This window comes from Sulfurospirillum tamanense (assembly GCF_016937535.1).
Taxonomy (GTDB): domain Bacteria; phylum Campylobacterota; class Campylobacteria; order Campylobacterales; family Campylobacteraceae; genus Sulfurospirillum_B; species Sulfurospirillum_B tamanense.
The window spans coordinates 1-81,705 of record NZ_JAFHKK010000009.1; the positions used below are offsets into that span (position 1 = coordinate 1).

General features: G+C 45.4%; 82 protein-coding genes, 1 other RNA gene and 1 pseudogene. 29 read left to right on the plus strand and 55 right to left on the minus strand.

Annotated elements, in window-relative coordinates; translation table 11 throughout:
- The 22 genes from JWV37_RS05380 to JWV37_RS05485 form a co-directional block, all read right to left on the minus strand.
- The coding region (locus tag JWV37_RS05380; RefSeq protein WP_205458754.1) for a class I SAM-dependent methyltransferase at positions 1-399 on the minus strand (399 nt) is incomplete at its 3' end.
- 21 nt (positions 400-420) lie between these two features.
- Positions 421-1,626 (minus strand): hypothetical protein, encoded by a 1,206-nt coding sequence (locus JWV37_RS05385; RefSeq protein WP_205458755.1) that lies wholly within the window; start codon positions 1,624-1,626, stop codon positions 421-423.
- On the minus strand, positions 1,623-2,309 hold the full coding sequence (locus tag JWV37_RS05390; RefSeq protein ID WP_205458756.1) for an acylneuraminate cytidylyltransferase family protein: 687 nt from the start codon (positions 2,307-2,309) through the stop codon (positions 1,623-1,625). The genes JWV37_RS05385 and JWV37_RS05390 overlap by 4 nt, the downstream gene beginning before the upstream one ends.
- A complete protein-coding gene (locus JWV37_RS05395) occupies positions 2,309-3,355 on the minus strand; it encodes a nucleotidyltransferase family protein (protein WP_205458757.1) in 1,047 nt (348 codons plus the stop codon). The genes JWV37_RS05390 and JWV37_RS05395 overlap by 1 nt, the downstream gene beginning before the upstream one ends.
- A complete protein-coding gene (locus JWV37_RS05400) occupies positions 3,352-4,011 on the minus strand; it encodes a PIG-L deacetylase family protein (protein WP_205458758.1) in 660 nt (219 codons plus the stop codon). Before JWV37_RS05400 ends, JWV37_RS05395 begins: the two co-directional genes overlap by 4 nt.
- On the minus strand, positions 4,008-4,889 hold the full coding sequence (locus tag JWV37_RS05405) for a formyltransferase family protein (protein WP_205458759.1): 882 nt from the start codon (positions 4,887-4,889) through the stop codon (positions 4,008-4,010). The genes JWV37_RS05400 and JWV37_RS05405 overlap by 4 nt, the downstream gene beginning before the upstream one ends.
- Positions 4,886-6,052, minus strand: coding sequence for a UDP-N-acetylglucosamine 2-epimerase (gene neuC, locus JWV37_RS05410; RefSeq protein WP_205458760.1), 1,167 nt, complete (start codon positions 6,050-6,052; stop codon positions 4,886-4,888). The genes JWV37_RS05405 and neuC overlap by 4 nt, the downstream gene beginning before the upstream one ends.
- Complete coding sequence (neuB, locus tag JWV37_RS05415) at positions 6,049-7,047, minus strand: N-acetylneuraminate synthase (RefSeq protein WP_205458761.1); 999 nt, start codon at positions 7,045-7,047, stop codon at positions 6,049-6,051. Before neuB ends, neuC begins: the two co-directional genes overlap by 4 nt.
- The gene (locus tag JWV37_RS05420) at positions 7,044-7,649 is read right to left on the minus strand and encodes a NeuD/PglB/VioB family sugar acetyltransferase (protein WP_205458762.1); all 606 of its coding nucleotides are present in this window, start codon (positions 7,647-7,649) and stop codon (positions 7,044-7,046) included. Before JWV37_RS05420 ends, neuB begins: the two co-directional genes overlap by 4 nt.
- Positions 7,642-8,007 carry a four helix bundle protein gene (locus JWV37_RS05425; protein ID WP_205458763.1) on the minus strand — a complete coding sequence of 122 codons (366 nt, stop codon included), beginning with the start codon at positions 8,005-8,007 and terminating at the stop codon, positions 7,642-7,644. Before JWV37_RS05425 ends, JWV37_RS05420 begins: the two co-directional genes overlap by 8 nt.
- Positions 8,004-8,375, minus strand: a complete 372-nt coding sequence (locus JWV37_RS05430) for a virulence RhuM family protein (RefSeq protein ID WP_205458764.1) — start codon at positions 8,373-8,375, stop codon at positions 8,004-8,006. The genes JWV37_RS05425 and JWV37_RS05430 overlap by 4 nt, the downstream gene beginning before the upstream one ends.
- On the minus strand, positions 8,372-9,517 hold the full coding sequence (locus JWV37_RS05435; protein WP_205458765.1) for a LegC family aminotransferase: 1,146 nt from the start codon (positions 9,515-9,517) through the stop codon (positions 8,372-8,374). The genes JWV37_RS05430 and JWV37_RS05435 overlap by 4 nt, the downstream gene beginning before the upstream one ends.
- On the minus strand, positions 9,517-10,707 hold the full coding sequence (locus JWV37_RS05440) for a UDP-N-acetylglucosamine 4,6-dehydratase (RefSeq protein ID WP_205458766.1): 1,191 nt from the start codon (positions 10,705-10,707) through the stop codon (positions 9,517-9,519). The genes JWV37_RS05435 and JWV37_RS05440 overlap by 1 nt, the downstream gene beginning before the upstream one ends.
- On the minus strand, positions 10,704-12,452 hold the full coding sequence (locus JWV37_RS05445) for an ABC transporter ATP-binding protein (RefSeq protein ID WP_205458767.1): 1,749 nt from the start codon (positions 12,450-12,452) through the stop codon (positions 10,704-10,706). Before JWV37_RS05445 ends, JWV37_RS05440 begins: the two co-directional genes overlap by 4 nt.
- A 3-nt stretch (positions 12,453-12,455) precedes the next feature.
- The gene (gene tviB / locus JWV37_RS05450; protein WP_240332046.1) at positions 12,456-13,727 is read right to left on the minus strand and encodes a Vi polysaccharide biosynthesis UDP-N-acetylglucosamine C-6 dehydrogenase TviB; all 1,272 of its coding nucleotides are present in this window, start codon (positions 13,725-13,727) and stop codon (positions 12,456-12,458) included.
- 56 nt (positions 13,728-13,783) lie between these two features.
- Complete coding sequence (locus tag JWV37_RS05455) at positions 13,784-14,131, minus strand: hypothetical protein (RefSeq protein WP_205458768.1); 348 nt, start codon at positions 14,129-14,131, stop codon at positions 13,784-13,786.
- On the minus strand, positions 14,107-15,072 hold the full coding sequence (locus tag JWV37_RS05460) for a GDP-L-fucose synthase family protein (RefSeq protein WP_205458769.1): 966 nt from the start codon (positions 15,070-15,072) through the stop codon (positions 14,107-14,109). The genes JWV37_RS05455 and JWV37_RS05460 overlap by 25 nt, the downstream gene beginning before the upstream one ends.
- Positions 15,069-15,386, minus strand: a complete 318-nt coding sequence (locus JWV37_RS05465) for a type II toxin-antitoxin system RelE/ParE family toxin (protein WP_205458770.1) — start codon at positions 15,384-15,386, stop codon at positions 15,069-15,071. The genes JWV37_RS05460 and JWV37_RS05465 overlap by 4 nt, the downstream gene beginning before the upstream one ends.
- On the minus strand, positions 15,379-15,597 hold the full coding sequence (locus tag JWV37_RS05470) for a hypothetical protein (protein ID WP_205458771.1): 219 nt from the start codon (positions 15,595-15,597) through the stop codon (positions 15,379-15,381). Before JWV37_RS05470 ends, JWV37_RS05465 begins: the two co-directional genes overlap by 8 nt.
- Positions 15,598-15,628: 31 nt before the next feature.
- On the minus strand, positions 15,629-16,774 hold the full coding sequence (gene gmd / locus JWV37_RS05475) for a GDP-mannose 4,6-dehydratase (RefSeq protein WP_205458772.1): 1,146 nt from the start codon (positions 16,772-16,774) through the stop codon (positions 15,629-15,631).
- Position 16,775: 1 nt separating this feature from the next.
- Entirely contained in the window at positions 16,776-18,164 is a 1,389-nt protein-coding gene (locus JWV37_RS05480; protein ID WP_205458773.1) for a mannose-1-phosphate guanylyltransferase/mannose-6-phosphate isomerase, read from the minus strand.
- Positions 18,161-18,469 (minus strand): MarR family EPS-associated transcriptional regulator, encoded by a 309-nt coding sequence (locus JWV37_RS05485; protein ID WP_205458774.1) that lies wholly within the window; start codon positions 18,467-18,469, stop codon positions 18,161-18,163. The genes JWV37_RS05480 and JWV37_RS05485 overlap by 4 nt, the downstream gene beginning before the upstream one ends.
- Before the next feature lie 207 nt (positions 18,470-18,676).
- On the opposite strand from JWV37_RS05485, the gene JWV37_RS05490 reads away from it, so the two are divergent.
- The 4 genes from JWV37_RS05490 (at position 18,677) to JWV37_RS05505 (ending at position 23,137) form a co-directional block, all read left to right on the plus strand.
- Positions 18,677-19,642, plus strand: coding sequence for an MraY family glycosyltransferase (locus JWV37_RS05490; protein ID WP_205458775.1), 966 nt, complete (start codon positions 18,677-18,679; stop codon positions 19,640-19,642).
- Entirely contained in the window at positions 19,636-21,366 is a 1,731-nt protein-coding gene (locus tag JWV37_RS05495) for a polysaccharide biosynthesis protein (protein ID WP_205458776.1), read from the plus strand. Before JWV37_RS05490 ends, JWV37_RS05495 begins: the two co-directional genes overlap by 7 nt.
- A gap of 274 nt (positions 21,367-21,640) precedes the next feature.
- A complete protein-coding gene (locus JWV37_RS05500) occupies positions 21,641-21,847 on the plus strand; it encodes a helix-turn-helix domain-containing protein (RefSeq protein ID WP_205458777.1) in 207 nt (68 codons plus the stop codon).
- Positions 21,848-23,137: a HipA domain-containing protein gene (locus JWV37_RS05505; RefSeq protein ID WP_205458778.1), complete on the plus strand. Its 1,290-nt coding sequence runs from the start codon at positions 21,848-21,850 to the stop codon at positions 23,135-23,137.
- 116 nt (positions 23,138-23,253) lie between these two features.
- Here JWV37_RS05505 and ssrA read toward each other — a convergent pair.
- From ssrA to JWV37_RS05520, 3 genes are all read right to left on the minus strand, one after another.
- Positions 23,254-23,622: a transfer-messenger RNA gene (gene ssrA, locus JWV37_RS05510) on the minus strand.
- A gap of 10 nt (positions 23,623-23,632) precedes the next feature.
- On the minus strand, positions 23,633-24,373 hold the full coding sequence (gene trpA, locus JWV37_RS05515) for a tryptophan synthase subunit alpha (protein WP_205458779.1): 741 nt from the start codon (positions 24,371-24,373) through the stop codon (positions 23,633-23,635).
- Positions 24,370-24,780 (minus strand): Hpt domain-containing protein, encoded by a 411-nt coding sequence (locus JWV37_RS05520; RefSeq protein WP_205458780.1) that lies wholly within the window; start codon positions 24,778-24,780, stop codon positions 24,370-24,372. The genes trpA and JWV37_RS05520 overlap by 4 nt, the downstream gene beginning before the upstream one ends.
- Before the next feature lie 76 nt (positions 24,781-24,856).
- Here JWV37_RS05520 and panB point away from each other — a divergent pair, with 76 nt between their 5' ends.
- Complete coding sequence (gene panB, locus JWV37_RS05525) at positions 24,857-25,666, plus strand: 3-methyl-2-oxobutanoate hydroxymethyltransferase (protein ID WP_205458781.1); 810 nt, start codon at positions 24,857-24,859, stop codon at positions 25,664-25,666.
- Positions 25,666-26,673 carry a Holliday junction branch migration DNA helicase RuvB gene (ruvB, locus tag JWV37_RS05530; protein WP_205458782.1) on the plus strand — a complete coding sequence of 336 codons (1,008 nt, stop codon included), beginning with the start codon at positions 25,666-25,668 and terminating at the stop codon, positions 26,671-26,673. Before panB ends, ruvB begins: the two co-directional genes overlap by 1 nt.
- Here ruvB and JWV37_RS05535 read toward each other — a convergent pair.
- The 8 genes from JWV37_RS05535 to lgt form a co-directional block, all read right to left on the minus strand.
- The gene (locus JWV37_RS05535) at positions 26,670-28,670 is read right to left on the minus strand and encodes a dynamin family protein (RefSeq protein ID WP_205458783.1); all 2,001 of its coding nucleotides are present in this window, start codon (positions 28,668-28,670) and stop codon (positions 26,670-26,672) included. The two genes, ruvB and JWV37_RS05535, sit on opposite strands and share 4 nt — an antisense overlap.
- Positions 28,667-30,976 carry a dynamin family protein gene (locus JWV37_RS05540; protein ID WP_205458784.1) on the minus strand — a complete coding sequence of 770 codons (2,310 nt, stop codon included), beginning with the start codon at positions 30,974-30,976 and terminating at the stop codon, positions 28,667-28,669. Before JWV37_RS05540 ends, JWV37_RS05535 begins: the two co-directional genes overlap by 4 nt.
- A 111-nt stretch (positions 30,977-31,087) precedes the next feature.
- Positions 31,088-32,536, minus strand: coding sequence for a methyl-accepting chemotaxis protein (locus JWV37_RS05545; RefSeq protein WP_205458785.1), 1,449 nt, complete (start codon positions 32,534-32,536; stop codon positions 31,088-31,090).
- The gene (locus tag JWV37_RS05550; RefSeq protein WP_205458786.1) at positions 32,511-33,017 is read right to left on the minus strand and encodes a PAS domain-containing protein; all 507 of its coding nucleotides are present in this window, start codon (positions 33,015-33,017) and stop codon (positions 32,511-32,513) included. The genes JWV37_RS05545 and JWV37_RS05550 overlap by 26 nt, the downstream gene beginning before the upstream one ends.
- A 140-nt stretch (positions 33,018-33,157) precedes the next feature.
- Positions 33,158-33,877, minus strand: coding sequence for a fumarate reductase iron-sulfur subunit (locus JWV37_RS05555; protein WP_205458787.1), 720 nt, complete (start codon positions 33,875-33,877; stop codon positions 33,158-33,160).
- A complete protein-coding gene (locus JWV37_RS05560) occupies positions 33,870-35,858 on the minus strand; it encodes a fumarate reductase flavoprotein subunit (RefSeq protein WP_205458788.1) in 1,989 nt (662 codons plus the stop codon). Before JWV37_RS05560 ends, JWV37_RS05555 begins: the two co-directional genes overlap by 8 nt.
- Positions 35,858-36,640: a fumarate reductase cytochrome b subunit gene (locus JWV37_RS05565; protein WP_205458789.1), complete on the minus strand. Its 783-nt coding sequence runs from the start codon at positions 36,638-36,640 to the stop codon at positions 35,858-35,860. Before JWV37_RS05565 ends, JWV37_RS05560 begins: the two co-directional genes overlap by 1 nt.
- A gap of 157 nt (positions 36,641-36,797) precedes the next feature.
- A complete protein-coding gene (gene lgt, locus JWV37_RS05570) occupies positions 36,798-37,613 on the minus strand; it encodes a prolipoprotein diacylglyceryl transferase (protein ID WP_205458790.1) in 816 nt (271 codons plus the stop codon).
- A gap of 115 nt (positions 37,614-37,728) precedes the next feature.
- Between lgt and JWV37_RS05575 the strand changes: the two genes are divergently transcribed.
- Positions 37,729-38,325 carry a DUF2179 domain-containing protein gene (locus tag JWV37_RS05575; RefSeq protein ID WP_240332047.1) on the plus strand — a complete coding sequence of 199 codons (597 nt, stop codon included), beginning with the start codon at positions 37,729-37,731 and terminating at the stop codon, positions 38,323-38,325.
- 1 nt (position 38,326) lies between these two features.
- Here JWV37_RS05575 and JWV37_RS05580 read toward each other — a convergent pair whose 3' ends face one another.
- From JWV37_RS05580 to JWV37_RS05595, 4 genes and pseudogenes are all read right to left on the minus strand, one after another.
- A complete protein-coding gene (locus tag JWV37_RS05580) occupies positions 38,327-39,880 on the minus strand; it encodes a bifunctional GNAT family N-acetyltransferase/carbon-nitrogen hydrolase family protein (RefSeq protein ID WP_205458791.1) in 1,554 nt (517 codons plus the stop codon).
- A 102-nt stretch (positions 39,881-39,982) separates the two neighbouring features.
- Entirely contained in the window at positions 39,983-41,968 is a 1,986-nt protein-coding gene (locus JWV37_RS05585; RefSeq protein ID WP_205458792.1) for a methyl-accepting chemotaxis protein, read from the minus strand.
- A gap of 94 nt (positions 41,969-42,062) precedes the next feature.
- Positions 42,063-42,557, minus strand: a pseudogene (locus JWV37_RS12955) (methyl-accepting chemotaxis protein); the annotation flags it as partial.
- Between the two features lie 382 nt (positions 42,558-42,939).
- Positions 42,940-43,554 carry a cache domain-containing protein gene (locus JWV37_RS05595; RefSeq protein ID WP_205458793.1) on the minus strand — a complete coding sequence of 205 codons (615 nt, stop codon included), beginning with the start codon at positions 43,552-43,554 and terminating at the stop codon, positions 42,940-42,942.
- Positions 43,555-43,783: 229 nt separating this feature from the next.
- On the opposite strand from JWV37_RS05595, the gene JWV37_RS05600 reads away from it, so the two are divergent.
- Positions 43,784-44,962: an EAL domain-containing protein gene (locus JWV37_RS05600; protein ID WP_205458794.1), complete on the plus strand. Its 1,179-nt coding sequence runs from the start codon at positions 43,784-43,786 to the stop codon at positions 44,960-44,962.
- Here the strand turns inward: JWV37_RS05600 and JWV37_RS05605 are convergent.
- The 10 genes from JWV37_RS05605 to hemB form a co-directional block, all read right to left on the minus strand.
- Complete coding sequence (locus JWV37_RS05605) at positions 44,959-46,065, minus strand: nitrous oxide reductase accessory protein NosL (RefSeq protein ID WP_240332048.1); 1,107 nt, start codon at positions 46,063-46,065, stop codon at positions 44,959-44,961. The genes JWV37_RS05600 and JWV37_RS05605 overlap by 4 nt on opposite strands.
- A gap of 81 nt (positions 46,066-46,146) precedes the next feature.
- Positions 46,147-46,659: a protoporphyrinogen oxidase HemJ gene (gene hemJ / locus JWV37_RS05610; RefSeq protein WP_205458795.1), complete on the minus strand. Its 513-nt coding sequence runs from the start codon at positions 46,657-46,659 to the stop codon at positions 46,147-46,149.
- Positions 46,660-46,750: 91 nt separating this feature from the next.
- Positions 46,751-47,002 (minus strand): type II toxin-antitoxin system Phd/YefM family antitoxin, encoded by a 252-nt coding sequence (locus JWV37_RS05615; protein ID WP_205458796.1) that lies wholly within the window; start codon positions 47,000-47,002, stop codon positions 46,751-46,753.
- 108 nt (positions 47,003-47,110) lie between these two features.
- Positions 47,111-47,650 carry a hypothetical protein gene (locus JWV37_RS05620; RefSeq protein WP_205458797.1) on the minus strand — a complete coding sequence of 180 codons (540 nt, stop codon included), beginning with the start codon at positions 47,648-47,650 and terminating at the stop codon, positions 47,111-47,113.
- Positions 47,643-48,674 (minus strand): AAA family ATPase, encoded by a 1,032-nt coding sequence (locus JWV37_RS05625; RefSeq protein ID WP_205458798.1) that lies wholly within the window; start codon positions 48,672-48,674, stop codon positions 47,643-47,645. Before JWV37_RS05625 ends, JWV37_RS05620 begins: the two co-directional genes overlap by 8 nt.
- Before the next feature lie 31 nt (positions 48,675-48,705).
- Positions 48,706-49,992 (minus strand): (Fe-S)-binding protein, encoded by a 1,287-nt coding sequence (locus JWV37_RS05630; protein WP_205458799.1) that lies wholly within the window; start codon positions 49,990-49,992, stop codon positions 48,706-48,708.
- A 2-nt stretch (positions 49,993-49,994) separates the two neighbouring features.
- Positions 49,995-51,362, minus strand: a complete 1,368-nt coding sequence (hemN, locus tag JWV37_RS05635) for an oxygen-independent coproporphyrinogen III oxidase (protein ID WP_205458800.1) — start codon at positions 51,360-51,362, stop codon at positions 49,995-49,997.
- Positions 51,359-51,853, minus strand: a complete 495-nt coding sequence (locus JWV37_RS05640; protein ID WP_205458801.1) for a DUF2603 domain-containing protein — start codon at positions 51,851-51,853, stop codon at positions 51,359-51,361. The genes hemN and JWV37_RS05640 overlap by 4 nt, the downstream gene beginning before the upstream one ends.
- Positions 51,854-51,856: 3 nt before the next feature.
- Positions 51,857-52,783: an ornithine carbamoyltransferase gene (gene argF, locus JWV37_RS05645; protein WP_205458802.1), complete on the minus strand. Its 927-nt coding sequence runs from the start codon at positions 52,781-52,783 to the stop codon at positions 51,857-51,859.
- 22 nt (positions 52,784-52,805) lie between these two features.
- A complete protein-coding gene (gene hemB, locus JWV37_RS05650; RefSeq protein WP_205458803.1) occupies positions 52,806-53,777 on the minus strand; it encodes a porphobilinogen synthase in 972 nt (323 codons plus the stop codon).
- A gap of 118 nt (positions 53,778-53,895) precedes the next feature.
- On the opposite strand from hemB, the gene ribA reads away from it, so the two are divergent.
- Positions 53,896-54,459 (plus strand): GTP cyclohydrolase II, encoded by a 564-nt coding sequence (ribA, locus tag JWV37_RS05655; protein ID WP_205458804.1) that lies wholly within the window; start codon positions 53,896-53,898, stop codon positions 54,457-54,459.
- On the opposite strand, the gene JWV37_RS05660 is transcribed toward ribA, so the two are convergent.
- From JWV37_RS05660 to JWV37_RS05685, 6 genes are all read right to left on the minus strand, one after another.
- Positions 54,456-55,316 carry a universal stress protein gene (locus JWV37_RS05660; RefSeq protein WP_205458805.1) on the minus strand — a complete coding sequence of 287 codons (861 nt, stop codon included), beginning with the start codon at positions 55,314-55,316 and terminating at the stop codon, positions 54,456-54,458. The two genes, ribA and JWV37_RS05660, sit on opposite strands and share 4 nt — an antisense overlap.
- Positions 55,316-56,809, minus strand: a complete 1,494-nt coding sequence (locus tag JWV37_RS05665) for a SulP family inorganic anion transporter (RefSeq protein ID WP_205458806.1) — start codon at positions 56,807-56,809, stop codon at positions 55,316-55,318. Before JWV37_RS05665 ends, JWV37_RS05660 begins: the two co-directional genes overlap by 1 nt.
- A gap of 40 nt (positions 56,810-56,849) precedes the next feature.
- Complete coding sequence (locus JWV37_RS05670; protein ID WP_205458807.1) at positions 56,850-58,256, minus strand: efflux transporter outer membrane subunit; 1,407 nt, start codon at positions 58,254-58,256, stop codon at positions 56,850-56,852.
- Positions 58,243-61,377, minus strand: coding sequence for an efflux RND transporter permease subunit (locus JWV37_RS05675; protein ID WP_205458808.1), 3,135 nt, complete (start codon positions 61,375-61,377; stop codon positions 58,243-58,245). The genes JWV37_RS05670 and JWV37_RS05675 overlap by 14 nt, the downstream gene beginning before the upstream one ends.
- 9 nt (positions 61,378-61,386) lie before the next feature.
- Positions 61,387-62,481, minus strand: coding sequence for an efflux RND transporter periplasmic adaptor subunit (locus JWV37_RS05680; protein WP_205458809.1), 1,095 nt, complete (start codon positions 62,479-62,481; stop codon positions 61,387-61,389).
- 79 nt (positions 62,482-62,560) lie between these two features.
- A complete protein-coding gene (locus JWV37_RS05685; RefSeq protein WP_205458810.1) occupies positions 62,561-63,181 on the minus strand; it encodes a TetR/AcrR family transcriptional regulator in 621 nt (206 codons plus the stop codon).
- Positions 63,182-63,303: 122 nt separating this feature from the next.
- Between JWV37_RS05685 and JWV37_RS05690 the strand changes: the two genes are divergently transcribed.
- From JWV37_RS05690 to JWV37_RS05730, 9 genes are read left to right on the plus strand one after another with little or no spacing between them, the layout of a single operon-like run.
- Positions 63,304-63,792, plus strand: coding sequence for a Na+/H+ antiporter subunit E (locus tag JWV37_RS05690; RefSeq protein WP_205458811.1), 489 nt, complete (start codon positions 63,304-63,306; stop codon positions 63,790-63,792).
- Entirely contained in the window at positions 63,792-64,040 is a 249-nt protein-coding gene (locus tag JWV37_RS05695; protein WP_205458812.1) for a monovalent cation/H+ antiporter complex subunit F, read from the plus strand. The genes JWV37_RS05690 and JWV37_RS05695 overlap by 1 nt, the downstream gene beginning before the upstream one ends.
- The gene (locus JWV37_RS05700) at positions 64,040-64,318 is read left to right on the plus strand and encodes a cation:proton antiporter (protein WP_205458813.1); all 279 of its coding nucleotides are present in this window, start codon (positions 64,040-64,042) and stop codon (positions 64,316-64,318) included. Before JWV37_RS05695 ends, JWV37_RS05700 begins: the two co-directional genes overlap by 1 nt.
- Positions 64,308-64,553, plus strand: coding sequence for a Na(+)/H(+) antiporter subunit B (locus JWV37_RS05705; RefSeq protein WP_205458814.1), 246 nt, complete (start codon positions 64,308-64,310; stop codon positions 64,551-64,553). The genes JWV37_RS05700 and JWV37_RS05705 overlap by 11 nt, the downstream gene beginning before the upstream one ends.
- Positions 64,550-65,197 carry a hydrogen gas-evolving membrane-bound hydrogenase subunit E gene (mbhE, locus tag JWV37_RS05710; RefSeq protein ID WP_205458815.1) on the plus strand — a complete coding sequence of 216 codons (648 nt, stop codon included), beginning with the start codon at positions 64,550-64,552 and terminating at the stop codon, positions 65,195-65,197. Before JWV37_RS05705 ends, mbhE begins: the two co-directional genes overlap by 4 nt.
- Entirely contained in the window at positions 65,191-65,451 is a 261-nt protein-coding gene (locus JWV37_RS05715) for an NADH-quinone oxidoreductase subunit K (RefSeq protein ID WP_205458816.1), read from the plus strand. Before mbhE ends, JWV37_RS05715 begins: the two co-directional genes overlap by 7 nt.
- Positions 65,448-66,842 (plus strand): complex I subunit 5 family protein, encoded by a 1,395-nt coding sequence (locus tag JWV37_RS05720; protein ID WP_205458817.1) that lies wholly within the window; start codon positions 65,448-65,450, stop codon positions 66,840-66,842. Before JWV37_RS05715 ends, JWV37_RS05720 begins: the two co-directional genes overlap by 4 nt.
- Positions 66,835-68,328: a complex I subunit 5 family protein gene (locus JWV37_RS05725; RefSeq protein ID WP_205458818.1), complete on the plus strand. Its 1,494-nt coding sequence runs from the start codon at positions 66,835-66,837 to the stop codon at positions 68,326-68,328. The genes JWV37_RS05720 and JWV37_RS05725 overlap by 8 nt, the downstream gene beginning before the upstream one ends.
- Positions 68,325-69,908, plus strand: coding sequence for a complex I subunit 5 family protein (locus JWV37_RS05730; protein ID WP_205458819.1), 1,584 nt, complete (start codon positions 68,325-68,327; stop codon positions 69,906-69,908). The genes JWV37_RS05725 and JWV37_RS05730 overlap by 4 nt, the downstream gene beginning before the upstream one ends.
- Here the strand turns inward: JWV37_RS05730 and JWV37_RS05735 are convergent.
- The gene (locus JWV37_RS05735; protein WP_205458820.1) at positions 69,905-70,597 is read right to left on the minus strand and encodes an SDR family oxidoreductase; all 693 of its coding nucleotides are present in this window, start codon (positions 70,595-70,597) and stop codon (positions 69,905-69,907) included. The two genes, JWV37_RS05730 and JWV37_RS05735, sit on opposite strands and share 4 nt — an antisense overlap.
- Before the next feature lie 108 nt (positions 70,598-70,705).
- On the opposite strand from JWV37_RS05735, the gene JWV37_RS05740 reads away from it, so the two are divergent.
- The 11 genes from JWV37_RS05740 to JWV37_RS05790 all read left to right on the plus strand — a co-directional run bounded on the left by JWV37_RS05740 (position 70,706) and on the right by JWV37_RS05790 (position 79,476).
- A complete protein-coding gene (locus tag JWV37_RS05740; RefSeq protein ID WP_205458821.1) occupies positions 70,706-71,251 on the plus strand; it encodes a DNA-3-methyladenine glycosylase I in 546 nt (181 codons plus the stop codon).
- Between the two features lie 234 nt (positions 71,252-71,485).
- Complete coding sequence (locus JWV37_RS05745) at positions 71,486-72,382, plus strand: ABC-three component system protein (protein WP_205458822.1); 897 nt, start codon at positions 71,486-71,488, stop codon at positions 72,380-72,382.
- 2 nt (positions 72,383-72,384) lie between these two features.
- Positions 72,385-72,627, plus strand: a complete 243-nt coding sequence (locus tag JWV37_RS05750) for an ABC-three component system middle component 6 (protein WP_205458823.1) — start codon at positions 72,385-72,387, stop codon at positions 72,625-72,627.
- Positions 72,614-74,353 carry a DUF2326 domain-containing protein gene (locus JWV37_RS05755; protein WP_205458824.1) on the plus strand — a complete coding sequence of 580 codons (1,740 nt, stop codon included), beginning with the start codon at positions 72,614-72,616 and terminating at the stop codon, positions 74,351-74,353. Before JWV37_RS05750 ends, JWV37_RS05755 begins: the two co-directional genes overlap by 14 nt.
- A gap of 125 nt (positions 74,354-74,478) precedes the next feature.
- Entirely contained in the window at positions 74,479-74,826 is a 348-nt protein-coding gene (locus JWV37_RS05760; protein ID WP_205458825.1) for an MmcQ/YjbR family DNA-binding protein, read from the plus strand.
- A gap of 72 nt (positions 74,827-74,898) precedes the next feature.
- The gene (locus JWV37_RS05765; RefSeq protein ID WP_205458826.1) at positions 74,899-75,855 is read left to right on the plus strand and encodes a methionine ABC transporter ATP-binding protein; all 957 of its coding nucleotides are present in this window, start codon (positions 74,899-74,901) and stop codon (positions 75,853-75,855) included.
- Positions 75,855-76,514: a methionine ABC transporter permease gene (locus JWV37_RS05770; protein WP_205458827.1), complete on the plus strand. Its 660-nt coding sequence runs from the start codon at positions 75,855-75,857 to the stop codon at positions 76,512-76,514. The genes JWV37_RS05765 and JWV37_RS05770 overlap by 1 nt, the downstream gene beginning before the upstream one ends.
- An 80-nt stretch (positions 76,515-76,594) precedes the next feature.
- Positions 76,595-77,362 carry a MetQ/NlpA family ABC transporter substrate-binding protein gene (locus JWV37_RS05775; RefSeq protein ID WP_205458828.1) on the plus strand — a complete coding sequence of 256 codons (768 nt, stop codon included), beginning with the start codon at positions 76,595-76,597 and terminating at the stop codon, positions 77,360-77,362.
- A gap of 174 nt (positions 77,363-77,536) precedes the next feature.
- Positions 77,537-78,088, plus strand: coding sequence for a CD3072 family TudS-related putative desulfidase (locus JWV37_RS05780; protein ID WP_205458829.1), 552 nt, complete (start codon positions 77,537-77,539; stop codon positions 78,086-78,088).
- On the plus strand, positions 78,085-78,810 hold the full coding sequence (locus JWV37_RS05785) for a transporter substrate-binding domain-containing protein (RefSeq protein ID WP_205458830.1): 726 nt from the start codon (positions 78,085-78,087) through the stop codon (positions 78,808-78,810). The genes JWV37_RS05780 and JWV37_RS05785 overlap by 4 nt, the downstream gene beginning before the upstream one ends.
- Positions 78,811-79,476, plus strand: coding sequence for an amino acid ABC transporter permease (locus JWV37_RS05790; RefSeq protein ID WP_205458831.1), 666 nt, complete (start codon positions 78,811-78,813; stop codon positions 79,474-79,476).
- Between the two features lie 23 nt (positions 79,477-79,499).
- Here JWV37_RS05790 and JWV37_RS05795 read toward each other — a convergent pair whose 3' ends face one another.
- A complete protein-coding gene (locus JWV37_RS05795) occupies positions 79,500-81,536 on the minus strand; it encodes a methyl-accepting chemotaxis protein (RefSeq protein ID WP_205458832.1) in 2,037 nt (678 codons plus the stop codon).
- Between the last annotated feature and the right edge of the window lie 169 nt (positions 81,537-81,705).

An 81,705-nucleotide genomic window follows, 5' to 3' on the forward strand; every position in this document is an offset into this window, starting at 1 on the left:
CCCAGACCAAAAATGCTCTATTACACCAAAAGACCAATATCCATCAAAACTATCATCCAAAAAAGGCAAATTCATCACATCTGCAACTTCCAAGTTTAGATTTGGATATTTTTCTAGCACTCTATTTACAGTCTCTTCAGCATAATCAACCCCAACAACATCAAATCCAGCATTTTGAAGAGCTATAACTTTACCGCAAAGTCCACACCCACCTTCTAAAATCTTTGTTCTGCTATTGAGATATTTTTGTGTTATTTGAGGATATATTTTACTCAATCGCATTCCTGGGTCACCAACTATTCCTTCAGACCATTTTTTATCCCAGTATTCAGATGTGGCATTTTTTTCTATAACAACTAGTCTATTTGTATCAATGTCTATATATGTTTTTCTTTTCATTTATTTCCTACTTCTATAAATCTAATCTTTGACAATTTTATCTACCACTTTTTTTACATTTTCCCCCAATGACTCAGCCGGATAAAACAATGAACGAATATCTTGCGAGAAAGAATTACACACTTCGAGCAAATGCTCCTTGTTGGAAAAGCAATCATAAATCTCTTTTTTTGCTTCTTCGCCATCGCTAATTAAGTAATATTTTTTTCTGTCATACAATAAATAATGATTAATATGGTAAGCATTATTAAGTTGCTTGGCAAGCGTTGAAAACTTATTTTGAGAATTAATTTTAATCTGCATAACGGGAAGTCCAAAAAGGGCTGCATCAATAGCAAATGTCGTCCCAAGGTTAATAACTAAATCCGCCATAAGCATTTCTTTAATCCTTGTTTCATTATAACTTTCAGCCAATAAAAGATTTTCTTTTTCTCCATGTGTATTAAATGAACATATTTCAACATTATCATAGCATCGAAATAGATTAAACATTTCTGGTTTCTGGTTAGGTTTTGGCTTAATTAACAGCTTTAGACCCATTTCCTTAAGTGCTGTGCACAACAAAGTAACAAACTCGCATTCTTCCTTAAAAAGACCTCTTGGGGCTGTTTCTGAAAATGTGAATGCATACATAACTATAAAAACATTATCCTTTTTCAGAGGCTTTTTCCTACTCTCAAAAATATAGCGAAATGGCATTGGAAAAGATATGCCATAATTTACATCATGGTTAAATCTCTTCCAGTCACACAGTAAAGTTTCGTTCCAGCCAAAAACAAATTTAGACTTATGGCCCGATGCCTTGTCCAAAGAGGGATGGTCCCAACTTCCAATAAACGTATAAACATCAAGCTCCTTGTGTACAAGGAGCCAAGACAAGTGTATTTTTGTAACATAAACAATTTTTTTGCTTTTAAGTGGATTTTTTACAAGAAAACTAAAAATTGTTTTGTATAAAAAAAGGAGTCCCTTACATGCTCCCTTGCTAAAAAGAAAATTGCATGTCCTATTTAAAAACGAGTGTGTCTTTATTGCAATATAGTGCTTTTTTTCAATTTCTTCCAGAAAGATAGTTTCTCCTTTTGAAATTAAATCAGGAAAAGCACTTAGAACGCTTTTGGAAACACAAAAGTAAATCTTATAATTTCTTCTAAGGCACTCTTCTATATATGGCACCAATGACGCAAATTGCAATGGATACCTTCCCATAAATGTTATTTCTCTCAAGAATGCTCCTTAATGTATTTAGCCATCTCAAAATCAATCTCTTCGTCAATATCAACAGAGCTTTTTCTATCCATCTTGTAAGCAAAGATATTTTCTTTTAGAAAAAAACTTTTTTCTTCTAAAAGCTTATCTGTTTTACATATATAAATAGCGCCATTCAGCCTAAAAAACTTTTCCAAGTCTTGACTTCGTTTACTTAAAACCTCATCTCTTAAAAAACCTTTCATGCTTCCATCGTTTGGTAGTGTGTTGGCCCAAAGTGGGCTATGGTCCATTTCTGCTACACTTATAATGGCGTCAGCATTTTTTTCTTCAAGTAGTCCTATGGCTTCATCAATATGTCTTGCATTCCTCAATGGACTTGTAGGCTGCAGCAACACTATATAATCATACTTTTCAAAATTATTTACAGCATGCTCTATGACATCAAAACTGCCGGCCGTGTCACTTGCAAGCCCATCGGGCCTCTTGATAGTCTCTGCTCCATGCTGCTTTGATATCTCTAAAATCTCATCATCATCACTACTTACTACCACTCTATCAATATAGTTGCTTTTTAGTCCAGCTTCCACACTCCAAACGACAAGAGGCTTCCCACATAAAACAAGTATATTTTTTCTAGGCAATCTTTTGCTTCCGCCACGCGCTGGAATAATCGCTAAAAAAGTTTTATTTTTATACATTAAAACACCTCACCATACTCATCATTGGCCTTTTTGTACTCTTCTATCCGCCCGATGTCCAGCCAATACTCTCTAAGCGGAAACGAGATAGCATTTTTATTGTCACTTATAATCTTGTCAAAAAGCGTAGGCATGTCGTAAAATTTATTTTGCGGGATAAGTTCAAGCACTTCGGGTGAGAGCATGTATATCCCAGCACTTACAAAAAACTTATGGGTGGGTTTTTCTTCTATTGAGAGTATTTTGCTGTTCTTTACATGCACAACCCCATAAGGTACTTGAAAGTCGTATTCTCGCACACACATGGTTCCCGTGGCATTGTTTGCCAGATGGTAGTCGTGTAGGTGCTCAAAGTTTACGTTAGTCAGCAGATCTCCATTCATGACAAAAAACGGTTCTGTTGGCTTTACATGTAAGAGACTCAACGCTCCTGCTGTGCCCATTCTTTGCTCTTCAAAAACATACTCTATGCTAACACCAAACTCGCCACCATCTCCAAAATACTCTTGTATCACGTGTGATTTGTAGTTCACACACATCACGATGTTAGCATAGCCATACTCTGCAAATTTTTCTATGATGGTCTGGAGAATCGGCTTGTTGCCCACTTTGAGCATGGGTTTTGGGGTGTTGTCTGTGAGCGGTCGCAAGCGCGTGCCAAGTCCTCCTACCATTAGTACAACTTTATTTGTTTTTTGCCTTGGCTTGATGAGTTCTTCTATTTCCTGAATACCAACTATCTTGCCATTTTCATCTACGATGGGTATCTGATGCAGTTTTTTGGCAAGTGCTATCTTCAAAATCTCTTCTTTGGTGTCGCTAATGGTGGCGATGGTCGGGGTCGTAAAGGTGATGCTCTCAATAGAACTATCCAGAGTAAGCCCTTTGAGCAGCCCCCGCCTTATATCTCCATCGGTCAAAGTGCCTATTAGCCTATCGTCATCGTCCACGATCAAGGCGATTTGCATAGCTGCTTTGTCTATAATCTCTAAAGCTTCTTTTATGGTTGCGTTTTTATTGATCTTTATATTGTCTATGTTTTTCATTTCACCTCTTTCAAAAGAACAAAACTCTCAGCATATTCGCATCCACATGTGGCGCCCCTAAAAGTTGCCAGCGCTCTTATGTTTCGTTCACTTCTTGGAAAGGGATGTTCGGCTATTTCGCTTTTAAAAACTTTCATAATCTCTATCTTTTTTTCAAAAAAATCACTTATATCTACAAATACATTTGGCACGAAACCCTCTTCTTTAATGCTTGGCGCAAATTCTGTTTCGCTCAAAGTTTCCATCATATAAATTTTTTTGATAAAAGGATAACGGAATGATTTTGTACAGCTATAACTCACTTCAAATATTTTTCTATGATCACTATGAACATCACCTTTAAAAGGAAGATAGATAGTATTTGGTTGCACCTCATTGATTACTTTAGAAATAGCACCAATAAGCTCACTCATAGAATATTCGTCAACTTGCATTGTTTTTAGACGTAGATTATGCACACTATCAAAGCCATACATGGCACCGACAAAGCTTAGTTCTTTTTCTCTTTGTGTATAGTAATTGTGGTCTTTGCTTAGCGTCGTACAAATAAGCCAATGAATTTCATCCCCGCTTGCTTTATGTTTTAGCAAGGTTCCTCCGCATCCCAAAGTTTCATCATCTGGGTGAACAGCAACTATTAAGACTTTGTTATTCATAGATACTCCCCAACTTTTGGTAGTTCTTTAAAATCATGTTCAATAATTTTTATTGCTTTATCATAGGTTTTTACAATAATTGCCTTATTGCTATTTTCTAAAACTTTTCCAAATTCAATATTATCTTTATCAAATTCTATCTCCTCAACTTTCCAAACAGATACATCTTGTCCATTGTATTCAATATGTGCTCCAATATAAGGTTTTGTCAATGCACGAACAAGATTATAGATTGCATTTGATGTCATTCTAAAGTCAATTTTTCCGTCAGCTTTTCCTCTTTTTCTCCAAACATTAGCTTTGTCGTGATTTTGCCTCACCCTTTTAAAGCTATTTTTTTGAAGTTTTGGCAAAAAATCTTTTATTTGATTTAATGCTATATTTGAAATTTTACTATACAAACTTTTCGCATCATCTTCATATGAGATTTCAAACTCTTCTTGAGATAAAATATCCCCATCGTCAGCGCCTTCTTGCATAAAAAAGAAAGTTGAAGCACTTTTTTTAAGCCCTAAAGCCAGAGCCCAAACAAGTGGATGCCTTCCTCTATTTTGTGGCAATGCGGCAGGATGATAGCCAACTACACCCATAGGCGCTAAAGTCAACAACTCTTTTTTTATTAAACTTGACCAGCCAAAGCAAAAAATGATGTCAGGACTCAAGGTCTTAACCCACTCAATATTTTCTCTTGAATTAATATCATCTATACATTTATAAGGTATTTTATTTTCTTTGCACAGAGGCGTTAAGTCTGCAAAATCACTATTAAAGGTTGATTTTGCTTTTGCACAAACTCCAACTACTTCTGCTTTTAATTCAATTAGCCTATTCAAAGCTTTATATGAAAGCTCAACCGTTCCTATGAATAAAATTTTCACACATTAACCTTTAAGTCATAAAAAGATTTTTTCAAAATATTTCCCAAATCTACAGTTTTTAAAACCTCAACTATTTTTTTACTAGCACATCCATCGCCATAAGGATTTTTAGTAGTTTTTAGAATTTCTTGAAATTCTTGTGAATATAGCTTCGCAAAAGCTTGTTGGATTGAGCTTTTATTTGGCCCACAGTCAATTACACTGGCAGCCTTTATGCGACCTTTTTGCCTATCCCCTATGTTTATTGTTCCAATTTTAAAACTAGGAGTTTCGGCTAGTCCACTAGAGCTATTGCCCACTACAGCATCTACAAGTTGTAAAGCACTTAGGTATTTTAGCTGCCCTAAAGAGGTAAATCCTACTGATTTATCAGAATTTTTTGCTACATACTCATCTATCATTTGGTTTATAATCCTGCCGTCGGTGTCGCTATTTGCTTTTGTAAAAATGGTGTTTGTGTCTTGCAACTCATCAATAGCATCGAGCAACTCTTGAAATTGGTCTTTGGCGGTTGCATTTTCCAAAGTCACAGGATGAAAAGTGACTAGGATATTTTTTTTATTAAGTTTAAAATCAATAGACTTTTCAAACTCTTTGCATGTAAGAAGATTTAATCTTTTGATATTCTCAATCCCCATACCGCCTACATTAAACACTCTGCTCGGATGTTCTCCAAGCTGAATAACTCTATTTCTGTACTCTTCTGTTGCCACAAAATGCAAATGGCTCATTTTGGTGATGCTATGGCGAATTGGCTCATCGATTAATCCCTCAGTGGCTTCGCCACCGTGCAGATGGGCTATGGGAACGCGCGCTATCATCGCAGCGCTTGCGGCGCTAAAGATTTCGTATCTATCTCCCAAGACAACAACCACGTCAGGCCTTAGCTCTTCGTAGGCTTCCGCAAAAGATATTTGAGCCAATCCCATTGACTTTGAAATGCCAATAGGCGTGTCAGAAGACAAAAGCATCTCAATTTTTTTGCTACATGTAAACTCTTTTTCTATTTCTTTATACGTTAAACCAAACTCAGGGCTTAGATGCATCCCTGTGGCTATGATTTGAAGCTCCAATTCACGGTCAGATTCTATCTCCCTCATAAGCCAATAGAGCAACCCGTATTCCGCTCTAGTACCTGTAACTACACAAATTTTTCGTTTCATATCAACTCATCTTCTTTATAATCTTTGAGCGCAACAGTTCCCATAATCTCATCCCATCGCATAGGACTTATACCATTTCCTGGGCGCTTGATGGTGATATTTCCTTCGCTTAAGATGTCGCCTTTTTTGATGGCTTTTTTTGCCACTATACTTTTTCTAACTATTGCCTTGTTTGGCATTTCACTTTTGCTAGGTTTTTTTATGCTACTTCCTAGTGCTAGCTCTATATTGCGGATGGCTTTCACCATGGCCTTTAGCTCATCTGGTTCTAGGCTCGCTTTGTGGTCTGGGCCTTCCATCGTTTTATCAAGTGTGAAGTGTTTTTCTATGCAGCTCGCCCCCAATGCCACTGCCGCTATATCCACCTCTATGCCTAGAGTATGGTCACTGTAGCCGTACGCCACATCAAAAGTAGTACCGATAGTCACCATAGCTTTTAAGTTGACATCTTCCATGGGAGTGGGGTACTGCGTGTTGGCATGAAGTACGGTGATGTTTTCTTTTTTCGTGCCAGCACTTGTGAGGATGTCTAGCGCATCTTCTATCTCTCCCATGTCCGCCATACCAGATGAAAGGATGACTTTTTTGCCCAGTTTTCCTAGGTATTTTAGATAGGGAAGATTAGTAATCTCACCACTTGGGATTTTAAATATATCAAGACCCAAGTCGCTCAAAAGCTCTATGCTGTCATGGTCAAAAGGGGTGGAAAGAAACATGATGTTTTTTTCCTTGCAGTATGCTATGAGTTCTTTGTGAATATCAACATTAAGCTCAAGCTTTTTGAGCATGTCGTATTGGGACTCATTTTTACTTGTCGTGTCTTTTTGGTACTCCGCTTTTTGCGCATTTTTGGACGCAAGCTTATCGGCCTTAAAGGTTTGAAATTTCACCGCATCCGCCCCAGCTTCTGCTGCTACATCGATGAGCTTTTTGGCAAGCTCTAAACTTCCATTGTGGTTTACCCCCGCTTCGGCTATGATGAAAACTTTTCTCATTTTACTATACTCCCCGCTTTGATAAAACCATCTATAGTGACATACTCTTTACATGTAGCGTTGCTTCCGTAGAAAGTATTTGCCTTTACATGTACACCACCGTTGATGATAGCGCCTGTGCTGATGTGGCAGTGTTCTTCTATGTGCACATCGTGCTCTACGAGGGCTTTTGAATTGATGATACAGTTTTTACCCACACTTGCGCTGGCGTTGACTAGCGCGTGGTGCATCACTACTGTTCCTTCTTCTAGTTTGGCGTGTTTAGATACATACGCCAAGGGTGAAATAATAACAGGGAGTGTAAAACCAACCTCTTTGGCAAGATTAAACAACCTAACGCGCAAAGCGTTTGATGTGATGTGACCTACAGTGATGAGCGCATAGTTGCATGTAGAAACAAACTGTTTTAAGTCATCATCGCAGCCTATGACATCATAGCCCAATACTTTCTTGCCGATGTTTTCTTTGGTGTCTATGATGCCTAAGATGGTGTAAATGTTTTGTTGCTCGATGACATCGACAACTGACTTGCAGTGCCCCCCGCCGCCGATTAAGATAATGTTTAATTTTGAATTTTGAATTTTGAATTCTTTGTTATTCATTTGTCGGCCTTGATGATTTTACTATGCTTGTTAGAAGTTTGATAATTTCTTCAATATCTAAAACCAATGATGCCACATGATTGTCGTTAGTATTTAAATAATCGGTTTTGGCCAGTAAGTCTATCCAGTATTTTGTCTCTCTTGCTTCTTTACTTGCTATGCTCATCTTTGATATAAAGTCAGCTTTACTTTGTCCTGCTTGGGCTTCGTTTATATTTGCTCCTATTGATGTACCACTTCTTAGAAGTTGCTTTGACAAGACATATTCTTTTTTTTCATCACAAAGGTACTTGTAAAGTTTTACAATCCTTACAGCAAAAGCAAATGATTTATCTAAAATGATATTCTCCTGCTTCATGCCGCTTTACCATCATTCAAAATTAAACATTTAAAATTCAACATCGAATCAGTTGCCCACTGGCGAAACCTGGTAGCTTTATGAGAACTTACCCTGTAGCCCACACTTATAATGGCGTCTAAATTATAGTGCTTGATAGTTCTTTTTACTTTTCTAGCACCCTCTTGGCGAACTACCGAGAAATCCTCGGTAGTTACAATTTCGTCCAATTCTTGCTCTTTATATATATTTTTTAAGTGCAAACTGACATTATCAGTGCTTGTTTCAAAAAGTTCTGATATTTGAATTTGACTCAACCAAACAGTATCGCTTTGAATGGAGATTTCAAGCTCAATTTCACCGTCGTTGTATTTAACTAAATCACTCATACTGGAAGCCTCACGCTACTTGGGATATTCACAACCCGCTCTTCAAGATATTTTGCATTTTTTAGCTCTGTGCATTGACAATTTTCAAACATAACCAGCTCATTCATGAGTTTCCAAATGGGGCGGGTCATCACGCCTTGGTCGTTGGTGAATTGTAAAAAAGCATCACGCTGTGCCTTGTCCTTTAAAATCACCGCATTAAGCCAGTAGTTTGACTGGCTATCTTTTGGCTCTTTGACAAATTGCGCATCTTTACATGTAAGAAAAAACTCCTCGTAAGCTAGCGCTAAATTTCTCTTGTTTTCCAAAAATGCCTCTAATTGCTCAAGTTGTGCTACCAACAGCGCAGCATTGAGGTTTGGCATGCGGTAGTTGTAGCCCGACTCATCATGAACGAACTCCCATCGGTGCGGGAGCTTAGCTGTCGTGGTGAGGTGTTTGGCTTTTTTTGCTAAAACTTCATCATCAGTGACGATGACGCCGCCGCCGCCGCTAGTGATGATTTTATTGCCGTTAAAAGAAAAGGTGCCAAGCTGTCCAAAGGTTCCTGTATGTTTGTTTTTATAATAGCTTCCTAAGCTTTCAGCGGCATCTTCAACAAGAGAAATCTTCCATGTATCACAAATTTCTTTGATGGCGTCTATCCGACACGGATGCCCAAAGGTGTGCATGGGAACGCACGCCTTGGTGGTTTTTCCAGTGGCTTTGTTGATGCATTGATTGTTCTTTAATGTGCAGTTTTCTTTCAAAAATTTATCGAGCGATTCGGGACTCATGCCAAGGGTATCCATGTCCACATCTACAAAGACAGGGCTCGCTCCGCAGTACGCTATGGCGTTACATGTAGCGATAAAACTGAGTGGTTGCGTGATGACTTCATCACCTTTCTCTACACCCGACAAGAGCAAGCTTGCATGTAAAGCCGCTGTGCCATTTACTGTCGCCACGGCATACTTGCTGCCCACGTAAGAGGCAAATTCTTTTTCAAACCGCTCCACATACGCCCCAACGCTTGAAACAAAGGTGGAGTCGATGCAATCATTCAGGTATTGCTTTTCGTTACCCATAAAACGTGGTTCGTGCAAAGGGATGAAATTATTGGTGCTAAATGCGTGCTTGATAAACTCAACAATGCGCAGCATTACATTTTTCCATCAAGGTATTTACCCGTCTCTTTGTGCGCAAAATCGGGAATAAGCTTGAAAAACTCTTGCACGATTTCTTCCTTTGTCCACGCAAGATTTTGCTTGTAGTGTTTGATTGTATTTTCAAAAGCATTTAACTTCGTCTCATCAAATACGGTTTCGTTTTTAATGACGCCTAGGTTTACAAATCGCTCCATGTCCAGTGCTTCTTTTTCAGTAAAAAATTCTTCGAAGTCCTTTTCGCCCGTGGTGTCACTAGGCGTGAAAAGACAGGGCCATTTTCCTTTTTCTGGAAGCGTGCTGGCCAGTTCTCTGGCTTCATCTTCATCTTTACATGTAAAAGGTTCAAAACCTTTTGCTTTGAGGTATTTTACCGCAATATCCGCAAAGGTAATCAGGTGTAAATGTTCGCTTAATTTTGGGAAAAAAATGTCTCTATTTTCCCCAAAAATACAGCTCATCAAGCACAGCTCACCACTCTCTTGTGGCGTCACAAAATACCGCTTGATGTCATTAGGTGCCACAATAGGCTGGCGTTTTTCTAGCCGTTGATTAAACCCATGAAGCAGCGAACCATCGCTAAAAGCCACATTGGCAAAACGCGCCATTGAGATAGTGATGTCTTTAGACCTTCGCATGGCAAACATCTCCATGATGCGCTTACTCGCACCCATCATGTTTACAGGATTTGCCGCCTTGTCCGTGCTCACGCAAAAGTATTTTTTGACACCTTTTTTGATGGACTGGCGCAGTGTTTTGTCGGTATTGAAAATATTGGTTTCTATCATCCGCATGAGCGTAAAAGGGTCTTTTTCGCTACGCACATGTTTAAGAGCTGAGAGGTTTAGCACATAGTCGTACTTCCCGTCCGCTTCGATAAACGCATCGTATTCCACACTCCCAACATCAAGAGCAAATGTCTGAAAATCCCCGTCAATGTAGCCAAAAGAACTACGAATGTCCCGCACCAACTCCACCATGTTGTTTTCCGAAATGTCAACAACATGAAGTTTTCTAGGATTGCGTTTAAATATCTCCTTGGTTACAGCTTGGCCTATACTTCCAGCCCCACCAAGAACAAGAAAGGAGGAAGAAGAGACGATTTTTCTTAAGTCAGACTCATCTTGTTTGATGTCTTCTGTAAAAAGTGCTTGTGTTCTGCCTATGAGGGTTAGAATATCCATCAAGCTTCATCCTTTTCTTTCACATTGACTATTCTGCCATTTTCTAAAGTGATAATTTTACTACAACGTTCTACCGTACTAAGCCTGTGAGCTATCATAATAATTGTTTTAGTGCCACTCATGTTGTCGATAGCTTTCATGACTTCTGCTTCGGTTTGGTTGTCTAGTGCACTTGTGGCTTCATCTAACACAAGGAGTTCTGGCTCATGATAAAGTGCACGAGCAATGCCAAGTCGCTGTCTTTGCCCACCGGAAAGCCGCACGCCTCGCTCGCCAATGATGGTATCGTACCCATGGTCTAGTCGCGAGACAAACTCGTGCACTTGGGCCATCTTGGCCACTTTTTCTACTTGAACTTTGTCTATTTTCTCTTTGTCAACCCCGAAGGCAATGTTGCTCACGATGGTGTCATCTGCCAGAAAGATGCTCTGAGACACATAGCCAATGGCGTTTTGCCACTGGCGGATGTTGTTGTTGGCAAGCTCGTGATTATCAACCATGATTTTGCCATTTGTTGGATTTAGTAGTCCCAATACCACATCCACCAAAGTACTTTTCCCAGCCCCAGTAGTGCCTATGATACCTACAGTGGTATTGGCCGCGATGACTATATCTATATTATTGAGTGCAGGGGTGGTGGTGCCGGGGTAGATGAAAGAAATATTTTCTAGTTTTAGTTCGTTTTGTAGTCTTAGGCGACTGTGGTCGTTTGCAATGGTGATACAATCGTTAGAAGTGCTCAAATCTTCGAGTATATTGTCTATGGCAGCGACGCCAAACTTTATAGCGGTCATGGATTTGTATATAATTTGTACAGCAGGCTTGAGCTTGAGCGCGCCCAGTGCATAGAGGCCAAGCACTGGCAGTAGCACGCCTATGTCTGCGCCGTCACTCGCTAAAGCATACATGGCCATAGCCAGCAAAGCCCCAAAGGCAATGACTTCTACAAGATACTGCGGTATCTCGCCCAATGTTTGATTGGTAGCGTTGTAGTGTGAGAATGCATAAGAAGGTGCATTGAAACTATCCAAATATACCTTTTCTCTTCCTAATACCTTAAGGTCTTTGATGCCGCCTATTGTCTCGGAGGTAATCTTAAAGCGCTGTGCATTTGCCTTGGCGCGTTTTTGACCGATGCGACCAAGGTACTTGCGGACTGTAGCGTACATGAGCACATAAAACCCACCAAAAAGACCTGCCAATATAAATGCAAGCACAGGGTCAACTAACACCAAAAACCCAACAAGTGCTATGACAAGTATGGCATAGGTAGTGAGATTCAAAGAAGGCAATATGGCCTGATTTATGACTACATCGGTTTCAGATAAAATGACTTTGCCAATGTCACTACTGTTGCGAGAGAGAAAGAAGCCATAAGGCTGATGCAGGTATTTTCTAAGAAGCTTTTGCCCGATGCTATGGCGGCGCATGTTTAAAAAGCGAAACTTAGCATAGCTAGTGACGCTGCGCACAACGGCGCTGATGAGTAGCATCACGAGTGCAAAAATTCCTAATACCATCAAAAAGCTGTCTTTGCTTTTGAAGTTCAAAGAGGTGTAAACTGCGTTTAGATACGAGTTGGTCTCTATAGACTCTGGATTTCCTAACACTGAGAGAAAAGGCATGATAGACCCTACACCAAGGACTTCTAAAAATGCCATGAGTATCATGAGAAAAAGCAAAAGCAAGGCACGCTTTTTTTCGTGCGAAGTTAAGAGAGTCCAGATTTTTTTATAAATATCAGTCATTTACTACAACCGCCCATCCGTTCGAGCTAACACACCCTTGATATCATACACCACATTATCTTCCGTTTTTAGCTCCAAGGATTTAAATTCCTCGTGCGCTACGGCTAGAATGATTGCATCATAATGTTGAATGCTGAATGTTGAATGTTGAACTAAGTCAAGATTATACTCACGTTTCACCTCTTTTGCATCCGCCCACGGATCATACACATCTACCTCACACCCAAACTCTTGCAATTCCTTAATGACGTCAATCACTCTAGAGTTTCTAATGTCGGGGCAGTTTTCTTTAAAAGTGATGCCAAGGACTAAGACCTTACTGCCTTCTATCTTGTGCCCTTTTTTGATCATCAGCTTGATGACTTGATTGGCCACGTAGATGCCCATGTTGTCATTGAGCCTGCGGCCCGCTAGGATGATTTCAGGGTTGTAGCCCACAGCTTGGGCTTTGTGGGTGAGATAGTAAGGGTCCACGCCGATGCAATGCCCACCCACAAGGCCTGGCTTAAAGGGTAGAAAGTTCCACTTCGTGCCTGCGGCTTTGAGCACTTCGCGGGTGTCAATGCCAAGCTTGTTAAAGATGATGGCCAGTTCATTCACAAAGGCAATGTTGATGTCGCGCTGAGTGTTTTCGATGACTTTGGCCGCTTCGGCTACTTTGATAGATGAAGCCAAGTACGTGCCTGCGGTGATGACACTTTTGTAAAGCGCATCTACTTTTTGGGCGACTTCTGGCGTAGAGCCGCTGGTGACTTTGAGAATCTTCGTGACCGTGTGCTCTTTGTCACCCGGATTAATGCGCTCAGGCGAGTAGCCACAAAAAAAGTCTTGGTTAAAGACAAGCCCCGAAACCTTTTCAAGCACAGGCACGCACTCTTCCTCCGTAGCACCCGGATATACGGTAGACTCGTAGATGACGATGTCGTTTGGCTTGAGGACTTTACCCACGGTTTCACTCGCCTTGATGAGTGGCGTAAGGTCGGGGCGTTTGTGCGTGTCGATGGGCGTAGGAACCGTGATGATGTACACGGTGCAGTCTTTGATGTCTTCGATATTAGTGCTTACATGTAAAGCATTTTTACCCAAGCTTTTATTGTGCGCAGGTAAGACCGCTTTGAGTTGCTCAGGGGTTAGCTCCTTGGTGGTGTCCATACCATGACTCAGTTCATCAATGCGTTTTTGGCTAATGTCAAAACCGATGACTTCGTATTTGCCAGCAAAGGCATGTGCAAGGGGAAGGCCGACATAACCTAGTCCGATGATGGCGAGTTTCATAAGTATTCCTTGTATTTTTAAAAATTGAATTTTACACTTTTTGTTCTTTGGAGGCTTTAAAAAGCGACTCCTTGTGCCTTTTCTTTATGCCTTGCTTCTAGATGTTGCATACTTTTGTTTTGGACTTTGTCGTTAAAAATTCTCACCCTTGACTTGATAGGCGAGAAGGTATCAACACCGAAGTCGTCGATTGTTTTAGAAGTTTTCGTGCCAAGCGACTGGTTGCGGGACATGGTATCTATCTCTTCTTTGGTTGCCCTTCTGTCGCTACTCACACTTTCCCATCCACTCTTTGGCACACCGCCTTTGGCAAGCTTGACTTCAAAGTCTTCCCATTCGATGTCGGTTAGTTTTTGGATGAGTTGCCGCTTGGTCATAGTTACTGGCGCTGCCCCACATACCACCCATACACCCTACGCACACCCTCTTCTAACTCAACGTTGTGTTTCCACCCAAGCGCGTGTAGTTTTGAGGGGTCGGTACGTTTTATTAGAGTGCCGTCGGGTTTTTGGGTGTTAAATACCAACTCGCCTTTAAACCCAACGCTCTTTTTGATAAGCTCAGCCAACGCTTTGATGGACACATCCTCGCCCGTACCGATGTTAATGTGGGTGTTGCGCACCTCTTTACATGTAGAGCCATAGAGGTCTTTAAAGTCCACTTTTTCCATCACAAACACGCATGCATCGGCCATGTCTTCAGAGTAGAGGAATTCACGCCGTGGTGTGCCGCTTCCCCAGATTTCAACGCTTGGGGCGTTTTGCTCTTTGGCTTCGTGCATTTTTCGCATGAGTGCGGGGAGTACGTGAGAGGTTTCAAGGTCAAAGTTGTCGTTTGGGCCGTAGAGATTAGTAGGCATGACGGAGATGAAGTTCGTGCCGTACTGGAGGTTGTAACTCTCACACATCTTGATGCCCGCTATCTTGGCGATAGCATAGGGTTCGTTGGTGTATTCGAGTTCGCTTGTAAGCAGGGAATCTTCTTTCATGGGTTGTGGGGCGTTTTTGGGGTAGATACATGTAGAGCCCAAAAAGAGTAGTTTTTTAACACCATGCACGTAGCTTTGGTGGATGACATTGTTTTGAATCTGAAGATTTTCATAGATAAAATCGGCTCGGTACGTGTTGTTCGCGACGATGCCACCTACTTTGGCAGCAGCAAGGAAAACGTACTCGGGTTTTTCTGCCTCAAAAAACGCGCGGACTGCTTCTTGGTCTGTCAAATCAAGCTCCCCGTGGGTGCGGGTGATAATGTTGCTGTAGCCTTTACATGTAAGGGTTTTTAAAATGGCACTTCCAACCAATCCACGGTGTCCTGCTAGGTAGATTTTAGATGTTTTGTTCATTTATCATTCTCTTGATTCAATTTATTTGCATAGTCAGTCGAACCATGAAAGATTCTAATCAAATAAACTTCTTCTGTATCGTCCAATATTTTATAAATCACTATATGACTCTCATGGACTAAAACTCTACACTCTCTTTTGATAAGTTTATTTTTACACTCTATGCCCATATGTGGATTTAGGCGTAATAGCCCTATCTTTTCTTCATATCCACGTAAATACTCTAGGGCATTTTGTGCACTTTGGGATGCTATGTGTTCAATGGCTTCATTGATATCTAGCTGAGCTTGATTGGAGTATCTGACACTATGCATATTTTCTTTTTATTTCAGACATAATATCTTCATGCGATTTACCACTCATGCCAGAACTCAAGCCTTTATCAATCTCTTTTTCAAGATACGACCAGTCTTCTTGGGTAGTTTGTTTTTCAAGTATCTCTATTTCATTCTTTGGAAAACTACTCAAGTATTTCAACACCTTGTCAACTAATTTGTCCTGAACATTGATTTGAAATGTATGCATCATCTGTCCTTTTTATTTTATTTTATCAAAACTACTCATAATAGCTCATCGTCTTGTAGCCACCCTCTTTGAGGTAGACGTCTTTTGTCATGAGTTTCAAGTCACTTGCCATCATGTCTTCTACAAGATTTTGCAGGTTATATTCACGCTTCCAGCCTAGTTTTTGCTCGGCTTTGGTTGGGTCGCCTAGGAGTAAGTCTACTTCTGTTGGGCGGAAATAGCGTGGGTCGACCTCGACGACTGTAGCGCTAAGTGTTAAGTGTGTAGTGTTAAGGTTTAGTTCTTTTGTTCTATTTTCATTTATAGCGTCGATGATCCCTTTTTCTTCAACACCCACGCCCTCAAATCTAAGCGTTATCCCACAGTAGTCAAAGCTCATCTTTACAAAGTCTCTAACAGTGGTAGTTTGTCCCGTGGCAATAACCCAGTCTTCAGGCTCCTTTGTTTGCAAAATCATCCACATCATTTTGACATAGTCTTTCGCATGGCCCCAGTCGCGCTTGGCGTCAAGGTTGCCCAGATAGAGTTTATCCTGAAGACCTAGGGCTATTTTGCTAGCCGCGCGAGTGATCTTGCGCGTTACAAAGGTTTCCCCACGCACAGGGCTTTCGTGATTAAATAAAATCCCATTGCACGCAAACATCCCGTACGCCTCGCGGTAATTGACGGTAATCCAGTAGGCATACATCTTCGCCACCGCGTAAGGAGAGCGTGGATAAAACGGTGTGGTTTCACGTTGGGGTGTTTCTTGGACTTTTCCGTAGAGCTCACTCGTGGAAGCTTGGTAGATTTTTGTTTTTTTCTCTAAACCCAAGAGTCGCACGGCTTCGAGGATGCGCAGGGTTCCTGTGCCATCGGCATTGGCCACGTACTCGGGGGTTTCAAAGCTTACATGTACATGGCTCATGGCCGCAAGGTTGTAGATTTCATCGGGTTGGGTTTCTTGGATGATGCGTGTGAGGTTCATGGAGTCGGTCATGTCGCCATAATGCAAAATGAGATTGCGGTTTTCCACGTGGGGGTCTTGGTAAAGATGGTCAATACGGTCCGTGTTAAAAAGCGAGGCACGGCGTTTGATGCCGTGAACGATGTAGCCTTTTTTGAGTAAGAATTCTGCGAGATACGAGCCATCTTGCCCCGTAATGCCAGTGATTAACGCTACTTTTTGCTGTGTCATGTTAGTTTTGCTCCCTTTGGTAGTCATCTTCGAGCCGCACGATGTCATCTTCGCCTGTGTATTCACCCACTTGGGCTTCGATGATGACAAGTGGTAATTTTCCTTGGTTTTCTAGTCGGTGGATTTGGCCAGCTTTGATGTAGGTGGATTCGTTAGGGTTAAGAATAAACGTTTCCTCCTCGACCTTCACAGTAGCACATCCGCTCACGACTATCCAGTGCTCGTTGCGGTGAAAGTGTTTCTGAAGGCTGAGGCGTTTGCCAGGCTTCACCTCTATGCGTTTGATTTTATAGCCAGGCGAATCTTCTAGCACGGTGTAACTCCCCCATGGTCGGTACCCTGTAAGATGCGTAGCGCCAAGAGTTGAGTGTTGTGCATTTAGTTCTTGGACGACTTTTTTAACCTCTTGCGAGCTTCCACGTTTGGATACAAGCAGCGCATCTCCCGTATCGACGATGATACACTCCTCCATGCCCACCGTGGCGATGGCACGCTCTGCGCCGTAGATAAGGTTGTTTTTAGAGTCAATAGCGATGTGCCGAGGGTTTTGAGTGTTTCCATTGCTGTCTTTAGGCAGTGTTTCGTAAAGGCTATCAAAACTCCCCACATCGCTCCAACCAATATCACTTGGAACAACTTTAACTTTTTTGCTTTTTTCCATCACTGCGTAATCGATGCTATCAGAAGGAATGGCCTCCATGAGAGAATGCTGGATTCTTATTGTTGAATGTTGCGTGGTTTTATGCTCAAACGCGGCTTTACATGTAGCGTATATTTCAGGCGAATGGACTTGGAGTTCTTCCAAAAATACACCTGCTTTAAACAAAAACATGCCGCTATTCCAGTAGTAGTTTCCCGCTTTTAGGTATTTTTTAGCGGTATCAACATCAGGTTTTTCATGAAATGCCTTTACATGTAAGCCTTCTGCCTCGATGTATCCAAAGCCAGTTTCAGCAAAGGTTGGCGTAATGCCAAAGGTGACAAGGTTCCCCTCGCGCGCAAGGGATTGTGCTTTTTGGATCGCCTTTTGGTATTCTCTCTCGTCTTTAATGAGATGGTCGCTTGGTGTTACTAGCACAAGCTCCTCTTTTTCTAACGCCATGCAAGCTAGCGCAATAGCAGGGGCGGTGTTGCGCGGTGTTGGCTCTAGCAGAAAAGTCGAATCATGGGTTTTAAATGTTGCATTTTCCTCAAGTTGATCAAGGGCAAGAAAATATTGCTCCGTGCTGGAGACAATCAACAAACGCTCACAGATACTAATATTGCGCTCTAAAGTGAGCTGAAAGAGGGATTTTTTATCAAAAAGTTTGATGAATTGTTTAGGCATGAGTGTGCGACTAAGAGGCCAAAGTCTTGTCCCAGAACCGCCACAGAGGATGATATTAGTCATTGCCGCCCCTTCATTTTTTCCAACTCCCTTTGTAACTCTTCATACTCGCATTTTTTGCGGGCGATAAACTTCTCCGTTAGCTTGATTTTTTCTTCGATGCCTTCTTTAGTGAGGAGGTATTTGTAGTTTTTCTTTTGGGTAGAGTTGGCAAAGTTTTCAACTTTAATGAGGCCTTTGAGGGTGAGGGCTTTGAGGATGTAATTAACCTTGCCAACTGAGTAGCCAATCTCATCAGCAATGGATTTTTGCGTGACAACTTTGTCTGTGAGGCGCAAGATTTTTAGCACCGCTTCTTCATTTGCCAATCAACACTCCTTTACATGTAAAAATGAAATTTAAAAATTGAATTTTACACCTTCTGCACTTTGAATGGCTTTAATGTTTAATTAATTTCTGCATTATTTTATGTAATTATAATTACTACAAAGCCCGCAATTGTAGGCTTTGGCGCTTACTTATTTTTGAGTTTCTTCTTGTTATAATACGCCACAACACTTCATAAAAGGGTCTGCTTGCTTTACTTCATTGCATTTTTAGCTGCCTTTGGACTCACCTACCTTGTCCGCCACTACGCCCTCAAAAAATCCCTCTTAGCCGAAGTTAACGCGCGCAGTTCTCACACAACCCCCACGCCCCATGGCGGTGGCGTTGCTATCGCACTCACATGGTTTGCGGGACTTGGGTATCTTTACATGTACGGGCAAATTGCCTCTCCTCTTTTTTTCGCACTGTTATGGGGGGTGCTCTTGTGCGGAGTGAGTTTTTTAGACGACTTAATCGAACTTAAACCTCGCATTCGCCTTGGGGTTCAAGTGCTCGTCGCCCTTGGCGGACTCTTTAGCCTTGGCGGGTTTCACACGCTTGCTCTAGGCTTTTTAGACATTTCAAGCCCTCTGCTTACCACGCTTTTTGCCCTCTTGCTCATCTTGTGGTACATCAACCTTTATAACTTCCTAGACGGCATCGACGGCTACGCGGGAAGCGAGGGGATTTTTCTTGGGCTTGCGGGACTTATGCTGTTTGGTGGCGCACACTTTGGGCTTTTAGCGGTGTGCATTTTGGGCTTTTTGGTTTGGAATTGGCACAAAGCCAAGATTTTTATGGGTGACGTGGGCAGCACACTTTTGGGCTATAATGTGGCTATTTTTACGCTCTACTACGCCACCCTTGAAAGCAGCAACTTGTGGGTGTGGATTGTCCTCTTTGGGCTGTTTTGGGCCGACGCCACGCTAACGCTTTTGCGACGTTTTTTACAAAAGGAAAAACTCTCTCAAGCCCACAAAAAACACGCCTACCAACGCCTCGTGCAAGCGGGCTGGAGACACGACCACGTGGTGCTTGGGGGCATGGTGGTAAATGTGCTTTTGCTAGGCATGATCCTCTTCTTGCCCCTTTGGGCAAGCTTTACATGTAGCCTTGTATTACTTGGGCTTGTGTTGGTCTTTGTAGAAAAACGAAAAAGGTTTGTTTCATGCTAGGAATTGATAAACGTATTTTAAATTTTTTGGTCATCATTCTTCTCTCTTTGGGGACCTTTTGGTGGACGTTTCTCATTTTTCACAAACCTTTTCACTGGCAAGGTGTTGCGCTTGTCATCGGCGCGCGTTTTTTGGCTTCTTTACTCATTTTTAAAGACTATTCTCTGAGTTGGTCGCGCGCTTCGCAATTAACCTTTTTACTTAAAAGCGTTGTCTATTTGGCTGCTTTTGCGGTGTATATGCCGCTGTTATACACCAAGATTCCCATCGCCCTTTTGGCGTCAGAACTCTTCTTTTACCTCTTTAGCATCAATTTTGCCATGTACCTCTACAGTTATTTGGTCAACAAAAACAAGGTAACAAAGACAAAAAACGTTGTCATTTTTGGCGCAGGGAAAGCGGGCATGAAACTGGAAGAAGAGTACCGAGGGAGTGAATTTAAAGTGAAATATTTTGTGGACGATGACCCCATTTTACACAAACGTTCCATCGACAGCATTCGTATCCTCTCACCCAAAAAACTCAAAAAACGCTTAGGCAACACCAAGTTGGACTTGCTTGTCATTGCCATGCCCTCCGCCCCAAAAGAGCGCACTAAAAAGATTTACACTGAACTTTCTCCCTATTTTCATACAGTTAAAATCTTACCTTCTTTGGAAGAAATCCTTCAAGACAAAAACTTTGCCACCCAACTTAAAGACATCTCCGTTGAAGACCTTTTGGCCAGACGCCCCAAAGACTTAGATAGCCTAGCCATCGAACAATTTATCAAAAACAAAAAAGTACTCATCACAGGAGCCGGAGGAAGCATCGGCAGTGAAATCAGCCGCCAATGCGCCAAATACGGCGCAAGCAAGCTCATCTTGCTTGATCACAGTGAGTACAATCTCTACGCCATTGCCGAAGCACTGTGTGAGTACAAACCCACGTTGGTCATGCAGTCAGTCATTAACCTTGACCTTCTTGCCCAAACTTTCCAAACCCATCGGCCCGACATCGTCATTCATGCTGCAGCGTACAAACACGTCCCCTTAGTAGAAGAAAACATCACCGAAGCCATCCGCAACAACATCCTAGGCACCAAAAACGTCATCGACTGCGCCATCGCGCACAACGCCCAAAAATGCGTCATTATCTCCACCGACAAAGCCGTGCGCCCCACCAATGTCATGGGGGCCACCAAGCGCATCTGCGAACTCTACGCCCAAAACATCAACACCCCTCAAAACACTGAAATCGTTGCGGTACGTTTTGGCAACGTCCTAGGCTCAAGTGGCAGTGTCATTCCCAAGTTCAAAGCTCAGATCGCCGCAGGTGGGCCCATCACCGTGACACACCCAGACATCACCCGCTACTTCATGCTCATCCCCGAAGCCTGTCTCTTAGTGCTTCAAGCGGCGAGCATTGGCAAGGGGGGTGAGATTTTCATCCTCGACATGGGCGAGCCTGTCAAGATTGTCGATTTGGCAAAAAAGATGGTTGAATTAAGTGGAAAAAAAGAAGTGGACATCACGTTTACTGGGCTTAGACCTGGAGAAAAACTGTACGAAGAACTGCTCATCGAAGGTTCTGAAACCTCCACCCAATACGAGTCCATCACCGTCGCAAGCCAAACCCACTACCCCATCGAAAAACTCAACGGGGATATTGAAGCCCTTCTTACATGTAAAGAAAAGGTAAAAAAACTCAAAGAAATTGTGCCAGAATTTGACCACAAACCCTAAAAAATGGTGGAAGTCGAGGGATGGCACTGGCTATTTATTCCCCTATTAATAGGGGAATAAAAGTTTATTAGACACCTCGAAGTCAAATCTCTGTATCAATAAATACACTATAGTATGTTTATTGATACTTTTTGCATTTATTCTCTATTAACTACGCAATAGTGTTGTTTTTAATTTGCAATTAATGTACAATTTCAAAAAACACATTAAAGTGTGGTTATTGGAGCATGGCATGAGAATTGTTAAGCAGAGAAACCCACCAAAAGAGACCGTATTGAAAACTTCAGAAGATTTTGGGAAGCTGATTGTTTCAAGACGAACTTCTCTTGGACTCACACAACAAATGGCAGCACAATTGTGCAATATCAACACGCAAACACTTGCAAAAATTGAAAAAGGCAATGCACTTACTGGTCTTAATAATGCGTTAAAAGTAGCGGCAAATCTTGGCATTAAAATCCAATTTACAATAGAGGATTAAATGAATAATTTTTTACACATCTTTTATCAAAACAGAGTAATTGGCCGCTTAGAGGCAGATGATGCTGAAAATTTTTCACTTTCTTACTCTAATGACTGGAAAGAGAGTGGTTTTCCCATATCTCCCGCCTTGCCTTTATCTGGAAACTTTACGTCAAAAGATGTTAAAAATTTTATCGTAAACCTTTTGCCAGAAGGTGAGGGGTTAGAAAAACTAAGCCAATTGTGTCAAATCAGCAAAGCCAATCACTTCGGACTGTTAAGAGCTATAGGAAAAGAAACATCTGGGGCCCTCTCTTTTGGTACAGAAAGTGCCATTGCAACAACTTTTAGAAAAGTAAGCCAAGCAGAGCTAACCCAAAGAATTTTAGATAGAAAAAAGACCCCCATTACCGTTTGGGATGGAAAAGTAAGACTATCTTTGTCTGGAGTGCAGGAAAAATTACCTGTTGCAATCATTGATGGCGAGTTTGGTTTTGGCGAAGGAGATCTAGCTTCGACACATATTTTAAAATTTGGCAATAATGACAATTTAGTATGGAACGAGTTTTTATCACTTGAGCTTGCAAAGGCAGCAGGACTCATGGTTAACAAGGCTCAAATTCGTTATTTCAGCGAAGAACCTGTTCTTTTCATTGAGCGATTTGACCGAGAAATTAAAGATTCGGGAAAACAGGTAAACAAGCTACATTTGATTGATGGTTGCCAACTTCTTTCTATGCCGCCAAGTTACAAATACGAGCGGAATTTTGGCAAGGGAAGAGATGTGCAAGATATCAGGCAAGGCGTCACCCTCCAAAAGCTATTTGGCGCACAAAATCATATGGTAGTCCCGGCGCTCTACCTTCACTCTTTAATCACGTGGAAACTCGTCAATCTGTGCTTAGGCAATAGCGATGCTCACGGAAAAAACATCTCTTTTTTCATCAACACATCAGGGAAGCTCCAGCTTACGCCGTTTTACGATATTGCAAACATTACACTTTATGAAGAGTATGACCATGATTTGGCTATGGCAATTGGAGATCAGTTTGAAATGATGAAAATTTCCGCTTACGACTTAGCGCTTCATTGCAACACCATCAACATAAAAGAAACCCTTTTAATCTCTATTTTTAATACTATCCAGACAAAAATATTGAAGCATATAGAGTCCAAAAAACTTCACAGTCTAAACTCCATAGACAGCTCTTTTGTAGAAGAATTTTCAAACAACATTGTCGCAAGAATGGAATATCTTAAACATAGCATGGATGAGTTAAAGCAGGGTGATTTTAGGGGATATTTTTAATCTTATCCAAGGCAACAAGCTCGCTTATTGTCTCTATCTGAAACCATAAAAGAGCTTTCTCTGAGGGGCTGTAAAATACAAATCTAGCACAGATAGTAATCTACAATAAAAATATATGGTGGAAGTGTGGGGAATCGAACCCCAGTCCAAAAACAACTTAACCTCGGCGTCTACATGCTTAGCAGAACTGTTAAATTTCATCTTGTGTCGTACAGTTCCCAAAACTTCACCAGACTAAGACCTAAGGCTCAAAATGCGCGCGGTCACGTCGCATCTCAAAGCTATCTATGGGGGTTAACCTCGCCGAAACTGCCTAGATAGCATCCGCAGAGCGAGGCCTCCTAAAAGGTTACTTACGCAGCTTTAGCGTAAGCAGGAGCGTAATTTGTATTGTTTGCGTTTAAGTTTAGTGGATTGTTTTGCGCCAAATCCAAGGCGGCATGCAACCAAAGCCAACCTGCTCCTGTCGAAGCCAAGTCACTCCCACAGAAAACCCTAAGAATTAATAACATCCTTAATGGTTCGCGCAAGGGTCGATATCTTACTCACTTTCTGTGTTCCTGTCAAGCCCTCATCCAAAAGCACCTTCACAAAGGCACTTCCCACAATAACCCCGTCTACCCCTTTGGCTTTTTCTTTAGCGGTTTTTTCATCCACGCCAAACCCTACATAAATAGGCGTTTGAGTGACGCTGCGAATGGTTTCAATCGTAGGTGCCAAGTCTTCCGCTGCCCCGCTTCCGGTGATGCCCGCGTAAGCCACGAGGTAAATAAACTTTTGACTCTCTTTGGCCACCATCGCGATGCGTTCACGCGAATGGGTTGGCGCAACAAAATCAATCAAATGCAACCCTGCACCCTCAACCAAACCTTTGTACCCTTGCGCCTCTTCATGAGGCAAATCAGGGATGATAAATCCATTTACCCCCGCGTGTCTTGCCTTGGCGATAAAATAGTCCATCCCTTTGTGATAGAATGGATTAAAATACCCCATCCACATCGTGTCTATTTTGGGTGCTATTTGCGCGGAAATCTCAAACAAATGCTCAAGCTTGAAGCCCTGTTGCAAGGCTTTCAAATTTGCCGCTTCAATCACAGGACCGTCCGCCACTGGATCCGAAAAAGGAATCCCAAGCTCGAGGGTGTCTACTCCGTTCTCTTTCAGGCTTAACGCCACATCAATACTCAACTGCACATCGGGGAATCCCGCCGTAATATAGGCTACAAGGTGTTTCAATTTTTTTCCAATTCAAAAGGTACTTTAATAATAAGAGGGTTAAGCATCGAGAAGTAGGGAGCGTCATTTTCTATATCTTGACGGTAAGAGGCAAACTGATCGCTTGTTAACAACAACCAATCGATAAACGCTTCACTGGCGGGGCCTTTGAGTAGTCTGGCTTCCTCTACGACTTCTTCCCCCAAGGAGGCAAGTTTGATAATGGGGTCAAGGCGCACAAACCCTGCTGCGGATTTGATGTTATGGAAAATGCGAAACAATTCGCCAATATTTTCCTCATACAGTCCTTGCTTGGAAAGCCCAATGATGAGGGGTTCCATCGACTCACACATGATGCCATAGTGGGTCATAAAATCCTCAACAATTTCGAGGTCAAAATCAAGTTCCATTTGTGAAAAAATACCCATCAAACCTTCCTTCCAAAGAATTGCAATTGTACCATTTTTTTGCTAAAATCCATTCACTTCAGCCAAAGGCAACCCCATGAGCATTGTCTCACAAAAGACAACCAAACATACGATTTTATCGATAAAAAAGAAAAAAAACAACGCCCCCATTGTGATGATCACCGCCTACGACGCCCTCTTTGCTTCTCTCTTTGCGCCCCACGCTGACATCCTTCTTGTGGGGGACAGTTTGCAGATGAGTTTTGGAGGCCAAAGCGACACACTAGGTGCCACCATGGACATCATGCTGTACCATACCAAAGCCGTGTGCCAAGGCGCTCCCGGAGCACTTGTAGTGCTTGACATGCCCTTTGGAAGCTACGCCACGCCCGAAATTGGCCTCGCTAATGCCATGCGTGTTTACCAAGAAAGTGCCGCAACTGCGGTAAAAATCGAAGGCGGAAAAGAGCGCGCAGCCCTCATTTCCCACCTTACATGTAACGGTATCGCCGTCATGGGGCACATCGGGCTACTCCCCCAAAACGTGCGCGCCGAGGGAGGGTACAAGGTCAAAGGCAAAGACGCCGACCAAGAAGCCGCGCTCATCCAAGACGCTAAAGCCTTAGAAAAAGCGGGTGTGTTTTGCATGGTGATTGAGGGTGTAGTGTCCGAGGTCGCCACCAAGGTCGCCCAAAGCGTCAATGTCCCGCTCATCGGAATCGGTGCGGGCAATGGCGTGGACGGACAAGTGCTTGTGTGGAGTGACGCCTTTGGGTTTTTCAACGAGTTCAAACCCAAGTTTGTCAAACGCTACCTCGAAGGAGCGACGCTCATCGAAGAAGCCATGGCAACGTATGCCAAAGAAGTGACAGCGCGCCAGTTTCCAGACGCCACAACGAGCTATTAATGGAACGCATCATCGAAATCGAAAAGATGAGTTTTGAGAGCGAATACGAAAGCTCTTTGCGCCCTAGTACGTGGGAAGATTACATCGGGCAAGAGAAAATCAAAAAGAACCTCCAAGTCTTTATCAAAGCATCCAAAAAACGCAATGAAGCCCTAGACCACGTGCTTTTCTTTGGCCCTCCAGGGCTTGGAAAAACCACACTCGCTTACCTCATCGCCGCTGAGATGGGTGCCAATATCAAAATCACCGCCGCGCCCATGATTGAAAAGAGTGGCGACTTGGCCGCTATTTTAACCAACCTTGAAGAGGGCGATGTGCTCTTCATTGACGAAATCCACCGTCTCTCTGCCTCAATCGAAGAGATTCTTTACCCTGCCATGGAGGATTTTCGTCTTGACATTATCATCGGTTCTGGCCCCGCGGCACAGACCATTAAAATCGACCTGCCCCGTTTTACGCTCATCGGTGCCACGACGCGCGCGGGGATGATAAGCTCACCGCTTCGTGACCGCTTTGGGATGCACTTTCGTTTGCAGTTTTACACCCCCGAAGAGCTAGGGCGCATCGTTCAAAAAGCGGGACAAAAGCTCGAAAAACCCTGCCTTAATGAAGCCGCAGCCGAACTTGCCAAGCGGGCAAGAGGAACCCCACGCATCGCCCTTCGGCTGTTAAAACGGGTGCGCGATTACGCGGACGTGGAAGATGAAGCTGTCATTAGCCTAGAACGCGCCCAATACGGGCTAGATGAACTAGGCGTCAACGACATGGGGTTTGATGAAATGGACTTGCGGTTTTTGCGCATTTTGCTCGAATCCAAAGGGCGTCCTTTGGGGCTTGGCACCATTGCTGCGGCATTGAGCGAGGACGAAGGCACGGTGGAAGATGTCATCGAACCTTACCTCATCGCCAAAGGTTACATCGAACGCACCGCACGTGGACGCATTGCGACGCCCAAATGCTACGAAGTGTTTCGGCTCACACCCGGGGCCAAAAACCTATTTGCCTAATCCTTACATGTAAAGGCTTCAAGCGCCTCAATATGCCTTACATGTAAGGCTTTTCTCTCCTCTAAAAAGGCTATTTTTTCGGCTTTTATCTTGGAAAATTGGCGCATGAGCCAGTCGTAATTTTTGTTCAAAAAAGTGTTGCGCGAATGCATCATATTTTCTAACTCATACAGATGAAAGCTGGTACGTAGGCGTGTTTTGATTTCCTCCAATTTGGGTTGATAAAGAGGAAACTGGCTTGGATTTTCTTCGTAGAGTTTAATGGACTCACTGATTTTGCGCTCCAAAAATCCCACACTCACTTCCGTCGCGTTTTGGTAGTTAAAACTCACCGCCGAACTTAAGTGGTTAAATTGGGAGGAGATTTGTGCATAAGAACCTCGAATCTCATCGTTAAAAGGCTTTAAAAAAGTCTCGTACGCCTTGGAAGCAAAACGGCGCAACGCAGCAAAAGCATCCTTGCTGTGCAAGGCATCTTGGGGAGTTTTGGCTTCATAGATTTTTTGCCACCCTTGCACGGCACGCTCAAATTCTTTGTAAATCAGGCTGTTTTCTTGGTTTACTACATCTTGAATCACGCGCAGGTTTTTCACGTATTGTTTGAACATCTTGCCAATCAAATCTTCATCGTAAAACAACACCTTGTACACTCGGTCTGCATGAATCTTCGCCACACGGTATTCGTGGGGAATGTACGTTGTTTTGCCTTTCAAAAGCCCCGCTTTTTGGGCTCCATAACGCACGCGAGTTTCGCTGTCGATGTGCGTAAAAATCTCCGATGCAATCTTGTCGATGATGTTTTCGATTTTTACAAACGCCAAACCAAGCTCTTTACCAAAGCGCGCTTTCAAAGCTTCAAAGGTTTGTTGTGCCTTAGCTTCAAAGGTTTCCAAGATGTCCTCAAGAGCCTCATGGGCCGCCATGATTTCACGGTGTTGGGCGAGGATGCGCCCGCGCAAAGAAGTGAGCTCTTTTTGAATCGCGTACACTTTAGCATCTTGGGCTTGCGGGCGAATCTCTTGGGAGATAAACCCTAACACCGCTTCGATATTGGAATCTTGCAACAAAGAAGCGTTACTTGCACTGTCTGAAGCGGCAATGCGCGCAACCCTTTGCAAATACCCCTCAATCTGCGCCTCTAGCGCCTCTTTTTGCGGAAGAAACTGGGCTTGTTTACATGTAAGCTCCAGCCCCTCAAGCAAATCCTCAAGGGTTGCCTCAAGTTGTGCTTCATGGCTGTGAGAACGCGCTTCAAGGGCTTGTTTGGCGGAAATCGCTACCACTTCGCCAAAGTATTCGCCTAAGGCTTCTTTGACATAAGCCGTAGTTTTTTGGATGTTTTCTTCGGAAAATTTATCTTTTTGGTTGAGCACGCACAAGGATTTTGACGCGTAGGCGTCCATGTACTGTTCCAACACTTCCACTTCACTCAGCTTCCCTGCATTGTCCATCAAGGTGAGCCAAATGATGCCATCGACCTCCCTAAGTACCGCTTGGGTGGTTTCAGTGTCGCTGTGGGCTTGGGAATTTAGCCCTGGCGTGTCCACGAAAACCACTTCTTTCAAAAGCTCCAAAGGGGCATACAGGGTGAGGTATTTGGTTTGCTCTACGCTTTCACGCTGGTCTGTAAAACTGGCGATATTTTCAACCCCATAAAACGCTTCGCGTCCATCATAATAATGCACTTGAAGCTTAAACTCCTCCCCGTAGCGGATGTAGTTGACCTTGGATGTGACTGGCGTTACGCCAGTAGGGAGGATGTTTTTGGAAAGAAGGGCGTTTAAAAAGGTAGATTTTCCGCTGGAAAACTGCCCCGTAATCGCCACTTTCATAGGCTCTTCCACACGGCGCACAAGAGCATCAAGTGCCTCTTTCAAAGGGGATTCTTCGTGCATCAACGTTTGCCTAAAGGCTTCGATGGCTCCAAGCAAAGGGTGGGTAAAGGTTTTGGGCGGGTAATAAGCTTTGATAAAGGCGTCAAAAAGTGGGTGTCTCATGGGCGCACCCCGTCAAAATACGCCATGACTTCTTCGAGGCCGGCACGTTTTTGTCTTAGTTCTTGCTTGCGCACGTCAAGGGTTTTTTGCTCACTCAACGCCAGTGCCAACGCCTCTTTCAAGGCTTTTTCTTCTTCGTCAATCTGCGCCCTTGCTTCTTGGGCAGGGGCTTGGGTTTGGGCGTAAAACTGCGCCACCATCTCACTGCCCACTTCGTATAATCGCGGCATGCTTTTGTGCTCCAATTGTTCAAAAAAAGTAGCAATGGTCTTCTCCATCGCTTCAAACAGGGGTTCGGTTTGCTTTTTGGAAGCCCGCGCCACAAGTCCACATAAGACATCGCTAAGCAAGGAATTATCCGCGCTCAACAACCCTTTTTTGGCCGCTTCGTCGATGTACGCTTTGGGGTCAAAGGCAAGAGGTTCGATGGCACACACAGTGGCGTACTCCACACTCAAAGACTCACTTTGAGCACCCATGTGGCGGTACAACGCAAAGCGGTATTCGCGCAAGGTGTCCATGAGACCGTCTTTGACTGCAGTATAAATCATCATTTCAAGACGCTCGGACTTTGGAAAACGGCTCTCTTTGCGCAAGGTGTAGGTGATGTCGCTGGCCAGTCGGCGTAAAAGTTCGGCGCGAAGGGTGGCAAAACGAGAGCTGGCAAATTGCTTCATGGTGGCAAGGTAGCTTTCAAATTCCCCTTTGAGACGCTCTAGTTCTTCCAATAAACGCTCCAAATTTGCCCGCACGTTTTGTTCTTTCAAAGCGTCGTACCTGCGCTCTAGCTCTTCCACGGAAACATCCAAACGCGCAAGGTGCTCGCCATACTGGGTGTGTTGTTGCTCGCAAACAAGTCGCAACGCTTTTGTGTTAGCCCCAATAGCCAAGGTCGCGCGCTCGTTTTCTTTGCCAAACAACACTTCGTGCAAGTAGCGCTCAATGGCCAAAATTCCCGTTTGTTCTTCGTCGTAACCGCGCGCTAAGGCCTCTTTAGCTCGACCCGTGCGGTGCCACAGTGCGAGCTCTCCTGCGACGGGAAAGATGGCGATTTTCTTTAAAATAGGCTCAATGAGCTGCGCTTTTCCGAGGGACTTGAGTTGGTTGGTGATGCTTCGCGTGGTGTATTCTATCACTTCCTCAAGCTCAGCACTGCTTAGCATATCTACCCGCGTAATCAAAATCACAAGGCGCGAAATGCGTTGGTACGTTAACGCATCGATGATAAAATCCACGTCTTTTTTGGTGGCAGATTGGCTCGCGTTCATGAGGTGAATCATGACATCGCATTGCACCAAATACTGCTTGGTAATCTCCTCGCGCTGCACCACAGGATCATCAAGACCGGGAGTATCTACGATGCTTACCCCCTCTTGGGCTAAGGCCACGTCCGTGTACAGCTCAACGCATTTGACGAGGTTGCATTTCCCTTCGGAGAGCTTAGCGGAGGTAAATTGGCCTAGGGTTTCAAGGGGGATGGTTTGGGAAACACCTTCAGGGCGCACCAGCGTTGCCCACTCTGCGCCAAAACGCGCTTTGGTAGTTTCCACAAAACGGGCCATCGACTCGCTGTTTTGCGCACTTTGTTCGATGCTTTCCCACTCTGCGGCATTCCAAAAATGCACGATTGCTTGGGGTGTGGTGGCGTGCTTGATGATGGCAAGGTTGGCCGTTTCGGGGACAGTGGATGTTCCTAGGATTTCTTGTTTTAACAAGGCATTTAAAAAGGTGGATTTTCCTGCGTTCATAACCCCAGTGATGCCGATGGAAAAGGCAGTATCTCCAAGGCGTTGGATGACGCTTTGGCAGCTCTCCTTGAGACTTTGGCTCTCCAAAAGCTCCTCAAAAAGCGTATGGGCAACTTTTAACAATGCCTCTTTTTGCCCGTGAAAATCAAACCCTTCCGCCACGGGCATGTCGAGGGAAAACGCAGGAAGTGAGGGCTCTACATGTAAAGGGAGTTGGTGCAAAGCTTCTTGCTGTTTTTGAGGGAGAATAGCTGCTTTGTGGAGCGCATCCAAGCACGCCAGCGTTTCTTGCCACATTGTGGCATCACATAAAAGATATGCAAGAAGAGCTTTTTGGGCACAACACATAGCCTCATGCGTGGTTGGTTCTTCTTTAAATATAAGCTCATAAGCTTCTTGAAATGAGGGGAGGTTTTTAACATAATCAAAATTTTCAGCATTCACGGTTAGCACCATCGAAAAAAGCGAGGGAGCAAACTCTGGCATAAAAAGTGCGGGAGAAAAATCAGAACAAGCAGTGGGCCAAAAAGAGGCTAGGTAAGATTCGACTTCTTTCATTTTTCCTTCTTTACATGTAAGTCACATTTAAGAAGGCAAAAGGGTATCACAAAAAAGGAAAGAGGGGCATTAAAAAAATAACCTGCCCCATTCTTTCAATAGAGTTTAACCTCAGGCCGCGTTTTGCTCCCTAAGTGTCTCATCCAGATAATCAAACATTTTTTTACTCTCTTGTTCCACTTCTTTAAAGAGCCCAATAATTTCCTCTTGGTGCCCCAAAAGCGTCTCTTCACCCTCTTTGGTGTAGCGGGCTACTTTTTCTACGTTGGTATAAAGTTTTTGATACGGAACGTAAATCTTCTCATAGCTTCTGGCATTTTCAAATAACTTTTTACCCTCTTGGGTATACCATTTTCCAAATTCCGTCGCATCAAGGCCTGGTAGGTTATGGTAAACCCCTGCCACATAAACGGCATTATAGGTGTCGGATTTGAAAATAGCATGGTGCATCTTTGCCAAAGTTGTATCGATGGTGCGCTGAATAGAGCCGATGCTCACGGAGGTTGCGCTAGAATAAGAGAGCAACTCTTCAAACGTAGAAGAAAGTTTATCAAGAGTCGTGTTGGATTCATCGGCATTGGCTTTCATTTTTACTGCACTTGCCTCAATTTCACTGGTTTCTTGTTGCAACGTTTTGATAGAAATTTCAATCTCTGCGGTCGCTTTTTGGGTTGTTTCGGCAAGCTTTCGTACCTCATCAGCCACTACGGCAAACCCGCGTCCGTGCTCTCCTGCGCGCGCGGCTTCGATGGCAGCATTAAGGGCCAAAAGGTTGGTCTTGTCAGCAATGTCGTTGATGGTTTCTACCACACTACTAATCTCTTCGGTGCGTTGAGCCAACACGCGAATACTTGATTCGTTTTGATCCACATACTGCACTAAGCGAATAATTTTTTCTACCGTTTCATTAAGGTCGTTATAACTCTCTTTTGTTTTTTGACTTGAAATTTCACTGTTTGAAACAATTTCCTTAAGGCGCTCCACGACGGTTTTTAAATCTTGTTGCACCGTACTAAAATCATCCGAAGAACTACTCACGCGGGCAAGTTCCGCATTGAGGGTGTTTTTGGCAATAAATTCATGGTTGGCCTTCATTGCACTCACTGCGGTATTGATAAGATTTGACTGGGCTTTAAACTCGCCGTGCATTCCTTTTTGCAAAATTTTACGGCCGAATTGCTCTTTGGAAGCAGCCTGAATGGTTGCATTTACTTCCTTGGTAAGAAGTTCAAAATTATCCAACAGCATGTTCATGTTGGAACACAACGTCTTAAGCTCTCCACCATCCCTTACTTTAACAATACGTCCATGGAGATTACCGTGAGAACTCTTGTCAACAATGTCTGCTAAAGAATGAATCGTTGCTTGGACCTTGCGAATATTGATAAACATAAACCAAGCAAGAGCAAAATTAGAAAGGCTAATAACCTGAATCGCATGAAAACCATTAACATATACTTCAAGAAAAAAAACAAGCGTAAATGCTACAAGAGAGATAATATTGGCATATTGAATTTTTGCCAATGAAGAAATTTTATTCAAAGGAAAGGATGAAATCATCGTAGCTCACCTTGTGTTGGGATAGGGTTTCGTTTAAAAGTCGAATAGAGGCATCCATGCCACCACCACGTTCAGCTTGGAGCATTTTTTCATACAAGGGGACAACTGCTTCGACTCCTTTTTGGCTTGGGGATCGGCGCACAGAGTGATACCCTGTAATAGCCTTTGTTTTGGGGTCAAATTCAGGCGTAACAAAGGCATGCACCCAATAAAATTTTCCTGTTTTTGAACGGTTTTTTACATAAGCAAAGATCTCTTTTCCTCCGCTAATGGTGTCCCACAAAAGTTTAAACACTGCACGAGGCATGTCGGGATGCCGTAAAATATTATGCGGCGCATCAATTAATTCGTCTTCGCTATACTCGGAGACTTCTATAAAAAGGTCATTGGCGTAGGTAATGCGACCTTTTAAATCTGTTTTAGAGACGATGAAAAGATTTTCATCAAAGCGTAGTTCATTCCCATGTTGCGTAATCTTCACGAATGCTCTCCTTTAACGTGTCTCAATTTTAAAAACTAGTAGTATATCGAAAAAAAGTAAGATAAAAGAGGATTCTGTAGTTGGTGTTACAAAGATAAGAGCGCCGCAACCAAAAGGTTGCGGCAAAGAAAAGAAGGGTATTATTTAAGAGCTACAAGCTTACGGCGCATGTAGGCAATTTTGCTTTGAAGCGGAAGGTGCTTGGGGCAATAATCTTCGCAAGCCAAAAGACTCATACATCCAAAAACACCATCGTCATCACCGACAAGCTCATAATAATCCTCATCAGTTCTCTCATCCAGTGGATCAACCTCAAAACGTGCAATACGGTTTAGTCCAACCGCCCCCACAAAATCTGGACGCATTAACTTGGTGCCACACGCCGCAACACAGATGCCACACTCAATACAACGGTCTAGTTCAAAGGCTTGGTCTGCAATCTCAGGCTCAATGCGCTCTTCGATTTTTGAAATGTCGGTCACTTTTGAGGAGTGAATCCAGCTTTCAACACGCTTGCTCATTGCGTCCATCCACACGCCTGTGTTGACAGAAAGGTCTTTGATGAGTTTAAATGCTGGCATTGGCATGAGTTGAATCACGCCATCAGGAAAATCTTTCGTAAGGGTTCGACATGCTAATTTTGGCTCACCATTAACCATCATGCCACAACTTCCGCAAATACCTGCACGACACACAAAGTCAAAGCTCAAATCTGCGTCGTATTTTTCACGAATCATATTAAGAGCAATGAACAAGGTCATCCCTGGCGTTTCTTCCAATGTATATTCTGCAAAATGGGGCTTAGAAATCTTGCTTTGTGGGTCATATTTTAGTGCCCGAATGGTGATTTTTCTACTCATAACCAACTCCTACTCGTTCGTTAAGTGCTTTAAATTGAGGTTGTAGTTCAAACGGCATTAGCGCATCTTGAATTTCATGACGGCTTTTTCCGGCTTTTTCCATCTCTTCACGAATGCAATCCACTTCTTCTTGGCGTTTTGCGCTATCGGGGTGTTCAATAATGTTCCCTTTAACACCGTATCCCCTAAACGCTGGCGGGATTTCCATTTTCATGATATCCAATGGCTCATATTCAACCGTTGGCATCAAGTCTCCTTCTTTCCATGAAGTAAGGGTTCGGTTTAGCCAGTTGGCATCATCCCGCTTGAGGTAATCTTCACGGTAGTGTGCTCCACGGCTTTCAGTACGGCGAAGAGCGCCCTCAGCAAGGCACAATGCAAGCTTAAGCATCATAGGCACACGATAGGCTTCTTCAAGCTCAGGATTGGCGGCACGTGTTTTTGATTTTACGGTAACATCGTGTGATTTTTTCAAAAGCTCTTGAAGTTCATTTACTGCCTCTGTTAAACCCTTGTGGTCTCTAAAAATAGACACCTTGTCCCACATAATGTCTTTCATACGATTTTTGATAGTAAAGATATCGTTTTTACCCTCACCCTTGAGGAGATGATCGATAAACGCTTCTTGTTTTTTTACCGCACGTTCAATGGCTGTAGTACTTACCGTAATTTGCGTTGTTGTACAGTGTTTTGCAAAGTAATCTCCTACAATCATCCCCGCTACAACAGTTTCACTTACGGAGTTCCCACCCAAACGGTTAAATCCGTGCATATCCCAGCACGCTGCTTCACCGGCACTAAAGAGGCCTTTAAGGGTTGGAGATTCACCTTTTGCATTGGTGCGGATGCCACCCATGGAGTAGTGTTGCATTGGAAGAACTGGTGCCCACCCTTTTGGACCTTCATCCGCAGGGTCAATGCCGTTAAAGATCTGGCAAATTTCTTGTACGTCGCGCAAGTTTTTCTCAATGTGCTCACGGCCGAGAATCGAAATGTCAAGCCAAACGTGCTCGCCATACGGAGAAGGAACGCCCTTGCCATTACGGATGTGTTCCATCATACGACGGCTTACAACGTCACGGCTAGCTAACTCTTTTTTCTCAGGTTCATAATCAGGCATAAAACGGTGTCCGTCCACGTCACGCAACAAACCACCATCCCCGCGGCATCCTTCTGTCAACAAAATACCGGAAGGAACGATGGGCGTTGGGTGAAACTGAACCGCTTCCATGTTACCAAGTTTTGCAACACCTGTTTCAAGAGCGATGGCCGCGCCGATACCTTCACAGTTTACTGCGTTGGTTGTTTGTCGGTATAATCGTCCGTATCCACCTGTAGCAATCAAGGTTCCTTTGGCAACATACGCGGTCAATTCCCCTGTCACCAAATCACGCACAACAGCACCAAAGCACTGGTTGTTCTCGTGGATCAGCGCGATAGCTTCTTTACGGTCTTCCACATTTACATTGTGCTTCAACGCTTCGTTAGCAACAGCAAATAACATGGTGTGGCCTGTTGCGTCGGAGGTGTAGCAGGTGCGCCATTTTTTTGTGCCACCAAAGTCACGTGAGTGAATCAACCCGTGGACTTCTTCTTTCTCATCAATCACAGTACGCTCAGCATTAATAATCGCTGTACGTTTACCCCGTGAAATACGTGTCCAAGGCACGCCCCAAGCAGCAAGCTCGCGAATGGCTTTAGGCGCAACGGTAACAAACATCCGCGCGACGTCTTGATCACAGCCCCAGTCGCTTCCTTTGACCGTATCTTGAAAGTGCAAGTCTTCGTTATCTCCTTCACTCATTTTGGAGTTTCCTAAACTTGCTTGCATTCCCCCTTGCGCAGCAGCAGAGTGCGAACGCTTTACAGGAATCATGCTCAGCACTGTTGTGCTCAACCCTTGCCTAGCGGTTTCTACTGCGGCTCGAAGCCCCGCCAAACCACCTCCAATTACCAATGCGTCACAGTATTTGATATTCATTATGCCTTCACCTTTCCGTCATGTCGCAATTCTAGATGAGATGTTCGCTCATAGCGCTCACCCGCATTATCTCTATGTTCATAGCCAATTTTTACATATGCTGCAAGTGTTACGAGACCGAGTCCCAAAAAGAACACCGTAATCGCCCATTTTAGTTTTTTGAGCTTTGCTCTTGTTTCCTTAGCATTCGCACCTTCAAACCATCCCCATTTAACGCAAAGACGATACAACCCGATACTTCCGTGGAATTCAACAGCTAAAAGTAAAAGAAGGTAAAAAGGCCACATAATATCGGTATACATTCTGTCCGCCGAAGCGTACGGACCAATTTCATGTGATTTTGCAAACATCATCGCAAGATGTGCAGAACCCAAGAAGAACAATACAAAACCTGTAGCAGCCTGAATAAACCATAAAGATGTGTCCTTATGGTTCATCATGCCCATATGTGTACGATACGATTGCCATTGTCTAAAATTAATCGGCAATTTTCTCATTGCAAGAAGTCCGTGTGCGATAAATACCGCCGACACAACCAACACTGCAAATGAAGTGATAGCCGGTTGGGGTTCTTTTAAAAACATACTTCCCTCAAGCATTTGAACTACGTCGTACATAAAGTCTTTGCTAATTAAAATGGTAGAAACAAAGAACATGTGCACCCACATAAACAATCCCAAAAAGAGCCCTGTCGCACTCTGGATATAATCCAGTTGTGCAGGCAACTTACTCTTCTTGCCCTCAACTGACTTGCCTAAAAAACCTTCAATTAGGTCACTCACGCTAGATCCTTTCACTAGAAATTTATTTCCACAGGTAAAAAACAGGGGAAGTCTCCCTGTTTTCAAAGCCAAGAAAAACTTACAAAGCATTCGCGTTTGCCCTTAAGTCATCCTTTATACTTGCAACTATAACAAAAAGATGGGACAAAAATGAGACTCAACGGGCGCGTTTTTTCATAAGAAACAAGTACAAAATCACAGAAACACTCAGCATCATTAAAGAAAGCAATTGCCCCATACTCATCCACTCTCCCACGATAAATCCCAATTGGTAATCAGGCTCCCTCCAAAACTCTGCCACAAACCTCGCCACCGAATACAAGGCACCATACAGCGCAATCAACTCACCTTCAAAACGTTTTTTGTGACGGTAGGCATATAAAACAACAAATACCACAATCCCTTCAAGCACCGCTTCGTACAGCTGAGAGGGGTGGCGAAACACGCCTGCCACGTAAATCCCCCATGGCATTTCTGTAGCACGTCCGATGAGTTCTTGATTGAGAAAATTACCCACACGTCCAAACACATAAGCCAAAGGCACCGAGAGGGCCACAAGGTCTAAAAAGCTCCACGGGTTTTTGTTGTGGCGTTTTGAAAACCCCCACGTGGCCAATAGAAACCCCACAAGCGCACCGTGGTAGCTCATGCCGCGGATCCCCACAAATGTCCCATCAATAAAGGGGTTAAACATCTGCCAAGGGTGGGTCAAATAGTAAACAACATTGGGGTCATAAAAAAGAATATATCCTATGCGCGCACCTAAAATCACTCCTATTTCTACCCATAAAAAATAGGTATCCAAGGCTTTTTCACCAAAAGGAAGGCTGTCTTTTTTCACAAACCATTTGGCAATAAACAGCGCGCTCAAAAGCGCCATTACGTACATAATTCCATACCAATGCACCGCAATGGGGCCTAAAGAAACAGCAACAGGATCAAAGTGGCTGTAGATGTGATGCCAATATTCCATAACACTCCTTGAAAAGGCTTAATTTTAATATAGACTTAATTACACTTGGCTTTACATGTAAAGATAGATTTGGCTTCTTAGGGTTATACTACCTTTCGCGAAACAAGGAGAGAATATGGACATTGCAACGATTTTAAGCTCAGAGTGGTTTGGACTCTATGGCGTGCCACTTCTTATCTGCTTGGCGCGCATCACGGACGTTACTATTGGCACCTTGCGCATCATTTTTGTAGCCAAAGGCTTGCGGCGCGTGGCTCCCGTTTTAGGCTTTTTTGAAATTATTATCTGGCTTACCGCCCTCACCCAAGTCATGGGCAACCTCACCAACCCTGTCAACTTTTTTGCCTACGCGCTAGGCTTTTCTCTGGGGAATTATTTGGGCATTTACATCGAAAATCGTTTGGCCCTTGGTATGGTGGTCATTCGCATCATCACCAAACGCGACTCCCATGCTCTTGCCACAAAACTGCGTGAAATCGGACACAGTGTCACGTCCTTGGACGCCGAGGGCAACGATGGTCCAGTCAATGTCGTCTTTACAGTTGTCAAACGCTCTCAGACTAAAAAAATCATACCGCTTATCCAACACTACAACCCGCGCGCGGTTTACTCCATTGAGGATGTCAGGCACGTGAGTGACCCAAACTTCCCCATGAAAACCCCTCTGGCGCGCAAAGGCATCGCTGAGCGTTTGCGCGGGGTGGCAAAATAAGTTAACTTTTTAGGATAGAAAAATTCTCCACCCCGCCCTTCCATTCAAGGGTATACAAATCTTCACGGCGCGAACGGAAGTTGCGCACGCTTCCGCGCTCACGAAGCTCCTTTAAAAGACGCACGTCAAGGTCGGCTACAAGGGTCATCTCGGTATTTGGCGTGGCTTCGGCGATAGTCGCATCATGAGCAAACGCATAATCTGAAGGACTAAACACCGCCGCTTGAGAGTACTGAATGTCCATATTTTCTACCTTGGGCAAGTTGCCCACACTGCCCGAGATAACCACATAGCATTCGTTTTCAATAGCCCGCGCTTGGGCACAACGACGCACGCGCAAATAGGCGTTTTTGGTGTCTGTCCAGTAAGGCACAAACAAAATATCAACCCGATGCTTGGCAAGCAATCTTGAAAGCTCCGGAAACTCCACGTCGTAACAAATGAGCACACCGATGCGCCCTGTGTCCGTTTCAAAAACAGAGAGTTTATCGCCCCCTTGCATCCCCCAGTACGCTTCCTCATCAGGAGTGATGTGAAGCTTCTTTTGAAAGGCATGGGTGCCATCGCGTCGGCACAGGTAGCTGGTATTGTAAAGCACTTGGTCGCGGTATTCGGGCATGCTTCCTGCGATGATGTTGGTGTTGTAGCGTACTGCCATTTGTCCGATTTTTTCTACTAACTCATCCGTATAGCTAGCCACGGTGCGAATGGCAGCTTCGGGGCTTTCTTCGGGGTGCAAGGCCATGAGAGGTGCGTTAAAAAACTCAGGAAAGAGCACAAAATCCGACTGGTACCCCGCCATGGCGTCTACAAAAAACTCCACTTGATCTAAAAACTCTTCCACGCTCCGCACACTGCGCATCTGCCATTGCACCGCGCCGATGCGAATGATAGAACGGGTAATGATAGGCTGTTCGGGGCTCTCTTCGTACTCGACGTTACTCCACTCTAGCAAGGTGGCGTACTCTTTGGACGCTTGGTCGCCTTTAAGATAGCCTTTAAGAATCCGCCGCACGTGAAAGTCGTTGGCCAGTTGAAAGCCAAGTACAGGGTCGCTGATTTCTTTGTGTTTGACTTGTTCGATATAGCGCGCGGGAGTCATTTCGTGGGCGTATTTAGCATAACCAGGGATGCGCCCCCCTGCGATGATGCGTTTGAGGTTGAGCCATACGCACAGTTCTTTGCGCGCATCGTACAGCCGCCTTCCAAGGCGAAGTCCACGGTACTCTGGGTCTACAAACACGTCCAAACCGTACAAGGTGTCACCTTCGGGATCGTGGGTGGTCAATAAGCCTGCCCCTGTGATCTCTTCGTAGGTGTGGCGGTCGCCAAATTTACCATAATTCACAATCAAACTTTGCGCTGCTGCGACAACTTTGCTGTCATCTTCGATACAAATCTGCCCTTCGGGAAAGGCTTTGAGTTGGGCATAAAACTCTTTTTTTGTCCACCCGCCAAGGGTGGGGTAGACTTTGTCCATAATCGCTTTTATATCTGCATAATCTTCGCGTCGCAAGTTTCGTAAAATCAGCTTGCTCGCATGTTTTTCTGCCATGAATGCTCCTTTACATGTAAAGGTATTGTAACACAAGGTGGCAACACTTTAGGCTTCTTGAAGCATTGCCCCAAAACAAAACAAAGCGCTCCTTTTCTTTGTTTATTTTGGGGTGCTAGTTTTAAACTGAGCAAGCATGGCAATAAGCTCATGGGACAAGGTTGCAACCTCTTTGGCAACCTTGTCGGCTTCTGAAATACTTGTACTGTTTGAAGCCGAAATATCTTGCAGGGTTTCTAGCTTGCGCACAAAAGCATCCATAAGCCCGGCACTTTGGTTAACTGCTTGTGTTGTTTCAGTGATGCTTTTCGCAGCAGTTCCCATAGTCGCACTCACCGCCTCAACCTCGCTTTGAACCTCATCTGTTTGCTCCACCAGTACGCGCACGCGCTGAGTGCCAGCATTCATTTCGCCACTTGTATCTACAATAGATTGAACAATCACGTTAATCGTAGCGTTAATTTCAATGAGAGATTTTTGTGTTTTTTCGGCCAGTTTTCGCACCTCATCGGCCACCACGGCAAACCCGCGCCCGTGCTCTCCTGCCCGCGCGGCTTCGATGGCAGCATTGAGAGCCAAAAGGTTGGTCTGCTCCGCAATATCCGCAATCACATCCAGTACAGATTTCACCTGTTCTGCATCATGACTTAATTGGGTTAACTTGCCTGCAAGCTCCATTTCCATATGGGAATTTTCACTGACTTTTTCAATTGTATTAACAATCAATACACGAGCATGCTCTAATTGCTTATGGGCTTCTAGCATTTCACCTTGCGTTGTGTTTGCCTCTTTGGAAACCCCCAAGAGAGCTTTTTTGAGCGCCAAAGCCTCACTAGAATTCTCTTTGATGATATCAACCTCACGAGTAATATTTGTCAATATTTGACCAAAAGCCGAGGCAAGCTCACCTGAAACGGCAACATTTTGCCTAGCCCCTTCTTGCGTCTTAGTAATCACACCGTGCAGCCCTTCTACAAACTCGCCCAAAGAAGTGTATATTCCGCTAAATTCATCCTGCACATTGCTGTGAATACGTCGACCCAAATCCTTACTTGTTGCAACATCCAAAATGGTTTTGCGCAAGGCATTAACACGCCGTTGTATGTCTCTGGCTATCACCCAGCCAATCACCAATGAAAAAAGAAAAATAGCACTTCCTATAAGAGCGTCCGTCAAAGCGGTAGATTTGTGTGCTGCCATAACAGCATCGATTTCTTGGGAGATTTTATCATCAACTTCTTTAAGTTGGTCTATTTTTTCCGTCATGGTTGCAAACCAACTTTCCGCATTGACACCAAAGTTTCCCTCGCTTCCCTTGCTAATAGCTAGGTTTCTCAGGCGGGCCACTTCAGCAAAAGAGGGGTGTTTTTGTGCTTGTGCATAATACCCGCGCACTTGCGCTGTGGTGTTGTCATAAAACACTGACATGTACGAAGCTTGCTCTGCGATGAGCGTTATTACCCGTTCAAACATGCCTGGCGCAAAACGATCTGCACCAAAGGTACCGCTAAGCACTGCGCGCTCAACCCCCGCGCGCTCTTTAGCTTTAAGATAAGCCGTATAGGCCACAAGGGCTCTGGTAACATCGTTTTTCGGAGAGAGCGTGGCGGCGTAGGCAGTAATGTCAAGCATTTTATTGTTCATGTCGGTGTAATATTTTACCACTTGACCCAATGGAAGCTCAAGGGCGCTCACGCGCTCACGCATATTTGCCAATTGGCTTAAATCCTCAAGCAGAGCATCAACTTCTTCTTTGAAAGAGGAAGGGTAGACAGAAAAATCCACCAAAGAGGCTACCCTCTTAAACGCGCCCACTTGTTTGTCAGTAGCACTACGCTGAGCTGGAAGCGTTTGTGCGAACTGTGCACCTTTGCTGCCCGTAAAACCTGCGCTCATACCCCGTTCTTTTTGGGTTTCGTGAATCAAAAGTGAAATACTTTTACTCATCTCAACAAGAGCATGCACCTGTGTAAGTTGAGTATTAAACCGGTAATCATCCACTACTTTTGTAGCGGTCAGATACACCAAGCCAATCAGCGGAATAAACGTTAGGGCGAGCAGTTTGCTCTTAATGCCAAGCTGAATCATAAAATCTCCTTGCAAAAACTAGCAAGGAGATTAACATAGTTATGATTTTTTCGCCATGACCTGCATCAAAGCTTTTAGCAGGTCATGTAAAAATCTAGACCTTAAACTCCTCAAGTTTGGCGCGCAGTCTGTCGGTCTGGGTGCGCAGATTGTGAGATGCTTCGACAATGTGGTTTACGTCTGTTGAGTTTTTGGTTGCCATGGTGTCTGCTTTGAGTACCACTTCAATGAGTTTTTGCGCTTCTTGCTCAATGGTTTTTGAGCCCTCCAAGGAGCGATCAACCACCCCGTCCACATCGCGCATAAGCAAGGAAACCTCATCTACTGAGGCTTGCACTTCTTCGGAGTTTTTGGCGAGTTTTTGAATCTCTTTGGAATTGTTGGAGATAGAATGAGAAATCTCTTCGATAGAGCGCACAGTACCCTCAACGGTTGTGTTGATCTCCTCCAGACTTGTTTGCGTTCTTTCTGCCAAGATTCGCACCTCATCGGCTACTACAGCAAAACCTCTCCCGTGCTCCCCTGCACGCGCAGCTTCGATGGCAGCATTAAGAGCCAAAAGATTTGTCTGGTCTGCAATTTCACCAATGGCTTCAAGAACATTTTTGATTGCGGAAGTTTCTTTGGTTAGGGTACCTAGACGCGCAGTAAGCAGTTGGTCGTTTTTAGTGCTTTGGTTTACCACGCCCGCTAACTGTGTGACCAAATCCCGCGCATACTGCAAACGTGTTTCGGCCTTTTGGAGGTTTTCTTTTGTGGCCTTTGATTCTTTTAGAGTTTCTTGGATAATGGTAATGGAGTGCTCTTGGGTGGTTTTGATACCCCTGTTCATGGCAAGCTGCTCCTTGAAACTACTCTCTAGCGCTACACACAAATGGCTAAGTTGATTGGAGATAGAGGCATTTTCCTTGGATGTATCGATGGCGTTTTTGACAGTAGCGTGGATTTTTTCGATAAACCGATTAACACTTTTACCCGCGCGCCCGAGTTTGCATGGCACCTATCACTGCATCAATACCATCCACATAAACCCCCGTCCCAATAATCCAATCCCACCCTGGATGTACGATAACATAAGAAAGTTTTGGCTGTGGGTCTTCGTAGCCTGGTTTTGCCCACTGGTATTCCACCACACCGCCTGCGACACTGGCTTTGGTCACTTGCACCATTTCCATAAACAACGCTTTACCCGCTGGGTCTTTGATGTTGCGCAAATCTGCACCATTAAGTTTTGGATTAATGGGGTGCATCACCATTTTTGGCGAACTGTCATTAACCCAAAAATACCCCTCATCGTTAAGGTCAAATCGCATGGTTTTTAGTGCATTTAGCGCTGCATTTTTAGCGTTTTCTTCACCCATTTCTTGGCGTTGCTTGTAGTAATGCTCCACCAAATCATAAGCAATCTGAACACTATTCTCCAAATCTCGTGCGATTTTTTGAATCAGGTCTTCTCGGTATTGTGCTTCAAAATCCTGAGAAAGACGCTGCATTCCGTGAAAACCAACGGCGCTAAAAATAACAGCAATCCCAATCATAGGCGGAATGAGCAAGAAGAAGATTTTAGTACTGATGAATTTAAACATGAGCGCTCCAGTGGGGTTTTGTGATGATTTTAAGCCCAGAGGGATTAAAACTCTATTAAAAAATGTACAAATTAACCATTGTGTGGCGAAATAATCCTAAACGAAACGTTAAGTGACACTCTTTGAAGCCCCTTCCACACCTTTACATGTAAAGGTGTAGCCTAGGCGTACATAAAGGTTTTTTTGATACGATTGTGCCATAAAAATATTTAGGGTTTCAGGACACTGGATGCAGATAACCACTTTGGTTCATAACTATGGCTTCACCGAAGAAGATGCCTTTAAATTACGTGAAATTCGTCCGCTGCTTGTGCTAGAAATCGACCGTTTTATCCAAGAGTTTTATCTCTTTGTTTTTCGTTTTGAACATGCCAAAAAGTTTATTCAGTCTCCTGAAGCTCAAGCCAAGCACCAACAAGAGGTCACCAAATGGTTCAAGAGTCTTTTTGGTGGTGCTTATGGAAAATTTTATATCTTAAAGCTAAAACGCATCAGCGAAGCGCATGTGAACATTGGACTGCCTGCACACTACGTCAATGCTGCCTTTAGCTTTGTGCGACGCTTTATCAAAGAAGTTTTGATTGACAACGGTCGGCTTTGTGCCCTAGGTGCGGTGGATAAAATCATCGACATCAACCTCGACGTACTGACCATTAGCTACCAAGAAGAAGAGCAATCCAAGCTCATCCACGAAGTGGTTTTTTTGCGCAAATCCATCAAGGCGTCTGCCATCACGCCCTACGCCCAGCCCATTTACAACAGCCGAAGCCTTTTGCCTGAAAAAAACGAATGCCTCATGCGCCTCATTGACCCCCTAAATAAAGAAGTTCATTCGATTCTGCCTTATCTTGAAACATCCAAAAAGGTCAAGCTCTACCGCGCGCTCATGCAACAAATGGTGCAAAAATCATTTGCTTTTTTCTCCACCAAAGCGGTGGATTTTAGCCTCAACTTAAGCTATGAGGACATCACGGATGAACCCTTTGTGGCAGAACTTTTTAGCTACATTGATGGCCACATGGCGCCAAAGCATATTATTTTTGAAATCGTAGAGAGCGATTTTATTCAGGATTTTGCTGTAGTGGACTCTTTTGCCAAAAAGATTCGCGCTAAAGGGTGCAAGTTGGCGATTGATGATTTTGGCAGTGGGTTTTCTAGTATGCACCATGTTTTGGCGCTCAAACCCGAATACATAAAGATTGATGGTTCGCTCATCAAACACCTTGACACCTCTTCCCAGTCGCGCACGGTCGTGAGAAACATCGTCAACATGGCGCAAGAACTCGGCGCAAAAACCATCGCCGAGTACATTCACAACGAAGCCATTTTGCGTCAAGCGCAAGCGTTGGGAGTGGACTACTTGCAAGGGTTTCACCTCGCCAAACCTGCTCCTCTAGAGAACGCCTAGTCTAGGCTTTGCACTAACGCCAACGTTATCTCCTCAAACCGCACCACTTGCTTGCCGCGGTGGTCTTTTAAAAACCCCTCAGCTTGGCTTTTGGTGCGAAAAGGGATGAGTTCATGTCCCATAGGGCCGTACATGGTACTGCCTACCACATAAAAGGCTTCGCGGCCATCGAGGGCTTCGAGGGTGTAGTAGTCGGTCACTTTGATGGCAGGGTTTTGCATGGGGGCATGGGCGTATTTTTGAGGGTCGAAATAGAACTTCATCATGTCTTTTACCCCATCAAAATAGTGCGTATGGGCCTCGTCTTTGAGCATAGCAGCCCATTTGGGGTACTTGGCCACAAACATCCCGCACACAGGACACTTGGCATCTTCAGGGACGTCAATCTGCGCCACATGGGTATGTTCAAACCGTTTGACTTCCCACAAGTACAATGCCACAGGCTGCAAGTCGCCCTCGCCTTCTAGGTTTTGGCACAACCCTTTGCCTACAATGTCAGCCTTGAGTTCGCTAATGGTGTTGTAATGCATGGGGTCAATCTCTTGGCACTTGAGCTCATAGACCTTTTTTCCCTTGGGGTAAACCATGTTTTTCTTGCGGTTGTCGGTCATGGCAAGGTCTTTTTCCAAATCCTCAAGGGCGCGGGCAAAGGCTTTTTCAAAGTCTGTTAACTCCCCGCCATACTGGGCTTGAAACGCTTTTGCCGCCGCCTCGGTGCTAAAGGCGTATTTGCTCACCATGGTCATGGTGCCAGGAGCCTTGGAGCCTAGCACATAAAAGGCCTCATGCACATCAATAAGCACGTCTGTATCGACCGCCACCACGAGCATTTGCCCTAAGCGCTCTTTGATGGCTGGCATATCTACCGCCAAACAGCGCATGGAGCAGTACTGTTTTTTCGTGCCATCGGTGAGCTTAACGGCGTGATTGGTCTTGTAAAACAGGGGGAGCTTCATGCCACAGATGGGGCACCACTCTTTTTGCGGCCCCTCTTGAATCAGTTGCGGCGCGTTGTTGGTCGCTTGTTTACTAAACTCCATAGCGCCAACGCCAAAAGTAAAACACAACACCAGTGCTGCCATCCAAATCCCAAAGCGTTTCATTTGTCTGCCTTTTTGTGAAAATTTTAAGAAAAGCATACACTAGAAGTGTTAAAGCAGTGTTAGAACCCTTACATGTAAGGACTACTTTTTGCCTTTGGCGTTTAAAATGAAGTAGATGATAACCCCAAACACCCCAAGCACTCCGACAGAGAAAAGCAGTGGCGTACTTTTGAGAATGACATAGGTCACGATGAGAATGGAAAGGGCGGTGGGGACTTCGTTGTACGCGCGGAAAAATTTACCGCTTTTGGTACACGTGCCTTTGGCCAGTTGCTTGCGGTAGTGTTCCAAAGAAAAAGAGTACGCCATCAGCACTACCACCACCGTGAGCTTGGCATGCATCCACCCGCCACCACTCATCACCGAGGGATTTAAGGCTATCATAGCTAGACCACTTAAGACCGTCGCCCACAACGCAGGCAAACCGATGTATTTGTACAGCTTAAACTCCTGAATCTCCACCACCTGCGTGAACTCTTTTTTCTCCCTGTGCTCCACATGGTACACAAACAAACGGGGCAGGTAAAACAACATCGCCATCCACGACATAAAAGACATCACATGAAACACCAAAATCCACAAATAGTAGTCCATCATCGCTCCTTGGTAAAATGGAGCGATTGTACCTCAAAAGGGTAAATCAAAAGGCAATTTGGGGCGGGCGAACACAGGAGAAAAGGCTTAACTACAAGTCGCTGAGGTTTACTTTGCGTGGCATAAATACCTCATCCCTTCTCTCTCCCACTTCTTTCAGAAGAAGATAATCATCAAGCATTTCCATCATTTTTTCATAAGTTTTAGAAGGCACCAAGTAGGCACTTGCCACGTTGTGGTTCAAAATCGCCACGACTTCATCACCCGCCTGCTCTAAAACTTGCGTGGGAGATTTTTTGAGTTCTGTGATGCTTGCGGTAAAACGAGACAAAATAGGTTGCATTTTAAATACCTTTTTTAGTGCTCGCCCCAAAGATGGTTTTATTGCTGGCAAAGACGCATATAGAATATTTTCATAATTATCTAGTTGTGCTAATTGGCAAAAAATGAACTATAAACAATTCAAGACTTGCTTTGTCTTTTTCTGAAACTGTTTCGTAAAAAACGCGACATTGTTGGTAAAAACTTCCTTTACAATATTTTGCTCTTTATATTGTTTTAAATCAAATTGTATAGCACCTTTTGCCACGCCACATTTATATCTATCCCTAGGTTCAACACAGTCTTTGTAACATACGCAGTAAATAAAATTGTAATTGTTTTTTTGTATATTTAAAGTACTCAAGAGTCCATCTAATTCTCTTTTGCCTTCTTCTAATTTTTCTTTAATTTCAGTATTGCCTATATCGGATGGTTTTTGATTCTTAAATTCAATGCAATAAATGTCACTGTCCTTGACATAAAGCGCATCAAAGGATTTTGGTCGCATGTTCGAATTAGGGTATTTTTCCTCAATAATCCTATCATAATCAATAACTTCTTGACGCTCGTCAGCACACAAAGAAATACTATGAGCATCATCAAAGCTCGTTTTCCTAAAAGTGCTCTGAAATGAAGAGTAACTTCGAATAAATACGCTAATATCAGCCATGTAACAAATTCTCACTATCCATTTCATCAAATGTATCAAAAGGTTCAGAAAGTTTTTTAAAAATCTCAGAGAGTGTTTGACTATTGCTTTCATCAACCTGTTTAATTTTCCCATCTTGGGCAATATAAAAATTTGAATCAATTTTTTCTAATTCGCCGTATCTTTGTAGGGCCTCTACCATATAAGGACTGTGAGAATTGACCAAAACTTTTACTTTATTTTTTACCAAGCCAACAATGACTCTAGCCATAGCGAGTTGCCATTTTGGGTGCAAGTGAACTTCTGGCTCATCCAAGATAAGGCACACTTTTGGATTCAGAAAACGATTTTCATTTAGCAACTGCAATAGGCCAAAAGATTTAATACCAAAAGCTGTATTAGCCATTTCCATTTTTAGGGCTTTAGCGACAAAGTATTTATAAAAAAAGAACTTCCCGCCTTCTAATTTAAATTCTCCGCCTATAGTTTTTTGAATTTCTTCTTGGATTTTTCTTTGTTTTTTAACTCTGGGATAGGGGTTTGGTTTGGAAATTTTATCAAATAAATCCCATATCACATAAGGATAAGTTATATCAAAATCAAGCGCATAATCAAATTTTTGCCTTTCTTTCATTTTCCCAATGCTATTAAAAAAATCGACCATATCAAAAACGATAGGAGATTGAACAATCGTTGCATCAAAAAAACGCTTTCCTTCATTCTTTCCTCTTCTAAATTCTTTTACAAAATTTTTATCGACAATATGAGCATAGGCTACCTCTTTTTGATGGTCGTCCACTAAGGAAATTGTTCCATCAAGGGAAACATTACCATCAAAAACCAAATTAAGCCTTGTTGCAAGTATCTCTTTTTCTTTTTGTTGTAGGTTTTTATTACGTGCAATGTTGTCGGATTTGACAAGGCAAAACAAAGCCTTACCCAATGTACTTTTCCCTGTATCATTTTCACCCGCTATAACAGTAAGTCCGTTTATTTTAACACTTGCTTCTTCTACTAGTCCAATATTTCTAAGCTGAAGTTTCATTTCTTTGCCTTTTTTACTAAACAATTGTTAATCATAACACATTTGTCGACTTCACATTCTCTTCCCTAAGTGCGCTAGCGATGAGTTCGATGGGGTTTTTGAAGACCACGTCGGACTTGGCATGGTAAAGAGCGTCGCCTAGTTGCATGCGACACGCACTGCATTCTGCGCTTACGACCTTGGCGCCTGTGGCGTTTATCATGGTGGCTTTGGGCTCGCCTGCGGCTTTGGCGAAGCGGTAGTTTTCTAACTGCATGGTCACGCCGCCAAATCCACAGCAACGGTTGGGGTCGCTCATCTCGCGCATCACGAAGTTTTGGGCGATGAGCGCGCGGGGTTCTTTCCAAACCCCTTGCATTTTGCGGGCGTGGCAAGGGTCATGGTAGGTTACCACCTCGGAGCGTTTGGCTTTGCGCGCAAGCAGGTCTTTGAGGTTTGTTTTTTTCTCCAAATAATCCGTCGCCATGTAAATCATCGGGCGGATGGCCTCGGCTCTGGCTTTCCACTCGGGCTGGTCGTGGAAAAAGTGCACGTAGTCTTCTTTGATCATGGCGCTACAGGTGGCTTCGGGGATGATGATGGCCTCTAGCGTCTCTTTGAAACTCTCGATGTATTCGATGTTAAACTTCCCAAGGGCGTCCACACTGGCAAAATCCCCCGTAAAATACGAAGGTGCCCCACAGCATTTTTGCTGCTTGATGAGGTACACATCAATCTCCAACGCCTTCAATATCTCTAGTAGTGCCTTGCCGATGTCCGTGTACATGTAGTTGGCCAAACAGCCGATAAACACGCCTACTTTGCCCTTACCACCGTTGATGATGACTTCAGGATGAGAGTTTAAAAAGCTTTTTTTCGCCAAACTTGGAAGCAAACGGTCGAGTTTCACGATGGGGAAGTCGCGCAAACTCATGGAGCGTTTTTCGGGGTGGAGTTTGAACCCGCACGTTTGAAACACATACCCAAACCTCGCCAAGATGTCCATGATACCCCGATTGCGCAAGAGGAAAAACGCCAAGCGTTTGTACCACGCAATGCCGTATTTTTGGGCGATGTCGTAGCGGGCTTGCTCGATGACCATGTCCACTTTGAGGCTATTGGGACACACATCCACGCAGTTGGTGCACAAAAAACAGCTCTCAAAAATCTTCTTGGCCGTGCGGTCAAGCTCTAGTTTTCCTTTTTGATACGCGCCCAAAAGATGCAAAAACCCTCTAGGACTGGTGGTTTCGTCGGGGTTGACTTGGTGGATGGTACACACAGGGATACACTTGCCGCATTTCACGCACGCATCTGAGGTGACATTAAAAGCAAACATGGTTACACCGTCTTACTAAAGCGACGTTGGGATTCAGGAATCTTCCCAAGGTACGCATCAAAAGGCATACAGATATTGCGGATGAGCATGGTGCCCGTGGGGCTTACATGTAAGGCTTCTTTGCTCACGCTCACAAGTCCTGCGTCCACAAACTCTTGCAAGGCTTCAATGGCGTCTTTAAAGTACGCAAAAAAATCGATGCCAAAGCGCGTTTCGATGGCCGTGATATTCAGCTTAAAATTGCTCATCATCTCCATGATGACCGCCTTGCGAAGCACGTCATCCTCACTCAACACGAGTCCTCGGTGCACAGGCAATTGCCCCGCGTCAAGGGCGGCTTCGTAGGCTTTCATGTCCTTGAAGTTTTGCACGTAGTGGCGCTCGCCTTCCCCGATGCTCGTAAGCCCCACGCCGACCAAATCCGCGCCACCTTTGGTGGTGTAGCCTTGGAAATTGCGGTGCAATTCGCCTTTTTCGATGGCCTTAAAAAGCTCATCTTCAGGCTTAGCAAAGTGGTCCATGCCTATCATCTTGTAGCCGTTGCGTTGCAAAAAGTCAATGGTGTACTGCAAGATGGCCAGTTTCACACTGGGGTGCGGTAAGGTGGTTTCGTCGAACTTGCGCATGGTTTTTTTCATCCACGGCACATGGGCGTAGTTAAAGATAGCAAAGCGGTCAGGACTGAGCGTCAGGGCGAGCTCTAGGGTCTCTTTAAAGGTCTCTAGGGTTTGGTAAGGAAGCCCGTAAATGAGGTCCATGTTTACCGAAGTGATGCCCGCAGCCCGTGCCAAATCCACCGCGCGTTTGGTCACTTCGTAAGGCTGAATGCGGTGAATCTCTTTTTGCACCACCGCGTTAAAATCTTGCACCCCGTAACTCACGCGGTTAAATCCGTTACCCACCAGTACGTCTAATTGTTCGCTGGTTAAAAAGCGCGGGTCTATCTCACAGCTCACCTCCGCCTCAGGGTCAAAGTGTGGGAAAAAACGGCGGATAAGCGCGATGATGCGCCCCAGTTGCTCGGCGTTAAAATAGGTCGGCGTACCGCCCCCAAAGTGCAGTTGCAACACTTGACGTGACATGTCCAAATGTTCACTTAAAAGGGTTAGCTCTTTTTCAAGGTAACCGATGTAGCGCTCTTTTTTCTCCTCTTTGCTCGTAAACTCCACGTTACAGCCGCAAAAATAGCAAGCACTCCGACAAAAGGGCAAGTGAAAATACAACGAGAGTTTTTTAGAACGATCCTGCGCTTGTAAAATACCCTCGTAGTCTTTACATGTAAAGCCCTCGTGAAACTCTGGCGCTGTGGGGTAGCTCGTGTAGCGCGGCCCCGGTCTTGAATACTTGGTAAAGGTGTCAAAATCAATCATGCGTGGCCTTGGCTAGCGTTCATAAAATCTTTTAGGTTTACAAACAAACTGGGGTGTTGTTTTTTGATATTTCCCACCAGTCTGTCGAGGTCTACGTTAATGGCCTTGGTGTCTTTAGACTGACTTGCAAGGGCGCGAATCTCATCCATCGCCACCGTCCACACGTCGTGAAAATCCACAGGGATGTGTTGCCAAATGGTCTTTTCAAGCTTGAGGTTAAAGTTTTCTTGCTGGGTGCGGCGCAAGCCTTCCACCATCCGTGTCAACGACTCGATAGACACAAGGGTGTAGAGCTTTTGCTTGTTATCGATGGCAAACCACGGCTCCGCCCCCTCCCAACTGCCGCTTTTGAGCTTCAGGGTTTTTTGGTTTGGGTCATCGGTCTCTACAATCTCAAATACCGTTTTTTCGCCATTACCGTCCATGCCGATGCGTTTGGCGATGGCTTCGATGGCTTCATGCAAGGGAAGGTTTTTCTTTGTTTCACTCATGGATTACTCCTTTTTCTGGCGATCCAACCACACCATGATGCCCTTTTGGGCATGCAAGCGGTTTTCCGCCTCATCAAAAATCTCATCAGCGTGGGCTTCAAACACCGCTTCGCTTACCTCATAGTCGCGGTACGCGGGCAAGCAGTGCAAGAACATCGCGCCCGCTTTGGCACGCGCCATCATCGCATCATCGACCATGAACCCTTGGAAATCCCGCAAGCGTTTCTCTTTTTCGGCTTCTTGCCCCATGGAAACCCACGTGTCTGTGGTCACCACATCCGCGCCTTCTACGGCTTTGTTGGGGTCATTCATCAGCTCAATCACCGCGCCACTTTGGGCTGCAAAGACTAGCGCATCTTGGGTGACTTGGGCATCAGGTTCGTAGCCCTTAGGGGTAGCCACACGCAGGGTAAAGCCCAGCTTGGAAGCGAGCATCATCCACGAATGGACGATGTTGTTGCCATCTCCTACGTACGCGACCACGGGGTTTTCTACCCTAGAGTACTCTTGCATGGTGAGGTAATCTGCCATGATTTGCACAGGATGGTACATGTCGCTAAGGCCGCTAATGACAGGGGCGTTAGAGTAGCGCGCAAACTCTTCAAGGGTGCTTTGAGAAAAGGTACGAATCATCACCAAGTCGACCATGCGCCCGATGACGCGCGCCGTGTCTTTCATGGGTTCCCCGCGTCCAAGTTGCAAGTCATTGGCCGAGAGAAAGAGTCCCTTGCCTCCAAGTTGGTGGATGCCCACTTCAAAACTCACACGGGTTCGTGTGGAGCTTTTTTCAAAAATCATCCCCAAAACCTGCCCGTTAAGATAAGGCTCATGGTGGCCTGCCTTGGTTTGGGCTTTAATCTCTTCCGCGAGACTTAACATCTCTAAAATTTCGTCTTTGGTAAAATCTTTTAACGTCAAAAAATGTCTCATGGTTTATCCTTACATGTAAAGGTTATGGGCGCAACAATGCCGCTACTTCTTTGGCGTGGTAGGTGATAATCATGTCTGCTCCCGCGCGCTTGAAACCCAGCATGGTCTCCATCATCACACGGTCGTAGTCGATGACCCCTGCTTTGGCCGCGGCTTTGAGCATGGCGTATTCGCCACTGACATTATACACGCACAGAGGCAACGACGTGGCGTTTTTCACTTCGCGAATGATGTCAAGGTACGCTAGTGCGGGCTTGACCATGAGCACATCCGCCCCTTGTAGCTCATCTTCCACCGACTCGGCCACCGCTTCACGGCGGTTCGCAGGGTCCATCTGATAACTGCGACGATCCCCAAAACTAGGCGCAGACTCGGCCACGTCGCGAAACGGCCCGTAGTAGGCACTGGCAAATTTGGTCGAGTAACTCATGAGCGGTAAGTTCTCAAACCCTGCCCCATCAAGGGCATCGCGCAGCATGGCAATGGTGCCGTCCATCATCCCGCTAGGGGCGAGCATGTCCACGCCAGCGCGGGCATGAATGAGGGCTTGCTGGGCTAAAATCTCCAAGGTCGCATCGTTGTCCACGCTCTCGCGCTTGACGTCCAAGATGCCGCAATGCCCGTGGTCGGTGTACTCGCAAAAGCACAAATCGGTGATAACAAACAACGACGGACACGCCGCCTTGATAGCGCGCACTGCCTTGGCCATGATGCCATGTTCGCACAGCGCGTCGCTCCCGATGCTGTCTTTGGTGCTAGGAATCCCAAAGAGCATAATGCTTTTAATGCCAAGGGCTTCAAGCCCCTTGCACTCTTCTAGCACCACGTCTAGGCTCATCTGAAACACGCCGGGCATGGAAGCCACTTCGGTTTTAATGCCTTCGCCTTCGCGGACAAAAAGCGGGTAGATTAAATCATCGCAACTTAGCTTTGTCTCTTGCACCATCGCACGTGAGGCTGGGTGGAGCCGTAAGCGCCTAAATCTTTTAAACATACTCTGTCCTTTGGTTTGATACAATGCGCCATTTGCAACACGGTTGCACGTTAGGCCTTTACAAGTAAAGCGCAAAAATGAAAAAGTATTAGTCTAGCACACAGGGAGTTAATAAAAGATGAATATTGAGATTTCCGAAGTTGCCAATCTCCCCTCACGTTTTGGCACCTTTAAAATTCAAACCTTCAAAGAAGGCCCTAAAGAACATCTTGTCATTTTCAAAGAACCTTTAAGCGCTGAACCCGTGGTGCGCATTCACAGCGAATGCCTCACAGGAGATGCCATTGGGAGTTTAAAATGCGATTGCCGGGACCAACTTGAAGCTTCGTTAGCATGCATTGAAAAAGAAGGAGGGATGGTCATTTACCTGCGTCAAGAAGGGCGCAACATCGGCCTTTTAAACAAGGTCAACGCCTACGCCCTCCAAGACAAGGGATTTGACACGGTAGAGGCTAACCACCAACTGGGCTTTGAGGCGGATGAGCGCACCTACGAAGTGGTGGAAACCATCCTAAAACACTTTAACATCACAGCCATTCAACTGCTCACCAACAACCCTAAAAAGCTTCAAGGGCTGAAAAATATCACCATCACCAAGCGCCTACCCATCATCATCCTCTCCAACCCCCACAACAAGGGCTATTTGAAGGTCAAACAAGAACAGATGGGCCACTTGCTTTAGCGCAAGAGCAATAAGGGCACGCCCGCTCTTGCAATCATCTTGGCCGTAAAACTGCCAAAGAGTTTATCGCGCAACCGGTTATGACTAAAAGCACCCATGGCGATAAGCTCCATGTTTTCTTTAGCCTGATACCCCAACAAACTCTCCACCGCTTCACCCTCAAGTGCCACAAAGTGCACTTTCCCTTCGACACCCGCCATTAAAGGCTTGGCGCTCTCTAGGGTCTCTTGAGCTTTTTTAATGCTACTCTCCACACACACAATGTGCCGTTCCACGGCTTTGAGCAACGGGGTTTGGGCAACGGTTTCAAGGGCTTTTTTAGCACTTTTAGACCCATCATAAGCAATCATCACTTTACGCGGTTCTTTAAAGGGCGCATTGACAAGCAAAATCGGTACATGTAAAGAGCGAATCACCTCTTCTACTTGCTCACCCACGACCCGTTCTTGCCCCTCGTGGTCTTGACCGCTGAGGCCTAAAATAAGCATGCGCGTTTGGGCTTCTAGGTCTTGAACGTTTTCATAGAGGCTTCCGTGGCGTTGCAACGAGGCCACCTCAACACCTTCTTCAACGCCTTCCTTTAGGCGTTCAAGCATTTCTCTGCCAAAATCTATCATGACCTTGCTTTTGGCGCGCTCTTCTTCGACGAGGGCGTCCAAAAGGTCATCACGCCCGCCCAGGGTGATGTTTCCTGAAAGGTCTGTATTTCCCCCTGTTTTTGGGTTTTCAATGGTGTTAAACAAGGTCAACGGAGTTTGGGTTGTTTTGGCAAACAGTACGCCAAAATCCCGTACGGCTTCGCTGTAAGTTGAGCCGTCTACGCAGGCTAAAATGGTTTGTTTAAATGCTAGTGGCATTAATGGCCTCCCATGATTTTTTCAATTTCTTCGGGCTTATCGTGTACGCCAAAACGGTCAATGATGGTACGCGTAGCATCGTTTTGCCCAACCAATTCTACCCTAGCTCCCTCACGGCGAAACTTAATGACCGCTTTATCCAGCGCATACACTGCTGAAACATCCCAAAAGTGAGCGCTTGAGAGGTCGATGATGACCGTATCGACCACTTCTTTAAAGTCAAAGGTAGCGTAAAATTTGTCCGCGGAATTAAAAAAGACTTGGCCTATTACGGTGTACGTACGCGTGTTGGTTGCTTCATCATAGGCATTTTCCACGTACATAAAGTGGCTGATTTTGTTGGCAAAAAAGAGCGAAGCTAGTAGCACTCCCACAAGCACACCGTACGCAAGGTTGTGGCTCCACACCACCACGACCACGGTTGCTACCATGACGATAGAGGTAGAAACAGGAAGGGTTTTAAGCTGCTTAATAGAGCCCCAATCAAAGGTACCAATGGCAACCATGATCATAATCGCCACCAATGCTGCCATAGGAATGATGGAAACATACTCACTCAAAAACACCACCATCAAGAGCAAAAACACGCCCGACATCAGGGTCGAAAGGCGCCCACGTCCGCCTGATTTGATGTTGATGATAGACTGGCCAATCATCGCACATCCTGCCATCCCGCCCATAAAACCTGTAGCGACGTTAGCAAGACCTTGGGCTTTACATTCGCGGTTTTTGTCACTTTTGCTATCAGTCAAATCATCCACGATGGTTGCGGTCATTAAAGATTCAAGCAACCCTACCACGGTAAGAGAAAGGGCGTAAGGGAAGATGATAGCCAAAGTTTCAAAGTTCAAAGGAATCTGAGGAATCAAAAACACAGGTAAGGTATCAGGTAACGCGCCCATGTCGCCCACGGTGCGCACATCAAGCCCAAGGAGTATCACTGCAACACTTAACACAACAATAGTCACCAAAGGCGAAGGAATCAACTTGCCGATTTTTGGCACGTAGGGGAAAAGATAGATGATACCAAGTCCTACCAAGGTAAGTGCATACACGTGCCACGTGACATTGGTAAGCTCAGGAAGTTGTGCAAGGAAGATGAGAATCGCCAAGGCATTCACAAAGCCAATCACCACCGCGCGAGGCACAAAGCTCATGAGTTGCCCCAGTTTTAAATACCCTGCGACTAATTGCAACACGCCCGTGAGCACCGTGGCGGCCAGAAGGTATTCAAGACCATGGTCGCGCACAAGGGTAACCATCAACAACGCCATCGCGCCTGTTGCCGCAGAAATCATCGCAGGACGCCCGCCCGCAATAGCGGTCACTACAGCGATACAAAATGAAGCGTATAACCCAACTTTGGGGTCAACCCCCGCAATAATCGAAAAGGCAATGGCTTCAGGAATAAGCGCAAGCGCCACTACTAGACCCGCTAGTACGTCGCCTTTGATATTCCCTAGCCACTCTTTTTTTGTCGATAAAAACAGCATAACTCCCCTTTACATGTAATAAAAAAAAGGGGGATTATACTTAATTATTGCTTAATTTAAGGTTATCTTCCAGATTCCACCCGCCGCCTAGGGCTTTGATGAGAGAAATGTCGCCGCTTAGGACGGCTTGTTGCGCTTGCACAACGCCCAGTTGCGCTTCGAGTAAACTGCGTGTCGCATCCAGCACACTGAGGTAGTCTGAGACTCCTTTTTCATAGCGCAGTGTACTTAGTTCCAACAGACGCGCCTGAATGGTCTCTTGGGTTTTGAGGTACTCTCTGGAAGCCGCAAGACTTTGGCGCGCACTTAGTGCTTCGTGTACTTCGTTAAACGCACGGTACACGCTTTGCTCATAGGCCAAGCGGGCCAACTCTTGCGCCGCCTTTGCTTGCTCAACACCCGCTGCAACACGCCCAAAATCAAACAAAGGCGCTACCAAAGAACCCCCAAGACTCCATGTGTTGGCCGAAGAGCGCACCAAGTTGCCAAGGGCCGCACTCTCGTATCCCAAAGCACCCGAGAGGCTAATGGAAGGAAAATGGGCGGCTTTTGCCACGTGGATGTCGGCATTGGAGGCCCGCAAGGCATACAGTGCCGCTTGGATGTCAGGGCGCTGTTCTAAAAGCGAGGAAGGAAGCCCCTCAGGCACCGTGATAGAGTCTGGCAAACTCGCGCGCTCCAACACAACCTCTTCGCCAAAAAGCTTGTCTGGCGCAGTACCCAGCAGTACATGTAAAGCACTTTTTTGGCGCACAAGCGCGTTTTCAATACTCTCCAAAGTAGATTTTGCTTGGGTTACTAGCGCCTCATTAGCAAGCACTTCATACTCTGAAACCACGCCATAGCGTAGCTTTTTACGCATGATATCCAAGGCCTCTTCACGCAAAGCCACCGTACGCGCAGCAATCTCTTTTTGTTCATTAAGTGCCACTACTGCAAAATAACTGTCCACTACCGACGCCACAAGCCCCAACCGTACCGCATCTTGGCTTGCTTTAGAAGCCAAAAGAGACTGGGTTGCGGAACGGTCGGCCATTTTAAGCTTTCCCCATAGGTCTAATTCGTAACCAAGAACGGCACTTAACGCATACGCATTCCCCCTTGCTTGCGGTGCACCTGAGGCTGTTTCGCCACTGGTTTGCTGACGACCCGCTGAGGCTGTGCCGCTGAGGCTTGGATAACGTTGCGCCTGAGCACCACTAAGGTAAGCGCTCGCTAGCGCCACATTTGCAGCAGCTGTTTGTAAATCGTGATTGTAAAGGAGGGCTTCTTCCACAAGCCCATTAAGCCGCACATCCCCATAAGCCTCCCACCACTGCGATGAAACAGATTCTTTTTCTTCCCCTTGGACTGTCGCAACAGCCAAAGGCACAGGACCTGAAAGCTGGGCGCAACCGCTTAAAAAAAGAAGGGTTGTTGCCCCTATTAAAAAACTATGCCACTTCATGTTTGTCTCCTTTTTTTGCGGTAAATCGCTCATTAAGTTTTGCCAACCAGCTGTAAAAGAGCGGGATAAAGAAAAGAGCGACCGTCGTTGCCAAAATCATCCCGCCAATGACCCCTGTTCCGATGGCATGGCGACTCGCCGCGCCTGCGCCCGTACTTATGGCCAACGGCACAACTCCAATAGTAAAGGCCAAAGAGGTCATGACAATGGGTCTAAAGCGTAGTTTTGCAGCCTCTAGGGTCGCCTCGTAAATACTTTTTCCTTTTTCTTGAGCCTGCATCGCAAACTCTACAATCAAAATGGCATTTTTAGCCGAAAGGCCCATCAAGACCAAAAGACCAATCTGGAAATAAATGTCGTTATCTAGCCCACGAAGATACACTGCAGCAATCGCCCCAAGCACGGCAAAAGGGACCGAACTTACGACCGCTAAAGGCATGAGCCAGCGCTCATACTGCGCCGCTAAAATCAAAAAGATAAACACGGCACCAAACAAAAAGGCCAATGAACCTGTGCCTTCCATCTCTTTTTCTTGGTACGATGTCCCAATCCATCCCACCGTGTAACCCTCCGGCAAAACCTCTTTGGTCACTGCTTCAATGGCATGTAACGCGTCCCCCGAAGTAAACCCAGGTGCAGGGTCGCCCATCATTTTAGCCGCAGGAAAGGCGTTAAACCGCTCGACCACATCTGGCCCAATAATACGCTCATAACTTACAAGAGCGCCCAATGGGATGAGCTCGCCTCCAGAGGCGCGCACAAAGACATTGGATAAATCTTCTGGGCTTTCACGGTACGAAGCCTCCGATTGAAGGTTGACTTTATAGGTACGTCCAAAAAGATTGAAATCATTCACATAATACGCGCCAAACGTGGCCTGCAACGCGGCGTACACATCGCCAATTGCCACGCCAAGGGCCTTCGCCTTTTGGCGGTCCAATTCAATGTGATACTGAGGCACTGAAATATCAAACGTCGTACGTACCTGCTGAAGTTCAGGGCGTTGATTAGCTTTAGCTGCAACCGCTTGGGCGATGTCACTGAGCTCTTTCAAAGAAGCACCCGTTCGGTCTTGAATATACATTTCAAAACCACCACCCAAGCTTAGCCCATTAATAGGAGGAGGATTAAGGGCAAAGTTGATAGCATCGGGGATTTGGCTCATTTGCCCATTAAGTTGTCCGCTGATAGCACTTGAAGACTGGTGTGCTAAAGGGCGCTTTGACCAATCTTGGAGATTAATAAAGGTGGTCGCCGCACTGGTTTTGGGTGTGCCACTTAAAATATCGAATCCTGCAATAGAAATAGCGTATTGGATATTTTCATTGCTTACAGCAATTTTAGAAATTTCGTCGCGCACAGCTTCGGTTCGATTTAAAGAAGCAGCTGGAGGCAAAGAGGTAACCGCTAGTAAAAACCCCTTGTCTTCCATGGGCACAAGTCCTGTGGGAACTTTTGTGAACAAATGGTACATCGTCCCCATAAGTGCAGCGATAATCACAAGACTGATGATGCCATGACGCACCACCCAACCCACGCCACCCGTAAACCAACGGGTAGAAGCATCAAAAAGTTGGTTAAATTTTCTAATAAACCAAAAAGGTTTAGGTTGGTCTTTTTTCAAAAAGACCGCGCACAGTGCGGGTGTGAGTGTGAGTGCCACCATGCCTGAAATAATTACCGAAATAACAATCGTCACCGCAAACTGTTGGTACATCTGTCCCGTAAATCCACCCATGAAAGCAACAGGTGTAAACACGGCACTAAGCACCAACACAATCGCAACCAATGGCCCTGTGATTTCTTGCATGGCTTGAACTGTTGCCTCCTTGACACTCAGTTCAGGATGGGCGTGCAAAATCCGCTCCACGTTTTCGATGACAATAATCGCATCATCCACCACGATACCAATAGCTAACACGAGGCCAAAGAGGGTCAAAAGGTTGATGGAAAAACCGAGCATATACATGCCCGCAAACGCCCCAATAATGGAAACAGGAATGGCTAAAATAGGGATAATGGTTGCACGAATATTTCCTAAAAACAGATAGACGATACCCACAACAAGCACCAAAGCTTCTAGAAAAGTAATGATGACTTCTTGGACAGATATTTCCACAAATTTGGTCGTGTCGTAAGGAACAACATAAGTCATTTGTTCAGGGAAGTTTTGAGAAATGCGCTCCATTGCTGCATCCACAAGCTTGGCGGTTTCAAGCGCATTGGCTCCTGATTGGAGATAAATACCAATAGGCACCATGGGCTGTCCATTGAGCGTAGAGCTTACATCATAAGACTCAGATCCTAATTCAATGCGAGCAATGTCGCTAAGGAGGAGCGACGAACCATCGCTGTTGGTGCGAATAATAATGCTACCAAATCCCGCAGCATCATCAAAACGCCCTTGGGTTGAGACAGTATAGGTAAAAGCTTCTTTGCCTGCGATTGGCATCTGATTGAACCTGCCTGCGGCAAATTGGGCGTTTTGCTCCCTAATGGCCCCAATAACATCTGAAGGCGTTAGGTTAAATTGGGAGAGTTTGTCAGGTTGCATCCAAATACGCATAGAATAATCTTGGACACCAAAAAAGGAAGCATCCCCCACCCCTTTGACGCGCTTAAGCTCGTCAATCACGTTAATCAAAGCGTAGTTTGCCATAGTCACCGTGTCAAAGGCTTCATCTTCCGCCAAAATAGCGATGACCTTTAAAATGGCTGAAGAGCGCTTGCGAACGGTTACACCACGGTTTTGCACCTCTGCTGGCAACGAAGAGAGGGCTGCTTGGACGCGGTTATTGACATTGATGGTTGCTTGGTCGGCGTCAGTACCAATCTCAAAATAGACATTGAGGTTCATTTGCCCGCTAGAAGAAGCGGTGGAGGTCATGTAAATCATGTCTTCCACCCCATTAATTTGCTGTTCAATCTGCGCTGCCACCGTTTTGGCAATCGTTTCAGCGTTTGCACCCGCATACGTCGCGCTCACAGTCACTTGGGGTGGAACCACCTCGGGGTACTCTTCCACCGGCAAAATCCGCATGGACATGAGTCCAGCGATGATTACCACAATGGAAAGCACCGTCGCAAAAATAGGCCGATTGATAAAAAATTTGGAAAACATGCCAGACCCTTACGGATTTTCAACGCGCACAGGGGCGTTGGGACGAAGCTTGGTAAGGCTATTGAGGATAAGCTCTTCACCGCCTTTAAGGCCTGATTGGATGATAAACATCCCTTCCCTAGGCTCATCAATCACAACGGGTACTTTTTGAACCTTTCCCTCTTGATGCACATACACAAACGAGCCAGTAGCATCTTGCATAAGCGCACTTTGAGGAATGGCTATGCTGTTGCGCGCCACCAAACCCTCCAAACGAACCCGTGTAAACAATCCTGGCATTAAGATGTTCTCAGGGTTTTCAAAGGTAGCACGGGCCTGGATGGTGGAAGTTGCAGGATTAATAGTGGCATCCATATAGGTAATTTCGCCTTTATTTTCAAGGGGGTTTCCCCCCATTAAAAGACGCACATCAGCACCCTTAAACGCCTCTTTATGCTTTAAAATATCACGATCTGGCAAAGAAAAAGCCACATGAACAGGATCTACTTGCGTAATGCTTACAAGCTTGGTGCTTGAAGAGGTGATGTAGTTCCCCTCATCTAGCAAAGCTAGGCCTGCTACTCCTGAACTAGGAGCGTAAATCTTGGTATACTCTAAATCAATTTTGGCAAGGTCGCGGGTCGCCTTAGCTGCTTCAAAAGAAGCCTTTGCTGCGTCGTAGGTTTTAAGCGCATTGTCGTACACTTGCTGGCTTAACGCGTTCGCCTCGTACAACGCTTGCGTGCGCTCCCAGTCCCGCTTTGCTGCTTTAAGAGCCGCTTCTTGAACACCCAAAGAAGCCACGGCCTGATTGTAAGTGGCTTGGTATTTGGCAGGATCGATTTCGTAAAGCAAATCACCTTTTTGCACCACTTGGCCTTCTTTAAAATGTTTTGCCATAAGCTGGCCTGGCACCCTAGCTACAACGTCTACGTATTGAACACTGTGAACTTTGGCGGGGTATTCGTAGCTTAGAGGAATATCCGCAGGCTGAACAACAAGGGTTTTTACTACAGGTGCGGGTCTAGCAGGTGGCGTTGCTTGGCTGGTCTCTTCCCCTAAACACCCTGTTAAAAAGAGCACTAGCGCTACGCTACACACACTTTGTATTAGCCGATTTTGCATTGTTATCTCCGATTTTGTAATTTTTATTACATTAAAAAGCCAGCGATTATACTCTGGTATTTTTAATATGTCAACCTTACTAGAGCCCCTTGCAGAAAATCCCCACCAATTGGGTCAAAGCGCGTGCTTTTGCTTCGGGCGAAATGTCAATCTCTACCCCCAAAACCCGCCGAAATAAAAAGGGGTCTTTAAGGGCGTGCAAAAATTGGTGGCTTGCTAAATTGGTATCTTGGACACGAATCTTACCTTGCGCCTTGGCCGCATCAAGGCGCAAGGTAATCAATGTTGCGATTTTGTCGCCAGCATGGTCTAAAAACAATTTGCCAAGCTTTCCATTGTCACGATGTCCTTCGCTAATAATCAAACGGTGAAACAACACCGCATCTTGCGTGCTCACTAAGTCTAAAAATTCACTACCAACAGCCATCAAAAAGCCGCTTAAGTCCTCTTCTCCCAAGGCTATTTTTTGTTCTATCCCTTCAAAAATGAGCGCCATTTTGTATTCAAGCACCGCAGCAAAAAGCCCCTCTTTGTTTCCAAAAATCTTATACACTGTTGAGAGCGAGCCACCTGAGCGTTGGATGATTTGATTCATACCCGCTTTTTCAAAACCCTCTTCCAAAAAAACCTCTCCGGCGGCTTCTAAGAGTTTCTTGTATCGGACCATGCCTTTGGGCGTTAGACTGGTTGATGTTTCCATGGGTGTTTCTCCTCTTGTTGCATGTTCTGCCATTTTACTCACTCCCCCCTTGAATTACAAGTAAAGTTCGCTTTTACTGTAGATTTGCTACAATCATTTGACGTTACATGTAAAGGTTTTTCATGAAATTTACCTTTTTTTCCTTTTCCTTTCTCGTGCGTTTTAGCCTCTTTTTTGGCACCCTATTGATTTTGAGCGAAGGGCGCCTTAGCACTCCTTTGCTTTTGATGTGCGCCCTTGGTCTCACTCTTATCTACCAGGCCGTCTCCCTGGGAAAAGGGCACCGCCTCCACCTTGGCAACACCTTGCGGTTTGTACCTTTTTTCTTGTACCACTCTTTTCTTGGCGCCCTTGGGGTTGCTAAGCTGATTTTCAAACGTGACATTGCCCTTTCGCCACGCTACCACACGCTCACCCTTCGCGGCAACCCTTCCACCAATGCTATCACGGGCAACGTCTTTAGCCTTATGCCAGGAACCCTTAGTGTAGCGCTTCGTCCACACGCTCTAACCCTACACATTTTAGATGAGTCGCTTTTTGATGAGGCCCTCATACAACAAACACACCAAAAGCTTGAATCCCTTTTCATTCTCTCAAGCGGGAGTGCTTGATGTATTTTATTGTGGCGGTGGTGTTGCTCATCAATATCATGGTCGCGTTTTGGTTTGTGTTGCGTACCTCTGGCGAGGGCGACAAATTACTCACTTCACTCTTGCTTAGCACCACAGGTATTTGTATTTTATTGGTATTTTACGGGTTAAGCGGAGAGGGGTCTTTTTTAGACATTGGCCTTGTTTTTGCCTTGCTTTCGGCGGTAGCGGGAGTGGTTTTTTCTAAGCGCACATGGGGAGCGCACTGATGCTTGGGGCTTTTCTTGTGGGGCTTGGCGCGGTGTTTATCACCATTGGCACCGTAGGGCTTATCCGTTTTCCTGATTTGTATTCTAGGCTCCACGCCCTTGCCAAGGTAGACAATGTGGGACTTGGGTGCATCGCCCTTGGCCTGATGCTTGAAGCGCCCAGCGTGAGCATTGCCCTTAAGATTGGAGCGATTTGGCTTTTGACGCTGGTTTCTAGTGCTTCACTAGCGTACATTATCGCCAGTTCCAAATACAAAGAAGACCCCCATGCTCATTGACATCCTTTTAGGATTTGCCCTGCTTTCATGTGCGTTGCGGTTGGTGTTTATCCGTGATACGTTCAATGCTATTTTGCTTTTTATTTTGTTTGGCATTATTCTTGCCCTTGTTTGGGGGCGTCTGGGGGCCTTTGACGTGGCCTTAGCCGAAGCGGCAATTGGTTCAGGTATCAGCGGGGCATTGCTCCTAGACGCGTTAGCTCACTTGCGCCACAACCCCAAGGACACCCCATGAGAGTCTTGGCGATGGTTTTTCTGGTTGTGCTAGGGGGTGCTTTGGGATTGGTGCTTTGGGAGGCAAACACTGGCTTACATGTAAAGCCGACATACGTCATGGAAGCGTTACCCCAAAGCGGGGTTTCACACCCCGTTACGGCGGTGCTTTTAAACTTTCGTGCTTTTGACACCTTGCTTGAAGTAACAGTATTGTTGATTGCCTTTTTGGCATTTTTGGGCCTTGCGCCCACGGCTAGGCATGCTATTTTTTTTAGACCCGGAGGGATGCCAAAATTTTTGGTACGTGCCCTTGCTCCTTTTTTTTTAGTAGGGGCAACTTATTTATGGCTGATTGGAAGCGTAGATTCAGGGGGCGCGTTTCAAGCAGCGGCACTACTGGCGGCACTGATTATTTTTTATCGCCTGAGTGGTCTTACGCAAAAAATCTCCCCTTTTTATGTGCGCATTAGTGCTGTCTTTGGGTTGGCTTTTTTTCTTTTGGCAGGCACAGTTTCGCTGTTTTGGGGGGCGTTTTTTTCTTACAGAGTAGCTCTTGCGGGGCATGTTATTTTGGCGGTCGAGTTCTTTTTGACCTTGACACTAGGGGTTATTTTGGGTGGTTTTTTTGTGGGAAATGAACCTAGCAGGAGCAAGCGGTGGTAGTGTTCGCGGGGTGCGGGGTGTTTCTTGTGTGCCTTGGGTTAGCAGGAGTGCTTTTTCAAGAAGAGTACATTAAAAAAATTCTCGCTTTAAACCTTTTTTCTAGCGGTATTTTTTTGTTGCTAATCACCCTGGGAGGTGGCGGGGATGACCCTGTGGCAAATGCCATGGTACTTACAGGTATTGTGGTAGCCCTTGGCGCTACGGCACTGGCGTTAGCACTAGTGAGAGCTTTACATGTACAGGAAAACACATGAGCCTTGTACTCACGCCTTTGTACTTTGCTTTGATGGTTTTTTTGTGGCCCAAGCGCGCCAATGTGGTGGCACTTTTGGGATTAGGAGTGCAGTTTGGTCTGACGCTTTACACCGCTTTTTGGACACCGTTACCTAGACGCATTACCCTCGGGGATTGGGGGGCGCCTTTGGGGATAGAGTTGTGGTTAAGTCCCCTTTCACTCCTTTTTTGCTTGCTTTCTAGCGCGGTTTTTTTAGGGGTCGGGCTGTACGCCAATACTGCTTACAAAAACAACCACAAGGAGCGTTCACGGTTTTTTGTTCTTGCTTTTTTTCTTAGCCTTGGGTTGACACTTTTGTTTGTGAGTGATGATGTGTTTAACCTCTATGTAGCCCTTGAGATCGTAGGATTGAGTGCCATTGGGCTTAGTGCTTTGCGTCCCACCAAAGAAGCCCTTCGCGCCTCCTTGACCTACCTTTTTACTACCCTTGTAGGTTCTGGGGCCTATCTTCTTGGCGTAGCCTTGCTATACGGAGAGTACGGCGTGCTCTCCTTGGATCTCCTTAGTAAAGCCCTTATTTCTAGCCCTACTTCCAACATTGCTTTTGGCTTAATGGCCGCAGGATTAATCCTCAAAACCGCTTTATTTCCCTTGCATTTTTGGTTGCCAAAAGCCCACGCCAATGCTACTTCGCCTGTGTCTGCTTTGCTTTCTGGGCTCGTCATTAAAGGTTCTTTTTTCTTACTGTACCGCTTGTGGTTTGATGGCGGGCTTGGCAATGAAACCCTAGGGCATGGACTCGGAATTTTGGGAGGAGTGGGAGTGCTGTACGCTTCGGTGCTTGCCTTGCTTCAAACCAAGCTCAAACGCATTATCGCCTACTCTACGGTAGCGCAGATTGGGTATTTGTTTTTAGTCTTTGGGCTGGTGAAGTTTGATGATTCGCTTGTGCCAAGAGAGGGGATTCTTCTCCTTGCTCTCGCCCATGGTTTAGCCAAAGCGGGAATGTTTTTAGCAGCAGGGGCATTGGTATATGTGCACAAAAAAGATGATTTAGTGACACTTCAGGGGGTGGGCTCTTATGCGCCTTTGAGTGTTTTTAGCTTTGGGATTGCCGCGGTGAGCATCATGGGATTGCCACCAAGTTTAGGGTTTTTTGGGAAGTGGCTTTTGCTTTTAAGTGCTTTTGAACACCGTGAAATGATTGTTGCGGGAGTGTTCATCGCAGGAGGCGTGTTGAGTGCTGGCTATATGTTTCGTCCGCTAAGTGTGTTTTTTGCCAAGCCTACCCACACGCTCTCTTTGCAAAGACCACCGCTTTGGCTAGAGCTTCCCGCCCTTGGGCTCTCTTTGGGGGCGTTGGCGCTTGGATTTTTTACCTCCCACATATTGGATTACGCCCATGGTTAACACCTTTTTGCCCCTTGTATTGGTGCTTGTTTCCCTAGGCGTTGGGGTGAGTATTTTTTTCCTCAAAGAAGAAGCATTTAAAACCCGAACTACACTGAACCTCAGTGGCGCGATTATAAAACTTCTCCTTATAAGCGTGATGCTTTTGGGGGTTATTGAGGGGCGTCATTATCATTTTGAGGCGACGTTGGTCCATGGGGTGAAGTTTGTATTGCGAGCTGATGCACTTGCATTGCTTTTTGGTTCGCTTTCGGCCCTGTTGTGGCTTCTTACCACTGTTTATGCTATTGGGTATCTTGAAAATTCGCCCAATCGAAGCCGTTTTTTTGGGTTTTTTAGCCTGTGTGTAATGAGCTCGGTGGGCATTGCTTTGTCGGGCAATCTTTTTACCTTTTTTATTTTTTACGAGCTTTTAACCCTTACAACCTACCCTCTTGTTATCCACCGCCAAAGCGAAGAATCCATCAAGGCGGGGAAAATTTACCTGCTTTATACCATAGGTGGTGGCGTGTTGCTCCTTGTGGCAACGGTGTGGCTTTACAGCATCACAGGTGCGATGGATTTTGCCTATGGGGGCTATCTGGAAGCCTTTGAGCAAACCCACGCCCTAGAATTGTATATCTTGTTTTTTCTCTTTCTGGGGGCGTTTGGGGTTAAAGCGGCTTTGGTGGGGCTTCACGGCTGGCTACCTCGGGCGATGGTTGCCCCTGCCCCCGTTTCGGCTCTTTTACATGCTGTTGCGGTGGTAAAGGCGGGAGCGTTTGGAGTAGTGCGGCTAGTGTATGATGTGTACGGCATTACCCTCTCTTATGCCTTACACTTGCTTGCGCCCCTCATGGTGCTTTCGTGTGCGACGATTCTTTTTGGGAGTATCATTGCTTTATTTCAAGATGATTTAAAAAAACGGTTGGCTTATTCTACAGTTAGCCAAGTCTCGTACATTTTACTGGGTGTTTCGCTCTTTGGGCCTCTTGGCACCATCGGGGGATTGGTGCATCTGGTGAATCAGGGGCTCATGAAAATCACCCTTTTCTTTTGCGCGGGTAATTTTGCTGAGACTTACAATATCAAAAAAGTAAGCCAAATGGCAGGGCTTGGGGCAAAAATGCCCCTTACTTCCTTTGCCTTTACCGTGGGAGCGCTGGGAATGATTGGCTTGCCGCCTTTGGCGGGGTTTGTGAGCAAATGGTACTTGGGGCTTGGGGCCATAGAAGCGGGGTTTGGTTGGGTACTTGGGGTATTGGTGGCTTCATCCTTGCTAAACGCGGCTTACTTTTTGCCTGTTGTCTACACACTTTGGTTTGCGAAATCCACAGAGTCTTTTGTGCCCCACATTGCCTTTCATCCTCGCGCTGAAACGCGCTTGCTTCTTTTAGTGCCGCCGCTCCTGACAGCGGTGTTGGTAGTTGGGCTTGGGTTGTTTGCCAGCCATGATTTAAGTGCGCTTTCATGGGTGCGTCTCATTACAAGATTGGAGTACCAATGAGCACGCTTTTACTTCTGCCCATTCTCCTGCCCTTAGCGATGGCGCTTTTGGTTGCCCTTCCCCAAACCCGAAATTTGGCGATCAAAAGCGCCTTTTTAGCACCCCTTGGGGGCGCTGTGGTACTCTTTACATGTAAGCCTTTTACAACGCTGTGGCTTCCTGATGTGCTTATGGGGACGCTTTTGCGTCTTGACCCCACGGCGCAACTGTTTTTGTTGTTGAGTACAGGAGTGTGGTTTTTGGCAGGGTTGTTTGCCCTCAGAGAAAGCTACAACTGGGGTTTTTGGTTCTTTTTTCTGCTGACCCTTAGTGGCAATCTTGGGCTTTGCCTTGCGGGAGATGGGGTGAGTTTTTACCTGTTGTTTGCGCTCATGACTTTTGGGGCGTATCCTTTGGTGATTGCAAAACATAACCACGAAGCACTACGCGCGGGAAAAGTGTATCTTGTGATGGCACTTTTGGGCGAAGGGGCCATACTCGTGGGGATGATGGTGCTCTTTGGCGCGGTGGGTGACCATGGGTTTGATGCGCTTTTTATGCAAGAGCTTCCCTCTTGGGGCGTGTGGTTTTTGGCCCTTGGATTTGGGGTGAAAGTGGGTGTCGTGGGCTTACATAGTTGGCTTCCTTTGGCGCACTCCATCGCCCCAGCGCCCGCAAGCGCAGTGCTCTCGGGCGTGATGCTCAAGGCGGGGCTTTTGGGCTGGATGCGCTTTTTGCCCTTAGGGTGGATGCGCCTTGAAGAACTTGGATTAGTGCTCGTGAGCCTTGGAATGGTGGGGATTTTTGGGGCCGTGATAGTCGGCTTTACTCAAAAAGAAGCCAAAAGCGTGCTGGCATACTCGAGTGTTTCGCAGATGGGTGTGGTGTGTGTAGCCATAGGCGTGGCATTGATGATACCTGCTGCATGGGAGGGGATTCGCACGGGATTGATGCTCTACATTTTGCACCATGGCTTTGTCAAAGCGGGGCTCTTTTTTGCAGCGGGCATTGCACTGCACCACCGTCTTGGGGCGACGAATGCCATTTTGACCTTTTTTCTTGGACTCTCCCTTTGCGGAGCACCTCTGGCTAGTGGCGCGGTAGCCAAGGGGGCACTTAAAGCAGGACTTGGGCAAAGCGGTATGGAATTTGGCTGGGTTTTAATGGCTGGCGCAGTGTTTAGCACCCTGCTTGTCGCCCATTTTTTGCGCCTTGTGAGCAGCGTGCCTCACGAGCGCACCAGTGAGCCAAATCTCTCTTTAGCCGCATGCGCAGTGGCAAGTGCTTTGGTAGCGGGGTATGGATTTAGGGTGCTTGGGCTAGAAAATATCGTGCCCATTTTGGTGGGCGTGGTGGTGTTTTGGGGGCTTAAAAAGTACGCCTTTCCTGTCATCCCTAAAGGCGATATTCTCGCGCTCTTGCCTAAATTTGAGTTTCATCCTAGCATCAAAACCCATCTTTCAACCCCTTTACATGTAAACCTTGAACCCCTTAAACAACGCTGGCTAAGCGCCGAAGCCTTTTTGGCTGTTTTAGAAAACAGCATCACCGTATGGGTCGGGGTGGCCTGCGGGGCGATTGGACTGATGTTCTTTTTTTAGACGTACAGCATCTTGCGCGTCATGCCTCCATCGGCCACAAACTCAGCACCCGTGATGAACCCTGCTTTTGACCCAAGCAAATACGCGCACAACTGTGCGATGTCCTCAGGCACACCCACGCGACCGCTCCAGTGCTGGGCGTGGTCATCTAGGCTATGAGGCGCATCAATTGGGGCAATCCAACCTGGGCTTATGGTATTGACCCGCACGTGGGGCGCAAAGGAGGCGGCAAGCGCATGGGTGAGTGAGAGCAAGCCCCCTTTTGACGCGCTGTAGCCCTCGGTGAGGGGTTCGCTCATGTGGGCGCGGGTAGAGGCGATGTTGACGATGGCGCCACCCGTAGCTTTGAGCCTTGGAAACAGGTGCCGTGAAAGGGCATAAGGCGCGGTGAGATTGACCCGAAGCATGGCTTCAAACCCTTGCCATGAGAGGTGTTGGTGGTGCTGCATAAGCGCGGCATTGTTTACAAGGCCCGCCAAAGGAGCTTCTTTAAGGGCTTCGTCGATGGCGCGTAGGGTCGTTTGGATGTCGGAAAGGTTTACATGTAAAGGCCTTACATGTAAAGGCTCCAGCACCTCTGCCACATTTGGCGCGACGTCCAGCCCTAAAACCGCATACCCCTCCGCCACCAACACACGAGCGATACTCTGGCCGATAAGCCCCGCGGCACCAGTGACCAGGATGGTCATGGGAACCTCCTTTGAAAACTTTTTTACATGGTAGTCAAATTTCAGTTTGAATACTCTTAGCCGTAGCGGGTTTTCCTGCGCTATACTTTTACAAAAAAAGGAGTATTCATGCGATGTGGATGGGTGAAGGCAAGGGATGCGACGTATGAGGCGTATCATGACCTTGAGTGGGGAAAGCCGTTGCATGAGGAGCGCGCGCTCTTTGAGCTTTTTAGCCTCGAAACCCAAGCGGCGGGTCTTAGTTGGTTGACGGTGCTGAAAAAGCGCGAAGCGTATCGCGAGGCGTTTGCAGGGTTTGATTTGGACACGGTGGCGGGCTTTACATGTAAAGATGTGGAGCGGATTTTGCAAATGGAGGTCATCAAACACCCCAAAAAAATCGAAGCTATCCTCCACAACGCCAAGCTCTTTTTGGACATCAAGCGCGAATACGGCTCGTTGGATGCCTTTTTTTGGAGTTTCGTGAATCACACGCCCATCCTCAACGACGTGCCCGATTATAAAACCGCGCCAACAACGTCACCCATCTCCGACGCACTCACCCGTGAACTGAAAAAGCGCGGCTTCAAATTCGTAGGTTCCGTGACTATCTACGCGTTCATGCAAGCGTGTGGGATGGTGAACGACCATGAAATGCGGTGTGATTTTAGGTAGGTTTGGGCTTACATGTAAAGGGTATATAAAAATTCAAATTACTATAATCTATATTCTTGCAAGATAAGATATAAATTTCTAAATGCCAAAAGACGATTATCAAAACATGAATAAAAGCCTATAAAAAGCGCGCCCATGAAAAAGTTACCCGCCATCACTCTGGTTCAAAACTGTAGCTGATAAAAGCTTTTTGGAATAGGTTTTTGGCTAAAATAGAAAACGTAAAGGAAAATAATGACACGTGACGAAAAATTCATTTCAAGAATACTTTTCAAAAACAAAATCCATGAAGCAAATGGGCAAAAGTTTGAAGATCTCTTTAGTGTCATTATGAACTACAAGGAGCCTGATTTTTGCCAAATAAAACCGTGGGGAAATATTGGTGATAGAAAAAATGACGGTTGTATTTTAAGTAAAGGGATATATTTTCAAGTCCATGCACCAGAGGATGTAAAAAAATCATATCCAGAAGTTATAAAAAAGATACAAACAGATTTTAATGGTTTACAGAGTCAATGGGACAACATACAAGAGTTTTATTATGTGCTCAATGACAAATACCAAGGCGTGCATCCTGATGCTCTCCAACTATTGGAAACAATAAAGCAATCAAATAGCTTAAAGGAGTGCAAGTTTTTAGTAGCAAAGGACTTGGAAAATATACTTTATAGTTTAGATGATGATCAGATTATCGCTATTGCTGGGAATATTCCAAATCCTGCAAATTTAGTATCATTGGACTATGATATTTTAAACGAGATATTGGAGCATCTAAAAGGTAAGTCTTTAAATAGTGGCACTGAAAAAATTGTAGTTCCTGATTGGGATAAAAAGATTAAGTTTAATAATTTGACTAGCTATGATAATACAATACTTACAAACGGTTATTTTCAACTTGGAACTTTAAGTGAATACCTTAAAAACAATAGTGACTTTACAGCTCAAGAGCTCCAAAATAAAATTAGTGCTATATATCAAGAACTAGCACAATCCTACAGTGGCAGTGAACTCTTTTGGGAACTTGTAAATGAAATATCACCACGAAGTAGTTCTGAATATCAATCACAATCGATAGTGATTATGTCGATGTATTTTGAAACATGCGATATTTTTGAGGAGCCTGTACAATGATAATGCCCGCAAAACATATTAGCTTTTCTGAATCATTTTTAGGATTTGGAAGCTACATACTTCAAAACCTTAATGAGCCTAAAAGCGTGGATGAGCTGTGGCAAAACTATCAGCAAGACTTACAAAACGAACTTTATTTTGCAAAACATAGTTTTGATAATCTTGTCATGACATTGTTGTTTTTGCATTCGATAGATGTGGTAAAGGAAGTAAATGCAAAGGTGGTAAAAAATGAAACTCATTGAACTGTCGGCAAATAAAGAGAGTTTTAAAACCGTAACCTTTAATAAATCAGGACTAAGTTTTATAGTAGCCAAACAAAAAAATCCAGAGTCAAGTGATAATAGTAAAACATATAATGGCGTAGGAAAATCGCTGATAGTTTTACTTATTCATTTTTGCTTGGGAGCAAAAAAAGAGCATTATAAGTCATTTATAGAAAAACTGCCTGATTGGATATTTTATTTAACTATTGAGATAGAAGGTAAACCACATATCATCAAACGAACCATGAGAGAACCTACAAAAATATATTTTGATGAAGAGCCTGCTTTAACAGTTGATAACTTTACGCAAAAATTAAGCAAAATAGTTTTTGATTTTCCAATTGAGACACAAAACTTGACTTTTAGAAATACTTTGCCATTTTTTATCAGACCTCTTAAAAAATCATATGTAGATGCAGACAACCCTTCAAACTTTTTTACTGATTATCAAAAGCTTATGGTAAACGCATTTTTGATGGGCTTGGATACAAATCTTGCACAAGAAAAATACCGACTCAAAAAAGAGCAAGATAGAATTAAAGAGCTTGAAGACAATATTGCAAAGGATGACTTACTAAGAGAGTTTTTCACACAAGATAAAGATGTAAACCTCAAAATAATAGACTTAGAAGATGAGATAGCCAAGCTACGCCAAAGCAGAGAAAAGTATGAAGTGGCAGAAGACTACTATGATGTCAAAATAGAAGCAGACACAATCGAAAAAGATCTTGCGAGAAAACACAATGAAATAGTTCTTTTAAATAATCAAATAGATAACATCACAAAAAGTCTAAAAACATCGCCTGATTTAGGAAGAGATTCTATCGAAAAAGTTTACGAAGAGGTCAAAATTGTATTTCCACAAAATGTTTCTAAAACGCTTCATGATTTAGAGTCTTTTTATGCAAAATTGACAAGCAACAGAATCCAAAAGCTCTCAGAACAAAAACAACTCATCTCAACAAGACTAGAAGAAAATCTTCAAAAAGAAGTAGAGCTTAAAAAAGAGCTAGATGACAAGATGAAGTACTTAGGAGCACACCAAGCACTTGATGTGGTTATAAAAGTAAGCGATAGACTCAAAGACTTAGAAGCTCAAAAAGAGAAGCTTCAAAACTATGAAAAGCTTATAGGAAACTACCATAAGAAATCTCTTGAAATCAAAGAGGGTTTTATAAAATACGCACAAAAAACAGAAGAATATCTTGATGAAATAAAACCTATTATAAAAGAAAAACAAGAGTTTTTTAGAAGTTTGGCAAAACGCTTTTACCCAAAAAATACATCGGGCATCACCGTGTACCCTAATGAGGGGGAAAATCAACTACGCTACACCATAGAAGCAAAAATAGAATCTGATAATTCAGATGGCATCAACAATGTAAAAATCTTTTGCTACGACATGACGATGCTATTTAAAGGACACGGACACAATGTCAAGTTTAGTTTTCACGATAGCAGACTATTTGACGGCATAGATGAAAAACACAAAGCAGAGATAGTTAAAGTGGTGAATGAGCTTTTTAATGACACAGATTATCAGTACATCGCCACTGTAAATCAAAACCAACTAAATGAAGTCAAATCAATACTCACAGAGCAGGAATACAAAGAGATTATGGAACAAAATACGATTTTAACTCTAACCGATGAAGATGATAGCGAGAAGCTTTTGGGTGTGAAGGTGGATGTTGGGTATGAGTAAGGTAAATAATTAAACTTTGACAAAAAAGAGAGGTGTAAAGCATTTAGCTAAAGCGACACTAGATTTTTTAGTACCAATTTCCCTCTTGCGCTATACTTTCACAAACCCCACAAAGGAGAACCCCCATGACCGCCCAAGCCCTAGACGCCTATTGCCTTAGCAAAAAAGGTGCGCACAAAAGCTACCCCTTTGATGCCACGAGTGCTGTGTATAAGGTGGGTGAAAAGATGTTTGCTCTCATCGCCGAGCCAGAAACACCCCCGCGCATTACGCTTAAATGCGACCCCATCTACGCCCTCGAGCTTCGCAGCCTCTACGCCAGTGTCACGGGCGGGTATTACATGAACAAAAAACACTGGAACACCATCAGTTGCGATGGCGAAGTTGACGAAGAGAGCCTGCGGGAGTGGATTGACGCTTCTTATGCCCTCGTGGTAAGCGCACTGCCTAAAAAGGTGCGAGACACGCTTTAGGCGCTTTAGAAGTACAACATCTCAACACGCTATAATACCGCCACCAAAACTGTTTACATGTAAAGGAACGGTGTGATTCACATAGACCAGTTACAAAAATCCTACGGCGACACGTGCGTGCTTGATGGCATTGACCTAGCCGTGGGCGCAGGGGAAATCCACGCCATCGTCGGCCACAGTGGCGCGGGAAAAAGCACCCTTTTACGCTGCATCAACGGCCTAGAAACCTACCAAGGCGGTAGCCTAAAAGTCTTTGGCCACAAAGTCAAAGACTTAAGCCCCAGTGCTTTGCGCGAACTGCGCAAAGAGATGGGGATGATTTTCCAAAACTTCGCCCTTGCCAACCAAAAAAGCGTCTTTGAAAACGTCGCACTCCCCTTGCGCGTCCACGGGTATGAGCGCGCCCACATCACGCGTCGCGTAAAAGAACTCTTAGACCTCGTCGGCCTTGCCGAAAAAGCCACCGCTTACCCCAACGCCCTTAGTGGCGGCCAAAAACAGCGCGTCGCCATCGCCCGCGCCTTGGCACTAGAACCCAAGATTCTCCTTAGCGATGAAGCCACCAGTGCCCTTGACCCCAAAACCACCAACGACGTCCTAGACCTCCTTGGCACCATCAACCGCACCTTTGGCATCACCGTCATCATCGTCACTCACGAAATGGAAGTGGTCAAAAAAGCCGCCCAGTTTGCCATGCTCCTAGAACAGGGCAAAATCCTTGGCCACGGCAGGGTCGAAGAACTCTTTTTGCGCCCCACCCAACGCCTCAAACACTTCCTTGGGGAGGAAGAGTACTTGCCCCAAACAGGCGTCAACATCCACCTCTACTTCCCCAAAGAAGTCGCCCAACACAGCCTCATCACCCACATGGCGCGCACCCTTGACATGGACTTTAACATCGTCTGGGGCAAGCTAGAACGCCTTGGTGGCACCGTGCTTGGCCACCTTGTCATCAACCTCGAAGCCCACCACCAAAGCGCGGTAGAAGCGTACCTAGCCCAAAGCGGCGTATTGTGGGAGGTAGCCTAATGGACGCGTTTTTGACCCTCTTTGAGACCATCTTACTCCCCGCCATTTACCAAACCTTGTACATGAGCCTCACGGCTACCTTGTTGGCTTTTTTGCTTGGCCTCATTCCTGGCATCGTCCTTGTACTAAGTGACAGCAACGGCTTAAGCCCCAACAAAACCCTCTACACAACGCTAGATTTCATCATCAACACCTTGCGCTCGTTTCCCTTCATCATCCTCATCATCGTGCTCTTTCCCTTTACGAAACTGCTTGTGGGGCAAAGCATCGGCACCACCGCGGCCATCGTGCCTTTGACCATCGGCACGGCACCGTTTTTTGCCAAGCTCATCGAAAGCGCGTTTAAGGAAATCGACCGTGGCATCATCGAAGCCCCCAAATCCTACGGTGCGACTAACCTGCAAATCGTCTTTCGGGTCATGTTTCCCGAAGCCTTGCCTAGCCTTGTTTCAGGCATCACCCTCATCCTCATCGTCGTGGTTGGTTTTTCCGCTATGGCAGGCACAGTAGGGGGTGGCGGCCTTGGAGACGTGGCGATTCGCTACGGCTACCACCGTTTCAGGCCCGATGTATTGGCTTACACGGTCATCATTCTCGTCCTTATGGTACAGGGGTTTCAATTGCTTGGGAACCTCTTGTACAAGTTACTCAAGAAGTAATCCGTAGTAAGTCGGTCAAAATACTTGCTATTTAATCAGCGCTGTGCTATACTGCGCCATCATTTTTAAGGAGATTGTTTATGAAATTACGTGTATTGGTTTTAAGCGCCCTTGCTGCGCTGTCCCTTGTTGCTAAAGAGGTCATCGTCGTAGGCGCCACCCCTGTGCCTCACGCCCAAATCCTAGAGTTTGTCAAACCCCTTGTAGCCAAAGCGGGCTATGAGCTCAAAATCCAAGAGTTCAACGACTACGTCATCCCCAACCTTGCCACTGAAGAGGGCGAATTGGATGCGAACTTCTTCCAGCACACCCCGTACCTCGAAGAGTTTAACAAAAACCGTCGCACCACCCTTGTCAAAACCGTGAGCGTACACCTTGAGCCTATGGGTGTCTATTCTAAAAGCCTCAAAAGCCTTGACGCGCTCAAAGACGGAAGCAAAGTGAGCATCCCTAACGACCCTACTAACGAAAGCCGCGCCTTGGAAGTGTTAGCCCACCTTGGCCTCATCACCCTCAATGACGCGCCCCTTAAAACGCCTATCGACATTACCAGTAACCCTAAAAAACTTCGCTTTGTGGAAATCGAAGCGCCTCAACTTCCCCGCACCCTTGGTGATGTTTCCCTTTCGGTCATCAACACTAACTTTGCGTTAAGTGCTGGCCTGAACCCCACCAAAGACGCTTTGGCAATGGAAAGCATCGACTCCCCTTACGCCAACATCTTGGTTGTTAAAAGCGGACGAGAAAATGACCCAAAAATCAAAGCCCTAGACGCCGCTTTAAACTCACCTGAGGTAAAAGCGTACATCCTCGAAACCTTTAAAGGCGAGATTATCCCCGCGTTTTAGTCTTACGAAGTATCCTTACATGTAAAGGTTTTTCCCTTTACATGTAAGGCGTTTTTAATCACGCATTCTTTACAATGTCACACTTCCATCGAGCATTGCCCAAGGTTTGGGCCGACATCACTGCCGCCGCATTATTGTTCTAGTTGCCTCTTTGGGGAACCGTAAAGGAATCCCATGCCAAGATCCAAGCGCTTGTTGCTACTTTCCCATTGCCTCTTGAATGCTAACGCCAAAGTAGAGGGCATCGAACCCTACGAAGGTGCGTTCAAACCTCTCATTTTGCCCCTCATTGAAGCGGGTTTTGGCCTCATCCAACTCCCCTGTCCTGAACTGCGCCACGGTGGAATGCGCCGCTGGGGTCAGGTCAAAACCCAATACGACACGCCCTTTTACCGCGCCCACTGCAAAACACTCCTAGAACCCTTCGTGCTTGAAATACTCGAATACCAACGCTGTGGGTATGAAGTATGCGGCTGTATCGGCGTGGACGGTAGCCCAAGCTGTGGAGTGCACCGTACATGTAAGGGCGACTGGGGTGGTGAAATCGACGAGAGCTTTTGCTTGGAAAGCTGTCTTGAGAGCTTGCGCGAGGAGAACGAAGCGGGCGTGATGATAGCATCACTGCAAGCGCTCTTGGCAGAACACGGGATAACGTTGCCCTTTTGGGCCATCAATGAAAAATCGCCCCACGAAGAGGTGGCGACACTACTCAAGGAGCTTTCGTGAAATCCCTTTTCCTAACCCTCATTTTGGCCTTTAACAGCCTGCTTTTTGCGGCTTCCAATACCCTTACCGTTGGCCTTGCCGCAGCCTACCCACCCTTTGAATCCCGCGATGAAAAAAGCGGCCAAATCGTAGGGTTTGACATCGACCTAGCCCACGCCATTGGCAAAATCCTTGGCAAAACCATTGTCATCAAAGACGCCGAATGGCAAGCCTTGCTAGGCGGACTTAGAAACGGCCATTACGACATCATCCTCAGCGCCATGAGCAAACAAGAAGCGGGCGCAGACAATGCCAACTTCAGCGACCCCTACTACGAGCTTACCGATGTCATCGTCACACGCAAAGACGATGCGCGCATCACCAAACCTGAAGACTTAAAAGGCAAAGTAGTCGGCGTGCAACTTGGAAGTGGTAGCGAACAAGTGGTAGACAAACTCGAAGGCCTAAAGTCCGTCTCTCGTTACAACTACAACCCCGAAGCCTTTTTGGACCTCAAACACAAACGCATTGACGCGGTGGTTGTAGGCTATGCGTACGCCCTCACCCAAAAAGATTTTGCCACTGAATACAAACTCGCAGGTGAAGTGGCTGCGGCAGAGCTAGTGATTGTAATGAAAAAAGGCCAAGATGCACTCACTGCTCAAATCAACCAAGCCCTCGCCCAAGTCAAAGCCGATGGCACGTACGACGCCCTTGTTGAAAAATGGTTACAGGTTAAATAGGTGAATTTTGGTGCCGTGTGGGGAAATCTAGGCTTCTTATTAGAGGCCTCATGGCTGACAATCTACCTCTCTTTTTTATCTTTTTTGGTTGCGTTGGCCATCGGTGTTTTGATTGGCACATGGCGCGCCCTTGGTGCACCCAGAGGGATAGAATGGATAATGGTCACCTACATCGAGATTTTCCGCGGCACGCCCCTTTTGGTGCAACTGTTTTTTATCTATTACGGTTTACCCCAAGTGGGCATCGCTATGAGTGCCCACCACGCGGCGATTTTAGGGCTTAGTCTTAATTTCGGAGCTTACATGTCTGAAATCGTCCGCTCTGGCATGGGTGCTATTGATTATGGTCAACACGAAGCCGCGCGGGCGTTGGGCATGAACGCATGGGTGCGCTTGCGCTACATCATCTACCCGCAAGCGTTACGCATCACCTTGCCTCCACTCACTAACACCTACGCGGCCATCTTAAAAGACAGCTCTTTGGTTTCAGTGCTCTCTATCACCGAACTCACCCGTGCAGGGCAGCTCATCTATGTGCGCACCTACGAGCCTTTTGAAATCTATCTGACTTTAGCAGTGTTTTATTTTGTGATGACTTTCAGCATTTCGCGGGTAGCGCGTTTGCTGGAAATCCGCCTTAGCGGTGGTTACGCCCAAAAGGGCTAAAACCACCTTTACATGTAACGCGTTTAGCGTGTCTTAAACCGCTCTAAATCCTGCGAAAGCTTTTCGGTGAGTGCACGCAAGTGTGTTGCTGCGGTACTAATCTCCTCTACGCTGCGAGCATTGCCACCCGAGAGGGCATTTACCTCATCCATGATGTTTGAAACTGCCTCTATCTCTCCCCCTGAAATTTCAAAATCTTTGACCATCTCATCGTTATTTTGCGCCGCCTTGAAGACAATCTCCGCGGTAGCATTGATTTTTCCCTCTACCTCTTGGGCAGCATTGGCCAAAACTTCCATCTCTTGGGAATTTTTTCCAATCTGTTCACTCGCATCACTCACTCCTTGGACGATGACATTTACCGTTGCATTAATCTCAGCGAGGCTCTTTTGGGTACGCTCGGCCAGTTTGCGCACCTCATCGGCCACCACCGCAAACCCGCGTCCGTGTTCTCCTGCACGCGCCGCTTCGATAGCGGCATTAAGCGCCAACAAGTTGGTTTGTTCAGCAATGTCATAAATCACCTCTAACACCCCGCGCACCTCAGAAGCATTGGAAGAGAGGGCTTGGATGCGGTGGGCTAATTCCACCTCTAAAGCCGCGTTGTTTTGCACCTTGCTGGCAAGCACAACAATCTGCTCCTTGGTTTCTTGCAAAGTGTGATTGGCCTCCATGATCTCTTGCTTGCTCGCTTGCGCTTCGCGGATAGATTTGGCAATGCCTTCTTTTACATGGCTAACGTTTTTGGTCGCTCTGTTAACTACTTCCACCGAAGTTTCTACGTTGTTTCCCACCGCCAAACTCGTGCTTGAAAGCTCTCCTGCCACGGAGGCATTTTCACTAGAGACCTCTTTGGCGCCATGAAGTAACCGCTGAAGGTTTTCCATGAGGTCATTAAACCCTTGAGCAATCATTCTTAATTCCTGAGGCGCATTGGTATTGAGGCGCAAAGTAAGATTTTGGGTATTACTCACTTCTAACATCGTGTTTTTAAATTTTTCCAACGGGCGCGATAGAAGCAATTGCACCAAATACAACGCGCCGCCGATAGCCAAAAGTAGCACGACTGCCGAAGTCAGAAAAATAGAGTTACGAATAGCGTTGGGTTCAGCCAACACTTCCACTTCGTCAATCTCCGACAAAATCGCCCACTGTACACCTGGGCTCACCGCGATAGGCGCATAAGAAGAAAGTACCCGTGCTCCTCGGTAATCTTCCACAACTTCCGTGTGCGTTACCCCCGTAAGGGCTTGCTTTACTGCTTGGGTGGCTACGGTGGCTTTGTTTTTAAAAGAAGTTACCAAATTATGCGTATCAGGCGCCAAATAGCTATCACTTCGCATTAAAAAATCCTGACCCACCAAATAATCTTCTTGGCTCTCTCCGTATCCTGAGCGGTAATTCATAATCGTGTTGATTTGCTCGTGATTGACCTGAAGTACCACCACTCCAATTATATCCTCGCCATACAGTATGCGCGAAGCCACAAACATTGTGGGTTGATTGTCATTAGGTGCATAGGGCTGCATGTCGGCAAAGACAGGTTTAGTGCTTTGTAAGGCTTCTTTCCAAACCTTTGCAAGAGTGCTTTGCGGGGTGTTGCTTAAACTTGTACCCAAATCACTGCGCTTAGCTGCAGTGTACATCACGTGCCCATACACCGGATCAAGCACATATACATCTCCATATCCATAGTCTTTTTGGTAAGTTTTCAAAAAAGCATCATGGCGCGCGGTTTTAAACTTTAGCGAAGGGTGGTCCACAGGAAAAGCATCCTGCGCACCAATTTCAGCTCGACGATAAATGTAAAGCAAATCATGAACAATGGTATGAAACTCGTCTAGCTGAGAAAGGGCGCGAATCCCCGCCTCTTGGTCACTAAAAAACTTCTCCAAAAAAAACCGTTTCATGTCGCGCGCAACGGTAAGCTTCTCGTAATTTTTTTGAATCAACACTTCCCGTGTTTTATAAGAAGAGACCCCCATCACACACAAAGATGACACCCCAAGTGCCACCAACACCAACAATGCCATTTGCATTCTCAACGAAAACCGATTCATACAACCTCCAACATTCAAACGCTTCTGTATTATTTGGACTATTAAACCATATTTTTCACCAAATTTTTTAAAAATATGATGAAAAAAAATACAATTTGATTACAAGGCTGCCTGAAACATACACCTTTCTTTCTTCATGCACCCTAAAGTTGTCAAACATCATAAATTT

What these genes read in the sequence shown, in the direction of transcription:
- JWV37_RS05505 (WP_205458778.1), top strand. Translation starts at nt 21,848, where the DNA reads ATGAATAATTTTTTACACATCTTTTATCAAAACAGAGTAATTGGCCGC.
- JWV37_RS05400 (WP_205458758.1), bottom strand. Translation starts at nt 4,011, where the DNA reads ATGAATAACAAAGTCTTAATAGTTGCTGTTCACCCAGATGATGAAACT.
- JWV37_RS05495 (WP_205458776.1), top strand. Translation starts at nt 19,636, where the DNA reads ATGCTAGGAATTGATAAACGTATTTTAAATTTTTTGGTCATCATTCTT.
- JWV37_RS05585 (WP_205458792.1), bottom strand. Translation starts at nt 41,968, where the DNA reads ATGATTCAGCTTGGCATTAAGAGCAAACTGCTCGCCCTAACGTTTATT.
- hemJ (WP_205458795.1), bottom strand. Translation starts at nt 46,659, where the DNA reads ATGGACTACTATTTGTGGATTTTGGTGTTTCATGTGATGTCTTTTATG.
- JWV37_RS05660 (WP_205458805.1), bottom strand. Translation starts at nt 55,316, where the DNA reads ATGCCACTAGCATTTAAACAAACCATTTTAGCCTGCGTAGACGGCTCA.
- JWV37_RS05630 (WP_205458799.1), bottom strand. Translation starts at nt 49,992, where the DNA reads ATGTTTGCTTTTAATGTCACCTCAGATGCGTGCGTGAAATGCGGCAAG.
- JWV37_RS05540 (WP_205458784.1), bottom strand. Translation starts at nt 30,976, where the DNA reads ATGAAAGAAGTCGAATCTTACCTAGCCTCTTTTTGGCCCACTGCTTGT.
- JWV37_RS05620 (WP_205458797.1), bottom strand. Translation starts at nt 47,650, where the DNA reads ATGGCTGATATTAGCGTATTTATTCGAAGTTACTCTTCATTTCAGAGC.
- JWV37_RS05545 (WP_205458785.1), bottom strand. Translation starts at nt 32,536, where the DNA reads ATGATTTCATCCTTTCCTTTGAATAAAATTTCTTCATTGGCAAAAATT.
- JWV37_RS05760 (WP_205458825.1), top strand. Translation starts at nt 74,479, where the DNA reads ATGACCGCCCAAGCCCTAGACGCCTATTGCCTTAGCAAAAAAGGTGCG.
- JWV37_RS05730 (WP_205458819.1), top strand. Translation starts at nt 68,325, where the DNA reads ATGAGCACGCTTTTACTTCTGCCCATTCTCCTGCCCTTAGCGATGGCG.
- JWV37_RS05465 (WP_205458770.1), bottom strand. Translation starts at nt 15,386, where the DNA reads ATGCATAGTGTCAGATACTCCAATCAAGCTCAGCTAGATATCAATGAA.
- JWV37_RS05390 (WP_205458756.1), bottom strand. Translation starts at nt 2,309, where the DNA reads ATGTATAAAAATAAAACTTTTTTAGCGATTATTCCAGCGCGTGGCGGA.
- JWV37_RS05430 (WP_205458764.1), bottom strand. Translation starts at nt 8,375, where the DNA reads ATGAGTGATTTAGTTAAATACAACGACGGTGAAATTGAGCTTGAAATC.
- tviB (WP_240332046.1), bottom strand. Translation starts at nt 13,727, where the DNA reads ATGAAACTCGCCATCATCGGACTAGGTTATGTCGGCCTTCCCCTTGCA.
- argF (WP_205458802.1), bottom strand. Translation starts at nt 52,783, where the DNA reads ATGAGACATTTTTTGACGTTAAAAGATTTTACCAAAGACGAAATTTTA.
- JWV37_RS05735 (WP_205458820.1), bottom strand. Translation starts at nt 70,597, where the DNA reads ATGACCATCCTGGTCACTGGTGCCGCGGGGCTTATCGGCCAGAGTATC.
- JWV37_RS05680 (WP_205458809.1), bottom strand. Translation starts at nt 62,481, where the DNA reads ATGCAAAATCGGCTAATACAAAGTGTGTGTAGCGTAGCGCTAGTGCTC.
- JWV37_RS05420 (WP_205458762.1), bottom strand. Translation starts at nt 7,649, where the DNA reads ATGAATAACAAAGAATTCAAAATTCAAAATTCAAAATTAAACATTATC.
- JWV37_RS05725 (WP_205458818.1), top strand. Translation starts at nt 66,835, where the DNA reads ATGGTTAACACCTTTTTGCCCCTTGTATTGGTGCTTGTTTCCCTAGGC.
- lgt (WP_205458790.1), bottom strand. Translation starts at nt 37,613, where the DNA reads ATGGAATATTGGCATCACATCTACAGCCACTTTGATCCTGTTGCTGTT.
- JWV37_RS05695 (WP_205458812.1), top strand. Translation starts at nt 63,792, where the DNA reads ATGTATTTTATTGTGGCGGTGGTGTTGCTCATCAATATCATGGTCGCG.
- JWV37_RS05720 (WP_205458817.1), top strand. Translation starts at nt 65,448, where the DNA reads ATGAGCCTTGTACTCACGCCTTTGTACTTTGCTTTGATGGTTTTTTTG.
- JWV37_RS05750 (WP_205458823.1), top strand. Translation starts at nt 72,385, where the DNA reads ATGCCCGCAAAACATATTAGCTTTTCTGAATCATTTTTAGGATTTGGA.
- ribA (WP_205458804.1), top strand. Translation starts at nt 53,896, where the DNA reads ATGAATATTGAGATTTCCGAAGTTGCCAATCTCCCCTCACGTTTTGGC.
- JWV37_RS05740 (WP_205458821.1), top strand. Translation starts at nt 70,706, where the DNA reads ATGCGATGTGGATGGGTGAAGGCAAGGGATGCGACGTATGAGGCGTAT.
- neuB (WP_205458761.1), bottom strand. Translation starts at nt 7,047, where the DNA reads ATGAGAAAAGTTTTCATCATAGCCGAAGCGGGGGTAAACCACAATGGA.
- JWV37_RS05675 (WP_205458808.1), bottom strand. Translation starts at nt 61,377, where the DNA reads ATGTTTTCCAAATTTTTTATCAATCGGCCTATTTTTGCGACGGTGCTT.
- JWV37_RS05575 (WP_240332047.1), top strand. Translation starts at nt 37,729, where the DNA reads ATGGACATTGCAACGATTTTAAGCTCAGAGTGGTTTGGACTCTATGGC.
- JWV37_RS05560 (WP_205458788.1), bottom strand. Translation starts at nt 35,858, where the DNA reads ATGAATATCAAATACTGTGACGCATTGGTAATTGGAGGTGGTTTGGCG.
- ruvB (WP_205458782.1), top strand. Translation starts at nt 25,666, where the DNA reads ATGGAACGCATCATCGAAATCGAAAAGATGAGTTTTGAGAGCGAATAC.
- JWV37_RS05755 (WP_205458824.1), top strand. Translation starts at nt 72,614, where the DNA reads ATGAAACTCATTGAACTGTCGGCAAATAAAGAGAGTTTTAAAACCGTA.
- JWV37_RS05395 (WP_205458757.1), bottom strand. Translation starts at nt 3,355, where the DNA reads ATGAAAAACATAGACAATATAAAGATCAATAAAAACGCAACCATAAAA.
- JWV37_RS05700 (WP_205458813.1), top strand. Translation starts at nt 64,040, where the DNA reads ATGCTTGGGGCTTTTCTTGTGGGGCTTGGCGCGGTGTTTATCACCATT.
- neuC (WP_205458760.1), bottom strand. Translation starts at nt 6,052, where the DNA reads ATGAAACGAAAAATTTGTGTAGTTACAGGTACTAGAGCGGAATACGGG.
- JWV37_RS05670 (WP_205458807.1), bottom strand. Translation starts at nt 58,256, where the DNA reads ATGAAGTGGCATAGTTTTTTAATAGGGGCAACAACCCTTCTTTTTTTA.
- JWV37_RS05605 (WP_240332048.1), bottom strand. Translation starts at nt 46,065, where the DNA reads ATGAAACGCTTTGGGATTTGGATGGCAGCACTGGTGTTGTGTTTTACT.
- JWV37_RS05480 (WP_205458773.1), bottom strand. Translation starts at nt 18,164, where the DNA reads ATGACTAATATCATCCTCTGTGGCGGTTCTGGGACAAGACTTTGGCCT.
- JWV37_RS05685 (WP_205458810.1), bottom strand. Translation starts at nt 63,181, where the DNA reads ATGGAAACATCAACCAGTCTAACGCCCAAAGGCATGGTCCGATACAAG.
- JWV37_RS05640 (WP_205458801.1), bottom strand. Translation starts at nt 51,853, where the DNA reads ATGAGTGAAACAAAGAAAAACCTTCCCTTGCATGAAGCCATCGAAGCC.
- JWV37_RS05705 (WP_205458814.1), top strand. Translation starts at nt 64,308, where the DNA reads ATGCTCATTGACATCCTTTTAGGATTTGCCCTGCTTTCATGTGCGTTG.
- panB (WP_205458781.1), top strand. Translation starts at nt 24,857, where the DNA reads ATGAGCATTGTCTCACAAAAGACAACCAAACATACGATTTTATCGATA.
- JWV37_RS05745 (WP_205458822.1), top strand. Translation starts at nt 71,486, where the DNA reads ATGACACGTGACGAAAAATTCATTTCAAGAATACTTTTCAAAAACAAA.
- JWV37_RS05665 (WP_205458806.1), bottom strand. Translation starts at nt 56,809, where the DNA reads ATGCTGTTTTTATCGACAAAAAAAGAGTGGCTAGGGAATATCAAAGGC.
- JWV37_RS05535 (WP_205458783.1), bottom strand. Translation starts at nt 28,670, where the DNA reads ATGAGACACCCACTTTTTGACGCCTTTATCAAAGCTTATTACCCGCCC.
- JWV37_RS05460 (WP_205458769.1), bottom strand. Translation starts at nt 15,072, where the DNA reads ATGAACAAAACATCTAAAATCTACCTAGCAGGACACCGTGGATTGGTT.
- JWV37_RS05425 (WP_205458763.1), bottom strand. Translation starts at nt 8,007, where the DNA reads ATGAAGCAGGAGAATATCATTTTAGATAAATCATTTGCTTTTGCTGTA.
- JWV37_RS05615 (WP_205458796.1), bottom strand. Translation starts at nt 47,002, where the DNA reads ATGCAACCTATTTTGTCTCGTTTTACCGCAAGCATCACAGAACTCAAA.
- gmd (WP_205458772.1), bottom strand. Translation starts at nt 16,774, where the DNA reads ATGACACAGCAAAAAGTAGCGTTAATCACTGGCATTACGGGGCAAGAT.
- JWV37_RS05595 (WP_205458793.1), bottom strand. Translation starts at nt 43,554, where the DNA reads ATGTTTAAATTCATCAGTACTAAAATCTTCTTCTTGCTCATTCCGCCT.
- JWV37_RS05795 (WP_205458832.1), bottom strand. Translation starts at nt 81,536, where the DNA reads ATGAATCGGTTTTCGTTGAGAATGCAAATGGCATTGTTGGTGTTGGTG.
- hemB (WP_205458803.1), bottom strand. Translation starts at nt 53,777, where the DNA reads ATGTTTAAAAGATTTAGGCGCTTACGGCTCCACCCAGCCTCACGTGCG.
- JWV37_RS05555 (WP_205458787.1), bottom strand. Translation starts at nt 33,877, where the DNA reads ATGAGTAGAAAAATCACCATTCGGGCACTAAAATATGACCCACAAAGC.
- JWV37_RS05625 (WP_205458798.1), bottom strand. Translation starts at nt 48,674, where the DNA reads ATGAAACTTCAGCTTAGAAATATTGGACTAGTAGAAGAAGCAAGTGTT.
- JWV37_RS05580 (WP_205458791.1), bottom strand. Translation starts at nt 39,880, where the DNA reads ATGGCAGAAAAACATGCGAGCAAGCTGATTTTACGAAACTTGCGACGC.
- JWV37_RS05775 (WP_205458828.1), top strand. Translation starts at nt 76,595, where the DNA reads ATGAAATTACGTGTATTGGTTTTAAGCGCCCTTGCTGCGCTGTCCCTT.
- JWV37_RS05435 (WP_205458765.1), bottom strand. Translation starts at nt 9,517, where the DNA reads ATGCTGCGCATTGTTGAGTTTATCAAGCACGCATTTAGCACCAATAAT.
- JWV37_RS05690 (WP_205458811.1), top strand. Translation starts at nt 63,304, where the DNA reads ATGAAATTTACCTTTTTTTCCTTTTCCTTTCTCGTGCGTTTTAGCCTC.
- hemN (WP_205458800.1), bottom strand. Translation starts at nt 51,362, where the DNA reads ATGATTGATTTTGACACCTTTACCAAGTATTCAAGACCGGGGCCGCGC.
- JWV37_RS05445 (WP_205458767.1), bottom strand. Translation starts at nt 12,452, where the DNA reads ATGACTGATATTTATAAAAAAATCTGGACTCTCTTAACTTCGCACGAA.
- JWV37_RS05600 (WP_205458794.1), top strand. Translation starts at nt 43,784, where the DNA reads ATGCAGATAACCACTTTGGTTCATAACTATGGCTTCACCGAAGAAGAT.
- JWV37_RS05520 (WP_205458780.1), bottom strand. Translation starts at nt 24,780, where the DNA reads ATGGGTATTTTTTCACAAATGGAACTTGATTTTGACCTCGAAATTGTT.
- JWV37_RS05780 (WP_205458829.1), top strand. Translation starts at nt 77,537, where the DNA reads ATGCCAAGATCCAAGCGCTTGTTGCTACTTTCCCATTGCCTCTTGAAT.
- JWV37_RS05770 (WP_205458827.1), top strand. Translation starts at nt 75,855, where the DNA reads ATGGACGCGTTTTTGACCCTCTTTGAGACCATCTTACTCCCCGCCATT.
- JWV37_RS05470 (WP_205458771.1), bottom strand. Translation starts at nt 15,597, where the DNA reads ATGCATACATTTCAAATCAATGTTCAGGACAAATTAGTTGACAAGGTG.
- mbhE (WP_205458815.1), top strand. Translation starts at nt 64,550, where the DNA reads ATGAGAGTCTTGGCGATGGTTTTTCTGGTTGTGCTAGGGGGTGCTTTG.